Consider the following 111,774-nt stretch of genomic DNA (forward strand, 5'->3'; position numbering starts at 1 on the left):
TGGCATCGGCGCTGCAGGGCATGGGTGTGGCAGTGTCGGAAGCGACCTTTGGCTGGCCCTTGCTCAAGCTCACGGTCTCACAGGTGGCACCCATCCTGCCGTATCTTTTTCTGGTTCTGATTTTGATCTTCCGCCCCAAGGGCCTGCTGGGTACCCGGGAAGACTGAGGCTATGAAGTCCACCACTACAACTGTTTCTCCGGCCACGCAATACCACCGGTTCAAGCCATGGAACGTGGGCCGCCTGGTCATCTGGAGCCTGTTTGCGCTTGTGCTCATCGTCGCGCCCATGCTGTTTCGCAGCAGCCTGGCGCTGACCATGCTCTCGCAGATCGGCTACCTCATCATCATCTGCCTGTCCTACAACATGCTGCTGGGGCAGGGCGGCATGCTGAGCTTCGGGCATGCGGTGTACACCGGCCTGGGCTCGTTCATCGCCATCCATGTGATGAACCTCGCGGGCAAGGGTGCAATGCCGGTGCCGCTGGTGCTGATTCCCCTGGTGGGCGGCCTGGCCGGCATGTTCTTCGCCATCCTGCTCGGGTTCGTGACGACCAAGAAATCGGGCACCACGTTCGCCATGATCACGCTGGGTATCGGCGAGCTGGTGGCCTCGATGGCGCTGATGTTTCCCGAGTTTTTTGGCGGTGAGGGCGGTATCACCACCGACCGTGTGTATGGCCAGTCGTTCTTTGGCATCACGTTCGGCCCCGCCATCCAGGTGTATTACCTGATCGCTGCGTATTGCTTTGTCTGCACCGCCGCCATGTTCGCCTTCACGGGCACGCCGCTGGGGCGCATCCTCAATGCCGTGCGCGACAACCCCGAGCGCGTCGAATTCATCGGCTACAACACCCAGCGCGTGCGCTACTTCGCCTTCATCATCGCGGGCTTCTTTGCCGGCATCGGGGGGGGGCTCACGGCGATCAATTTCGAGATCGTCACGGGGGCCGACAGCGTGAATGTGCTGCGCTCGGGCGGGTATCTGCTGTTCACCTTCCTGGGGGGGGGCCACTTTCTTCTTCGGGCCCATCATCGGTGCGGTCTTGCTGGTGCTGGCGTCGGTGCTGCTGTCGGAGTTGTCCAAGGCCTGGCTGCTGTACCTGGGGCTCGTCTTCCTGTTCATGGTGATGTATGCGCCCGGCGGCATTGCCAGTCTGGTCATGATGAATCTGCGCCTGGCCAAGTTTGGCAAGCTGCGCGGCCTGTGGCCCTCGTACCTGGCGCTGGGCGGCACCGCACTGGTGGCCGTGCTGGGGGCCGCAGCCATGGTGGAGATGACCTATCACCTGCAGCTCAATGCCGCCTTGGGGCCGGAGCTTGATTTTCTGGGTGCCACCTTGCATGCCAACTCGGTGGGCAGCTGGTTTGGCGCAGGGTTTGTGCTGCTGACGGGGCTCGGCTTGTTTGAGCTGTGCCGGCGCCAGTTTGTGCGCCAGTGGGGCACTATCCAGGAAGAGATCGAACACGAAATCAAGCGGGGGGAGGCGCTGTGACCATGGCGACAAACGCACCGTGTGCGCTCGAACTGCGTGACCTGCGCAAGAGCTTTGGCAAGACAGAAATCATCCGTGGCGTGAACCTGGCCGTGAAGCCCGGCGAGCGGGTGGCCATCATCGGCCCGAATGGCGCGGGCAAGTCCACGCTGTTCAACCTGATCAGCGGGCGCTTTGGCCCCACCAGCGGCGAGGTGCTGCTCAATGGCCAGCGCATCGACGGCAAGGCACCCTACGAAATCAACCGCATGGGCTTGTCGCGCAGCTTTCAGATCACCAACATCTTTCCCAAGCTGAGTGTGTTTGAAAACCTGCGCTGCGGCGTGCTCTGGAGCATGGGCTACAAGTACACCTTCCTGCGATTTCTCTCGAAGCTGGACGACGCCAACGAGCGCGCCAGGCAGCTCATGGAGATGATCAAGCTCGACAAGAAGCGTGACACCCTGGCCGTGAACCTGACCTACGCCGAGCAGCGCGCCCTGGAGATCGGCGTCACCATTGCCGGCGGCGCCAATGTGATCTTGCTCGACGAGCCCACCGCCGGCATGAGCCGCAGCGAAACCACGCGCTTCATCCACCTCATCAAGGAGGTGACCGAAGGCCGCACCCTGCTCACGGTGGAGCACGACATGGGCGTGGTGTTCGGCCTGGCCGACAAGATTGCCGTGGTGGTGTATGGCGAGGTCATCGCCTTTGACACCCCCGACAAGGTGCGCGCCAATGCGCGCGTGCAAGAAGCCTACCTGGGCTCCGCCGTGGCCGATGCACAGGCGGGGGGACATTGACATGCTGAAAATCGACAACCTCCACGCCTACTACGGCAAAAGCCATGTGCTCCATGGTGTTTCCTTCGATATCCAGCCCGGTGAAATCGTGGCCTTGCTGGGGCGCAATGGATCGGGCCGCTCCACCACGGCCAAGGCCGTGATGGGCCTGGTGGACTGGGAAGGCTCGGTGCAATGGAAGGGGCAGGCCCTCAAGGGAAAAAAGGCCTACGAGATTGCCCATCTGGGCATTGGTTATGTGCCCGAAAGCCGCGATGTCTTTCCCAACCTCACGGTGCACCAGAACCTGCTGCTGGGGCAAAAAGGCAAGGGCAAGGGCAGCCGGTGGTCGTTTGATGACATGTACGACATGTTCCCCCGCCTCAAGGAGCGCCGCAACATCGAGGCGGGCGTGATGTCGGGCGGCGAGCAGCAGATGCTCACCCTGTGCCGTACCCTGATGGGCGACCCCGACCTCATCATCATCGACGAACCCACCGAGGGCCTGGCTCCCAAGATCGTTGAACTGGTGGGGCAATACTTGCAGACCATCCAATCGCGCGGCATCTCGGTTCTGCTGATCGAGCAAAAGCTCACCATCGCCATGACCATCTCCGACCGGACGCTGGTCATGGGCCATGGCAGCATCGTTTTCCAGGGAACCCCCGAAACCTTGCGGGCCGACAGCTATGTCCGCAAAGAGTGGTTGGAGGTCTGACCACGCGGGCCGGCGATGCAGGGGGCTCAGGCCTGCTGGCGCCGGCGAGGTGCTCACTGCCTTGTTCCATGGGCCGCATTTGCTCCCATCTGAGTGGCTGTTCGTCGTTTGTCCCGGGCGAGACAAATCGGCACAGTCAACGCTGGCAGAACTCTCTACAATAAAAATCGCACGATCGTTCTTTTATAATTTTCAAGGAACAACAGCATGACCGCTGAATACAAAGTCCACGGCTCCGTTGCCGTGATCACGCTGGCCAATCCTCCCGTCAACGGGCTCGGCCTGTCGACCCGCCAGGGCATTGTGGACGGCCTGACCCGTGCCAATGACGATGCCGCGGTGACGTCCATCGTCATCACCGGTGCGGGCGGTGCGTTTTCCGGCGGCGCCGACATCAAGGAATTCGGCACCGACAAATCACTGCAAGAGCCCAACCTGCACTCCGTGATTGCTGCCGTGGAGAATTCGCCCAAGCCCGTGGTGGCCGCGATCCACTCGGTCTGCATGGGCGGTGGACTGGAGCTGGCCCTGGGCTGCCATTACCGTATTGCAGCCCCTGGTTGCAGCGTGGCCCTGCCCGAAGTGAAGCTGGGCATCCTGCCCGGCGCTGGCGGCACCCAGCGCCTGCCGCGCGTGGTCGGTGTGGAGGCAGCCCTGAACATGATCGTGAGCGGCGAGCCCGTCAAGAGCGAGCTGCTCGGCTCCATGCCCGGCCAGAAGCTGTTCGACAAGATGGCGGCATCGCCTGAGGCATTGGCCGCCGAGGCCCTGGCTTTCGCGCAGAGCGTGGCCGACGTGCGCCCCATGCCCCTGGTGCGCAATCTGCCCTGCAAGCACCCGCAGGGCGACGCGTACTTCCAGTTCGCGCGCAACATGGTCAAGGGCATGAGCAAGAACTTCCCGGCGCCCGCCAAGTGCGTGGACGCCGTCGAGGCCGCCACCAAGAAGAAGTTTGCCGATGGCCTGCTGTTCGAGCGCGAGCTGTTCATCAACCTGATGTGGACACCCGAATCGCGCTCGCTGCGCCACCTGTTCCTGGCCGAGCGTGCTGCGAGCAAGATTCCCGACGTGCCTTCCGACACCCCCAAGCGCGACATCCAGGCCGTGGCCGTGATCGGTGCCGGCACCATGGGCGGTGGCATTGCCATGAACTTCCTCAACGCCGGCATCCCCGTGAAGATGCTGGAGATGAAGCAGGAGGCGCTGGACCGTGGCATCGCCACCATCCGAAAGAACTACGAAGCCCAGGTCAAGAAGGGCAAGCTCAAGCAGGACAAGTACGAGCAGCGCATGGCCCTGCTGTCCACCACGCTGAGCTATGACGACCTCAAGGATGCCGACCTCGTGATCGAGGCGGTGTTTGAGGAACTGGGCGTGAAGGAAGCCGTGTTCAAGCAGCTCGACGCCGTGATGAAGCCCGGCGCCATCCTGGCCTCCAACACCTCCACGCTCGACGTCAACAAGATCGCCAATTTCACCCAGCGGCCGCAGGACGTGGTGGGCCTGCACTTCTTCAGCCCGGCCAACGTGATGAAGCTGCTCGAAGTGGTGCGTGGCGACGCCACCGCCAAGGACGTGCTGGCCACCGTGATGGCCATGGCCAAGAAGATCAGGAAGACCGCCGTGGTCTCCGGCGTGTGCGATGGTTTCATCGGCAACCGCATGATCGAGCAATACGGCCGCCAGGGCGGCTTCCTGCTCGACGAAGGCTGCACGCCCGAGCAGGTGGACAAGGCGATGGAAAAATTCGGCATGGCCATGGGGCCGTTCCGCATGGGCGACCTGGCCGGCAACGACATCGGCTGGGCCATCCGCAAGCGCCGCTACACCGAAAAGCCCGACATGAAGTACAGCAAGACCGCCGACTTGCTGTGCGAGAAGGGCCGCTTCGGCCAGAAGACTGGCGCCGGCTGGTACGACTACGTGCCTGGCAAGCGCGACGCGATCCCGAACGCCGAAGTGGTGAAGATGATCGAGGACCACCGCGCGTCGCTCGGCATCACCCCGCGCAAGATCTCCGACGAGGAAATCGTGCAGCGCCTGGTGTTCAGCCTGGTCAACGAAGCCGCCCACATCCTCGAAGAAGGCATTGCCAACAAGGCCAGTGACATCGACGTGGTCTACATCTTTGGCTACGGCTTCCCGGTGCACCGTGGCGGCCCGCTGAACTACGCCAACGAAGTCGGCCTGTTCAACGTGGTCCAGGCCATGAACCGCTTTGCCAAGAACCCGCTGGACGACGCCGCGTTCTGGAAGCCCGCGCCGCTGCTGGCCAAGCTGGCCGCCGAAGGCAAGGCCTTCAACTGAGCGCCCAGCTACACCACCGAACAAGGAACCAACATGACTTCCGCAGTAATCGTATCGACCGCACGCACCCCCTTGACGAAGAGCTGGAAGGGCGCCTTCAACATGACCCACGGCGCCACGCTGGGCGGCCACGTGATCGAGCACGCCATCCAGCGCGCCGGCATTGAAGCCGCCGAAGTGGACGACGTCATCATGGGCTGCGGCACCCCCGAAGGTGCCAGCGGCGCCAATATTGCCCGCCAGGCCGCCCTGCGCGCCGGCTGCCCCGTCACCGTGTCGGGTATGACCATCAACCGCTTCTGCTCGTCGGGCCTGCAGACCATCGCCACCGCCGCCCAGCGCATCATCGCCAACGAAGGCGACATCTATGTGGCCGGCGGCCTGGAAACCATCTCCTGCACCGCGCAGGAAATGAATCAGCACATGCTGCAGGAGACCTGGCTCATGAAGAACAAGCCCGAGGTCTACTGGCCCATGCTGCAGACGGCCGAGCAGGTCGCCAAGCGCTACAACATCAGCCGCCAGGCCATGGACGAATACGGCGCCGCCAGCCAGCAGAAGGCTGCCGCTGCGTTGGAGGCGGGCCTGTTCACCGACGAAATCGCACCCATCACCGTGACCATGGGTGTGGCCGACAAGGCCATGGGCCTGACCACCAGGCAGGTGACGGTGAGCGTGGACGAAGGCATCCGCGCCGGCACCTCCTACGACGGCATCAAGGGCCTGCGCTCGGCCCTGCCGGGCGGCCTGATGTCGGCTGGCAATTCGAGCCAGCTCTCGGATGGGGCCGGTGCCGTGGTCGTCATGCACGAAGACCTGGTCGCGAAGAAAGGCCTCAAGCCCCTGGGCCGTTTCCTGGGCTTCGCGGTGGCCGGTTGCGAACCCGACGAAATGGGGATCGGCCCCGTGTTCGCCATCCCCAAGGTGCTCAAGCGCCTGGGCCTGTCGATGAACGACATCGACCTGTGGGAGCTGAACGAAGCCTTCGCCGTGCAGGTGCTCTACTGCCGCGACAAGCTGGGCATCCCTGCCGACAAGCTCAATGTCAACGGTGGTGCCATCGCTGTGGGCCACCCCTATGGCATGAGCGGCCAGCGCCTCACGGGCCACGCCCTTATCGAAGGCAAACGCCGTGGCGCCAAGCGCGTGTGCGTGACCATGTGCATCGGCGGCGGCATGGGTGCGGCGGGCGTGTTTGAAGTGCTGTAAGCGCTGACGGCCGGTTAGAACGCAACGCCCCGCGCAGGCCGCAAGGTTTGCGTGGGGCGTTTGCTATTTATTTGCTGCTGGTGATTGATGAATGGGTGCTGGGTGCCTGGAGGGCTTGAGATGCCTTGGTTGCGTTGCCGCGCAGCTTGGGGGGCGGACGGCAGTCGGCCCCCAGCAGACATTGGCCGCCTGTGCGAAATCGTCTGCTGAGTGAACCTCTGCGGCGTGGGACGCGACTTGGCCAGCTCCTGTTAACGTTGAACCGGCACCTTCCTCTTTGGCTGCCCCTGGTATGTGGGAATGAACTGGCGGGGTATCGGCCCCTTGATGCGGCCGCCTTGCTGTGTTTGTTCCCACGCGTGGGCAAGCACGCCGACCGACCTCGATAGACAGAAGAGCCCCCGCGCCAATGGCGCTGGAAAACCAAGCTCAGCGTAGATCACCGCGGTGGCCCCATCGATGTTCATGGGGATTGGCTTGCCTTTGCTCGCGCTCAGCGTTGCTTCAACGGCTCGCCCGATGCGCGCAAACCTGCCGCTCACCTCACCCTTCTTGGCTGCTTCATCGACGAGCTCCAGCAAAGGAGCACTTCTAGGGTCTACAGGGTGAAAGCGATGCCCAAAACCCGAGATGACCTTGCCATGGACTTCCACAAACGCCCGAAGCCCCGCCGCAACTGCGTCGTCCTCGGTTGCGCCCGCGTCCATCCGCGCAGCGATGTCTTCATAAAGCTCCACGGCTTGTTCGCCCGCGCCCCCGTGAACATCGCCCAGGACATTGACTGCCGAGGCCATGGCGCTGTTGAGGCCAACGCCACACGTAGCGGCCATGCGTGCAATGGCAATGCTCGGAGCTTGCGGACCATGGTCGACCGCGGACATCAGAGCGGACTCCAGCAGTTCGCCCTGGACGCGGGTGGGAAGTTCACCACGCGTCATCAGCCAGATCATCTGCGCCAGGCTGACTCGCTCGCGAATCAAGTCTTCGATGGGGTACCCGCGGTAGCGGATGACGCCAGGCGACATGTCGATGATGCTTGTGCGCCACCAGTCCTCGGTGGCCTTGCGTGCATCGGGTGTCGTGTCCGTCATACTGCCTTCTCCTCTTTCAGTGCCTCAATTTCCAGAGGCGAATAGCCCAGTTCCGCCAGAATTTCATCAGAGTGCTGCCCCAGCGTGGGTGGCGCTGAGTCGACCCGAGGTGCTTGGCCATTCACCTTGAAGCCTGTGCGTACCAGGCGAATGTCGCGACCGACACCGGGCACATTGTCAAAGCGACCCACCATGCCGCGTTCAGCCACCTGGGGGTGTTCAAGGGCCTGGGGAACCGAGTAGACAGGGCCTGCAGGCACGCCAGCCTGATTGAAAAGTGTCCACCACTCGTCCGTCGACTTCATGGCCATGGCTTCCTCTAAAGCTGCCTTGAGTTCGAACCGGTGCTGCAGGCGAGCCTGTCGTTCGCTGAAGCGCGCGTCGGTGATGAGTTCGGGGCGTCCCACGACCTGGCACACGGCCTCGAACTGCTCTTGCTTGTTGGCGGCGATGTTCAGAAGTCCGTCACCGGTACGGAAAGTTCCGGACGGGCTGGCGGTCACGTTCTCGTTGCCCATGGGCTTGGGCTCGCGACCTGCAATCAGGTGGTTCGAGACCGCCCATCCCATGGTCGCCATGACGGCTTCGAGCATCGAGACATCGATGAAGGTTCCGCCGCTGCGCTCCCGGTCCGCCAAGGCTGCCGCGACCGCGAATGCCGCGGTGATGCCCCCAATCGTGTCGGCGACCGGATAGCCGACGCGGTAAGGCGCGTTCTCTGGCGCACCGGTGATGCTCATGACGCCTGACATGCCCTGGATGATTTGGTCGTACGCCGGCAGGTCGCGAAGCGGCCCATCCTGGCCAAATCCCGAGATGGCGCAGTAGATGAGCTTGGGGTTCTCCTTCAGGAGTTCGTCGTAGCCAAGTCCCAGGCGCTGCATGACGCCGGGGCGGAAGTTCTCTACCACGACGTCGGCCGTGCGCACCAGTTTCCTGAATACGTCTTTTCCGGTCGGGTGCTTGAAGTCGATGGTGATGGAGCGCTTGCCCGGGTTCTGCGCCAGAAACGAGACGCCCATGTAGCGCTTGTTCAGCTCGGGGTCGGCGCCGAGCTGGCGCGCCAGGTCGCCGCCGTTGCGGGTCTCCACCTTGATGACGTCGGCGCCCATGTGGGCCAGCTGGTGGCAGGCGAAGGGCCCTGCCAGCACGTTGGTGAGGTCAAGGACGCGGACGCCGCGAAGCGCATTGGACATGACGCTCTCCTCAGTCGGCCTTGATGCCGGCCTGCTGGATGACGGCGCTCCAGCGCTGGATCTCGCTGTTGACCAGTTGCGTTGCCTGGGCGGGTGTATTCGCCACCACCGTCAGGCCCATCTCGGCAATCTTCTTTTTGGCCTCCGGTTGGGCAAGGGATGCGTTGAACTCCTTGTTCAGCCTGTCCACGACGACTTGCGGTGTGCCGGCCGGGGCGCCGATGCCAATCCAGTAGTCCATGTCCATCCTGGGAATGCCTGCTTCCTTGGCGGACGGCACGTCGGGCAGCATGGCGTTGCGCTCTGCCCCGGTCACCATGAGGGCGCGGAGCTTGCCGCTCTTGATGTGCGGAAGCGCGGTGGGTACGGAGGTGATGAGGGCCTGAACCTGGTTGCCCATGAGGTCGGTCAGGACGGCGCCGGCGCCTTTGTAGGGGACGTGCACGATGTCGACACCCGTGGTGCTTTTGAAAAGTTCGCCCGCCAGATGCGTGTTGGTGCCGTTGCCGCCAGAGCCATAGTTCAGCTTGCCCGGCTGTGCCTTGGCCAGGGCGATGAACTCCTGCACTGTCTTCGCAGGCACGGCCGGATTGATGACCAGAACATGCGGGACCTTGACCGCCGTTGCGACCTGTGTGAAGGCTTTCTTGGGGTCGAATGGAAGTGTCGTAATCAGGCCAGCGGCGATGGTGTAGGAGAGCTCGACGGTGAGCAAGGTATTGCCGTCGGGGGCAGACCGGGCGGCTGCACCCCAGCCGACGACGCCGCCGCCACCGGTGCGGTTGTCGACAATCATCGGTGCGCCGACGCCGGGTGCGGCGAACTGCGCGATGACACGCGTCACCAAGTCGGCGCTGCCGCCAGGCGCATAGGGAACAATGATGGTGACGGGCTTCTGAGCGAACGCGCCAGCACTGAAGAGGGATGCGGCGCTTGCAAGGACGATGGCTCGGCGCAAGGTGTTGAATGGCATGAAAGTCTCCGGAAGTTGTTGAGAGAGGGGCACTCAATCGAGCTTCGCGCCCGATTCACGGACAGCGGTGCCCCAGCGCGTCTGTTCGCTCTTCATGAAGGCGCCGAGCTCCGCCGGCGAGCCACCGCGTGCAACGCTGCCTTCGTCGCGCAGGCGGGCCATGATCTCTGGCCGCTTCAGGGCCGCGTTCACGGCCTCATTCACCTTGGTGATGGCTTCAGGCGGCGTGCCGGCCGGAGCAACGAGCGCCTTCCAGTCCTCCACGACGAAACCCTGGTAGCCGGACTCGGCGACGGTGGGAACATCGGGAAGCACTTCAATCCGCTTGAGCGAAGTGACGGCGACGGCGCGCAATTTGCCAGCCTTGACCATGGAGACGATGCTGGGCGGGGTGGCGAAGTAGATGTCCGTTTGACCGCCCAACAGGTCGGTGGTGGCGGGGCCGGCGCCCTTGTACGGGACGTGCATGACCTTGATGCCCGCACGGCGGGCGAACATTTCGCCGCCCACATGGCCCACGGTGCCGGTGCCGGCGGAAGCCATCGTCAGCTGCCTGCTCTGGCCCTGTGTTTTCAGGTCTTCCAGGTTCTTGATGGGAGAGTCTGCTCGGACGACCAAGACAAGTGGCTGCGAGGCCAGGAGCACGACCGGCGCAAAGTCCTTCGAAGCATCGAAAGGCATCTTTGTGTACAGCGTTGGATTGATGGCCAGGTTGGCGGTCTGCCCCGTTCCGACGGTGTAGCCGTCCTTCTTGCTTTTTGCGACGGCGTCCATGCCGATGTTCCCACCCGCGCCCGGCTTGTTGTCGACGATGAAGTTCCACTTGCTGTCCTTCAATGTCACCTCGTTGGCCACCAGGCGCGTGAGCACATCGGTGCCACCGGCTGGCGGGAACGGTACGACAAGCTTGATGGGCTGGTTGGGGTAGGCGCTTTGCGCAGCGGTTGCAACGCTGCAGACGACAAGAGCGACAGATAGGGCCACGCGGGCGGTGGCGAACTTGGAAATGTTCAAGGAAGTCTCCTGACGAACTGGGGGCAGGCGGGGTGGCTTAGGACTGGGCGAGGCGATAGACCCGAGTCGCCGTCCCTTGGAAAAGTGCTGCGCGTTCGTGGGCAGTGGCGCGGGAAGTCAGTCGCTTGAAGGCGTTCCAGCACGTGACGTAGCTGTACGAACCCTTGTCGACCGGGAAATTGCTTTCGAACATGCAGCGCTCTGCCCCGAAGGCCTCGATGCACGGCTCCATCCACGGCTTCCACGCCTCGGCCAACTGCTCAGAACTCGGAGGAAGCTCGCCCTTCTCAAAGTCGAATCCGTTGATGCGCATCCCCAGTCCACCCAGCTTCACGTAGACGTTGGGTAACTGGGCGAGCTGCCGCATGGAATGCAGCCAGGTCTCGAAGACTGGCTGGCGACGTGATTCGTAGGCACCGACTCGGACGATGCCGCCGCAGTGATTGATGACGACGGGGGTGTCCGGCGCCGACTTGGCCAATTCGAAGAGTTCTGGCAACTGATGGAAGAACAGCCATGCGTCGTAGGAGAGCTGTAGCGAAGCCAACTGGGCAACCCCGCGGCCGTAGGCCTTGTCCAGAAGAAGGCCGCGAGGGACTGCGGACAGGGGATTGACCAGCGACGAATCCGCGTCCCAAGTCGTGAGGTGCCTCACGCCCTTGAAGCGACCCGCGCCGGCTTGCACGTGCGCCTCCAGCACTTCCCGTACTTCCGCGCCCAGCCGGAGGTCGGCGTGGCCCACGATGCCCTTGGCGATTTGCGGGATGCCCTCGGCCTGTTTCTGTGCCATGGCATTGACACACTCTGTTTCTCCAACGGGCTTGAGCGCCGAAGGCCCCTCCTGCCTGTACCGCGTTAGCGCCTGCATGTAGATGGACGCGACCACGTTGTGGCCGGAGCGTGCATCGGCCAGGTACTCGCCATCGAGGTAGGTCCAACCCGGCCGGTCGTAGAAATGGTGGTGCGCGTCGACGATGGGCAACTCAGGCTCCAGGACGGCCTCCTGGCGCATCGCGAGCCAGTCGTCACGAACGGGCAGATAGTTGCTGGTGGACATGCTTGCGTCTCTGGAGTGTGTGTTGATGTTCTATTGGATGGAACAAAGAACTGTTGGATGGAACTATACGAACAAAAAATGACCTTTTGAATGCGGGTTAACCCTTCTTTTGGACATGTGTCGGTGCGTCCGCGGCGGCGTGTCACACTTCGACTTGGCTGCCTGAAGACAGCGCGCCATTTCGTCCGTCCTATGCCTCCATGACTGAATCGACTACCGCTCCACCGCCCGCCAACACCGCCGAATCAAGTGGCATTGCTGTCCTGGATAAAGCGTTTTCTCTGCTCGCCGCTTTTGGACCCGACGAGGGCCGGCTCACGTTGACCGAGCTGTCGAGGAGGACCGGGCTTTACAAAAGCACTGTGCTGCGTCTACTCGGTGCCTTGGAGCACGGCGGCTTCATTCGCAAACTGCCGGACGGCCAATACTCCATTGGCCCGCAGCCACTGCGGCTCGCTTCGATTTACCAACGCTCTTTCCAGGTGGGGCATGTCATTGAGCCCTTGCTCAAGCAGTTGAGCGCGGCCACTGGCGAGACGGCTTCCTTCTACGTAAGGCAAGACGACAAGCGCATTGCGCTGTTTCGCGCCGAGCCGGCAAGGTCGGTTCGTGCGTCCGTGCAGATCGGGCAGGAATACGCCGTTGCCCAAGGTGCATCGGGCAAGGTCCTGCTCGCGTTCTCCGCATCGCCACCTCGGGGCTACGAGGAGATTCGCGAGCAGTTGTGGGCCGTTTCGTACGGCGAGCGCGACCCCGAAACTGCTTCTGCTGCGGCACCAGTCTTTGGGGTCAACGGTGAGTTGCAAGGCGCGCTGACGGTGTCCGGCCCACGAGCGCGACTGGAACCGTCGGACGCAATGCTGGCCGCCTGCCGCCAGGTCCTTGAAACCGCGCGTGATGCCACATCCGCGTTGGGCGGCGGCACTGTGCGCTATCAACAAGGGTTGGAGCAACTGACGATGGCGCGATTGAAGGACCGCGTCGCCTAGAAAAGTCCTGGGGCAACACGAGTGACCAGGCAGCGACCCAGCCGAATCGCTGGTGACGCCTGCGTGTATGGTGTGCCGCAGGACATAGGAGGCGTCTCGCATGAAGCAACCACGTGCGGCTTCGATTGGATTCGGAACGTCCGCTTCACCAAAGCAGTGAACGCTTGCCATGGATGGCCGATTCAACCGGTCATTCCACCCGAGGTGCCGCCGGTCCGCGTCACCCACCGGACACGCGATAACCCGATGCGGCTCCCATAATTTCCCGCATGACGACCTCCCTGCGCTCCACCCTCGATTTCCTGCTCTACGACTGGCTCCAGGCCGAGTCGCTCAACACGTGCGAGCGCTTTGCCGACCATTCGCGCGAAACGTTTGATGCCGTGCTCGACACCTGCGAGCGCATCGCGCGCGAGAAGTACGCACCATTCAACCGCACGGTGGACATGCAGGAGCCGCATTTCGACGGCGAGCGCGTCACGCTGCCGCAGGCCACCAAGGATGCCTACGACGCCTATGCCGCCTCGGGCATGCTCAGCGCGGCGCAGGATTACGACATTGGCGGCATGCAGTTGCCCTACACGGTGGATGCGGCGGCCAATGCCTTCTTTGCCGTGGCCTCGATCAGCATCAGCTCCAGTCTGCTGAGCGTGGGCAATGCCAACCTGCTCATGGTGCACGGTACGCCGCTGCAGAAGCAGGTGTTTGCGCTCAATGAATTCTCGGGGCGCTTCTCGGGCACCATGTGCCTGAGCGAGCCGCAGGCGGGCTCATCCTTGAGCGATGTGGCTACACGTGCTGTGCCGGACGGTGAGGGCTTCGAGGCCGACCCGCTCGGCGCACGCTACCGCCTCACGGGCCACAAGATGTGGATCTCGTCGGGCGAGCATGAACTGTCGGAGAACATCGTCCACCTCGTGCTGGCCAAGATTCCGGGGCCCGATGGCAAGCTGGTGCCGGGCACGCGCGGCATTTCGCTGTTCATCGTGCCCAAGAAGCTGGTCGATACCGCAGGCCAGCTGACCGGCGTGCGCAACGACGTGGCGCTGGCGGGCCTGAACCACAAGCTGGGCTGGCGCGGCACCACCAACACGCTGCTCAACTTTGGCGAAGGCAAGTACCCGGTGCAGGGCAGGGCGGGAGCGGTGGGCTACCTTGTGGGCCAGCCTGGAAAGGGCCTGGCGTGCATGTTCCACATGATGAACGAGGCGCGCATTGGCATCGGCATGGCCGCCACCATGCTGGGCCTGGCGGGCTACTACGCCAGCCTGGACTACGCCAAGAGCCGCCCGCAGGGCCGTCTGATGGGTGCCAGCGGCAAGGACGCCGCCCAGCCCCAGGTACGCATCATCGAGCATGCCGACGTCAAGCGCATGCTGCTGGCGCAAAAGAGCTATGGCGAGGGCGCGCTGGCGCTCAACCTGTTCTGCGCCCGCCTGGTGGACGAGCAGCACACCGGCGCTGCCGAGGCCGCCGACGAGGCGCGCCTGCTGCTGGAAGTGCTCACCCCCATCGCCAAGAGCTGGCCCAGCGAGTTCTGCCTGGAGGCCAACTCGCTGGCCATCCAGATCCACGGCGGCTACGGCTACACGCGCGACTTCCCGGTGGAGCAGTACTGGCGCGACAACCGCCTGAACATGATCCACGAGGGCACGCACGGCATCCAGGCCGCCGACCTGCTGGGCCGCAAGGTGCTGATGGAAAACGGCCGGGGCCTGCAGGTGCTGGCCGCGCGCATGCAGGCCACCATGGCGCAGGCCGTCGCCGTGCCCGCACTGGCGCCTTATGCGGCGCAGCTGGGTGATGCCCTGCAGCAGGTGGCGGCTGCCACGCAGGCCGCCTGGGCCACCGGCAACCCGGCGGAGGCCCTGGCCAACGCCGTGCCCTACATGCAGGCCTTTGGCCATACGGTGCTGGCCTGGACCTGGCTGGATGTGGCAATGGCCACGCTGCGTGCGGATGCTGCGCTTTCAGTAGCTTCTAGCGCAGGGAGAATGGGCGCTGCACGCTATTTCTACCATTACGAACTGCCGAAGATTGGTGCCTGGCTCAATGTGGTGAACCGCCGCGATGCCACCTGCGCCGCGCTCAGCGAAGAAGCGTTTTAGGGCAACGCTCACACCGCGGCCCTGCGCGTACCGCGCGCCGGGGTGCAAGCCGATAGCAGCCAACCCATGCCCACGGCCAGCAGCACCGACGTGATTTCGGCCGTGCGGGTGGGCAAGTAGCGCTGCGTCCATTCGCAAGCCAAAGCGAGCACTGCCGTGCAGAGGGTCATGCCTGTCAGCAAGGCCCCGTTGCGCACCGTGCTCCAGAGCATGGCGCCAAAGCACAGGCATTCCAACGCGCGCGCCGTGATGGCAGATTGCACCCAGGTCGAGAGCGACGATGCAAAAGGCATCCAGGCCATGTCGTCCGGTGGCGTGCGCCACGCCCAAGGCCAGAGGGCGTCGAGCAGATAGGTGGCCAGGGATGCCCATGCCGCTGCGGCCCAGCGCCTCCCGGGCGCCCAGGTGTCTATCCAGCGCCACAGCAACCAGCCGCCCCCGATGCCCAGCACCACGGCCAGGCCGGGTGACTGGCCCACGACCACGAACTTGCCGGTCAGTAGCGCCATCGCCGCCGCCAGGGCCGATGCCCGCGCGCGGTGCGCCAGGTGGGCGCTGCGGGCCAGGTGTGCCACGGCCGACAAGCCCATCACCGCCATGCCCACATGCAACAGCATGCGCCGTGGCTGCCACATGTCCTGCTGCCACAGGGACTTGATGTTATGCGCCACCGACGAGACATCCAGTGTGGGAATCAGCGGATACAGCTCGGCCACCCACCACAGGGCGATCAGCACCAGCGTGTACCGGTCTGCATCGGCCCAGCCCTGGTGCCGGCGCAACAAGTGCCCCACGCGCCATCGCGCGGCAAACCCGGCGACCCAGCCCAGCGTGTAGCCCGCCATGTTGAAGATCACATCTGACAGGGCCGGGGTGCGAGGCAGGTATTTCTGCAGCCATTGCAGCACGCTTGCCAGCACCAGCGCCACCACCCACCAGGTGGCAAAAATGAACAACCTGCGCGGGCGGCCCTGCGCGGCCCAACCCAGCAGCGCACCCAGCGGCAGAAACAAGACGATGTTCTCGACCAGATCCACCAGGCCGACGCGGCCACGCCAGATAAAGGCCTGCGGGCTGGAGAGGTTCCATTGGAAGGGGTACAGCGAGCCATACACGACAAGCAATACCACCAGGCCCACGGCAACCGCAAGGCTGCGCGGGTGGTCATCGACAGAGTTCATGGGCGCCTCGGGTCACTGAATCCGACCCACACCATACAACACCGTGTGGTTGGCTGTAACGCAGGTTTTGCCGGGTTTTTGGGCTTCGCAATGAAGGGCTTCAGGCGCTTTGCGGTAGCGCCCTGCACGCTATTTTTGCCCTGATGAATGGCCCGGCAACGCATGGCGCGCCGGGCGGCCCATTCAACCGGTCAGCCTTGCCTGTGGCGACGAATCGAGGCGAGCCCCGCCAGTGCTGCACCTCGCAGGGCCCGCGAGCCTGGCACCGGCACATGGTTGGGCTCGGTGGGGTGGTTGCCAATCGCCCAGGCGACAGATTCTGTTGCCTTGCCCACGCACAATGCAGCGCTGTGCATTGCCGGACCGCTTGCTGGCAGAGACCCCTTTCAAAACAGGAGACAAGACATGACCCGCACCATCCAACAATTGTTTGACCTTACCGGCAAGACGGCCCTTGTCACCGGGGGGTCGCGCGGGCTGGGCCTGCAGCTGGCGCACGCGCTGGGGGAAGCCGGTGCCCGGATCATGCTGAGTTCGCGCAAGGCGTCGGACCTGGAAGAGGCCACGGCTGAACTGCAGGCCGCCGGCATCGATGCGCGCTGGATCGCCGCAGACTGCGCGCAAGAGGCCGACATCCGCCGCCTGGCCGACGAAACCCTGCAGCGCATGGGCGATGTGGACATCCTGGTCAACAATGCCGGCGCTGCCTGGGGTGCGCCCGCCGAAGACCACCCGGTCGATGCCTGGGACAAGGTGATGAACCTCAACGTGCGCGGCTACTTCATCCTGAGCCAGCACATTGCCAAGCACAACATGATTGCGCGGCGCAGCGGCAGCATCATCAACGTGGCATCCATCGCGGGCCTGGGTGGCAACCCGAGCGGCATGAACACCATTGCCTACAACACGTCCAAGGGCGCGGTCATCAATTTCACGCGGGCGCTGGCCGCCGAATGGGGCAAGTACAACATCCGCGTCAACGCCATCTGCCCGGGGTTTTTCCCCAGCCGGATGACGGTGGGCACCCTGAAGGCCATGGGCGAAGAGGCGCTGGCTGCCCATGCACCGCTGGGCCGCCTGGGGGACGACGAAGACCTCAAGGGCCTGTGCGCCCTGTATGCCTCGGACGCGGGCAAGCACATCACCGGCCAGTGGCTGGCGGTGGATGGCGGGGTGAGCGTGGTCACCGGTGGCTGAGCCTGCGGGCGCTGCCTTTTCGAGGGTGGCGTGTTCGGTGCAGACGGCCTTGCTGGCTGGACCGGTGCCGTGCTGCGGTGGACGGCCCCAGGGGCCATGTGCCCATGCTGGCCGCCCATGTTGCCGCTGCGGCACAAGGGCTATTCTTTGTGTCTTTTCTTAAACCCTGGAGTTGCCTGTGTTGAATTTTGGTGCCGATATCCCCTTTGTCAGCCATCTCGGTTTCAGACTGCACCGCATGGCGGGGGGCGAATCCGAGTTGCATTACGAAGCGCTCTCCGAGCACCTGAACTCATTTGGCGTGACCCACGGCGGCGCGACGATGGCCTTGCTGGATGTGGCCCTGGCCACGGCGGCGCGCAGTGATACGCCCGACTTTGGCGTGGTCACCATCGAGATGAAGACCAGCTTCATGCAACCCGCGCGTGGGCCGCTGGTGGCCAAGGGGCGGCTGATCCACCGTACCGCCAGCATCGCTTTTGTCGAAGGCACGGTGTTCGACGCCGAAGGCCGTGTCTGCAGCCAGGCCACGGGCACGTTCAAGTATGTGCGGCGCCAGTCCGCCCAAGCCGATGGGCAGCGGGTGATTTCGACGGATTGATGGGGGCTCCGGCCGCTGGATGCCCCGAACTATTTTTGAATCAAATCGGGCTATTGCGCACATTTTATAAACGCAATTAGCTATTAAAACAGTAGCAATAAGGAGCCATTCATGCCACGCAATCAACAAATCGTGCTCGACAACCGCCCCCAGGGCGAGGCCGTGGCCAGCAATTTCAAGCTGGTGGCCACTGACACCCCCGCGCTCCAAGACGGCGAAGTGCTGGTGCGCCACCATTACCTGAGCCTTGATCCCTACATGCGTGGCCGCATGAACGACAGCAAGAGCTACGCGGCCTCGCAGCCGCTGGGCGAGGTGATGATCGGCGGCACCGTGGGCGAAGTGGCCGAGAGCCAAAACCCCAGGTTCGCCGTGGGTGACAAGGTGGTGGGCATGGGCGGCTGGCAGGAATACAGCGTGGTCGATGGCAATGCCGTGGGCGCGCTGCGCAAGGTGGATACCGCCCATGTGCCGCTGTCGCACTACCTGGGCGCCGTGGGCATGCCGGGCGTGACGGCCTGGTATGGCCTGGTGAAGATCATCGAGCCCAAGGCGGGCGCCACCGTGGTGGTGAGCGCCGCCACGGGTGCCGTGGGCAGCGCCTTTGCCGCGCTGGCCAAGGCGCGCGGCTGCCGCGCCGTGGGCATTGCGGGCGGCGCCGAGAAGTGCCGTTATGCGGTGGAAGAGCTGGGCTTTGACGTGTGCATTGACTACAAGGTGCACAGCGACGTGAAGGCCATGTCCAAGGCCCTCAAGGATGCCTGCCCGAACGGCATCGACGGCTACTTTGAAAACGTGGGTGGATGGATCATGGACGCCGTGATGCTGCGCATGAACGCCTTCAGTCGCATCGCCCTGTGCGGCATGATCGCCGGTTACGACGGCCAGCCCTTGCCCATGGCCAACCCCGCGCTCATGCTGATCAACCGCATGAAGGTCGAAGGCTTCATCGTGAGCGAGCACATGGAGGTGTGGCCCGAGGCACTGCAAGAGCTGGGCACCCTGGTGGGCACCGGAAAGCTGCGCCCGCGCGAGACCATTGCGCAAGGCATTGCGGCGGCACCCGAGGCTTTTCTGGGCCTGCTCAAGGGCAGGAACTTCGGCAAGCAGCTCGTCAAGCTGGTCTGAACATGGCTGCCTTGCCGCCCGTGCTGCGCTGGACCTGGGCCCGCTTCGACGACCTGGGCGTGCATGCCCTGCATGATGCGCTGGCCCTGCGCTGCAAGGTGTTCATCCTGGAGCAGGGGCCCTACCAGGACCCGGACAGTGCGGACAAGCAATCCTGGCACCTGCTGGGGTATGACGATGCCGGGGCCTTGCAGGCCTGCCTGCGCGTGGTGGACCCGGGCGTGAACTACCCCGAGCCCTCCATCGGGCGCGTGGTCACGGCCCGCGCGGCGCGTGGCGGCGGCATGGGGCGCGCGCTCATGGTGCAGGGGCTGGACCGCTGCCGACAGGTCTGGCCGGGCAGGGCGGTGCGCATCAGCGCGCAGGCGCATCTGCAGCGTTTTTATGGCAGCCTGGGGTTTGTGGCGGTGTCTGACGTTTACCTCGAAGATGGCATTCCCCACATCGAGATGCTGTGGAGCCCGCCCTGAGCAGTGCCGGCGCTGATGCCTGCACGGCCATCTGTTTCAATGCTTGCGCTGGAGATTGCCCATGACCGCCCTGATCCTGCACCACTACCCCTCATCGCCTTTCTCGGAAAAGATCCGGCTGGTGCTGGGCTTCAAGCAGTTGCCCTGGAAGTCGGTGATCATTCCCAGCATCGCGCCCAAGCCCGATGTGATGGCCCTCACGGGCGGCTACCGCAAGACGCCGTTTCTGCAGATCGGCGCCGACATCTACTGCGACTCGGCGCTGATCTGCGAGGTGCTCGAACATGAGCACCCCGAGCCGGTGCTGTTTCCACCCCATCTCAAGGGCGTGGCGCGCGTGTTTGCACAGTGGGCCGACAGCACCCTGTTCCAGAGCGCCATGGCCTACAACCTGCAACCGCGCGGTGCCCAGGCGCTTTTTGCCCATGTGGCACCCCAGGCGGCCCAGGCCTTTGGCGAAGACCGCCGCCAGATGAGCGCCGGCATGCTGCGTCTGCGCCCGCAGGACGCCACGGCGGCCTACCGCTCGTATCTGCGGCGCCTGGCGCACATGGTAGAAGAACATGATTTCACCTTTGGCGCCGAGCCCTGCGTGGCCGACTTTGCCGCTTACCACCCGCTGTGGTTCACGCGCCAGTGCGTGCCGGTGATGGCCGACATCTTCCAGGCCACGCCCGCCGTGCTGGAGTGGATGGACCGGGTGGCGGCCCTGGGACACGGCCGCATGGAGAAATTCAGCGCCGCCGACGCCATCACGGTGGCAGCCGGTGCCGAACCCTTGCCGGTGGTGAACGACGTCTTTCAGGACGAGCACGGCATTGCGCTGGGGGACGAGGTCACGGTGGCGGCCGAGAGCTTTGGCACCGAGCCCACCGCCGGCACCCTCATCGCCGCCACACGAACGCGCTACAGCCTGCGCCGCACCGATCCGCGTGCCGGCACGGTGCATGTGCACTTTCCCCGCATCGGCTATGTGTTGAGGGCATCCCCCTGAGCGGCTGCCCCGCTTCCCCCTTCTCTCGGCTTCGCCGGGGAGGGGGACGACGCCTTCGCAGCGGGGCGGCCCTTGCTCGGCGTCCCGCGCGACGGGCAGCGCCTGGGTCCACGGCCTCGCACCATTCCTCAACAGAAATTCTTCAGGAGACACGCAACATGATCGACAACTTTGCTGGCAAGACCGCCGTCCTCACCGGCGCAGGCTCGGGCTTTGGCCTGGAATGCGCGCGCATTGGCGCCCGCCTGGGCATGAACCTGGTGCTGGTGGATGTGCAGCAGGACGCACTCGATGCCGCTGCTGCCGAGATGCAGGCGGCAGGCGCCCAGGTGCTGGCCCGCAAGGTGGATGTTTCGAGCACCCCCCAGATGGAGCAGTTGGCTGTGGATGTGGCGCAGCGCTTTGGCGCACCGCACCTCGTGTTCAACAACGCCGGCGTGGGTGCGGGCGGCCTGGTGTGGGAAAACTCGGTGAAAGACTGGGAATGGGTGCTGGGCGTGAACCTCATGGGCGTGGTGCACGGCGTGCGCCTGTTCACGCCCATGATGCTGGAGGCGGCCAGGAAGGACCCGCAGTGGCGCGGCCACATTGTCAATACCGCCAGCATGGCGGGCCTGCTGGCGCCGCCCAACATGGGCATCTACAACGTGAGCAAGCACGCCGTGGTCAGCCTGTCGGAAACGCTGTACCAGGATCTTTCACTGGTGACGGACCAGGTGGGCGCCAGCGTGTTGTGCCCGTATTTCGTGGCCACGGGCATCAACGAAAGCCAGCGCAACCGCCCCGATGGGCTGGCGGGTGACCAGCCCACCCAGAGCCAGCTTATCGGCCAGGCCATGATCAACAAGGCCGTCAGCGCCGGCAAGGTGACGGCCGCCGAAGTGGCACAGAAGGTGTTTGATGCCGTGGCGGCCAACCAGTTCTATATCTACAGCCATCCCAAGGCGATAGGCGCAGTGCAGACCCGCATGGAAGACATACTGCAGGCCCGCAACCCCACCGATCCCTTTGCCGACAAGCCCGCGCTGGGAGCGCAGCTGCGCGCAGCATTGCGCGCCGACTGAGCCTGCGAGCCCTCCGTGGCGCCAAGCAGTGGCGTCTGAACCGATGAATCCAGCCAACCAAGCCAACCAGGCCAACCAGGCCGACAACGGGCCAACCGACGGCCTGCCCCTGCCAGCGCGCAACCGCGCCATGCTGGTCATCATTCTGGGTATTGCGATGGCAGTGCTCGATGGCAGCGTCGTCAACCTGGCCCTGCCGGGCATTGCGCGCGAGCTCAATGCCAGCGCGGCCCACGCGATCTGGGTGGTCAATGCCTACCAGATCGCCACGCTCGTCATGCTGCTGCCACTGGCATCGCTGGGCGAGCGACTGGGGTATCGGCGCGTGTACCTCGTCGGCATGGCGCTGTTTGCGCTGTCGTCGGTAGGAGCCATGCTGGCCGATTCGCTGGCCACGCTGATTGTGGCCCGGGCTGTGCAGGGGCTGGGTGCGGCCGGCATCATGAGCGTGAATGCCGCCCTGGTGCGGCTGACCTATCCGCGCGCGCAACTGGGGCGCGGCCTGGCGATCAATTCCATGGTGGTGGCGCTGGCCTCGGTGGCTGGCCCCTCGGTGGCTGCGGGCATCCTGTCAGTGGCGCCGTGGCCCTGGCTGTTTGCGCTCAACCTGCCCCTGGGGGCCTTGACGCTGTGGCTGGGATGGCGGGCGCTGCCCTTCAATCCACCCAGCGCGGTGGTGCAACCCCGCCCTGCGGCCCTGGATGTCGTGCTCAACGTGCTGATGTTCACGCTGATCTTCGTGGGGGGCGAGCGGCTGGGCGCTGCCCACGGCGCGGGGCGGGCCGGCGCCTCGTCCGAGGCCTGGGGCTTGCTGGCTGCCGGTGTGGTGGTGGGCTGGGTGTACCTGCGCCGCCAGTGGCGCCTGGCTGCACCCCTGTTTCCGGTGGATCTGCTGCGCATTCCGGTGTTTGCGTTGTCCATGGGGTCGTCGGTGGGCGCGTTTTGTGCGCAGACCCTGGCCTATCTGGTGCTGCCCTTCTTGCTGCTGGAGGGCTTGGGCCGCACTCCCTTGCAGGCGGGGTTGCTGATCACCGCCTGGCCCGTGGCCATCGTGGTGACAGCGCCGATCGCGGGGCGCCTGATCGGCCGCTACGCGGATGGCCTGCTGGGGGCCATCGGCATGGGGGTGTTCGCCTGCGGCCTGCTTTTGCTGGCGGCCTTGCCGGCCGTCCCGTCTGCCTTCGACATGGTCTGGCGCATGGCACTGTGCGGCGCGGGTTTTGCGCTGTTCCAGTCGCCCAACAACCACACCATCGTCACCTCGGCCCCGCTGCACCGCAGTGGCGCGGCCAGCGGCATGCTGGGCACGGCCCGGTTGACGGGGCAGACCATGGGGGCGGTTCTGCTGGCCACTATCTTTACCTTGTGGCCGTCGCACGATGGCACAGGCGAATGGGTGGCCTTGCTGCTTGCCGCGGCCTTTGCGGTGGTGGCGGGTGTGTGCAGTTCGCTGCGTCTGCGCGCCACGCATTGAAGAAAGAACGCCGGATGGGAGGCGTGGATAACGCATTTGCGCCGGACTGGCCTGCTGCCTGCGGCAGACGCCACGGGCACCAGCCTTCCCTCGCAAACACTGGGGGCAGACGAGGCGCAACGCATAACGCCTCTGTGACAGCAGGGCTGCGATTACATGCGATCCAGGTAGTTCTTGTTTGTAACTTATGCAACGTATGTAAATTGATATTTTTGGGTGTAGATGTTTGCTGGTGTTTCTTTTAGTGTCGGCATCTGGACGTCGCGCGTGGCAGTGAATGCCCCGTGCAGGGGCTTTCGCACCCGTTTGGAGGTTGTATGACCATCGTTTCCACCGAGCACCGCATGGCCGGGCTTTCCTCCGGGTCGCACGACAGTGGCGCCGGTGAGGGGCCCTTGGTCGGACATGGCAGCCTGGCGTCCGTATGGCCTGATTTCCTGGTGGGGCAGACAGATCACCCGGTGCGGGTATTGCTGGTGGATGACGATGCGCATATCCGCCTGGTGATTGCACAAGAGCTCATGGCGGACCCCCGCACCCTGGTGGTGGCGCAGGCGTCCAGCCTGCGCGAGGGGCGCAAGGCCATCAAGCAGCACGAGTTCGATGTGCTGCTGGTGGATTTGCACCTGGGTGACGGCGAGGGCTTCGAGCTGCTGGATTACCTCAAGACCGTGCGCCCCTCGGCCGAGGCGGTGGTGATCTCCGTCATGGAGAACGAAGACGAAGTGCTGCGCGCCTTCGAGCTGGGTGCCACCGGGTACCTCGGCAAGAACTCGTGGTTTGGCAACTATGCGCAGGCAGTGCTGCAGGTGGTCAATGGCGGTGCGTCCATCACGCCCACCCTGGCGCGCCGCCTGCTGCAGCGGTTTGACAAGACCCATGCCGATCCGCCCAAGCGCCAGGAGCCCGCCGAAGCCGAGCTCTTGTCCGACCGCGAGAAGGATGTCCTGCGCATGGTGGCCGGCGGTTACACCACCGCAGAAATTGCCACCAACCTGCGCATCAGCACCATGACGGTGAACACGCACATTCGTAACATCTACCGCAAGTTGCAGGTGCGTACCCGCGCCCAGGCTGTGCGGTTTGCGTCGCTGCGGGGGCTGTTCTAGGCGCCGCGGTTGCCGCGAATGTGCCGACATGTTTCGTACCAGCCCGCCCCGTTTTGCCCTGGCCTGCCTGGCACTCTGGCTGGTGCAATGGATCTTGGGTCTTCTGCTGGTGGGGCATTTCTGGGCCTTGAGCTCCCCCGCCGTGCAGTGGCTTGTGGCCGTCCAGCTCATTGGCCAGACTCTGCTGGGGCTGCTCATCCTGGTCCAGCTTCCGCGCGCCCTGCAGTGGCGGCCACGGCGCAATCCCCGCCCCAGTGCCGAAGTGCAGGCCGAGCGCCAGCGCATCGCCCGGGAGCTGCATGACAACGTTGGCTCGCAACTGGTCAACACCATGGGGCTGCTGGACCCCCAAGTGCCAGCCCATTCGCAGGCGCTGCGGGCGCTGGAGCAGTGTCTGCTGGACCTGCGCCTGGTGGTGGATTCGATGGACAGCGGTGCCGACATGCTCGCCGATCGCCTGGCGCGCCTGCGCCACCGCATGCAGCCGGTGCTGGACCGGCGTGGCATCCGCATGGCGTGGCAGGTCCAGGCCGCAGATGGCATTGCAACGCCCTGCGGTGCGCGCGCCCAGCACCTGGTCTCCATCGCGCAGGAAGCCTTGAGCAACGTGCTGCAGCACGCGCAGGCCACGCAGGTGGCGGTGCGACTGCACTATGTCGGGGAACCGGGCGCATGGTGCCTGGAGGTCTGCGACAACGGGCGGGGCCTGCCCGAGGCATCCACGGCTTCTGGCACCTGGCCGCCGGGCTTTGGCCTGGAGGGCATGCGCCGCCGGGCGGTGCAGATGGGCGGGGCTCTGGAACTGGTCCGGCCCGAGGAGGGCGGCACCTGCATTCGCGTGGTGCTGCCAATCGATGGTGCGCCCCAGCCGCTGCGCCAGGGGGCGCACGGCGCATAGCTCGGCTCGGATAGCGGTGGCGTGGCCTGCTGGGCGCCCCCGGGTGCTGTCAAGCCTGGTGTGATTCACCCTGAAAAATGCCGCAAGCGCTTTTCTGGAGATATCTTGCAGCTATCAAAAGAGGAGCTATTGCGCGCGAGACGCCCGGCTCCGCTGGCGCGGCCAGGTTCGTCGCATGTGGCACACTCGCCCGCTTTTCCCGTTGATGTGTCCGCAGAATAGAACGCCATGCAAAAGATCGTCCGGCAGATTGCCGAAGAAATCCGGATCACCGAGCAACAGGTCAAGGCCGCTGTGGAGCTGCTCGATGGCGGGGCCACGGTGCCCTTCATCGCGCGCTACCGCAAGGAAGTGACCAACGGGCTCGACGATATTCAGCTGCGTGAGCTGGAAGCGCGCCTGTCCTACCTGCGCGAACTGGAAGACCGCCGTGCCGCCGTGCTCAAGAGCATCGACGAGCAGGGCAAGCTGACCGACGCGCTGCGTGCTTCCATAGCCGCCGCGCCGACCAAGCAGGAGCTGGAAGACATCTACCTGCCCTTCAAGCAAAAGCGCCGCACCAAGGGCCAGATTGCGCGCGAGTTCGGCATCGAGCCGCTGGCCGACAAGCTGTTTGCCGACCCCATGCTCGACCCCGCGAGGGAAGCCGCGGCATTTACCAGGCCGCCCGAAGTGTTGGACGATGGCAAGCCGGGTGCCGATTTCTCTACTGTGCCCGCCGTGCTCGACGGTGTGCGCGACATTCTGAGCGAGCGCTGGGCCGAGGACGCCGTGCTGGTGCAATCCCTGCGCGAATGGCTGTGGGCCGAGGGCCTGCTGCGCAGCAAAAAGGTCGAAGGCAAGAACGCGAACGACCCCGAGGTCTCCAAGTTCCGCGATTACTTCGACTACGACGAGCCCATCGGCCGCGTGCCCTCGCACCGTGCGCTGGCCGTGTTCCGCGGCCGGGGCCTAGAAATCCTCGAAGCCAAGCTGGTCTTGCCGGTGGAGCCAGAACCCGGCAAGCCCAGCATCGCCGAAGGCAAGATCGCCCTGCACCTGGGCTGGAGCCATGCAGGCCGCCCCGCCGACGACCTGTTGCGCAAATGCGTGGCCTGGACCTGGCGCGTGAAGCTGAGCCTCTCCACCGAGCGCGACCTGTTCGCCCGCCTGCGCGACGATGCCGAGAAGGTCGCCATCAAGGTGTTTGCCGACAACCTGCGCGACCTGCTGCTGGCGGCACCTGCCGGCCCGCGCGTGGTGATGGGGCTGGACCCCGGCATTCGCACCGGCGTGAAGGTGGCCGTGGTGGACGCCACCGGCAAGCTCGTGGAAACCGCCACCGTGTACCCGCACGAGCCGCGCCGCGACTGGGATGGCGCGCTGCACACGCTGGCCAGGCTGTGTGAGAAGCATGGCGTGAACCTGATCGCGATTGGCAACGGCACGGCCAGCCGCGAGACCGACAAGCTGGCGGCCGAGCTCATCAAATTGATGTCAAAAGTGCCTGTAGCGCAGACGGATCAAGCGCGAGCAGCTATCGAGAAGGTGGTTGTGAGCGAGGCCGGTGCCTCGGTGTACAGCGCCAGCGAATACGCCTCGCAAGAGATGCCTGACGTGGACGTGAGCCTGCGCGGCGCTGCTTCCATTGCGCGCCGCCTGCAGGACCCGTTGGCAGAACTCGTGAAGATCGACCCCAAGAGCATCGGCGTGGGCCAGTACCAGCATGACGTGAACCAGAGCGAGCTGGCGCGCACCCTGGGTACGGTGGTGGAAGACTGTGTGAACTCCGTGGGTGTGGACCTGAACACGGCCAGCGTGCCGCTGCTCTCCCGCGTGTCGGGCCTGTCGGGCAGCGTCGCCAAGGCCGTGGTGCGCTGGCGCGAGGCCAATGGTGCGTTCAGGAGCCGCAAGCAGCTGATGGACGTGGCGGGGCTGGGTGCCAAGACCTTCGAGCAGAGCGCGGGCTTCCTGCGCATCCGTGGCGGTGACAACCCGCTGGACATGACCGGCGTGCACCCCGAGACTTATCCCGTGGTCGAGCAGATCATGGAAAAGACGGGCAAACCCGTGGCCGAGCTCATGGGCCGTGCCGACATGCTCAAGACCCTGAAGCCCGAGCTGTTTGCCAACGACAAGTTCGGCGTGATCACTGTCAAGGACATCCTGGCCGAGCTGGAAAAACCCGGCCGCGACCCGCGCCCGGACTTCAAGGTGGCGCGCTTCAACGATGGTGTGGAAGATATCAAGGACCTCAGGGAAGGCATGATCCTGGAGGGCACCGTGAGCAACGTGGCCCAGTTTGGTGCCTTCATCGACCTCGGGGTGCACCAGGACGGCCTGGTGCATGTGAGCCAGCTGGCGCACAAGTTCGTCAACGACGCCCGCGAGGTGGTCAAGACCGGCGACATCGTCAAGGTCAAGGTCATGGAAGTGGACGTGGAACGCAAACGCATCGGCCTGTCGATGAAGCTGGGCGATGCGCCACCGCGTCCGTCTGGCGACCGGGGCGCACCACGCGATAACCGCTTTGAAGGGGCAGGGCGCGGCTACCAGCAGCCACAGGCCCAGCGCCGTGCGCCCGAACCGGCACAGCAGTCCGCCATGGCCTCGGCCTTCGCCAAGTTGCAGTCCAAAAATCGGTAACAACCGGGTACATAATCGCCAGCATCTCAACCGGAGGCGCTGTACCCCATGGAGCTGAACGCACTGCTGGCACACCCTGTGGCTCTGCCCAGTCTTCCGCGCGCCGTGGCGCTGCTGATGACCGAACTGGGCCATGAGGAGCCCAGCCTGCGTCGGGCCAACCAGCTCATTGGCACCGATCCGGCACTGGCCGCGCGGCTGCTGGAGGTGGCCAATGCGCCGGCGTTCCAGATGCAGCGCCAGATTGTCGGCATCCCCGAGGCGCTGGCGCTGCTGGGCGTGGCGCAGTTGCGGACCTTGGTCTCTTCCGCGCCGCTGGGCACCACTTCGCGTTCGGTGCCGGGCATCAACATGCAGCAGTTCTGGCGCTACAGCCTCAATACGGCCAAGCTGGCCCGTTCCCTGGCGGGCATCGGCCACCACAACCAGATTGCCGCCTACACCGCAGGTTTGCTGCATGCGCTGGGCGAGCTGCTGATGCACCTGGCCGCCCCGGACATCCTCTTGCCGATCAACGCGCTGATGTCGCCGTTCGATATGCGGCGGGCCAAGATCGAGCAGCGCGTTCTTGGCTACTGCTATGGCAGCGTGAGCGCCGGGCTGGCGCAGCGCTGGCAGTTTCCTGAAGTGGTGGTGGACGCCCTGCAGCACCAGAGCGCTCCGCTCGATAACAACGCCTACGAGCCGCTGGCGGGGGTGATCCACCTGGCATCGTGGCGCGCCCGTGCTCGCGAGGCCGACATGGGCGAAAAGGAAATGGCGGTGTCCTTCCCGGGCGAGGTGGGGTTGATGCTGGGCTATGACATCGACATGGTGCTCCAGCAAGACCCGATCGACTGGACCGTACGGCCCGAGGCCTCCGACTACATGGTCTGATACGGTCTTGCATTCAAGCGGATAACTAGGCGGGAAGCCGCAGACAGTGCTCTAGCACGGCAAGGCGAACCAACGAAGTTATACGTTTGAAGGCAAAACCGTATGAGGCCGGCGGGGCTGCCGTGGCCCGATGTGCGCGGCGTATTGCTTTTGGCGTGCGCTGCCGGTTCCCTGCCCAGGCTCAGAGCGACTGCGCCAGTATGTCCCGGTATTCCTCGGGCGTGGCGATGCGCGGATTGGTCTTGTGGCAATGGTCGGCCATCGCGCCTTGGATGATGTCGTCGAACATGCCTTCGGTCACGCCCATGGCCGCCAGGCCGGTCGGCAGGCCCAGGCGGGCGTTCATGTCCCGGATGGCTTCGGGGATGTCGCCCGCTGCGGCCAGACCCATGGCATGGGCCATGCGCTCCAGGCGCTTGTCTTTTTGCACCGACTCCGCCTGCGCGTTGAAGCGCACCACGGCGGGCAGAAACATGGCGTTGAGCGTACCGTGGTGCAGGCGCGGGTTCACGCCGCCCAGGCTGTGGCTGAGCGAGTGCACGGCGCCCAGCCCCTTCTGAAACGCCATGGCGCCTTGCATGCTGGCGCTCATCATGTGCAGGCGCGCGTCGCGGTCGCTGCCGTTTTTGGTGGCCTGCTCGATGTGGGCCCAGCCACGCGTGAGGCCGTCGAGCGCGATGCCGTCGGCCGGGGGATTGAACGCGGCGGACATGAAGGTCTCCATGCAGTGCGCAATCGCATCCATGCCGGTGGCGGCCGTGAGCATGGGGGGCAGGCCCAGCGTGAGTTCGGGGTCGCAGATGGCGGCCTTGGGCACCAGGTTCCACGAGTGAAAGCCCAGCTTGCGGTGGTCGTCCACGATGATGATGGCGCCGCGTGCCACCTCGCTGCCGGTTCCGCTGGTGGTCGGCACGGCGATCAGGGGCGCTGCACGGTCGGTGATGCGGGGCGAACCGCCCTCGATGGTGGCGTAGTGGGTGAGCGGCCCCTCGTGCGTGGCGGCAATCGCAATGCCCTTGGCGCAGTCGATGGCCGAGCCACCACCCACGGCGATCAGGCCGTCGCAGCCCTGGGCCTTGTACATCTGCACGGCGGCACGCACGGCGGCTTCGGTGGGGTTCGACGGCGTCTGGTCGAACACCGCCACGGTCATGCCGGGCAGGGCGTCCAGCGCCTTTTGCAGCACGCCCGCGGCCTTCACGCCGGGGTCGGTCACGATCAGGGGGCGCGTGATGCCCACGCGCTCGCATTCCTGCTGGAGGAGTTGGACGGCGCCGAATTCGAACTGGACCTGGGTGACGTAGTAGATGAGAGACATGGCAGTGGGTGGAGTTGCGTTTACGATGCTTGCAAACACTTTACAACCCCGAGACACGCATGACCATGAAGCAAACCCTCACCGCCCTGGCCGGGGTCGTCGCTTGTGCGACAGCCGCGCAGGCACAGTGCCTGACCGACGCCCAGACCGCTGACCTGGTGGCCCACTATGTCGCCAGGACCCCGGCCGCCAACCCTGAAGACCTGTCCGAAGCCGATGGCGCCTGCACGCGCGGCAAGCTCAACCAGCTGCTGGCGCAGCGCCTGGGCAAGGTGATTGGCTACAAGGCGGGGCTGACCAACCCGGCGGTGCAAAAGCGCTTCAACACCGACAAGCCCGTGTGGGGCAAGCTCTACGAAGGCATGGTGCTGCAGAGCGGCGCCACGGTGGATGCGGCGTTTGGTGCCCGTCCGCTGTACGAGGCCGACATGCTGGTGCGCGTGAAGAGCGCCGCCATCAACCAGGCCCGCACGCCCATGGAAGTGCTGGATGCGGTGGACCAGGTCATCCCGTTCATCGAACTGCCCGACCTCATGGTGCAGGCCCCGACCAAGCTCAACGGCGCGGGTGTGAGCGCCATCAACGTGGGTGCGCGCCTGGGCGTGGCTGGTGCGCCGTTGGCCGTGCCCGCCTACCGTGCCGAGCGCTATGCCATGCTCAAGGCGCTGGCCGACATGAACGTGTCGCTGACTGATGGCGCGGGCGCGCGCCTGGGCGGTGGCAAGGGCAGCGACATCCTGGACCATCCCCTCAACGCCGTGGTGTGGCTGGCCGGTGCGCTGGCGCAGGAGGGGCTGGCCATGCAGCCGGGTGACCTGATCAGCCTGGGCTCGTTTTCGCCGCTGCTGCCGCCCAGGGCCGGGTTGTCGGTGACCACCACCTACGGCGGCCTGCCGGGTGCAACGCCTGTGCGGCTGAGCTTCAGGTAAATCCATCCCCTTGTTGATCCGGCCCGCGCTGTGCGGGCTTTTGTTCGAGACCCTGACCGTTGACCGATCTGCACATTCACCATACCCGCCTGACCCCCCAGATGCGCAGCGTGCTGGAACGCATGGCCCGAGCGGGCCATGCGCCGCTGCATACGCGCTCCCCACAGGATGCCCGCATGGCCTACCAGGCCGGCGCCGATGTGCTGGAGGTACCCAAGGCCACCCTGGCGCGCGTGGAGGATTTTCAGATTCCGGCCCGCGACGGCCATGCGCTGCCTGCCAGGCTGTATGCGCCGTCCACCGACACGGGCCTGCCGCTGCTGCTGTATCTGCATGGGGGCGGCTTCACCATCGGCAGCATTGCCACGCACGACATCCTGTGCCGCGAGCTGGCGCGTCTGGCGGGTTGCATGGTGGTATCGCTGGACTACCGGCTGGCGCCCGAGCACCGCTTTCCCGCGGCCAGCAACGATGCCTGGGATGCCCTGCAATGGCTGGCCACCCATGCCCAGGCACTGGGCGCAGACCCGGCGCGCCTGGCCGTGGGCGGGGACAGCGCGGGCGGCACGCTGGCCGCCGTCAACGCCGTTCTGGCGCGCGATGCCGGCCTGCCGCTGGCGCTGCAGCTGCTGATCTATCCCGGCTGTGCGGCCCACCAGGACACGCCCTCGCACGCCACCTTTGCACGGGGCCTGGTGCTGGAGGAGCCCGCCATCAGCTGGTTCTTCGGCAACTATGTGCAAAGCCGCGCGGAGCGCGAAGACTGGCGTTTCGCCCCGCTGCTCGCCCCCGATGTGGAGGGCGTGGCCCCCGCGTGGATCGGCCTGGCCGAATGCGACCCGCTGGTGGACGAGGGCGTTGACTACGCCGACAAGCTGCGCCTGGCAGGCGTGCCGGTGGACCTGGACATCTACCGGGGCGTGACCCACGAATTCATCAAGATGGGCCGCGCCATCCCCGAAGCGCGCAAGGCCCATGCCGACGCTGCCCGTGCGCTGCGCCTGGCATTTCACCTGGAGTAACGAGAATTGATGCAACGCAGTGACTTCCGCTGTGTTCACCGCCTGCGCGTGCGCTGGGCCGAGGTGGACATGCAAAAGATCGTGTTCAACGCGCACTACCTCATGTACATCGACACGGCCATGAGCGACTACTGGCGCGCGCTGGCGCTGCCGTACGAGTCGAGCATGCTGGCGCTGGGCGGCGAGATGTATGTGAAGAAGGCCACGCTCGAATACCATGCCTCGGCGCGGCTCGATGACACGCTGGATGTGGGCCTGCGCTGTGCGCGGGTGGGCAACTCGTCGAGCCTGTTCGAGGCGGGCATCTTCAGCGGCGACCGGCTGCTGGTGTCGGGCGAGCTGGTCTATGTGTTTGCCGACCCCGCGACGCAGACCTCGCGCCCGGTGCCGCCTGCGCTGCGCGCCATCTTCGAGGATTTTGAGGCGGGCGCCGACATGGCCGAGGTGCGCACCGGCGACTGGAACACCCTGGGCCGCGATGCGGGCCGCGTGCGCACCGCGGTGTTCGTGCATGAGCAGGGCATCCCCGCCGAGATCGAGGCCGACGTGCAGGACATCTCGGCCCGCCATGCCGTGCTCTACAACCGGCTGGGCATGCCCATTGCCGCCGGCCGCTTGCTGCAGCAGGCGCCGGGCGTGGGCCGCATCGGCCGCATGGCGGTGGACCGCTCGGTGCGCGGCGTGCAATGGGGGCGGCAGTTGCTGGACGCGCTGGTCAAGGCCGCGCGCGCCCGGGGCGACAGCGAGGTACGGCTGCACGCCCAGCGCAATGCCGAAGGCTTTTACCGCCGCGCCGGTTTCTCTGTGGTGGGCGAGCCGTATGAGGAAGCAGGCATTGCGCACATTGCCATGGCGCGGAGACTGTAGGGATTTGCTGTTGGAAAATGAGCTTCCAGCGCTCGATGCATAAGCGCTGAAGCCATTTGGATTCAAATATCTTCAAGCAACGCGTAGGGCAGGGGCTGCAGCGACAGCGCCACGCCGCCCGCCGCGCCCACCTGCAGGCCGCCCTCTTGCGCGGCCGTGATCTGCAGTGACACGATGGCATCGAAGCCACCACCGGGGGCCGGCGCCACCTGCACCACGGTGCCGCAGGGCTGCTCCAGGTCTGCCGTGCTGAACACTTCGGCCCCCACTGCCACTTCGGCCGCCGCATGCGCCACATAGGCGCGCCGCTTGAGCGTGCCCCGGAACTGGCTGCGTGCCACCACCTCCTGCCCGGGGTAGCAGCCCTTCTTGAAGTTCACGCCGCCCACCGATTCGTAGTTGAGCATCTGGGGCACAAAGGTTTCCACCACCGGTGTGGTCAGTGTGGCCACGCCGCTGCGCACCTCGCTCCACAACCATAGCGCGGGGTCGAGGGCAGGGCCTGCGGGGGCTGCATCGGAGGCCGGTGCCACCCACAATGCACGGGGGGCGCCGTCTGCGGGGTACAGGTGCACCACGGTTGCAGAGCCAATGTCGGTTTTGAACCAGGCAGGTTGCGCACCAAAAGCTACTGAATGGATAGATTCCCCGGCCACGCCATACAGCGCGAAGTCGGCGGTGGCATCGGTCAATTTGGCTTTGGCGCGCAGCACGAACATCGACAGGCGCTTGAGCGTGGCGGGCAGCAGGTCGCGGCTACAGACCAGCAGCACCTCGGTGGCGCTGCGCTTGAAGCCGATGAAGCTGGCCTGCATCCGGCCCTTGGCCGACAAAAAGGCGGCCAGGCGGGCCCGGTCCATGCCGAGCAGGGCGAAATCCTGGGTGAGCTGGCCGTGGAGAAATTTGGCAGCGTCTTCGCCTTCCACGCGAATCACGCCGAGGTGGGACAGGGGGGCAATGCCGTTCAACGAGTAGGTCATCGCTGAATTATGATGCCCGCTCCCATACATACAGGCAGCAGGGTTGTGCGACGTTTACTGGTTTTGATCGCGTTGGTTCTGATCGTATCGGGTGGTGCCGCCTACTGGTGGCTGAACCAGCCCATCGTTGCAGCCGGCGAGACGCTGGAGCTGGCCATCGAGCCTGGCACTACACCGAGGGGCGTGGCCCGCGATGTGGTGGCCACCGGGGCGCGCGTGGATGCCCGCCTGCTGTACGCCTGGTTCCGCGTGTCGGGGCAGGACCGCGCCATCAAGGCCGGCAATTACGAAATTCCGCCGGGCACCACCCCCATCGGCCTGCTGCAAAAACTGGCCCGCGGCGAAGAGGCACTGCGCGCACTCACGCTGGTGGAGGGCTGGAACTGGCGCCAGGTGCGCCAGGCACTGGCCCGGGAAGACCAGCTCAGGCCCGACTCCGCCACCCTGACCGACGAGGCGCTGATGGCGCAGCTGGGCCGCCCAGGCGTGCATCCCGAGGGGCGGTTCTTTCCCGATACCTACACCTATGCCAAGGGCTCGAGCGACCTCGCCCTGCTGCGCCGGGCGCTGCACGCCATGGACCGCCGCCTCGAAGCCGCCTGGGCGCAGCGCGCGGCCGATACGCCCCTGCAGTCGGCCGACCAGGCGCTGATCCTGGCCAGCATCGTGGAAAAGGAAACCGGCCAGGCCCGCGACCGGGGCCAGATCGCCGGCGTGTTCGCCAACCGCCTGCGGGCAGGCATGCTGCTGCAGACCGACCCCACCGTGATCTACGGGCTGGGCGAGAAGTTTGACGGCAACCTGCGCAAGCGGGACCTGCAGGCCGACACGCCCTGGAACACCTACACCCGTGCGGGCCTGCCGCCCACGCCGATCGCCATGCCGGGCAAGGCCGCGCTGCTGGCCGCCGTGCAGCCCGACGCCACGCGCGCCCTGTACTTTGTGGCCAAGGGCGATGGCAGCAGCCATTTCAGCGCTTCGCTGGAAGAGCACAACCGCGCCGTCAACCGCTACCAGCGGGGGCAGTGAGCGGCCGCTGCACTGCTGTTTTTGCCCGCCAGTCCGCCCCGATTCAACCAAGGTTTCCATGTCACGACCCGGTCTGTTCATCACGTTTGAAGGCATTGACGGCGCAGGCAAGTCCTCGCACATCGAGGGCCTGGCCGCCGCGTTCCGCTCCCAGGGCCGCACGGTCACCGTGAGCCGCGAGCCAGGCGGCACCCCGCTGGCCGAAAAGCTGCGCGAGATGGTGCTGAACGACCCCATGGACGCGCTCACCGAGTCCCTGCTGATCTTTGCCGCCCGGCGCGATCACCTGCGCAACGTCATCGAGCCCGCGCTGGCGCGGGGCGAGGTGGTGCTGTGCGACCGGTTCACCGATGCCACCTTTGCCTACCAGGGCGCGGGGCGCGGCTTTGATCTCGGGGTGCTAGCCACATTGGAGCGCCTTGCCCAGACGGGGCTTGCACCAGACGCCGATTGGATGCGAGAACCCGATCTGACGGTGTGGTTCGACCTGGCCCCCGAGGTGGCGGCCGAGCGGCTGGCCGGTGCGCGTGTGCCCGACCGTTTCGAGGCCCAGCCCGTGGAGTTCTTCCGCCGCGTGGCCCAGGGCTATGCCGACCGCGCTGCCGCCGCGCCCCAGCGCTTTGCGCGCCTGGATGCGGCACAGGAGCGCCACCGCGTGTGGCAGCAGCTCACCAGCGTGTTCGTGCGCAAGGGCTGGCTGGCGATCATGGTGGCCACGCAGGGAGGGCCGCAATGAGCGAAGCCACCGTGGCGCTGGCACCCTGGATTGCCGTGCAGCGCACCAGCCTGCTGGCCCAGCGCGGCCATGCGTGGCTGCTGCAGGGGCCATCGGGCCTGGGGCAGTACACCCTCGGGATGGAATTGGTTCGCGCATGGCTGTGCGATGCGCCGACTGCCCAGGGGGCCTGCGGAAACTGCGGCAGCTGCCACGCCATCGACGTGCGCACCCATGCCGACCTGTGCGTGCTGATGCCCGAGGTGCAGATGATGGCGCTGGGCTGGCCCCTGTCGGAAAAAGCCCAGGCCGACATCGACGACAAAAAGCGCAAGCCCAGCCGCGAGATCCGCGTCGAGGCCATGCGCGATGCGGTGGAGTTTGCGCAGCGCACCTCGGCCCGCGGGCGCGGCAAGGCGGTGCTGGTGTATCCGGCCGAGCAGATGAACCACATCACGGCCAACGCGCTGCTCAAGACGCTGGAAGAGCCGCCCGGCGACGTGCGCTTTGTGCTGGCCAGCGAAGCCGCGCACCAGTTGCTCCCCACCATCCGCAGCCGCTGCCTGGGGCACACCATGGTCTGGCCTGCCGAGGCCGACATGCTGCAGTGGCTTGCCGGGCAGGGGGTGGAGCCAGCGGCTGCAGCCGCGCATTTGCGTGCGGCCGGTGGCCGCCCGGATGACACCCTGGCTCTGGCCCGCTCCGGCCGCAGCCCGCAGGCCTGGGCGGCGCTGCCCCAGGGCATTGCGCGGGGGGATGTGGCGGCGCTGGGCGACTGGGCACCTGCCCAGGCAATCGACGCCCTTCAGAAACTGTGCCACGACCTGCTGGCCGCCAGCATGGGTGCGGCACCGCGCTATTTCGCGCCGGGCGATCTGCCCAAGCCGCCCCCGCTGGGAGCCCTCACGCGCTGGTCCCGCGCACTTGCCAAGGAAGCGCGCACGGCGGACCATCCGTTCAACGCCGGCCTCATGCTGGAGGCGCTTGTGGCGCAGGCGCGAAACATCCTACACTCAAGGCACTGAAGTCGCACCCATCACCATGACCAGTCCTTCCACCGCGCCCCGTCCCAGTGTCATGCAGCTGGCCATCAAGGAAAAGGCGGCCTTGTACGCGGCCTATATTCCCTTTTTTGTGGAAGGGGGCATTTTTGTTCCCACACCGCGCAACTACAAGCTGGGTGACGATGTCTATGTACTGCTGACGCTGCCTGAAGATACCCAGCGCTATCCCGTGGCCGGCCGCGTGGCGTGGGTCACCCCGCCGCGCGCAGCGGGCAACCGCACACAGGGGATTGGCATCCAGTTCCCCAAGGACGAGAAATCGCGCCAGCTCAAGGCCAAGATCGAGGAACTGCTGGGCACTGCCCTGGGTTCTGAGCGCCCCACGCAGACCATCTGATTGCGTTGGTGGTCCTGTGCCGACCCGCGCTGGCTGGTCGGCTTTGTTGTTTCAAGACCGCATGTTTACTGATTCGCACTGTCACCTCACTTTTACGGAACTGCTCAGCCAGTTGCCCGCCATTCGCCAGGCCATGGCCGACGCCCAGGTGGATCGGGCCTTGTGCATCTGCACCACCATGGAAGAGTTCGATGGTGTGCATGCGCTGGCGCTGGCCCATGACAATTTCTGGAGCACCGTGGGCGTGCACCCCGACAACGAGGGCGTGACCGAGCCCTCGGTGCAAGACCTGCTCCACTGCGCCGCGCTGCCCCGCGTGGTGGCCATTGGCGAGACGGGCCTGGACTATTACGGCATGGAAGACCGCAAGGGCGGCCGCAGCATTGCCGACCTGGAATGGCAGCGCGAGCGCTTTCGCACCCATATCCGCGCTGCGCGGGCCTGCGGCAAACCCCTGGTGATCCACACCCGCAGCGCTTCCGATGACACCCTGGCGATACTGCGCGAAGAGGGTGAAGACGGTGCGGGCAATCTGGCGGGCGGCGTGTTCCACTGTTTTACCGAGTCGAGGCAGGTGGCGCGCGCCGCGCTCGATTTGGGCTACTACATCTCGTTCTCGGGCATCGTCACGTTCAAGAGCGCGCAGGACTTGCGCGACGTGGCGGCCTATGTTCCGCTGGATCGCATGCTGATAGAGACCGACAGCCCTTACCTGGCCCCCGTGCCTTACCGGGGCAAGACCAACAACCCCTCGTATGTGCCCCTGGTGGCCCGGCAGATCGCCCAGACGCGGGGCATCGCGCTGGACGTGGTGGCGCAGGCCACCAGCCGCAATTTCGAGGCCTTGTTCAAAGGAGTGGTGGCATGAGCCTGCAACGCCGTTCCATGCTCGCCCTGGCGTTGGTGGCCGCGAGTGCGATGGCGCACGCCGGCTCCTACGACGATTTCTTCACAGCCATCCAGCGCGACGATGGTGCCACCATTTCAACGCTGCTGCGCAGGGGCTTTGACCCGAACACGCGCGATCCCAAGGGGCAGGTGGGTTTGTCGATGGCGTTGCAGCTGGACTCCCGCAATGCCTTTGCGGCGCTGATGGGCGCACGACAGTTGAATGTGGAGGCACGCAACGCGCAGGACGAAAGCCCGCTGATGCTGGCAGCCATCAAGGGCAACATCGAGGCGGTCAAGGCCTTGATAGCGCGGGATGCCGACGTGAACAAGCCGGGCTGGACGGCCCTGCACTATGCAGCGTCGGGCGCCATGCCCGAGCACACGGCCATCATGGCCTTGCTGCTGGAACACCATGCCTACATCGATGCGGCGTCGCCCAATGGTTCCACGCCCCTGATGATGGCCGCGCAATACGGCACGAGGGAAGCACTGCAGCTGTTGCTGGATGAGGGCGCCGACCCTGCACTGAAGAACCGGCTGGGGCTGACTGCCACTGACTTTGCCCTGCGGGTCGATCGCAGGGACGCGGCCGATGCCATTGCCGCCGCCATCCGACGCCGCCAGCCGAACCGCGGCAAGTGGTAGCGGGTGGCCAATTGCGAGGCGCTTAACCGGCGGCCGGGCGATTCTGCAGGCGCGAATAGAGCCCGCCGCTGGTCATCAAGGCGCTGTGCGTGCCTTGCTCTGCGATGCGGCCCCGCTCCATCACCACCACGCGGTCGGCATGTTCGATGGTGGACAGGCGGTGGGCAATGACCAGTGTGGTGCGCCCGCGCATGAGCCGTTGCAGGGCATCCTGCACCAGCCGCTCTGATTCGGTATCCAGCGCGGAGGTGGCCTCGTCCAGGATGAGGATGGGCGCATCCTTGTACAAGGCCCGCGCAATGGCCAGACGCTGGCGCTGACCGCCGGAGAGCTGGGTGGCATTGTGGCCCACCATGGTGTGGATGCCCTGGGGAAGCGCGGCCACATGCTCTGTCAGGTTCGCAGCCGCAAGGCATTCGCGCACCCGTTGTTCATCCACCGAGCTGCCCAAGGCCACGTTGGCGGCGATGGTGTCGTTGAACATCACCACATCCTGGCTGACCATGGCGAATTGCGCACGCAGTGCATCCAGGCGCCATTCGGCCAAGGGGTGGCCGTCCAGCAGTATCTGTCCGGCAGAAGGGCTCACGAATCGGGGCAGAAGGTTCACCAGGGTGGTCTTGCCGGCACCCGAGGGGCCGACCAGGGCCACGATTTCCCCTGGCTGCACGGACAGGTTCACCCGGTCCAGGGCGAGGGCATGCTCTGGGCCAAAAGACACGGTCACGTCCTGCAGGGTCAGGGCGCCTTTTGCGCGCTCTGCGGTGTAATGGCCGCCGGTTTCCGCCACCGTATCGCTGAGCAGCGCAAGGCCGCGCTCCAGCGCAGCCAGGCCGCGGGTGATCGGGTTGGCCACATCGGCCAGCCGGCGGATGGGCGCAATCAGCATCAGCATGGCGGTGATGAATGAGACAAAGCCGCCCACCGTCACCTCGCGGGTGTCTGCCGCGCCCCGGCTTTGCCACAGGGCGATGCAGATCACCGTCGAGAGCGCGGCGGCGGCCAGCAACTGGGTCAGAGGCGTCATGGAGGACGACGCAATGGTCGATTTGATGGCCAGGCGGCGCAGGCTTCGGCTCAGGTGGCCAAAGCGCTCTGCCTGACCCGCTTGCGCCCCGTGCAGGCGCACCATCCGATGCGCCAGGACGTTTTCTTCCACCACATAGGCGAGCTCGTCCGTTGCCTGCTGGCTGCTTTTGGTCAGGCTGTACAGGCGTCGCGACAGGGTCTTCATGATCCAGGCGACACCGGGAACCACCACGGCCACAATCAGCGTGAGTTGCCAGTTCAGGAAAAGCAGGTAACCCAGCAGGGCGATGAGCGTGAAGCCGTCGCGCGACAGGCCCATCAATGCCTGCACCAGCAGGGTGGAACCTGTCTGCACCTCGTACACCACGGTGTTGGAGAGCGCGCTGGCCGACTGGCGGCTGAAAAGGGCCATCTCCGCCGCCAGTACGCGATCGAACAGCGCCTGGCGCAGCGCCAGCATGCCTTCGTTGGCAATGCGCGCCAGCGCATACTGGGCCACGAACTGTGCCAGCCCCCGCACCAGAAAAACACCCATGATTGCAAGCGGCACCATCCACAGTTGCAAGGTGCCCTGGGTGAAGCCACGGTCCAGCAGCGGTTGCAGCAAGGCGGGAATGAGCGGTTCGGTCGCGGCGCCCACCAGGGTGGCCACAATGGCAACGATCCAGGCGAGGCGATGGTGTCCGAAATAGATCGAGAGCCGCGCCAGTCGGGCGCGCAGGCTGGGTGGGGGTGAAAGCGCGGCGGAATCCGCCTGGGCATTCGTATCGGTGGCTTGCATGTGGGGCGGATTCTACGTTTCGCCGCGTGCCCATTGCACAGTTTGTCACAGGGGGGTGCCGATGGTGTGTAACATTGGCGCCTGTCCACCGGCTTTCGTTCGGTTTCCGCTGGCTGCCAATGACCACTGATCGCACACCTCATTCCATGTTCTCCGCGGCCTTGCCGCAACCCCTGCGCCGCAGCCTGATGGCCGCGTTGATTTCCACCCCCGCATTGCCCGCACTGGCGCAATTTCGTGTCGAGGTCACGGGCGTTGGCCTGACCCAGCTGCCGGTGGCCATCGCCCCGTTTCGGGGCGAGGCGCAGTCCCCGCAGAAGATCGCAGCCATTGTGCAGGCCGATCTGGAGCGCAGCGGGCAATTTCGCGCGGTGGATGCATCCGGCGTTGCGCTGGATGAGACCTCGCGCCCCGATGTGGCCCTGTGGCGGCAAAAGAGTGCTGACTCCCTCGCCACCGGAAGCGTGACACGGCTTGCAGATGGACGTTTTGACGTGCGCTTTCGCCTGTGGGATGTGGTGCGCGGCCAAGACCTCGGTGGCCAGAGTTTTGTGGTCAGCCAAGGCGATCTGCGCCTGGTGGCGCACCGCATTGCCGACTTCATCTATGAAAAACTGACCGGCGAGCGCGGTGTTTTCTCGACGCGCATCGTGTATGTCACCAAGGCGGGCACGCGCTACAGCCTCTGGGTGGCCGATGCGGACGGCGAGAATGCGCAGTCCGCCTTGTCCAGCCCCGAGCCGATCATTTCTCCGGCATGGTCGCCCAATGGCGGGCAGATTGCCTATGTGTCGTTCGAGTCGCGCAAACCCGTGGTGTATGTGCACGACGTGGCCACGGGTCGGCGCCGGCTCATCGCCAATTTCCGCGGCTCCAACAGCGCGCCTGCCTGGGCACCGGATGGCCGCACCCTGGCTGTCACCCTGAGCCGGGACGGGGCCTCCCAGCTCTACACCATTGATGCCAATGGTGGTGAGCCTCGCCGATTGATGCAAAGTGCTGGCATTGACACGGAGCCCGTTTTTTCCAGCGACGGCCGCAGCATTTATTTTGTGAGTGACCGCGGCGGTGCACCCCAGATCTACAAAGTGCCCACCACTGGCGGCAATGCCCAGCGCGTGACCTTTACAGGCACCTACAACATTTCGCCCAGCATCAGCCCGGACGGCCGCTGGCTTGCCTACATCTCCCGGATCAATGGGGCGTTCAAGCTGCATGTGATGGATCTGTCATCGGGTGCTGTTTCGGCCATTACCGATACCAGTGCCGATGAAAGCCCCAGCTTTGCCCCGAACAGCCGCCTGATTGTTTATGCAACGCAGCATCAGGGCCGGGAAGCCCTCATGACCAGCACCCTGGATGGAAAGATCAAGGCGCGCCTTGCAGGGCAGGGCGGCGACATTCGCGAACCCGATTGGGGTCCGTTTCAGAAGCAGTGAACCTTTTGGCACATTTTTATACGAAGCTTGCAGGAGAATTTTGGATGATCAAACGCATTTCCCTCGCCATTACCGTTGCCGCCCTCATGGCGGGTTGCAGTTCGGGTGTCAAGCTCGACGACGTTCCCGTTGAAGACAAGACGGCAGTCCCCACCACAGGTGGCAGTGGCGGGGCCAATGCCGGACAGGCCGGTGTGGCAGGTGTCAATCTGGGGCAATCCGCACGCGACGCGGCTGGCCCGGTTGGCGTCAGCCGTCTGGTGTACTTTGACTACGACAGCTATGTCATCAAGCCAGAATTCCAGTCACTGATCGAGGCCCACGCCCGTTTCATCAAGTCCAGTGGCAACCGCAAGGTCATGGTGGAAGGCCACACCGATGAACGCGGCGGCCGCGAGTACAACTTGGCCCTGGGCCAAAAGCGTGCAGAGGCTGTGCGTCGATCGCTCGGTTTGCTGGGCGTTTCCGACAACCAGGTGGAAGCCGTGAGTTTTGGCAAAGAAAAGCCGGCGGCGCACGGTAACAGTGAAGATGTGCACGCGCAAAATCGCCGCGCCGAACTGTCCTACCGTTGATGCGCGCAGCAAAGTTTCCCATGCCGGCACGGGCGCTGCTGGCGCTGGTGCTGTCGTGTGCCTTTGTTTCCATCAGCCACGCTGCGCTGTTTGAGGATGATGAGGCACGGCGTGCCATCCTCGAATTGCGGCAGCGGGTGGATGCGCTGCAGCTGGCCAACCAGCGGTCCGCGGACGATCTTCGCAAATCGGGTGATGACAACTCCCAGCAGAGGCGCAGCTTGCTGGATCTGCAGACGCAGATTGAAACGTTGCGCGTGGAGCAGGCCACGTTGCGTGGACAAAACGAGCAGCTGTTGCGTGACGTCGGGGAGCTGCAGCGTCGCCAGAGAGACATCGCACAAGGGGTTGATGAGCGCTTGCGCCAGTTTGAGCCCGTGAAAGTGACGGTGGATGGACTGGAGTTCCAGGCCGATGCCGCTGAAAAACGTGATTTCGAGGCCGCACTGGCAATCTTCCGCACGGGCAAATTCGCAGAGGCCAACACGGCTTTTGCTGGCTTTGTCCGCCAGTACCCGCGCAGCGGCTACGTGCCTTCGGCGCGGTTTTGGCTGGGCAATGCGCAGTATGCAGCGCGTGAGTACAAGGAGGCCATCGGCAACTTCAGGTTGTTGATGTCCGGCTCGCCTGGTCACGCGCGTGCCCCCGAAGCTGCGTTGTCGATTGCCAACTGCCAGATCGAATTGAAGGAAACCCGCGCGGCCCGCAAGACCCTGGAAGATCTGCTGCGGGCCTATCCCCAATCCGAAGCCGCCGTGGCCGCGAAAGAGCGGTTGTCGCGCCTCAAATGACGGCAGTGAGCGTGCCTGCCGTCGTCGCTTCCGTGGCGGGCGATGCGGGCTCCGATGTGGATCGGCAACGCCGTTTTGGCGGGCTTGAGCGCCTCTACGGCGTTGCAGGCGCGGCACGTATCGAGCAGTCCCATGTAGTCGTGGTAGGTATTGGCGGCGTTGGTTCGTGGGCAGCCGAAGCCCTGGCACGCAGCGGTGTGGGGCGCATCACCCTGATTGACCTCGACCATGTCGCCGAATCCAACATCAATCGGCAGATTCATGCGCTGACCACGACGGTGGGCCAGGCCAAGGTGGTGGCCATGCAGGAGCGCATTGCGCTCATCAATCCCCATTGCGAGGTGCTGTGCATCGATGATTTCGTCACGCCGGAGAACTGGCCGAACTTGCTGACAGGGCCGATCGACGCAGTGATTGACGCCTGCGACCAGATCAAGGCCAAAACAGCGATGGCAGCCTGGGCACGCGACACAGGAACGCTTTTTGTGAGCGTGGGTGCGGCCGGAGGCAAGCGGCATGCGCACAAGATCGATATCGACGATCTCAGTGCCACAACCCACGACCCGCTGCTGGCGCAATTGCGCTACCGGTTGCGCAAACACCACCAGGCCCCCCGTGAAGCACGCAAGATGGGTATCACCTGTGTCTTCAGCCGCGAGGCCGTGGCCGCGCCCGATGCGTCCTGTGCGGTGGAGGGGGATGGCACCCTGAATTGCCATGGTTATGGCTCTGTCGTGGCCGTGACGGCAACCTTTGGCCAATGTGCTGCAGGATGGGTGCTCGACAAACTGGCCACCATCTCCCGGTAGGTCAAAAAAATCACGCTATAATCCAAGGCTTTGCAGCAGTCGATAAAACTATTGCGGCAATTGGGACGTTAGCTCAGTTGGTAGAGCAGCGGACTTTTAATCCGTTTGTCGTGGGTTCGACCCCCGCACGTCCCACCAGAGTCAATAGGCCCCTGTAGCAATGCAGGGGCCTTTTTTTTCTTCAATCTCGTGCAAAAACAGTACGGGCCCGTCCTGCCTGTTGCGTGGCGAGTGCTCGCCTTGCTGGCGACCGGCATGGCGATGGTGCCCTTGCTGTCGCTGCAACGCAGGTTTGTCATGTCTGGGGGCCGATCAACTGTCGCCCAAGTCCCGTGATGCCCAGCACCTCGGCTACTGCCCTTGAGGACGCTGCCATCGCAGAAATCTTGGCCTCGATGTAGCCACGGGACCACAGCCACTGGACCAGGGCGAGCTGGTAGGGGTGGGTGACTCGCACGGCGTTTTTCGTGCGTTCCAGCGCCAAGGCGAGTTGTCTGAGATATGCGACTGGCATGGCAAGTCCTTAGTCCTGGGATTTCGCTGACGGTCTGATTGCACACCATTCCCGTGGTTCAACGGTTACTTTCTGTCAATTTTTCAAGTACGCGTATCTGCACACGAATGATTGCGCTGGGTGCGAGGGATCTTTGCCTGTTTTGGCCATTGGCGCTGATGCCTCAAGTGCAGGGAGCTATTGTTTTGATAGTTCCTGCAACGGGCGATGAGGTCAGGGTGCGGGGAATCCGGCGGTGCGATAGCAGCTTGCGGCCTGTCGCTCGACAATGCGCGACATGACCACTTCTCCCATGATGCTGCGCCTGATGGGCTTGGCGGCCTTTTCCAGCATGGCATCGATGCGTGTGTGTGACCCCATGCTGATTGCGCTGTCGCACGAGTTTCAGGCGACAACCGGCGATGCATCTGCCGTGATTGCGGCATTCGCCGTGGCCTATGGCGTCCTGCAACTGGTGTATGGCCCGCTGGGTGATCGGCTGGGCAAGGTGCAGGTGATCATGGGCGCCACGGCGGCCTGTGCGCTGTTCAGTGCCGTCACGGCGCTGGCGCCCAGCCTGGCGGTACTGGTGGTTTCCCGCGCTGCCATGGGGGCCGCGGCGGCGGGCATCATTCCGCTGTCGATGGCCTGGATAGGCGACCAGGTGCCCTATGCGCAGCGGCAGGAAACCCTGGCGCGGCTCATGGGCGCCACCGTTACCGGAATGATGGCCGGCCAGTGGTTTGGGGGCTTTGCCACCGAGAACTTGGGCTGGCGCGCCGCGTTTGCCGTGCTGGCCATGCTGTTTCTGATGGCTGCGGTGCTGCTGTTTCGCCATGCCCGCGCGGGGCTTGCGGCGGCTTCTGCGGTGAATGCAGACGCCCCCGCGTTTTCACTGGCCGCCTACCTGGCAGGGGTGGTCCAGCTGTTGCGCATGCCGCGCGTGCGCTGGGTGCTGATCGTGGTGGCCATCGAAGGCGCCCTGGCCTTCGGCACGCTGGCCTTTGTGCCCGCCCGCCTGACGGGCGGTTTTGGCTTGTCAGCCTCGACCGCAGGGGGCGTGATGGTGCTGTATGGGGTGGGTGGCCTGCTGTACAGCGTGTTTGCGCGGCGCTGGCTGGCCTGGCTGGGTGAGACGGGACTGGCGCTGGCGGGATCAGCGCTCATTGCCAGCGGCCTGCTGTTGCTGGCGTGGGCACCCGTGGTGGCCTGGGCCGTGCTGGGTTGCTTCCTGGCGGGGCTGGGCTTTTACATGCTGCACAACACTTTGCAGACGCAAGCAACGCAGATGGCGCCGCAGGCGCGGGGCACTGCCGTCACGCTGTTTGCCTGCCTGCTGTTTCTGGGGCAATCCACGGGCGTGGTGGTGGCGGCGGCCAGCGTGGACCGGGGTTGGCTGGCAGCGGTGTTCACCGGTGCCGCGCTGGGGGTGTTGGCCCTCGGCGCGTTGGTTGCGCGCGGACTGCAGGCCCACCACCGGCCGGTGTGAGGGATCTCACCCCCGCCGGGGTCTTCCTGGGCGTGCGCCGATGACGGCGCCGCGTTGGCCAAATAACCAGATGGTCTTATTACTTTATTTTTTGATATTTTGATGGTTTATATTTTCTGATTACAGTTCAGCCTCCCTCCAACTTCTTGCGCTGCGGTGGCCCCAGGCCCTAGCGGCGCAATGTCATTTCATGATCGACTTACGGGGTATCACCCAGATTTATCCGGGCCCACAAGGCCCGGTCGAGGCCCTGCGTGGCATCGACCTGCACATCACGCCGGGCGAAGTGTTCGGCATCATCGGCCGCAGCGGTGCGGGCAAAAGCTCTCTGGTGCGGGTGATCAACCTGCTCAACCGACCCACCCGGGGCGAGGTGATCGTGGCAGGCCGCGATCTCACGCAACTCAATGACGCCGATCTGCGCGCTGCGCGCCGCGACATCGGCATGGTGTTCCAGCACTTCAACCTACTGTCGTCGCGCACGGTGTTCGACAACGCGGCGCTGCCCTTGGAACTGGCGGGCATGGACAAGGCGGCCATCCGTGCGCGGGTGAACCCGCTGCTCGATCTCGTGGGCTTGTCGGCACTGGCCGACCGCTACCCCGCGCAGATTTCGGGCGGACAAAAGCAGCGCGTGGGCATTGCGCGTGCGCTCGCCAGCCGCCCCAAGGTGCTGCTGAGCGACGAGGCCACGTCGGCGCTTGACCCCGAAACCACGCGTTCCATCCTGGCGCTGCTGCGCCAGGTGAACAAGGAGCTGGGCCTCACGGTGGTGCTGATCACGCACCAGATGCAGGTCATCAAGCAGGTGGCTGATCGCGTGGCGGTGATCGACGCCGGGCGCATCGTGGAGCAGGGCCCCGTGATCGACGTGTTCACGCGCCCGCAGCAACCCATCACCAAGAGCCTGATCGATGAGATCGTGCCGCAGGAGCTGCCCGCCAGCGTGCTCGACCATGTGCGCCATCTGTCGGGCCAGCTGCAGGGCGGTGTGGGCCAGCTGCTGCGACTGTCGTACTCGGGCGAGCGGGCTTACCAGCCCATTCTGTCGCGCCTGATCCGCGACCACGGGCTGGACCTGTCCATCCTGCACGGCCAGATCGACGAGATCCAGGACCAGACCTTCGGCTCGCTGGCCGTGTATGCCAGCGGCGACGGCGCCCGGCTGCAGACCGCCATTGCGCAGCTGCGTGGCGAAGGCGTGGTGGTGCAAGAAGTGACAACGGAAGGTTGAGCGATGTTCGAGAATTTTTCAGAAATGATGCTGGAGCTGTTTGCCACCTCGCTGTGGGAAACCATCGTGATGGTGGGCATCTCGGGCGTGGTGGGTGGCCTGATCGGCATTCCGCTGGGAGTGTTCCTGCGCCTCACGGACCGGGGCGGTGTGCTCGAAAACAGCCCGCTCAACAAGACCGTCGGCTGGATCGTGAACGCCGTGCGCTCCACGCCCTTCATCATCCTGCTGGTGGCTATCATCCCGTTCACGCGGCTGATCACGGGCTCGTCCATCGGCACAGCGGCTGCCGTGGTGCCGCTCACGCTGGCGGCCGCGCCGTTCGTTGCCCGCCTGGTGGAAACCGCGCTGCGCGAAGTGGACAACGGCCTGGTCGAGGCCGCCCAGTCGATGGGGGCGACCACCGGCCAGATCGTCTGGAAGGTGCTGCTGCCCGAGGCCTTGCCCGGCATCGTGGCCGGCCTGACCATCAGCTTCGTGAGCCTGACCGGCTACTCGGCCATGGCCGGTGCCATTGGCGGCGGCGGCTTGGGCGACCTGGGCATCCGTTATGGCTACCAGCGCTTTTTGCCCGACATCATGCTGGCCGTGGTGGTGGTGCTGATCTTCTTTGTGCAGGCCATTCAGAGCCTGGGCGACTGGGCCGTGAGGCGCCTGAGTCATCGCTGATTGCTATATGTTTAATAGCTTATGGCGCTTGTTGTACAAGCGCTAAAGCCTTACTTTATTAAAAACGGACCTGGTCGCATCAACAGGCCCGTTTGGGCGGGTGGCGATGGGCGGGGCCGGATGCGTGCCGTATGCTTGCGGCCATGCATTTTTTTCGCCCTTTGCTGCTTGCCAGCGCCATGCTGTTTGCCACCTCGGCCCATGCCGGGAAAATCACCGTGGCGGCTGCGGCCGATCTGAAGTTCGCCATGGACGAGATCGTCACCACCTTCCTGCAGGCCCACAGCGCCGACCAGGTGGAGGTCATCTACGGCTCGTCGGGAAAGTTCAACGCCCAGATCCAGCAGGGCGCGCCCTACGACCTGTACTTTTCGGCCGACATTGCCTTTCCGCGCGCGCTGGCCAAGGCCGGATTTGCCGCCTCCGAGGTCAAGCCCTACGCCCTGGGCCGCATCGTGCTGTGGAGTGCCGGCATGGACGCCCGCCAGATGACGCTGGCCAGCCTGACCGACGCCAGAATCACCCGCGTCGCCATCGCCAACCCCCGCCATGCGCCCTATGGCAAGCGCGCCGAAGAAGCGCTGCGGGCTTCGGGCCTGTGGGGCAAGGTCGAACCCAAACTGGTCTATGGCGAGAACATCGCCCACACCGCGCAGTTCGTGCAGACCGGCAATGCGCAGGTGGGCGTCATCGCCTTGGCCCTGGCGGTCAGCCCCGAACTGGCCAGAAAGGGCGGTTACTGGCTCATTCCGGACGATCTGCATGCGCCGCTGGAGCAGGGTTTCATCATCACCCGGCGGGCAGAAAACAACGCGCTCGCCCAGCAGTTCGCCGATTACATGGGCAGCAAGGCCGCCCGTGCCGTGATGACCCGATATGGTTTCGTCCTCCCCGGCGATGCGGCCAGCAAGTAGGGCGCTGGCGTGCGTGCAGGCATGGGCCACGGCTTGGGCTGCGTCGGCGGGGCGCCATGTGATTCGTGGGAGGCAACGCCATGCTGACGGACGGTGATCTGCAGGCCCTCTGGCTGACTGTGCGCCTGGCGGGCCTGGTCACCCTGATCCTGCTGCTGCTCGGGACACCCATTGCCTGGTGGCTGGCGCGCACCCCGTCGCGCTGGAAGGGGCCGATTGGAGCCGTGGTGGCCTTGCCCCTGGTGTTGCCGCCCTCGGTGCTGGGCTTTTACCTGCTGCTGGCGATGGGGCCCAGCGGCCTGGTGGGGCAACTCACCCAGGCATTGAACCTGGGTCCACTGCCTTTCACTTTTGGCGGCCTGGTCATTGCCTCGGTGTTCTATTCCCTGCCCTTCATGGTGCAGCCGCTGCAAACGGCTTTCGAGGCGGTGGGCGACCGGCCGCTCGAAGTGGCCGCCACGCTGCGCGCCTCACCGCTCGATGCCTTCTTTACCGTGGCCGTGCCGTTGGCGGCGCCGGGTTTTCTGACGGCCTCGGTGCTGACTTTCGCCCATACCGTGGGCGAGTTCGGGGTGGTGCTGATGATTGGCGGCAACCTGCCCGGCGTCACCCGCGTGGCCTCGGTGCAAATCTACGACCATGTGGAAGCGCTGGAATATGTGCAGGCGCACCGGCTGTCGGCGGTGATGCTGGTGTTCTCGTTTGTGGTGCTGCTGGCCCTGTATGCCTGGCGCCCGCAGCCCAAGAGGGGTGGCTGACATGGCGGGCATCCAGGCGCGTTTTCGGCGCGAGTGGCCGGGCTTTTGCCTTGACGTGGACCTGGGCTTGCCGGGGCGCGGCGTGACTGCGCTGTTCGGCCCGTCCGGCTCGGGCAAGACGAGCGTGCTGCGCTGCATCGCAGGGCTGGAGCGCGCCCCGCAAGGGCACCTGATGGTGGGCGGTGACGTGTGGCAAGACGCTGGCCGCTGGCTTCCTGCGCACCAGCGCCCCATTGGCTATGTGTTCCAGGAGGCCAGCCTGTTTGCCCATCTGACGGTGATGGGCAACCTGCGCTATGGCATGAAGCGCAGCCAGGGCACGCAGCACGCGGGCTTCGATCAGGCCGTTACCCTGCTGGGCATTGGCCATCTGCTCGATCGCAAGCCCGACACCTTGTCTGGTGGCGAGCGCCAGCGGGCCGGCATTGCGCGGGCACTGGCCGTCAACCCGCGCCTGCTGCTGATGGACGAGCCGCTGGCCGCGCTCGACCTGCAGCGCAAGCAGGAAATCCTGCCCTTCCTGGAACGCCTGCGCGACGAGCTGGACATCCCCGTGCTGTATGTCAGCCACTCACCCCATGAGGTGGCGCGGCTGGCCGATACCCTGGTGGTGATGGACGGCGGCCGGGTCGTGGCCAGCGGGCCGCTGGCGCAAACGCTGGCCCGCATCGATCTGCCCATCACGCTGGGGGAAGACGCTGGCGCGGTGCTGGATGCCACGGTGGGCGAGCTCGATCATGAATGGCATCTGGCGCGTGTGAATTTTTCGGGTGGCAGCCTGTGGGTGCGTGACCAGGGCCTGCCCGTGGGCCGCCGCGTTCGGGTGCGGGTGCTGGCGCGGGATGTGAGCCTGGCGCAAGAGCCGGGAAGCAGCAGCATCCAGAACGTGTTGCCCGGCTGCGTTGACGCCGTGGGAGACGACCAGCACCCCGGCCTTGCGCTGGTGCGCGTGCGTGTGGGTGACGCCATGCTGCTGGCCCGGCTGACCAAGCGGTCGGCCGCGTCGCTGGGTGTCGCGCCGGGGCGCATGTTGTGGGTGCAGATGAAATCGGTGGCCTTGATGGAGTGATGCCGGCAGGTGCGGGCCTGCCCGAGCCCGACAACCGCAGCGGACTGCCTGGGTTTTCTGGGGGGCTCACCCCATCTGTCGGGTCTTGGCTTGTGAGTTCGAGAGGGCCCGCATGGTTTCCTGTAGCGGCAGGTCAGCGGGCAACCCGGGTTCACTCGGTCGATATTTTGTTCTCTGCGACCAGCTTGGCAAAACGTGCGGTGTCGGCCGCTATCTGCTCGGCCATTTGCGCTGCTGTGTTGCCGATGGGCTCGGCGCCGATGTCCTGCATGCGCTTCTTGAAGTCGGGCGACTGGATCACCTTGACCATCTCGGTGTTCAGTTTTGCCACGATGTCGGCGGGCGTGCGTGCGGGGGCCAGCACACCGAACCAGGTGCCGATATCAAAGCCCGCAAAGCCGCTTTCCTCCAGCGTGGGCACGTCGGGCAGCGACGACGACCGCTTGGCCGTGGTCACGGCCAGCGCGCGCAGTTTTCCGGCCTTGATGTGCGGCAGCACGGGCGTCACGGTGTCGAACGACATCGACACCTGCCCGCCGAGCAGATCGGTGGTCAGCGGGCCACTGCCCTTGTAGGGCACATGCAGCAGCGGGTGGCCAATGGCGGTGGACAACTGCGTGCCGATCAGGTGCTGCGCGGTGCCCGCGCCATTGGAGCCATACGAAAACCTGTCCGGCGTGGCCTTCACCAGGGCCACCAGTTCCTTCACATCCTTGGCGGGCGTGGTGGCGCTCACCGCCAGCACATTGGGCACCAGGGCCACGGTGGTGATGGGCGCAAAGCTCTTTTGGAAGTCGTAGCCGAGCTTCTTGTACACGCTGGTGGCAATGGTGTGGTGCACCGCACCCATCAGCAGCGTGTAGCCGTCGGCCGGGGCCTTGGCCACATAGTCGGCACCAATGGTGGCGCCCGCGCCGCCCCGGTTTTCCACGATCACCGGTTGGCCCAGGGCGGTGGCCAGTTTCTCGCCCAGTGCGCGGGCCAGTACATCGGTGGTGCCGCCGGCTGCAAACGGCACCACGATGGTCACCGGCTTGGCGGGCCAGGCCTGGGCGTGGGCGGCGGTGCCGGGCAGCAGGCAGGCCGCTGCCGCCGCAACGGCCAGTGTCAGCAGGTGGTGGCGGCGCAAGGGCTGGGCGATGGCGCTGGGGGGCAGGGCGGTGTGGTTCATGTGTGTCTCCGGGATGTGGATGGCGGGGCGGATGGTCTTTGCGACCTTGTTGTTCTGCCAGCCGGGCTCATACGGCTTTGCTTTCAAACGTATAACGTCGTCAGTTCGCCTTGCCGTGCTACAGCACTGCCTGCGGTTTACCGCCTAGTTATCCGATTGAATGCAAAACCGTATCAGGCGGCTTGGCGCGCGGGTGCGCTGCTGATCAGTGCACACACGGCATCGGTCACCTGCGCCGTGGTGGCCGTGCCGCCCAGGTCGCGGGTGTGCAGGGCCGGGTTGGCGGTGACCTGCTCGATGGCCTGCATCACGGCGCGGGCCGCGCCGGCCTCGCCCAGGTGTTCCAGCAGCATCACCACCGACCAGAAGGTGCCGATGGGGTTGGCCAGGCCCTTGCCCATGATGTCGAAGGCCGAGCCGTGGATGGGCTCGAACATGCTGGGGTAGCGGCGCTCGGGGTCGATGTTGCCCGTGGGCGCAATGCCCAGGCTGCCCGCCAGCGCGGCAGCCAGGTCCGAGAGGATGTCGGCATGCAGGTTGGTGGCGACGATGGTGTCCAGCGTGGCGGGGCGGTTGACCATGCGGGCCGTGGCGGCGTCCACCAGTTCCTTGTCCCACTTTACATCGGGGAACTCGGCAGACACCTGCGCGGCAATCTCGTCCCACATCACCATGGCATGGCGTTGCGCGTTGCTCTTGGTGATGACGGTGAGTAGCTTGCGGGGGCGCGACTGCGCCAGGCGGAAGGCGTAGCGCAGGATGCGCTCCACGCCCACGCGGGTCATGATGGACACATCGGTGGCCGCCTCGATAGGGTGGCCCTGGTGCACGCGGCCGCCCACGCCGGAGTACTCGCCCTCGGAGTTTTCGCGCACGATGACCCAGTCCAGATCGTTGGGGCCGCAGCGCTTGAGCGGGCCATCAATGCCCGGCAGGATGCGCGTGGGTCGCACGTTGGCGTACTGGTCAAATCCCTGGCAGATCTTCAGGCGCAGGCCCCACAGGGTGATGTGGTCGGGGATGTCGGGGTCGCCCGCCGAACCGAACAGGATGGCGTCCTTGCCGCGCAGGGCGTCCAGCCCATCGGCCGGCATCATCACGCCGTGGGCGCGGTACCAGTCGCCGCCCCAGCCGAAATTCTCGAAGTCAAAGCGCAGGTGCGGGTGGTGGGCCGCCAGGGCTTGCAGCACGCGTTGGCCGGCGGGAATGACTTCCTTGCCGATGCCGTCTCCGGGGATGGTAGCGATTTGGTAGGTTTTCATGCGATGTCTGGGTGGAAACGTGGGGGGATCGCCCGTGCAGGGATGGCGGGCGGTGGAAAACAAGGTGGTGAAGCCAAGCAGTGAGAAGGACTTTAGATGTGGACAGGTCTTCGGAGCGTCGCTAGAGTGAATCCATCGTTAACCTGAGGTTAAGAGATATTCGATGAGCTCCACCATCCAGCCCGCAGAACTGGGTTTCTTTTCGGCGCTGGCCGCCAGCCCCAGCCTGAGCGCCGCGGGGCGCGAAATGGGCATCTCCACGGCGGCAGTCAGCAAACACCTGGCGCAGATGGAACGCCGCCTGGGCGTGGTGCTCATCAACCGCACCACCCGGCGCATGGGCCTCACCCCCGAGGGCGAACTGCTGCTGGAGCACGCGCGCCGCATCCTGCGCGAGATCGATGCGCTCGACGAACTTATCGTGCAGTCCAAGGCCAGCCCCAAGGGCCTGCTGCGGGTGAATGCCACCCTGGGGTTTGGCCGCATGCACGTTGCCCCGGTGATCTCGGACTTTGTGCGCCAGTACCCCGAGGTGGATGTGCAGCTGCAGCTGTCGGTGCACCCGCCGCCCATCACCGACGATGCCTATGACCTGTGCGTGCGCTTTGGCGAGCCGCCCGACGGCCGCGTGATTGCCCGCCGCATCGCGCCCAATCGGCGCGTGTTGTGCGCCGCGCCTGCCTACCTGGACCGCCACGGCAGGCCCCGCGTGCCGCGCGATCTGATGGAGCACCAGTGCATCGGCATCCGCCAGGGCGACGAGGCCTATGGCCTGTGGCGCCTGACCACCGGGCGCGGCAGCAAGGCGCACACCGAGTCGATCAAGATCACCGGCAACCTGACCACCAACGACGGTGAGATCGCCGTGCTGTGGGCGCTGCAGGGCCACGGCATCGTGATGCGTGCCGATTGGGATGTGAATCGCCACCTGGCGCAAGGCCTGCTGGAGCCCGTGCTGCCGCAGTACCACACGCCTGCGGCCGACATCTATGCGGTGTACCCGCAGCGGCATCAGTTTTCGACGCGGGTGCAGGCGTTCGTGGGGTTCCTGGCCGAGGCGCTGGCAGCGTCGGGGGCGCCAAGCACCGATACTGTGCGCTTCACCGACCGACTGACGGAGACAACACGCCATGACCCTGCGCTTGCACCCCCTGGACCAGCAGCTTTTTACCCGCGCCCAGGCGCTGCTGGATGACGAGTGGATTGCCCACGACCCCGACCTGGCCCCGGTGCTGCCCACCGTGCTGGCCCGCAATGTGGGGCAGGACTGGCACAAGGCGGGCACCTTCCGCCACCACCTGGTGGGTGTGGCGCGCTCGCTCACGCTGTGGCAGCAACCGCGGGATGTGCGCCTGCTGGGCTTGCTGCACAGCGTGTACGGCAATGCCTTTGTGGATCTGGTCAAGTTCGACCCGGCCAGCGAGCGCGCCCGCCTGCGCGATCTGGTGGGCGAGCCGGCCGAGCACCTCGTGTACCTGTTCTGTACCCAGTCGCGCACGCAGTTCGTGCAGCGCGTGCTGGGCGGTGGGCTGCAGGCCGATGGCAGCCTGGCGCTCGACAAGGACGGGCAGCGCCATGTGCTCACGCCCTACGAGGTGGCTGCCTTCATTGTCGTGAGCATGGCCGACACCATCGAGCAATGGTTCAGCTGGCAGGACGATATCTACTCGCGCTTTCCCAACGTGCAGCACCGCCCGCAGGCCGTGCACTGGGCGGCATCGCTGTGGCCCGGGCCCATGCGGCCCACGGGGCGCATGCTGCACCAGATCGCAGGGCTGGGGCAGGCGCTGCAGCACCCTGGGCTCGTGGGGCTGCTGCCCCTGCCGCCGGTGTTTGCCGGCTGCACGCAGCACCTGTCGGTGGCGGCCGAGTCGGCGGCCACCTCGCTGTACTGGTCAGTGATCCAGCAAGACCAGCCGCTGGTGGATGTGGACGTGGCCACCGCCGTGCTGGAACAGGCCGTGCGGCACAACCCCTGGGTGGGCGAGCCGCAGATGGTGCTGGCGCAGCTGTACCTGTCGGCGGGCCGGCATGACGACGCCAGGCACGCCGCCCAGAGCGCGCTGCAGTGCTTCAGCGCCTGGGGCAATGCGTGGGACAAGCGCGTGCAGTGGGACGCCTGGGTGGCCTGGACGCGCATCCTGCTGCAGTCCGCCACCGAAGCCACCTGGCCCGAGCGGCTGGACAAACTCAACAATGTGGCGCTGCGTGGTTGATGAGTAATGGGCGGTTCGTTATGCAGTATTGAGCTAATGAAATAAAGAAACGGTTGTTTGCGTTTTATAGGGTCAACCCTAAGATGCGAAGAATCTCTTAACGAAAGGTGTCTCCGTGAACAAGCGCTCCCTGCTGCAATCCACCCTCGCTCTGGCCCTGGCCGCCGGTTTCACCACGGGCGCGCTGGCGCAGGACAAGCCGCTCAAGATCGGCGTGACGGCCGGCCCGCACGCCCAGATCTTCGAGCAGGTCAAGAAAGTGGCCGAGAAGGACGGCCTGAAAATCCAGGTGATCGAGTTCAGCGACTACGTGCAACCCAACGCCGCCTTGGCCGCGGGCGACCTGGACGCCAACGCCTACCAGCACAAGCCTTACCTCGATGCCCAGGTGAAAGACCGGGGCTACAAGATCGTCTCCGTGGGCTACACCGTCAACTTCCCCATGGGCCTGTACTCGAAGAAGGTCAAGGGTCTGAACGAGCTCAAGGAAGGTGCGCGTTTTGGCCTGCCCAACGACCCCACCAATGGCGGCCGTGCGCTGCTGCTGTTGCAGGACCAGGGCCTGATCAAGCTCAAGGAGGGTGCCGGCCTCAAGGCCACGCCGCTCGATGTGGTGAGCAACCCCAGGAAGCTCAAGTTTGTCGAGCTGGACGCCGCCCAGCTGCCGCGCTCGCTCGATGACCTGGATGCCTCGGCCGTCAACACCAACTTTGCGATCTCGGCCGGCCTGAACCCCAAGACGGACGCCATCGCCCTGGAAAACGCCAAGAGCCCCTATGTGAACCTGATCGCCGTGCGCGAAGCCGACAAGAACAAGCCCTGGGTGCCCAAGCTGCTCAAGGCCTACCAATCCGAGGAGATCCGCAAGTTCATCGAAGTGGAGTTCAAGGGATCGGTGCTGCCCGGGTTCTGATTTTTGCTACTCAAAAAATAGCTGCTGACGCTTTGCAATCAAGCGCCAGCAGCTTTTTTCATGGTCCATTCTGCTGGGTTGGCAGGCTGTGTGGTTGTCCTGGTTCGCCGCTGGCATGGGGTGTCCTGAAACGCTACCATGGCCTCCCGGTGCTTTGCCGGGTGTTTTCGTCCTCAGGAGGTTTTCATGAGCCAGTACAACATCGCCGTCATCGTCGGCAGTCTTCGCAAGGATTCATTCAACCGCAAGCTGGCTACGGCGCTGGCCCGGCTGGCGCCCGCAGACTTCAGCTTCACGCAGCTGCGCCTGGACGATCTGCCGCTCTACAACCAGGACGACGATGGCCAGCAGGCTGCATCGGTGCTGCGCTTCAAGGGTGAGGTCAAGGCCGCGCAGGGCGTGCTGTTTGTCACGGCGGAATACAACCGCTCGATTCCAGGGGTACTGAAGAACGCCATCGACAACGCCTCACGCCCCTACGGGCAAAGCGCCTGGGCCGGCAAGCCGGCGGGGGTGATTGGTGCATCGGTGGGCGCCATTGGCACCTCGATGGCGCAGCAGCACCTGCGCAATGTGCTGGCCTACCTCGACATGCCCACGCTGGGCCAGCCCGAGGCCTTCATCCATGCCAAGGAGGGGTTGTTCGATGCCGATGGCGGCATCGGTGCGGGCAGCCGCGAGTTTTTGCAGGGCTGGATGAACCAGTACGTGGCCTGGGTCAAGAAGCACGCCTGAGTTTTGCTGGTGAATAAATAGCGGCTCACGCGTGTTGGACATGCAATAGAGCCGTATTTGAAACCAAACGCAGAAAACCCGGCGCAAGGCCGGGCTTCATGAATGGCGAGAAAGAAAACAGGGCGCCCGTGGCGCCCTGTGTCTCAGGCAACTTGCGTTGCCTGGGCCTGGTTGGCGGCAGCCTGGTTGCGGATGGCCTGGGCGGCATCGGCCAGAGCCTGGGCCTTGGCGGCGTCGCCCATGGCCACGCCTTCAGCGCGCACAAAGCGCACATCGGTCACACCGAAGAAGCCCAGCACAACCTTGAGATAGCTCTCCTGGTGTTCCATGGCCTGACCGCCTTCGCTGGTGGAATACACGCCGCCACGGGTGGAGGCAATGATCACCGTCTTGCCCTTGGCCAGGCCTTCGGGGCCGTTGGCGGTGTACTGGAATGTGCGGCCGGGCTGGGCAATGCGGTCAATCCAGGCCTTCAGCTGGGTGGGAATGCTGAAGTTGTAGAACGGGGCTCCAATCACCACCACATCAGCCGCCAGGAACTGGCTCACCAGTTGCTCGGACACGGCGTTCTCGCGCTTTTGCACTTCGCTCAGGCCATCGGTCTGGCCGGTACGGGGCGCCATGGCGTCCATGGTGAAGTGGGCGGGAGCATTGGCCACCAGGTCGAGATAGCTCACCTGGGTGCCAGGGTGGTTGGCCTGGTAGGCCGCCACGATCTGTGCGGTCAACTGGCGCGAAACGGAGTTGGCACCGGTGATGGCGGAATCAATGTGAAGCAGTTGCATGAGGTTCTCCGGGGGTTGTAGGGAGCCACCTGGTGTGGCCTAGGTATCAATTGTCGATGGATCTTGATTTGTTGATAAGCCAGCAAAATTGCGATAGATTGTCCCGCTTATAGGACAATCATCGCCATGCAAGATCTCAACGACATGCTGTATTTCGCCGAAGTGGTGGAGCGTGGTGGGTTTGCCGCTGCGGGCCGGGCCCTGGGCATTCCCAAATCCCGGCTGTCGCGGCGGGTGTCGGAGCTGGAAACCCAGCTGGGCGTGCGCCTGCTGCAGCGCACCACGCGCAAGCTCTCGCTGACCGAAGTGGGCGAGGCCTATCTGCGCCACTGCCAGGCCATGCGCGAATCGGCCCAGGCGGCGGCCGACACCGTGGCCCAGGTGCAGACCACCCCGCGCGGCACCATCCGCGTGAGCTGCCCCGTCACGCTGGCGCAGACGGTGCTGGCCGAGCTGATGCCGCAGTTTCTGGCCACCTATCCCGAAGTGCGGGTCGAGATGCTGGTGAGCAACCGCGCGGTGAATCTGGTGGAGGAGGGCATCGACGTGGCGCTGCGCGTGCGTTCCACGCTGGAGGACAGTGGCAGCATGGTCGTCAAGCGCCTCGACGATGCCCGGCAGATTCTGGTGGCCAGCCCCGACTTGCTGGCGCGCCAGGGCATGCCGCGCACACTGGAAGACCTGGCCCGGCTGGACAGCATTGCCATGTCGGCCGTGGATGGGCGCTCCACGCTGCGTCTCGTCGGCGAAGGCGGTCGCGAACAGACGGTGCACCACCAGCCGCGCTATGTGGCCGATGACTTGCTCACCCTCCAATTCGCCGCCCTGGCTGGCACCGGCATGTGCTGGCTGCCCGACTACATGTGCATCGAAGAGTTGCGCGTGGGCCGCCTGGTGCACTTGCTGCCCGACTGGGCGCCACCACGCGGCATCGTGCATGCGGTGTTTCCTTCGCGCCGGGGACTGTCGCCCGCGGTGCGGCGGTTTCTGGACTATTTGGGCGAAACCATGCCGGGTTGCAGCAGCCAGGTCACCCGCATGGCCGGACAGGGGTTGGATGGCGCAGGCATCTAGGCGTCTAGCCCCTTCCATGGTTTGAATAGATGTTTTGGCGATTAAATAACAAGAATTAAGTCGTTTGGGTTTTAAAGAGTGGATCGCAGAATGCCAGCGCTGTGACCACCACTTCCATCATCATCGTTCCGGGCTGGCGCGACTCCGGCCCCGGCCATTGGCAAAGCCTGTGGGCCGAGCGCCTGCCCCAGGCCCGCCGCGTGGTGCAGGACGACTGGATCACGCCCACACGGCTGGCCTGGGTAGGCCAGCTTGAAAAGACCGTGCTGGCTGCGCCCCACCCCGTGGTCATCGTGGAGCACAGCCTGGGCTGCATTGCCGTCACCCATATGGGCGCGCAAGCCGCAGCCCGCGTGTGCGGCGCGCTGCTGGTGGCCCCGGCCGATCCGGAGCGCCGCGCCGTCCTGAACGACTTTGCGCCCGTGCCCTTTGCTGCGCTGCCCTACCGTTCCATCGTGGTGGCCAGCAGCAACGACCCGTATTGCCCCATCCGCCTGGCGGGCGCCTACGCACGGGCCTGGGGCAGCGAATTCGTGCGCATGCAGAACGCCGGGCACCTCAATATCGACTCCGGCCATGGCGAATGGCCGCTGGGCTGGGCGCTGCTGCAGTCGTTGCAGGGCGAGCCCACCGTGGTCCGCGCCCCGGTGCCCGGCCATGCGCAGGCTTCGCCTGCAGCGCCGGTGTTGTAAAAATACTTCTGAATCAATAGCTACTTGTGCTTACGAGTAAAGCACTGGCGGCAGTTTTTGGTGAAGCACACCATGTCTTTCGCATTCTGGTCTGCAAGCTGAACTTCCTATATTATTAAATTCGATTAATTAACAAAAATATATTCTTTTGAGTTTTAAGCGTCATTCCGCACAATGGTCAATCCCCAGCTTTTCATCAGGCGACGCACCATGACGACTTCTCTGAAACTCAAGACCCTTCTGGCCGCACTGGCCCTGGCGAGCAGTGGTTTGGCTGCTGCGCAGAACCAGCTGCTCAATGTGTCGTACGACGTAGCCCGCGAGTTCTACAAGGACTACAACGCAGCGTTTGCCGCGCATTACAAGAAGACCACCGGCCAGGACGTGAAGATCGACCAGTCGCACGCCGGCTCCAGCGCCCAGGCGCGCGCCGTGAACGACGGCCTGGCCGCCGATGTGGTCACCATGAACACCACCACCGATGTGCAGTTCCTGGCCGACAACGGCGTGGTCGCCAAGGATTGGTCCAAGAAGTTCCCCAACGATGCATCGCCCACCACGTCCACCATGCTGTTTCTGGTGCGCAACGGCAACCCCAAGGGCATCAAGGACTGGGACGACCTCATCAAGCCCGGTGTGCAGGTGATCGTGGTGAACCCCAAGACCGGTGGCAACGGCCGCTATGCCTACTTGGCCGCCTGGGGTGCCGTGCGCGAAAAGGGTGGCACCGATGCGCAGGCCGCCGAGTTTGTGGGCAAGCTCTACAAGAACGTGCCGGTGCTGGCCAAGGGCGGCCGCGACGCCACGGCCACGTTTTTGCAGCGCAACCAGGGCGACGTGCTGATCACGTTCGAATCCGAAGTGGTGTCGATCGACCGCGAGTTTGGCGCGGGCAAGGTCGATGCGATCTATCCGTCGGTGAGTGTGGTGGCCGAGAACCCCGTGGCCGTGGTCGAGCGCACTGTGGCCAAGAAGGGCACGGCGCAGCTGGCCAAGGCCTACCTGGATTACCTGTACTCCGACGAGGCGCAGGAAATCGCTGCCAAGCACGCCATTCGTCCGCGTTCGGAGAAAGTGCTCAAGAAGTACGAAGCCACGTTCAAGCCGCTCAAGCAGTTCACCGTGGCCAAGTACTTCGGCAGTCTGACCGAGGCGCAGAAGGTGCACTTCAACGATGGCGGCCAGTTCGACAAGCTGTATAGCGCCAAGTAAGCCATGAGTGCTGCGACCTCTGTGCCCGCGCGGGGCGCCGTGCCGCCCTCCGCGCAGGCCGGCCGGCGTACGCCCCAAAGGGTGCTGCCCGGCTTTGGCCTGACGCTGGGCTACACGCTGTTCTACTTGAGCATCATCGTGCTGATCCCGCTGTCGGCGCTGATCTTCAAGACCTTCACCCTGACCTGGGAGCAGTTCTGGGCCGCTGTCAGCGCTCCGCGCGTGCTGGCCTCGTACCGGCTCACTTTTGGCGCCTCTTTTCTGGCGGCGCTGGTCAATCTGGTGTTTGGCCTGCTGATCGCCTGGGTGCTGGTGCGCTACAAGTTTCCGGGCAAGAAAATCGCCGATGCGCTGGTGGACCTGCCGTTTGCGCTGCCCACCGCCGTGGCAGGTATTTCGCTCACCGCCTTGCTGGCCAGCAACGGCTGGGTCGGGCAAATCCTGGAGCCTCTGGGTATCCAGCTGGCGTTCAAGCCCGCCGGCATCGTGATCGCGCTCATTTTCATCGGTCTGCCGTTCGTGGTACGCACCGTGCAGCCCGTGCTCGAAGACGCCGAGAAAGAACTCGAAGAAGCGGCCACCTGCCTGGGCGCCACGCGTTTTCAGACCTTCACCAAGGTCATCCTGCCCTCCATCACGCCCGCGCTGCTCACCGGCTTTGCCATGGCGTTTGCGCGGGCGGTGGGTGAATACGGCTCGGTGATCTTCATCGCGGGCAACATGCCCATGGTGTCGGAGATCACACCGCTCATCATCATCGGCAAGCTGGAGCAGTACGACTATGCAGGCGCCACGGCCGTGGCGGTGGTGATGCTCGTGATTTCTTTCATCTTGCTCTTGGTCATCAATGCGCTGCAAGCCTGGCAGCGCCGGAAGTCATGAATCACCCCCTGAGTCGCTTCGCGCCTTCCCTCTCTCTCGCTTCGCGGAAGGGGGATGCACCCGGCGGCCTGGCAAAGCCAGTTCCACGGGTGCACGGGTCTGGGCTGCGCCCGCTTCAAGCGCACTGCGCCTTGCACAAACGACATGAATAATCGAACTGTTCGCCGCGCGCGCGCCGGCACGACCGAAGCGCCCTGGGTGCGCTACACGCTGATCGGCATGGCGCTGGCCTTCATGCTGCTGTTCCTGGTGCTGCCGCTCGCCGCCGTGTTTGCCGAGGCGCTGCGCAAGGGCTTTGGCGCCTACCTGGAGGGCCTGCGCGAGCCCGATGCCTGGTCGGCCATCAAGCTCACGCTTATTACTGCCTTGATTGCCGTACCGCTGAACCTGGTGTTTGGCGTGGCAGCCGCCTGGTGCATTGCCAAGTACGAGTTCCGGGGCAAGGCGTTTCTGACCACGCTGGTGGACCTGCCGTTTTCGGTATCGCCCGTGGTTGCCGGGCTGGTCTATGTGCTGATGTTCGGCGCCCAGGGCTGGTTCGGCCCCTGGCTGCAAGCGCACGACATCAAGATCATCTTTGCCGTGCCCGGCATCGTGCTGGCCACCGTGTTCGTGACCTTTCCATTCATCGCGCGCGAGCTGATCCCGCTGATGCAGGCCCAGGGCAACGACGAGGAGCAGGCCGCCATCGTGCTGGGCGCCACCGGCTGGCAGACCTTCTGGCACGTGACCCTGCCCAACATCAAGTGGGGCCTGCTCTATGGCGTGATTTTGTGCAATGCACGCGCCATGGGCGAGTTCGGCGCGGTGTCGGTGGTGTCGGGCCATATCCGCGGGCAGACCAACACCATCCCGCTGCATGTGGAAATTCTCTACAACGAGTACCAGTCGGTCGCCGCGTTTGCCGCCGCCTCTCTGCTGGCCTTGCTGGCCCTGGTCACCCTGGTCATCAAGACCATTGCCGAACACCGCAACGAGCAGGCCCTGAAAGCCGCCGCCGAGTTGCCGCCCGAGCGACCCGCACCTGCGGCTGTCGCCCGCTGAAGGAAGAACACCATGAGCATTGAAATCCGCAACGTCAGCAAGCAGTTTGGCGACTTCCAGGCCCTGCGCGATGTCAGCCTCGATATCGCATCGGGCGAACTCATCGCGCTGCTGGGACCCTCGGGCTGCGGCAAGACCACCTTGCTGCGCATCATCGCGGGGCTGGAGACGCCCGACACCGGCAGCATCCACTTCAGCGGCGAAGACACCACCGACGTGCATGTGCGCGAGCGCAACGTGGGCTTCGTGTTCCAGCACTACGCGCTGTTCCGGCACATGACGGTGTTCGAGAACGTGGCCTTTGGCCTGCGCGTCAAGCCGCGCGGCCAGCGGCCCGGCGAAGCACAGATCAAGCAGAAGGTCATGGACCTGCTCAAGCTGGTGCAGCTGGACTGGCTGGCCGAGCGTTTCCCATCGCAGCTCTCGGGCGGCCAGCGCCAGCGGATCGCTCTGGCCCGGGCGCTGGCGGTGGAGCCCAAGGTGCTGCTGCTCGACGAGCCCTTTGGCGCGCTCGATGCCAAGGTGCGCAAGGAACTGCGCCGCTGGCTGCGCCGCCTGCACGACGAACTGCATGTGACCAGCATCTTTGTGACGCACGACCAGGAAGAAGCGCTGGAAGTGGCCGACCGTGTGGTTGTCATCAACCAGGGCCGCATCGAGCAAAGCGGCTCGCCCCAGCAGGTGTGGGACCAGCCGGCCAGCCCCTTCGTCTATGGTTTTCTGGGCGATGTGAACCTGTTCCACGGCCGTGCGCACGAGGGGCTGGTGCACCTCGAAGGCATCGAGCTGGATTCGCCCGAGCACAGCCAGGCGCAGAACGCCAAGGCCTTCGCCTATGTGCGCCCGCACGACCTGGATGTGGAACGCTATGCGCCCGGCGCCGGACTGGACGCCACAGGCCGCCCGCGCGGCATCGTCGCGCAATTGAGCCGCGCCATCGTGGTGGGCCCGATTGCGCGGCTGGAACTTATTCCCATCGACGACCACAAACCAGCGGACAATGCGTCCCCGGAGTCCTTGATCGAAGCGCAGATCCCTGCGCAGCAGTTCAAGGAAATGGGTTTCAAAGAGGGCGAAACGCTGGTGGTGACACCGCGCCGCGCCCGCGTTTTTCTGGACGAGGCCGCTGGGATTTGACCCCTTGAGCCGCTTCGCGTTTTTCCCCAAGGGGACGATGGCCTTTGTTGCGTGCGGGGCGGACCATGCTGGCCGTCTGCTGGCCTGGGCCGTGCCGGTTTCATGGGCAATGCCTTGGGCAATTGCTATTGGATAAGGGAGAAGGAATGAATTGGTTGACTACGGCCCCGCGCCGTGTACTCGCGCTCATCAGTGTGGCCTGTGTGGCCCTGCTGGCCTTTGGCATGTATCTGCAGCATGTGGTGGGCCTGGAGCCTTGCCCGATGTGCATCGTGCAACGCTATGCGCTCGTTGCTGTCGCAGTTTTCGCAGGCTTGGCAAGCGCAAGAGGCAACAAGGGCTGGTGGATGACATTCGCTGCGCTGGCCATGGTCTCGGCTGGTTTTGGCGCCTTCGTGGCGGCCCGCCAGAGCTGGCTGCAATGGTATCCCCCCGAAGTCGCCACCTGTGGCCGGGATTTCTACGGAATGATCGAGAACTACCCCATCAGCCGTTCCATCCCCATGATCTTCCGGGGCTCGGGCGACTGCACGGCGATCGACTGGACGTTTCTGGGTGGCTCGATCGCCAACTGGTCGTTTGTCTGCTTTGTGGGGTTTGCTGTGGTGCTGCTGGCGCTGCTGGTGCGTGGGTTCACGACGGGCAACCGGGAGGGCTCGGGCTATTCGATGGCGTGATGCCTTGATGGCTCAGCATGGACCTCGCACAAGGCGCTCTTCGGAGCGCCTTTTTTGTCGATTGGGGTGTCACTGTGGTGATTCATCGGCGCATCAGCAGATGGCGAAATTTAATAAAGTTTCTTCACACAGCATGTATGCCGCAACCCTGCGGGCCTGTAGAGCACGATCTGCGTCAGACGGACCGGAAATTGTTGACAACTTCAACGTGTTACCAGATCCTACAACTCTGCTCTTGATGCCGTGCGGATGTGCGCTTCGGAGCGTCGTCGATGCGGTCTCCTTGCTTTCCCTTTCCTATCCACCTGCATGAAATAGAAAATGAAAGTTTCTCTGTCGCTAGCGCTTCTCTCTGCGGTCGTTTTATCCGGATGTGCCTACAACGTCTCGCCTTATGGCGCTTCGGTAAAGAACGTCGAATCGATTAAATCCCTCGACATAAAACCTGTTGCGGTCGAACCTTTCCAGGCCTCAAAGCCGGGGCAGTCATCCATCACTTGTCGTGCCGCAGGTCCCGTGACCGTTTCTCCTAGTTTTGAGAGTTATATCGAAAAGGCGCTGATCGATGAACTCAAGTTGGCCGGCGCCTATGACCCGAGTTCCAAACTCATACTGAGGGGCAAACTCGAAGAGATTGATTTCAGTTCGGGCATGACCGACGGAAAGTGGCTTTTCACGGTCACGATTTCCAACGCCAGAAACGAGAGCTTTACCACGAAGTCCATATTCGGTTTTTCCGGGAGCTTTGTAGCAGACAAAGCCTGCCAAGAAACGGCCCAGGCTTTCGGGCCGGCCGTTCAAAAGCTCGTAGAGGATATCGTCCGCGATCCGAAATTCAAGCAAGTCGCAAATTAACGAGACCTCACCCTGCGCTCCACCTGACCGCCCAACAGCGGCGCTGTTGGGTTTCCGTCGCAGCCCTCGGGCGCCCATATCCCCTGCGGGTGCGGAAACCGCACCCCCTCGGTTCCATCCACCCAGGCCGGCAGCTTGTGCATCACGCTGGCGAGCAGCGGGGCCGCCTGCCACTGCGCCAGCCAGGTCTGCAGATGCGGCCAGGGCTGGGCGGCCCACCAGTCTGCATCGATGCCGGCGAATTGGCGCACAAAGGGTGCAATGGCCATGTCGGCCAGGGCCGCATGGGAGCCGAACAGGTGGGGCTGGGTGAACAGGCGGGCATCCAGTGCGCTCAGCCAGGCCATGGCCTGCGCGCGCGCTGCGTCGATGGGTGCGTCGGGGTAGCGGCTGGGGTATTTGCAGCGGTCCAGCGCCTGCTTGAACGGGCCATCGCATTCCGCGATCAGGGCCAGCATGTCTTCCATGCTGCCGTGGCTTGGCGTGCGCCAGCCGTCGGGGTCGTGCTGTGCCAGCGCCCACAGCATGATGTGCAGGCTCTGCTCTAGCACCTGTCCACCAGGCAGCACCAGCACCGGTACGGTAGCCTTGGGCGACGCCTGCAGCAGACCCTGGGGTTTGTTCTTGAGCACCACCTCGCGCACTTCGCAGGTCTGGCCGCTCACCGCCAGTGCCAGCCGGGCGCGCATGGCGTAGGGGCAGCGGCGAAAGGAATAGAGAACGGGCAGGGCGCTCAAGTGGATTCGCCTTCGCTGCCACCCTTTTTCCTGGCGATGGCCCGCGCCGGGTTGCCTGGTTGCAGCGCGCCAATGTGTGCCTGCCCGCGCCGGGCGGCCAGCTGCATCTGTCGCTCGCGTTCGGCCAGCGCGCGCTCCTGCCCGGGTGTGCGGGTGCCGTGGCAGTAGGGGCAGCTCACGCCGGCCACGTAGTGGGGTGATGCCAGCTCGGCGGCGCCCAGCGGCATGCGGCACGAGCGGCACAGCTGGTGGTGGCCGGGCACGAGACCGTGGCCTACTGACACGCGCTCGTCGAACACAAAACAGTCGCCGTGCCAGCGGCTGGCTTCCTCGGGCACGGTTTCGAGGTATTTGAGGATGCCGCCTTCGAGGTGGTACACCTCGTCGAAGCCCTGCGACTTGAGGAAGGCCGTGGATTTTTCGCAGCGGATGCCGCCCGTGCAGAACATGGCCACGCGCGGCTTGCCGGCCAGCACGCCGCCGGGTTGCGATTGCGCCGCCACCCAGGCCGGAAACTCGGCAAAGCTTCGGGTGTGCGGGTTGATGGCGCGCTCGAACGTGCCGATGCCCACCTCGTAGTCGTTGCGCGTGTCCACGACCACCACGGCGGGGTCGCCGATCAGCGCGTTCCAGTCCTCGGGCTTCACATAGGTGCCCGCGTTGCGCGCGGGGTTCAGGCCGGGCACGCCCAGGGTGACGATCTCGCGCTTGAGCCGCACGCGCATGCGGTAGAACGGCTGGCGGTCCGTGGGCGCCTCCTTGTGCTGCAGGGCGGCAAAGCGGGCATCGCTGCGCAGCCAGGCCAGCACGGCCTGCACACCGGCCGGTTCACCCGCGATGGTGCCGTTGATGCCCTCGGGCGCCAGCAGCAGCATGCCGCGCACACCGCGCTCTTCGCACAGGGTCTGCAGCGGCGCGCGCAAGGCGGCGCAGTCGGGCAGATCGACAAACTGGTACAGGGCGACGGTGAGGAAGCGGGGTGTGACCGGGTGCACGAAAGGGGCGCCGTGAAGTTGCAGGGAAGGTGGTGCAGATGCGCTGGCTGTGGTCAGCGCCTGGGGGTTTTACAGCTTCTTGACCAGCACCTGGCTGCGCCGGTCCCAGTTGTATTTGCGCTTGCGTGCGTCGGGCAGCCAGTCGGGGTCCACCACCACGAAGCCGCGCTTGATGAACCAGTGCATGGTGCGCGTGGTCAGCACGAAGATGCTTTCCAGCCCCATGGCGCGGGCGCGCTGTTCGATGCGCTTGAGCAGCTTTTCGCCATCGCCCGTGCCCTGGCTTTGCGGCGACACGGTGACCGCCGCCATCTCGGCGGTCCTGGCCTCGGGGTAGGGGTAGAGCGCCGCGCAACCGAAGATAACGCCATCGTGCTCGATGATGGTGTAGGTGGCGATGTCGCGCTCGATCTCGGTGCGGTCGCGCTTGACCAGCGTGCCGTCCTTCTCGAACGGCTCGATCAGCTGCAGGATGCCGCCCACATCGTCGATGGTGGCTTCGCGCAGTTCTTCGAGCTTTTCGTCGATCACCATGGTGCCGATGCCGTCGTGCACATACACCTCCAGCAGCAGCGAGCCGTCGAGCGCGAAGGGAATGATGTGGCTGCGCTCCACGCCGGCCTTGCAGGCTTTTACGCAGTGTTGCAGATAAAACCCTGTGTCGGTGGGCCGCTGGGCGGTGGGCAGCGTGGCCAGCAGGGCCTGGGCGGCAGCCAGCGGCAGCTCGGTGTCGATGGGGTTGTCGTCGCTGGCGGGCTCGCCGGGCTGCATGCGGATGCCGGAAACCTCGGTCAGAAAGATCAGCTTGTCGGCGCGCAGCTCGATGGCCACGCTGGTGGCCACTTCTTCCATGGCCAGATTGAAGGCCTCGCCGGTGGGCGAAAAGCCAAACGGCGATAGCAGCACCAGCGCGCCCATGTCCAGCGTGCGCTGGATGCCCCCTGCGTCCACCTTGCGCACCAGGCCCGAGTGCTGGAAGTCCACCCCATCCACAATGCCTACCGGCCGCGCCGTGAGGAAGTTGCCCGAGATCACGCGCACCGTGGCGCCGGCCATGGGCGTGTTGGGCAGGCCCTGGCTGAAGGCGGCCTCGATCTCGTAGCGCAGCTGGCCGGCGGCCTCCTGTGCACAGTCGAGCGCCACCGAGTCGGTGATGCGGATGCCGTGCGAATACCTGGCGGCATGCCCCTTGGCCTCCAGCTGCTCGTTCACCTGGGGGCGAAAGCCATGCACCAGCACGATCTTCACGCCCATGGCCTGAATCATCGCCAGATCCTGCGCAATGTTGTGCAGCTTGCCCGCCGCTATGGCTTCACCCGTGAGGCCCACCACAAACGTCTGGTGGCGAAATTTGTGGATGTAGGGCGCCACCGAGCGGAACCAGGGCACGAAGGTGAAGTTGAAAACGGCGGACATGGGCGGCGGGGTGGCGGTCGGGAAAAGTGAAGAAAGCAGCCGGGGCTGGGATAATTTGCGATTCTCTACGAAGTTTCTGCCTTGACTGCGTCCACCGCTCCCACTTCCCTGCACATCGAGTTCCCTGAATCCCTGCCCGTGTCGGGCAAGCGCGACGAGATCATGGAGGCCATCACCCGGCACCAGGTCATCATCGTGTGCGGTGAAACCGGCTCGGGCAAGACCACGCAGCTGCCCAAGATCGCGCTGGCGCTGGGCCGGGGCAAGTGCAACGCCAAGCCCGGTACCAAGGGCCAGCTCATCGGCCACACCCAGCCGCGCCGCATTGCGGCCAGCAGCGTGGCCAAGCGCATTGCCGAAGAGCTGAAAACGCCGCTGGGCGATGTGGTGGGCTTCAAGGTGCGCTTCCAGGACCGGCTCTCGCGTGATGCCTCCGTCAAGCTCATGACCGACGGCATTTTGCTGGCCGAGACGCAGACCGACCCGCTGCTCAAGGCCTACGACACCATCATCATTGACGAGGCGCACGAACGCAGCCTCAACATCGACTTCCTGCTGGGCTACATCCGCCAGATCCTGCCGCGCAGGCCTGATCTGAAGGTCATCGTCACGTCGGCCACGATTGATGCGGACCGGTTTGCCAAGCACTTTGCAAGCGCCCGCCCGGCGCCGGGCCGCCCCAAGGCGGGCGTAGCCCCCTCGGGGGGCAGCGACCCACACGCAGTGGGGGAGCGTGGGGGTGAACTGGTGCCCGCGCCGGTCATCATGGTATCGGGCCGCACCTTCCCGGTCGAGCAGTGCTACCGCCCGTTTGAAGACAGCCGCGACTACGGGCTGAACGAAGCCATTGCCGATGGCGTGGACGAGCTGTGGCAGGGCAATGCGGCGGGCGACATCTTGGTCTTCTTGCCCGGCGAGCGTGAGATCCGCGAGGCCGCCGACCACCTGCGCAAACACCTGTCGCACCAGCCCGTGATGCGCAACGCCGAAGTGCTGCCGCTGTTTGCCCGATTGAGTCAGGCCGAGCAGGACCGCATCTTTGACGGCCACACGGGCCGTCGTATCGTGCTGGCGACCAACGTGGCCGAGACCTCGCTCACCGTGCCGGGCATCCGATACGTCATTGATGCAGGCACAGCGCGCGTAAAACGCTACAGTTTCCGTAGCAAGGTGGAGCAACTGCTGGTCGAGCCCATCAGCCAGGCAGCGGCCAACCAGCGCGCAGGCCGCTGCGGGCGCGTGGCCAACGGCATCTGCATCCGCCTGTACGACGAAGCGAGCTTCAACAGCCGGCCACGCTTTACCGACCCCGAAATTCTGCGCAGCTCGCTGGCGGGCGTGATCCTGCGCATGAAGTCGCTGCACCTGGGTGACGTGGCGCAGTTTCCGTTCATCGAGGCGCCTTCTGGCCGCGCGATTGCCGACGGCTACCAGCTGCTGGGCGAACTGGGTGCGGTGGACGACGCCAACGAACTCACGCCCATGGGCGCTGAGCTGTCGCGCCTGCCGCTGGACCCGCGCGTGGGCCGCATGATCATCGAGGCGCGCGACCGCAAGGCGCTCGATGAAGTGCTGGTGATTGCCAGCGCATTGAGCGTGCAGGACGTGCGCGACCGCCCCCTGGAAGCGCAGCAGCAGGCCGACCAGGCCCACGCCAAGTTCGACGACGACAAGAGCGAGTTCAGCGGCTACCTCAAGCTGTGGAAGTGGATCAACGAAGCCCGGGGCGGGGCGCCCAGCCTGCCATCGGCCCGCGCGCAAAAAGCCATGGCGGCGCAGAAGGCGCCTTCGCAGGCTTATTTGCCAGTGGAGCGGCGTGGTGGCGGTAGCAGTCCTGCGGCAGCGCCTGCCGCACCGACTGCCGCCCCAGCCGCGACCCACAAGCTCAGCAACCGTCAGTACGAGCAACTGCTGCGCCAGAACTTCATCAGCATCCGACGTTTGCGCGAGTGGCGTGACATCCACACCCAGCTGCTCACGGTGGTGACCGAGCACAAGTGGCAGATCAACACCCAACCCGCCAGCTACGAGCAGCTGCACCTGTCCATGCTGGCCGGGCTGCTGGGCAACGTGGGCGCCAAGAGCGACGAGGAAGACTGGTACCTGGGCGCGCGGGGCATCAAGTTCTACAAGCACCCCGGCGCGCACCTGAACAAGAAGCCCGGCCGCTGGATCATTGCATCGGAGCTGGTGGAAACCACGCGCCTGTTCGGTCGCGGCATTGCCGCCATCGAGCCGCAGTGGCTGGAGCAGATGGGCGGGCATCTTTTGCGCAAGCAACTGCTCGACCCGCACTGGGAAAAGAAATCCGCAGAGGTGGTGGCGCTGGAGCGCGCCACGCTGTATGGCATCGTGGTCTACAACAACCGCCGCGTGAACTTCGGCAAGGTAGACCCGCACGCCGCGCGTGAGGTGTTCATCCGTGAAGCGCTGGTGGGCGGCAACTGGGAGACCAAGCTGCCGTTTCTGGCCGCCAACCAGAAGCTGATTGCCAAGGTCGAAGAGCTGGAACACAAATCCCGCCGCCAGGACGTGCTGGTGGACGATGAACTCATCTACGCCTTCTACGACCAGCAACTGCCGCCCGAGGTGTGCAGCGGCCACAGCTTCGAGGCCTGGTACCGCGAGGAAAGCAAAAAGCAGCCTGACCTGCTCAAGCTCACCCGCGAAGAGCTGATGCGCCACGAGGCCGCAGGCATCACCACCAACGCCTTTCCCAAGACCGTGCGGCTGGGTGGCGTGGACTGCGCCGCCAGCTACCTGCACGAGCCGGGCGATGCGCGCGACGGCATCACGGTGACCATCCCGCTGTTCGTGCTCAACCAGGTGAGCGACGAGCGCTGCGAATGGCTGGTGCCCGGCATGCTCAAGGACAAGATCCAGGCCCTGCTCAAAAGCCTGCCCCAGCGCCCGCGCAGCCGCTTTGTGCCGCTGCCCGAATCGGCCACGCGCCTGGCCGAACTGCTGGGCGCGCCCGAGCGCTTTGGCACGGGCAGCCTGACGGATGTGCTGCTCAAGCAGGTGCGCGATGAAACCTCGCTCGATGTGAAGCGCGCCGACTTCAAGCTCGACATGCTCAGCCCCCACCTGTTCATGAACTTCCGCGTGGTCGATGAACACGGCCGCCAGCTCGGCCACGGCCGCAATCTGGGTGCACTCAAGGCCGAGTGGGGCGCCAAGGCGCGCGGGGCGTTCCAGGCGCTGGCGGGGCTCAAGCTGGGTGGAGCAGCGGCACAGGGGTCGGGTTCAGGGTCGAAATTGCCTGCAGCGCTTGATGGTAAATCGCAAACAGCTATTCAATCAGGAGTAAAAGCAGGGGCACAGCCTGCCAAGCCGGCGAGTACCACGCCATCGGCCCCCGCAGGCCAGCGCTACACCACCTGGACGTTTGGCGAGCTGCCCGAACTCATGGAGATCAAGAAGGCCGGCCAGACGCTGATCGGCTTCCCGGCGCTCATCGACGGTGGCGATGCGGTCACCATCGAGGTGTTCGACGAACCCGAGGTGGCCGCCGCCAAACACCGCGCGGGCCTGCGCCGCCTGTTTGCGCTGCAGATCAAGGACGCGCTCAAGTACCTCGAAAAGAACATTCCCGATCTGCAGAAGATGGCCGTGGCCTACATGCCGCTCGGAACGCAGGAAGAGCTGCGCACCCAGATCATCGACGTGGCGCTGGACCGCGCCTTCCTGCTTGACCCGCTGCCCACCGACGAGTTCGCCTTCAAGCGCCGCGTGGATGAGGGCCGGGGCCGCCTCACGCTGATTGCCAACGAGGTCGCGCGTCTGGCCAGCACCATACTCACCGAATACGCGGCCGCCGCCCGCAAGATCAAGGACACCAAGAACGCCCCCGAGGCCACGCAGGATGCCCAGCAGCAACTGCAACGCCTCATGCCCAAGAACTTCGTGGCGGCAGCGCCCTGGGCGCAACTGGCGCACTACGCCCGCTACCTCAAGGCCATCACCCTGCGCCTTGAAAAATACCGCGCCGACCCCGCCCGCGACGCCGCCAGACTGGCCGAGCTGCGCCCGCAAGAGCAGCGCTACTGGCGCCTGGTGGCCGAGCGCAAGGGCGCGGTGGACGCGCGCATGCAAGAGCTGCGCTGGCTGCTGGAGGAGCTGCGCGTGAGCTTCTTCGCGCAGGAGCTGCGTACGCCGCAACCCGTGAGCGTGAAGCGGCTCGACAAGCTGTGGGCGCAGGTCAATAGCTGATGGCGGCTGCGCGGCAGACTGGGTTGAGGGGCGAGGGTGGCTTTGCAGCGGTTGCTGTCTACCGATGCACACCTGACTGAACTCATGGTCATCGCCAGATTGCGGTCATTCGCAAGCCGTGGCCAGTGCCTGGCCCGGTCCTGAGTGCAACGCTATACTCTTTGGCTCGGGGACTTGAGCGGTCTCCCCGTACCCTAGGACAGCCCCTGTCCCAAGTACTGCTCCTGATCATGGGCCACTGCGTCCAGTTAGGAGTTCGACTTGAATTCGTCCCCTTCGATTCCCTCTGCTGAACAGGCCACGGCCTTGTCTAGCTACACGCTGTGGCAACTGGTGCGCTACATGCTGCGCTTGGGCACACTCGGCTTTGGTGGCCCGGTGGCACTGGTCGGCTACATGTACCGCGACCTGGTGGAGCAGCGCCACTGGATTTCCGACGCGGACTACAAGGAAGGCATGGCCCTGGCCCAGCTCATGCCGGGCCCTCTGGCCGCGCAATTGGCCATCTACCTCGGTTACGTGCATTTCCGCTTGTGGGGCGCCACGCTGGTCGGCCTGGCGTTTGTGTTGCCGTCCTTTGTGATGGTCGTTGCATTGGGGGTTGCCTACAAAGCCTACGGCGGCATCTCCTGGATGCAGGCAGTTTTCTACGGCGTTGGCGCTTCCGTCATCGGCATCATCGCCTTGAGCGCCTACAAGCTCACGACCAAAAGCGTGGGCAAGGACAGGCTGCTCGGGGCCATCTACCTGGTCAGCGCTGGCGTGACCATTGCCACCCAGTCTGAAGTGATCTGGATCTTTCTGGGCGCGGGTTTGTTGGTGTGGGCTGTGCGTGGCCCCTTGAAGCGAACTGGCGGGCAACTGCACAGCATGGCGTGGGTGGCCCCTATCGCCGGGGCACTCAGCCTGGAGAACCTCGATTGGCACAAACTGGGGCAAATTGCCGCGTACTTCACCTATGCAGGAGCTTTCGTTTTCGGCAGCGGCTTGGCCATCGTGCCATTCCTCTATGGCGGGGTGGTCAGAGAGTACGCATGGCTCACTGACCGCCAGTTCGTGGATGCAGTGGCCGTGGCCATGATCACCCCGGGGCCGGTCGTCATCACCACCGGGTTCATCGGTTTCCTGACCAGCGGCTTCTGGGGGGCGGTCGTCGCGGCGGCTGCGACCTTCCTGCCCTGCTACCTGCTCACCGTGATTCCGGCACCGTACTTCAAGAAGCACGGCAAGCACCCGGGTGTGGTCGCGTTCGTGGACGGCGTCACTGCAGCTGCCGTGGGTGCCATTGCTGGGGCCGTGGTGGTGCTGGGCCAGCGGTCCATCGTTGATCTGCCCACCGCTGCGCTATTCCTTGCCACGGCCGCCGTTCTATGGCGGTTCAAGAAGCTGCCAGAGCCTGTGGTGGTGTTGGCTGCAGCGTTGATTGGCTTGGCCGTCTACCCGCTGGTCGCCCACGCCTGACCTTGGTCCTCTGCAGGAGAAACACATGAGCGACCAAGCTCGCCCTTTGACGCTGAACCCCTCGGGCCTGTCGAATCGCCTGATGACCAGCCACCACGAGAGCAACCACGCTGGCACCGTCACGCGCCTCCATGCCACCCGCCGAGCACACGCATCTCCTGGCCGGCGTGCCGATACCTCCAGGCTGGGCTTGGCACCGCAGTCTACGGGCCTCTATGCGCTGTCGCTCGGTCTGTCCAAGACCTTCAGCGATGACTGCGAGATGCTCGCGCATGGCATGGTGATGTGCGACGCGCTCTACGCACGGTGCCAACCCTGCCGGGCGGAAACCCACCACGGGCCTTCAAGTGCATCGGCATGAAGATGAGAGCTTTGCGGTGGCCCCGCCGCGTCACAAGGGGACTGGGGGTGCATTTTCTGTGCGGAATGCTGGTGCCCTTGGCCTGCGCTGCACCCCCTGGAATCCCACTGACCACGGCACAGATTCGCTCCACGGTGGGTGGGCGCCAGGTCACCGACGGGCTCCATTGGAGCCATGATTACTTCTTGGATGGGCGCTTGGACCGTTCAGAAAACGGCCGCACACGCGCCGGCCGCTGGAGTGCGCAGAACAATCAACTGTGCCTGTTGTTGCCCGAGATCAGCAAGGAGTCCCCCGTCTGCTTTGATGTGGTCCGTGTGGGGGGCGAACTGCAGTACCGCGATGCAGGGAGCGTGGTGTATGCCGGCACGGTCAAAAAAAGCGCACCACGGTTGCAGCCTGCCCCACCGTGAGAGGTGCCGTTAGTGCCTGTGCTGGTGATGCGCGTCTGGTGCATGCGGGTGGGCGTGGGTCATCGGTTCATGCACATGCAAATGGCTATGGCTTCCGGTGGGCATCACATCATGAGTGTGTAAATGATGCCCATCGTCGTGCCTGTGGGCATGTTCATGCTCCAAAGCTTCGTGTACGTGCTCGTGCCCGTGGCTCTCAGCCAGGTGCAGCACAACTCCGGCGAGCATGAGAGCACTACCCAGCAGCATGAACCATCCCGCCGAGCGCTCTCCAAGGCCGAAGGCCACGGCAGCACCGATGAAGGGTGCGAAAGCGAACACTGACCCAGTGCGTGCAGCACCAAACGCACGTTGGGCCAAAAGATAAAAGCGCAGGCTCAGGCCGTAGCCTGTGGCTCCAACGGCGAGAAGTCCCAATGCGGAAGAGGACGAAGGCCGGGGTTCTCCTGTCCCTACGGCCAATGCAGCCGTTGCTGCAGCGCCCAAGATGGCCTTGGTCATCACCACTTGGCTGGGGTCGCGTTCAGCCAGCCCACGGGACAGGGTGTTGTCCACCCCCCAGGCGGCGGTTGCCAGCAGCACTGCCAGCAGCCCAAGCAGTTGCACGCCTCCTTGCACGCCCTGGTCCAGAACGAGCGCCATTCCTCCTGCGAGCAGCAAGAGCATGGCGGTCCACACGCGGCGGTCCATGGTTTCGCTGTACAGCCACCACGCCAGTGTGGCGGTGAACAAGGCCTCCAAGGTGAGCATGAGCGATGCGCTGGTGCCGTTCGTGTGTTGCAGGCCCCACGCCAGGGCTGCCGGCCCCAGCGCCGCGCCAAAGCCAGCCATCGCCAAGAGGCGCGGAATGTCGGATCTCTTCAGCCGCGCTTCGTGCGCAGCAGTCCGCGTCGACAGGGCCCCCACCAGAGCCGCTCCCGCATACAGCAGCGCTGCCGTAGTGAATGCACCGAGTCCAGCCCCCAGTCTCTGTACCGCAGGGGTACTGATGCCAAACAGCATCGCCGCCAGCAGGGCGAGCAAGCCACCGCGCAAGGCGGGGAGATGTGAAGGGTCACGCGTCATAGTGCGCGTGATTTCACCATGATCCAACAGGAGCCACATCCTTTTGCGTGATGCATCCCGGATCCCACCAAAGCCATGGGCGCCAAGACCTGCTACCGCTCACCCGGGAGTCGCTGGAGGTCCGCTTTCGGAAAGAGATGCCATCGACCTTGACCTCATATCCCTCTTCGCAGCGCGTGCTGGCGCCCATCCCGCTGCTTTCCACGCCACCCCCGGTCACTTTGGCGACGTCAACGCGGGCCAGCCCCATTGCCCGCCCTTCGCGCGGCATCTAGGCTGGAGGGCAAAGGAGACTGTCTGCACCATGCGCCCTCACTACAAGTTCTGGCCCCGCCGCCTTCCCCATGCCATCACACTGCCCGCCACCTCGCTGTGGGACAACCTGGCCATCAGCGCGCGCCGTTATCCTGACAAGGCAGCGCTGGTTTTTTTTGGGACCGCGACCAGCTACCGGCAGCTGATGGAGGGGGCGGAGCGTCTGGCCGCGCGGCTCGCGCAGCTGGGCGTGCAGCGCGGCGACCGCGTGGTGCTGTGCATGCAGAATTGCCCCCAACTGGTGATGGCGCACTTTGCCATCCTGCGGGCCAATGCCGTGGTGGTGCCGGTCAACCCCATGAACCGGGCCGAGGAGCTCAAGCACTACGTCACCGATCCTGACACCAAGGTCGCTATCACCACGGCCGATCTGGCCCCCGAGCTCGCCAAGGCCAGCAACGCGCTGGCGCTCGGCGAGCGTCTCGCCCATCTGGTGGTGACCCAGTTCACCGATGCTTTTGATCCCGATGTGAAGGGCGCCGATGCCCCGCCCGAGGCATGGATGGAATGGCTGAGCACCCGGCATCCCTTGCCTGCATTGGAGGGGGGGTGCACCTACGCCTGGACGGATGCTGTAGCCTGCTCCGACATGTCCCCCGCATTGGCGGTGGGGCCCGACGACCTGGCGCTGCTGCCCTACACCAGTGGCACCACGGGGCTGCCCAAGGGCTGCATGCACCTGCACAAAAGCATCATGCACAACGCAGTGGCCAGCAGCCTGTGGGGCAATGGTTCGGCCGACAACGTAACGCTGGCGGTGGTGCCCATGTTCCACATCACCGGCATGGTGAGCGTGATGCATACGGCCATCTACTGCGGCGCCACCCTGGTCGTCATGCCCCGGTGGGACCGCGACCTGGCGGGGCGCCTCATATCGCGCTACCAGGTCACCACCTGGACCAATATTCCCACCATGGTCATCGACCTGCTGGGCAGCCCGAATTTTGCGAGCTACGACCTCTCCAGCCTGGCTTACATCGGCGGTGGCGGCGCTGCCATGCCGCAGGCCGTGGCGCAGCGCCTGCTGGAGCAATACGGCCTGCGCTATGCCGAAGGCTATGGCCTGACCGAGACGGCGGCGCCGTCGCATTCCAACCCGCCTGACCACCCCAAGCAGCAGTGCCTGGGCATTCCGTTCATGGGTACCGATGCGCGCGTGATCGATCCCGAAACCCTGCAGGAAATGCCCGTGGGCGAGCAGGGCGAGATCATCATTCATGGCCCCGAGGTGTTCCAGGGCTACTGGAAGCGGCCCGACGCCACGGCGGCGGCCTTCATCGAGTTCGACGGCAAGCGCTTCTTCCGCTCGGGCGACCTGGGCCGCATGGACGAGGAAGGCTACTTCTTCCTGACCGACCGCCTCAAGCGCATGATCAATGCGAGCGGCTTCAAGGTCTGGCCGGCCGAGGTCGAGGCGCTGATGTTCCGCCACCCCGCGATCCAGGAGGCCTGCATCATTGCCGCCAAGGACAGCTACCGGGGCGAGACGGTTAAGGCCGTCGTGGTGCTGCGCGCAAGCCACCAGGATACGACCGAGCAGCAGATCATCGACTGGTGCCGCGAGAACATGGCGGTGTACAAGGTGCCGCGCATCGTGCAGTTTGTAACGGCGCTGCCCAAGAGCGGCAGCGGCAAGGTGATGTGGCGGTTGCTGCAGGAAAAAGAACCGGCAGACGCTACCGCTTCAGGAGGCTGATTGCCCGGCGCCCGCCGGTGCAAACCCGAAAGGGCGCCGGCCTAAAACCCATGGCATGGACCACCTCGCGGTGGGCATCGCAATGTGATTGCCGGTTTCCGGGAGCGACAGGTCTTACACACGCACGCTGAATGTGCCAGTGGGGGTGGCAAGCAGGGCCGGGGCATCCAAATTGGCACGGACGAAGTGGTGGCGTTCGCAGGGCAACGCGGTCTCCTGGGCCGGGCGGGGGATGGCTCCATGCCACTGCACGCAGCTGCAGGGGGCACTGCTGCAGATGTGTGGTTTGTCAGACGCTCTCAAATGCATAGCAAAAAGCGCTTTGAAGTAGGGCGCTGAAGCCGATATTCATGGCGCTCATTGGGTGGCAATTGACTATTTGCTTACATTTTTTGCGCGGCCTTTGCCAGAAAACACCGCCGATCTTGTTACAAAGGGGCCATTCCGATTCACAGAGACTCAACCATGAACCTCACCTTTCGCCACCTGATTTCCGGGGCCGCCACGGCGGTGCTGCTGGTTGCAGCCACCGGCGCCCATGCCCAGGCCTATGTCAATGCCACCGTGGGAGGGCAGGTGGTCCCCGGCGTGTATGGACGCATCGACATTGGCAATGCGCCGCCGCCACCGCTGATCTACGCCGAGCCCGTGATTATCCAACGGCCGGCGGTGATGGTGCCGCGCTCGCCGATCTACATGCATGTGCCGCCCGGCCATGCCAAGAACTGGGCCAAGCACTGCGCCCGCTACAACGCCTGCGGCCAGCCGGTGTACTTCGTGAAAGAGCCTGTGCGCGGCCAGTACTACGGCGGCCAGCCTGGCAACTACGGTCGGGATGACCGCCACTGGAATGATGATCGCCGGGGCGGCGGCAAGCACGACCGCGGCGACCGCCGGGACGGGCGTGGCGATGGCCGTGGTGAAGGCCGTGGCAAAGGCCACGGAAACCGCGACTGAGCGGCCAGCGTTGCCTTAAGCTCGGCTGCATGGCCGAAGTCACTTTTTCTCCTCCTTTCACCGGTCCCGAGGGCGTGGCCGACCAGCTGCGCAAGACCGGCTACGCTGTGCTGTCGCCACCCGATGTGGCTGCGTGGTCCGGTTGCCGCCTCGCTGATCTGCAGGCCCTTGCGCCTGACTGGGCCGCGTTGCCCCCCGATGATTTTCTGAAGGACGGTGGCCGCTACCGTCGCCGTCGCCATGCCTGTTTTGAAGTGGTGCACGGCGAGGTGGTGCAGGTGGCGCACCGGGCGCACTGGCAGCCGCTCGAATACAACGCACTGCATGGCGGCATGGAGCGCTGGTTTGCCCCGATGGCGGCCGAGACGGTGGCGCGGCCTGTGTGGAGGCAGCTGCTGGCGGCGCTGGCCGCGCTGTCCGACACGGTGTTTGCCGCGCCCGACGTGCCCGCGCGCTGGTTTGTCGAGGCGCACCAGTTTCGTATCGACACCACCGATGGCATTGGCCGCCCCACGCCCGAAGGCGCGCACCGCGATGGTGTGGACCTGGTGGCGGTGTTTCTGGTGGCCCGCGAGGGCGTGAAGGGCGGTGAAACGCGGGTGTTCGAGGCGGCGGGCCCGGCGGGCCAGCGCTTTACCCTGAGCGCGCCCTGGTCGCTGATGCTGCTGGACGATGCCCGCATGATCCACGAGACCACGCCTATCCAGCCCCTGGTGCCCGGTGGTTACCGCGACACGCTGGTGGTAACCTGCCGGCGCGGAAGCTTTCAGGGGGCGGATGCGGTGGCCTAGGGTGCAGGCCGGGTTGCCGCGGCACCATGATTTGATGCGAATCAAGATGCAGGCCAGAATGGACCGCCACACTGACTCCCTATTTCCAGGCCTTTGCCTGGCCCCATCAACTTGAGGAGAAGCACCATGTTCAAGCACATTCTGGTTCCTGTGGACGGCTCCAAGACCTCCATGCTCGCGGTGTCCAAGGCGGCAGCCTTGGCCAAGACGTTTGGCAGTGCCGTCACGGCGCTGTATGTGATCGATCCCTACCCGTTCACGGGCGTGGGGGCAGATTTTGCCTATGGCCAGGCGCAATACCTGAGTGCCGCGACGGCCGAGGCCAGCAGTGCACTCGACGCCACCAAGCAGGCCATGGCCGATGCGGGCGTGCAGGTCACTGCCGTGGTGGGCGAGGGCCATGCGGTGCATGACGCCATCGTGCGGGCCGTCGAAAGCACGGGCGCCGACCTCATCGTGATGGGCTCGCACGGCCGCCGTGGCCTGGAAAAACTGGTGCTGGGCAGCGTCACGCAGCGCGTGCTGGGCGTGGTGCATGTTCCGGTGCTGGTGGTGCGCGACTGAGCGTTACTGCTCCATGAAAAACGGCTCCTTGCGGAGCCGTTTTCCGTTTTGATTCTCGATCAGCCTGCGCATCACCCGCAGCCTGCTGATCGTGGAATGGGCACGCCCCAGACCAGTGCACCCGTGGAACTGGCTTCGCCAGGCCACCGGGTGCGTCCCCCTTCAGGGGGAAGGTGCGAAGCACCTCAGGGGGTCACTCAATTTTTGCACCCGAGGCCTCCACGATGCCCTTCCACTTGGCGTAGTCGATCTTGAGCAGGGTGCCGAACTGTGCTGCCGACATGGCTTCGGGTTCTGCGCCCTGGGCCTGGATGGCGGCCTTCATGTCGGCAGTGGCCAACAGCTTGTTGATTTCGGCGTTGAGGGTGCTCACCACGGCGGCAGGCGTGCCGGCCGGGGCGAGCACGCCATACCAGGTGCTCACGTCAAAGTCCTTGAAGCCCGATTCGGCCACGGTGGGCACCTCGGGCAGCGACGAGCTGCGCTTGGCCGAGGTCACGGCCAGGGGGCGCAGCTTGCCCGACTTGATCTGGCCCATGGCCGAGGGCACCGAAGACACCAGCAGGTCCACATTGCCCGCCAGGGCATCCATCAGCGCAGGGTTGGAGCCCTTGTAGGGAATGTGGCTGAGCTTGATGCCTGCGGCTTTCTCGAACAGGTCGCCGGCCAGGTGGATGGAGGTGCCGTTGCCGGGCGAACCATAGGTGATGGTGCCGGGCGCGGCCTTGGCGGCGGCCACCACGTCGGCCAGGGTCTTGTACTTGCTGTTGACGCTGGTGGCGATGATCACGGGGGTCCAGGCCACATGGGCCACGGCGGTCAGGTCCTTGGTGGGGTCCCAGGGGAGGTTCTTGTAGAGCCAGGGGCCGATCACCAGGTTGTCTTTCTGGCCCATCACGATGTCGTAGCCCGTGGGCGCAGCCTTCACGGCCTCGCCGATGCCGATGGTGCCGCCGGCGCCGGCCTTGTTGTCGGCCACCACGGTCCATTTGGCGCTTTCGGTGAGCCGGGTGGCTACCAGGCGCGACAGGATGTCGGTGCCGCCTCCGGGCGGGAAGGGCACGATCAGGCGGATGGGCTTGGTGGGGTAGCTGGCTGCCGGTGCGGGGGCCTGGGCATACGCCGATGTGCCCACGGCCAAGGCCAGGGCGGTGAAGGTAATCAGTTTGCGCATCATTCTTGAAGGTATTGAAGGATTCAGAAAACAGTGCGTGCCATTACACGCGCTCAAAAATGGCGGCAATGCCCTGGCCGCCGCCAATGCACATTGTGACCAGCGCGTAGCGGCCCTGGATGCGTTGCAGCTCATGCAGGGCCTTCACGGTGATCAGCGCGCCGGTGGCACCAATCGGGTGGCCCAGCGAAATGCCCGAGCCATTGGGGTTGACCTTGGCCGGGTCCAGGCCCAGGTCGCGCGTGACGGCGCAGGCCTGGGCGGCAAAGGCTTCGTTGGCCTCGATCACATCGAGGTCGTTCACCGTGAGGCCGGCCTTCTTGAGCGCCAGCTGCGTGGCGGGCACGGGGCCAATGCCCATGTACTTGGGGTCCACGCCCGCATGGGCGTAGGCCACCAGGCGGGCCAGCGGCTTGGCGCCACGGGCCTTGGCGGCCCCGGCTTCCATCAGCACCACGGCGGCGGCGGCGTCGTTGATGCCCGAGGCGTTGCCAGCGGTCACCGTGCCGTTTTCCTTGGCGAAAACGGGCTTGAGCTTGGCCATGTCTGCCATCGTGGCACCGGGGCGGAAGTGCTCGTCGGTGGCGTACTGCACATCGCCCTTCTTGGCTCTAAGGGTGACGGGCACGATCTGGTCCTTGAACACGCCGTTTTGCGTGGCGCGCTCGGCACGGTTGTGGCTTTCCACGGCCAGGCGGTCCTGGTCTTCGCGGCTGATGCCCCATTTGGCAGCGATGTTCTCGGCCGTCACACCCATGTGGATGTTGTGGAAGGGGTCGTGCAGGGCGCCGATCATCATGTCGATCATCTTGGTGTCGCCCATGCGCGCGCCAAAGCGCGTGGCCAGGCTGGCATAGGGTGCGCGGCTCATGTTCTCGGCGCCAGCGCCGATGGCCACGTCGGCATCGCCCAGCAGGATGGACTGGCTGGCGCTGACGATGGCCTGCAGGCCCGAGCCGCACAGGCGGTTGACGTTGTAGGCGGGCGTGCCCTCGCCACAGCCGCCGTTGATGGCGGACACGCGCGACAGGTACATGTCCTTGGGCTCGGTGTTGACCACATGGCCGAACACCACATGGCCCACGTCCTTGCCCTCCACGTTCGCACGGGCGAGCGATTCACGCACGACGAGCGCGCCCAGTTCGGTGGGCGGCACATCTTTCAGGCTACCGCCAAAGGTGCCAATGGCGGTGCGCACGGCGCTGACGACGACGACTTCACGGGTCATGGGGAATCTCCTTAGCAAATAAAAATCAGGATGAAATGGGCCTCTGGCGCTTATCTGTCAAGCGCTGGCAGCTATGAATCAATGCGTCAATGGTCGGCGGAACCGGTACGCACAAAGCCCGTGCCACCGTGGAACCGGCTTTGCCGGGCCACGGGTGGCGTACCCCCGCAAGGGAAGACGCGAAGCGGCTCAGCGGGGCTTTCATGTGTCGCGCACATCGGCCACCGGGTGGGTACCGAAGTCTGCGCGCTCCAGCCAGGCCAGCACGCGGGTAGCGGCATCGGCAGGCGATGTGAGCTGGCCACCTGTCTTGAGGTGGGCAAAATTGGGGGCGTCCGGAAACGCGGCCGGGTCGGTGCCGCGCAACTGCAGCTGCATGTCGGTGTCGATGACGCCCGGCGCCAGCGAACACACCCTGGCGCCATGGGGCTTGAGGGCTTCGTCCAGCGCCACGCAGCGCGTGAAATGGTCCAGGCCCGCCTTGGCCGCGCAGTAGGCCGCCTGCGAGGCCATGGCACGGCGGCTCAGGCCCGATGAAATATTGAGCACCTTGCGCGGCATGGCCCAGCCTTCGGTGGCGCCCAGGAAAGCGGCCGTGAGCAGCATGGGTGCCTCCAGCCCCACGCGCAGGGCGTTGGCGAGGTCGGGCGGGTCGCTGGCGGACAGCGGCGCGATGCGCGGGATCACGCCAGCGTTGTTGATCAGCGTGGCGCTGGCAAAGGCCGCGGGGCCCTGGGCTGCGAGCCACCCGCGCAACCGGTGCGCAGCCTGCTCGCCTTGCGACAGGTCTTGCTGCCACTGCTCCAGCGTGGCACCGGCCTGGCTTGCCGCCTGGGCGAGCTCTGTACTGGCATGGCGCGAGATGCAGACCAGCGTGTGGCCCGGGCGCAACAGCTGGTGCGCCATAGCCAGACCCATGCCGCGCGAAGCGCCGGTAAGAAGAACAAGGTGGTTCAAAGGCATGCTGCCATGGTACTGCGGTAAGCCTGCGGCGGGCTTTCAGCCGAGGATTTCTGGGGGGTGAATCATCAGAAAACTATTGAATTGATAGCTGCTGATGGATACCGCATAAGTGCAAGATGCCTATTTGGCTAAAACTCTGCAGGCCAGTCCAGCGTGATGCCTGCATTCGTCACGGGGTGCGTGAAAGCCAGGTGGCTGGCATGCAGCAGCAGGCGCGGGGCCTGGGCCTGCGTGGCGGCATCGGCATAAAGTGCGTCGCCCACAATGGCATGGCCGATGGCTGCAAGGTGCACGCGCAACTGGTGGGTGCGGCCGGTGACGGGGGCCAGCTCGACCCGCGTGGTCTGGGCCGTTGCGTCATACGCCAGCGCACGCCAGCGCGTGAGGCTGGGTTTTCCCAGGTGGTGGTCGATCACGCGCAGCGGGCGGCGTGCCCAGTCGGCCGCAATCGGCAGGTCGATGTCATGCCAGGCGCTGTCTTCACCGCCCAGCTGCCCCTGCACCACGGCCTGGTAGAGCTTGTGCACCTGGCGTTCGGCAAACGCGTGGCTCAGGCGCCGCTGTGCGTTGGGATGGCGGGCCATGAGAACGAGGCCCGAGGTGGCCTGGTCCAGCCGGTGCACGATGAGCGCACCGGGCCAGCGCTGCTGCGCACGGGCGCTCAGGCAATCCTGTTTGTCGGGCCCCCGGCCGGGCACGCACAGCAGCCCCGAAGGCTTGTGCAGCACGAGCAGGTCGGCATCGACATGCACAGCCTGCACACCGGTGTCGTCGGTGCCCACGGTTTCAGGTGGCGTCATGGCCTGCCACCCGCCGCTTTTCGCTGGCGTGCAGTTGCGCGTTGCCCTGCTGCAGGGCCTCCCGTTCGGCCTGGTGGCTGCGCAGTTCGGTGATCAACTCGGCGAGCGGCCTCTTGGGACGCAGGGGCGAGTGGCGCTGGGGCTGTGTGGGGGGCAGGGATGGCAAGGGCGCTGCCTGCCCCTGGTCGTAGGGCGCCCGGGCTTGGTGCAGAAAGGACAGGTCGGGAAGGCTCATGGGTAGCGGGTACCGGCAAATGCCGCGCCCCTGCGAAGGCCTTTGCCTGTTTCAAGGAGTGTACGCCCGCGCGCACGCTGCGCTGCAGCGAGCTCGGAACTGGGTTTAACGGCGCACAGACACCAGTTCCACCTCGAAGTTCAGCGTGGCGTTGGGGGGAATCACGCCGCCGGCGCCGCGCTCGCCATAAGCAATGCCGGGCGGGCAGGTCAGCCGGGCCTTGCCGCCGGGTTTCATGCGCTGCACGCCTTCGGTCCAGCAGGGGATCACGCGGTTGAGCGGGAACTCGGTGGGCTCGCCGCGCTTGTAGGAGCTGTCGAATTCCTTGCCATCGAGGAGCATGCCCTTGTAGTGCACCTTGACGGTGTCGGTGGCCTTGGGGGATTCGCCGGTACCGTCCTTGAGCGATTCATAGACAAGCCCGCTGGCCGTGGTGACGGGCTTGGACTGGGCCATGGCGGCGGGCGTGAGGGCGAGGGAGGTGAGCAGGGCGAGAAGAATGCGCATGGGAGTTCGACGGATTGTTAAATACCAGAGAGGCCCCGATCGTAGGGCCTTGCTGGGCGCAGCATCGCGGAATGACCCTCGGGCAGTAAGCTCAAAATCTCGGCCAACTTGAGAGTTTGATTTTGAACCTATGCGCTGAAATGGCTTCTGCATAATGACATCTAACGGTTGAGTTCAGCGGTCGCCGAAGGCGGTCCGCTGGAACGATGGGTTCGGCGTCAACTCAGCTACGCCCATTCCACTTCCAGTTCTTGAATCCCTCTGCAAGGATCTTCTTCTCCAGTTGATGCGACGGGTATTTTCCAGGCGGTAGGGAGATCTGATGCTTGATGCAGATTGAAAGCACATCGTTGTCAGTCAGCGTATACACGCGAACCGAGCCAGATCGGGATAGATAGTCTTCCAGGTTGTGCGAGTCTCTGCCCCGACGCATCTGCTCGTGATGAAAACATGACTTGCTTTCGGGGTACTTGCTGCCTTCGCCGGGTCTTCCGCGCCAGTATCGAGAACCGCCTGACCCCGAGCATCCTATGTACAGCAAATCTTCGTCTTTAAGACTCCTGACATTTGCTGATTTTGGAAAAGCCGCATACAAGATTCCATCGGTTGGCGAGTGGTAGCTGCGGAGCATCACATGGTCGATCTTTGGGTGCCAGACTCGGACTTTGCCTTCGGAGTCGCGTAGCGCTGTAGAGGCCTTTCTGAAGTAATAGCGTTCTCCGGACAACTTCAATAAATCAATGTAGGGCGTGAAGTACGGAGCGACCGTGGATAAGAGCTGTGTTGGCAATTGCTTTCCCTCAGACTACAGAATCAATCTTTAAGACGCGCTCGGATGGCCGTTGTGACGCCGAACGTTTGACATGAGAGGCCCGACCCGGCTTGCCGGGGCGGGTCCTCTCGATGGAGGGGTTAGGCGGCTGGTTCACAGAAGAACTAAGATGGCTACTTGATCGTTTCCCGAACGCATTTGTCGCGAACCGGACCAACCCTGTCATAGGCGGCTTTCAGCTGCTTGTCTAGCTTTGCGTAGCCGTTCTGCACCTTGCTTTGAGTGGTGATCGCCACATAGTCGGAGAACGAAAGCGCAAAAGGCAAGTTCTCGGACAGGCATTTGCACATTCCTGGGTGCCCAAATGCTCTGGTACACGCCAGGGTTCTTTGTCTGGTTGACTGATCAACCATTGCTTCAAGCTTGTTTGACGCTTCGATAGCGCGTTGATATCGATCGAGCTTTTCTAGATCATCCAGTGAAGTTGGCTCTGCCCTCACGTTGGAAAGGAGTAGCGCAAGGGCAAACAAGCATGCACTCTGTGGCTTCATACGGTACTCCGAACAGCTTATGAGACGCCTAACGTTGAAAATCACCGGACGGCAAAAAGCGCAGCTTTTTGCCGTCCGGTGCATTGCATTGTTAGGTTGCATTACGGCGGACTTCACGCACCGACCGATGGCCGTGCTTGTATAAGCCGTTCGTGTTCCCGTCCAGCGATTTACAGCGAACAGCGAAGCCTTCTTCGAGCACCTTCCGCACCATCGTCTCTTCGTCCACTTCTTCGCTGGCTTCAAGAGTATTGCCGCCCGTCCCACCATCAGAAATTCTAAATGCGATGGTTCCAGTGTCGCGCCTCTTCATCTGAACCGGAAAAACTTCGGTCCCATTGTTGAGAACAAAACTGAATATTCTGGATATTCGCTCTTGCGTGGCGGGCATATTATTTTCCTTTTTGAGTTTATGAGCCGGTTTAGCAGGCCCTACCGGTGAACGGCTGAGCGCTCCAGCATTCTTGCGAAAGTTGCATTCGTAGCACTCTGCCTGAATATTGGAAATGTCGTCCGATCCACCGTGATAAATCGGTGTTTTGTGCCCTTTGGTCCAAGGGTGTTTGTAACGTGGATCAGGTCGAGGAGGAATCACAGCCCATGATCTGCCACACACTGCGCAGGTCGGACTGCTTGCAAGAAGAGACTTCCATTCCGCGTTTTTATGAGAGCCCCCATTCTTCTTGATTCTCTCGGCCCGAACTTTCGCGCGCTGGTTGCGGCAGTCCATGCAGCGATTCCAACTGTTGAATCGATTCCCGCCGCACTTTGTGCAAATCATGGTCTGCAACCTAACTAGAAATAGACGACACACATGGTAACCTGACCAGTCCGCCAAGACAACTAAAGAACCGGCTGCCCCACGTAAACCCCATCATCCAAAAAATTAGCCAAACCTAAAATTTCGCGGATGACCGAGCACGCTGCGCTACCTCCACAACCCGCCAGCGACCCCGCCGCGCCCCGACCGCCCAAACTGCTGGAACGTATGCGCATTCACCTGCGCACGCGGCATTACAGTATTCGCACCGAAGAGGTGTATATCGACTGGGCGCGGCGTTTTATCGTGTTCCACGGCAAGCGCCACCCGCAAGAGATGGGTGCGGCCGAGGTGGAGGCGTTTTTGAGCCATTTGGCGGTTGATCGGCAGGTTTCTGCCTCCACCCAAAACCAGGCCAAGGCGGCGCTACTGTATTTGTACAAGCAGGTGCTGGAGACGGATTTGCCCTGGCTCGATGAGGTGGTGCAGGCCAAAACGCCCAAGCGCCTGCCGGTGGTGCTGACCCCCACCGAGGTGCGCGAGCTGCTGCTGCATATGGATGGCGCCACCGGCCTGATTGCGCAGTTGCTTTACGGCACCGGCATGCGCCTGCTGGAGGCGCTGCGCCTGCGCGTGAAGGACGTGGAGTTTGCCCGCCGCGAAATCGTGGTGCGCGAGGGCAAGGGCAACAAAGATCGAGTGACGGTGCTGCCGGAGAACTTGATTGCGCCTTTGCAGGCGCAATTGCAAAAGGCCCGCGCGCTGCACGAAAAGGATCTGGCCGCTGGTTTTGGCCGTGTGTATCTGCCGCATGCGCTGGCCGTCAAATACCCCCAGGCCGACCAAAGCTGGGCCTGGCAGTGGGTGTTTCCGTCGCCGGTGCGCTCCTCCACCGATCCGCGCCCCGATGCCCGCACGGGCGAGCTGCTGGAGCGGCGCCACCATGTGTACCCCGAATCGGTGCAGCGCGCCGTGCGCGAGGCGGCGCGGCGTACGCAGATCGCCAAGCCGGTGTCGCCCCATGTGCTGCGGCATTCGTTTGCCACACATTTGCTGCAGGCGGGGTACGACATTCGCACCGTGCAGGAGCTGCTGGGCCATGCCGATGTGAGCACCACCATGATTTACACGCATGTGCTGAACAAGGGCGGGCGCGGCATTCTGAGCCCGCTGGACGCCCTGTAAAGCACAAAGGCCCGTCATCGGGCCTTTGTTTGGATGGGCGCAGCACCATCACAGCGCTGCGTCAACACGCTTTACGCGTAGTCGCTCACCGGGATGCAGCTGCAGCTCAGGTTGCGGTCGCCCCAGACGTTGTCCACGCGGCCCACGGGTGCCCAGTACTTGTTGCCGCGCAGGGCGGGCACCGGGTAGGCGGCGGCTTCGCGGGTGTAGGGGCGGGTCCATTCGCTGCCCAGCAGGCTTTCGGCGGTGTGCGGGGCGTTTTTCAGCGGGTTGTTGTCCTGTGGCCAGGCGCCGGATTCGATCTGGCGGATTTCATCGCGGATGGCGATCATCGCGTCGATGAAGCGGTCGATCTCGAACAGCGTTTCGCTTTCGGTCGGCTCCACCATCAGCGTGTTGGGCACGGGGAAGGAGAGCGTGGGCGCGTGAAAGCCATAGTCGATCAGGCGCTTGGCCACGTCTTCGGCCATCACGCCGCTGGTGTCCTTCAGGCCACGCAGGTCCAGGATGCACTCGTGCGCCACATGGCCGTTGGCCGATGCGTACAGCGTGGGGTAATGGTCCTTGAGGCGCGCGCTGATGTAGTTGGCCGAGAGGATGGCGGCTTCCGTTGCAGCCTGCAGGCCTTCAGCGCCCATCATGCGGCAGTACATCCAGCTGATGGGCAGCACGGCGGCATTGCCCAGGGGCGCAGCCGACACCGCACCCACGCCACCGGCCACGCCGGCCGTGGCATGGCCCGGCAGGTAGGGCACGAGGTCTTCCACCACACAGACGGGGCCCACGCCGGGGCCGCCACCGCCGTGGGGAATGCAGAAGGTCTTGTGCAGGTTCAGGTGGCTCACGTCGCCGCCGAACTCGCCGGGCGCGGCCACGCCCACCATGGCATTCATGTTGGCGCCGTCCACGTAGACGCGGCCACCGTGGCGGTGCACCAGGGCGCACAGCTCCTTGACCTGCGTCTCGAACACGCCATGCGTGCTGGGGTAGGTGATCATCACGCAGGCCAGGTGCGCGCTGTACTGCTTGCACTTGGCTTCGAGGTCGGCCATGTCCACATTGCCGTTGGCATCGCAGGCCGTCACCACCACCTGCATGCCAGCCATCTGGGCGCTGGCCGGGTTGGTGCCGTGCGCGCTGGCCGGGATCAGGCAGATGTGGCGGTGGCTGCCGCCTTGGGCTTCATGGTAGGCCTTGATGGCCAGCAGCCCGGCGTATTCGCCCTGGCTGCCCGCGTTGGGCTGCAGGCTGATGCCGGCGTAGCCCGTGGCCTGGCAGAGCCAGGCGCGCAGCTGCTCGTCCAGTTCCTTGTAGCCTTGCAATTGGTCTGCCGGGGCAAACGGGTGCACGTTGGCGAACTCGGGCCAGGTGATGGGGATCATCTCGCTGGTGGCGTTGAGCTTCATGGTGCAGGAGCCCAGCGGGATCATGCTGCGGTCCAGCGCCAGGTCCTTGTCGGACAGCTGGCGGATGTAGCGCAGCATGCCGGTCTCGCTGTGGTGGGTGTTGAACACCGGGTGCGTGAGGTAGCTGCTGGTGCGGCGCAGTTCGGCGGGGATCAGCGGCTCCACGCCTTTCTCGAACGCGTCAACCGTGGGCAGCGCCTGGCCGTCCTTGGCAAAGATCTTCCACAGCAGCTCGATGTCGGCGCGCGTGGTGGTCTCGTCGAGCGAGATGCACAGGTAGTTTTCGAAGTGAATCCGCAGGTTGGCACCCATGGATACTGCGCGAGCAGCTATGGATTGGGTAGCGCCATCGGTTTTCAGCGAGAGGGTGTCGAACGCGGCCTGCGGGCGCACGGGCGCTCCCAGCTGTTCCAGCCCTTTCGCCAGGATGGCTGTGTAGCTGGCCACGCGCCGGGCAATGCGCTGCAGGCCCTCGGGGCCGTGGTACACCGCGTACATGCTGGAGATCACGGCCGGCAGTACCTGGGCCGTGCAGATGTTGGAGGTGGCTTTTTCGCGGCGGATGTGCTGCTCGCGCGTCTGCAGGGCCAGGCGGTAGGCGGGCTTGCCGTGCACGTCCACGCTCACGCCGACCAGGCGGCCGGGCAGCGAGCGCTTGAACTCGTCGCGGCAGGCCATGTAGGCGGCATGCGGGCCACCGGCGCCCATGGGCATGCCAAAGCGTTGCGTGGTGCCCACCACGATGTCGGCGCCCCATTCTCCGGGCGGCGTGATCAGCGTGAGGGCCAGCAGGTCGGCGGCTGCGATGAAGGCGGCCTGTTTGGCATGCGCCTTCTCCACGTCGGCGCGCAGGTCGTCGATGCGGCCGCTGGTGGCGGGGTATTGGGCCAGCACGGCGAAATAGTCGCCGTCCAGCAGGGTGTTCCACTGCTCGGCGGAGTTGGCGAGCACGACCTCGATGCCCAGCGGCCGGGCGCGGGTCTGGATCACCTCGATGGTCTGCGGGTGCGCGTCACCGGCCACCACAAACACGTTGCTCTTGCTCTTGACCGAACGTTTGGCCAGCGTCATGGCTTCGGCAGCGGCCGTGGCCTCGTCGAGCATCGATGCGTTGGCGATCGGCATGGCCGTGAGGTCGCACACCATGGTCTGGAAATTGACCAGGGCTTCCATGCGGCCTTGCGAAATCTCCGCCTGGTAAGGCGTGTAGGCCGTGTACCAGGCGGGGTTTTCCAGGATGTTGCGCAGGATGACACCGGGAATGTGTGTGTCGTAGTAGCCCTGGCCGATGAAGCTCTTCAAGACCTTGTTTTTGGATGCAATCGCCTTGAGTTCGGCCAATGCAGCGCTTTCCGTGACCGGCAGCGGCAGGTCCATGGCGCGGCTGCGGGCGATGGAGCGCGGCACGATGGAGTCGATGAGGGCGCGGCGCGAGGCCTCGCCGATCACCGACAGCATGTGCGCTTCGTCGGCCGCGTCGATACCGATGTGGCGGGGCAGGAATTCGGTGGCGTTTTCAAGCGCGCCGAGCGGCAGGGCGGATTGCATCAACATGGGGCAGTCTCGAAGAAGGAAACAGGGTCAGGCGTTCTTGGCGAACTCGGTGTAGTCGGTTTCGCTGAGCAACGCGTCGAGCTGGCTGGCATCGCTGAGCTTGACCTTGAAGAACCAGCCGGTATTGAGCGGGTCTGAATTGGCCAGCGAAGGGTCGGCACGCAGGGCTTCGTTCACTTCGACGATCTCGCCCGAGACAGGCATGTACACATCGGCCGCGGCCTTGACCGACTCGACCACGCCCGCCACGTCGCCCTGGGCAAACGTGGTTCCCACGGCGGGCAGGTCGACGAACACCACATCGCCCAGGGCATCCTGGGCATGCACGGTGATACCTACCACGGCCGCATTCGCGTCGGCGGCGTTGATCCATTCGTGGTCTTTGGAGAATTTGACGGTCATGGGAAAGCTCCTCAAGCAGCTAGAAGATAAAAAAGAAAGGAATCTGCAATGTAGCGGGCGCAGGCGCGGTTGGGGTGCCGCGCCGCGCAAAATTAGCCGCGGTAGTAATTGGCGGGCACAAACGGCATGGCGCGCACTTCCATGGGCACGGCCTTGCCGCGCACCATGGCGTTCACCCGCGTGCCGATGGCGGCAAAGGCGGGGGCCACATAGCCCATGGCCACGGGTTCGTTCACCGTGGGGCCCAGCAGGCCGCTGGTCACTTCGCCAATCTTCTGGCCGTCGGCACTCTGCAATTCGGTGTGCTCGCGCACGGGCACGCGCTCCAGCGCGACCAGGCCCACGCGTTTGCGCGCGAGGCTGGCGGGGTTGTCGATCTGCGCAAGCACCTTGTCGGCACCAGGAAAGCCGCCCGCGCGCGCGCCGCCGGTGCGGCGCACCTTCTGGATGGCCCAGTTCAGGCTGGCTTCGGGCGGCGTGGTGGTGGTGTCGAGGTCGTTGCCGTACAGGCACAGGCCCGCTTCCAGGCGCAGCGAGTTGCGCGCGCCCAGGCCAATGGGTTTGACTTCGGGCTGGGCCAGCAGGGCGCGTGCCAGGGTCTCGGCCTGTGCGGCGGGCACCGAGATCTCGAAGCCGTCTTCGCCCGTGTAGCCGCTGCGTGTCACGAAGCAGTCGCAGCCTGCGATGGAAAAATCGCCACCCGTCATGAACACCAGCTTTTCAATGCCCGGGGCCAGGCGCGACAGGGCGGTGACGGCCTGGGGACCCTGCAGCGCCAGCAGCGCGTGGTCGGGCATGGGCACCACGTCGCAGCGCTGGCCGATGCGGGCCTGGATGTGGGCCATGTCGCCCACCTTGCAGGCGCCGTTGACGATGACAAAGAGTGCGTTGTCGGCCACACGGAAGAACATCAGGTCGTCGATGATGCCGCCCTCGTCATTGAGCAACAGGCCGTAGCGCTGCTTGCCCACGGGCAGGTCGATCACATCGACGGGCACCAGGCTCTCGAACGCGGCGGCGGCATCGGGGCCGACCAGCTTGAGCTGGCCCATGTGCGATACATCGAACAGCCCTGCGGCCTGGCGCGTGTGCAGGTGCTCGGCCATGAGGCCTGCGGGGTACTGCACGGGCATGGAATAACCGGCAAACGGCACCATGCGGGCGCCCAGTTCAATGTGCAGGGCGTTCAGGGGCGTGATGAGCAGGGCGGTGGCAGGTGCGGACATAAGAGCTCCAGGGCAAATGGGGGCCGCGGCACGAATGCCACGCGATTTGCCCTGCTGTCCGCTTTACCTGAGAGATTCACCGCGGCACCCTGGCTGGCCGCGCGGCTTGCTCCTTCGGTGGATGGCCTGCACCTGCAGTGCGGACATCTCTCTCCAGCAAGGGAACGCCCGCATCGCTGCGGGCGCTTGTCAGTCCTTTTGCCTGAGCGTTCGGCTGATGCCTGCGCCTTCGGCGGCCCTTTTGCATGGTGCATGCGGGGCTCTCTCCTGACAATCGAGCGATTCTACCGTTACTTGGCGTACACCAGGTCACGCAGGAACAGCGAAAGCGAGGGCACATAAGTGATGACCATCAGGCATACCAGGATCACCCCCACGAAAGGCAGCAGGTGCTGGATGATGCGGTCCAGCGAGATGCGCGCCACCGTACATGCGGCAAACAGGTTCACGCCAAAGGGCGGTGTGATCATGCCCATGGCCAGGTTCACCACCATGATGAGGCCGAAGTGCACCGGGTCCACGCCGAAGTGCAGGGCCACGGGCGCCAGGATGGGCGCCAGCACGATGATGGCCGCGCTGGTCTCGATGAACATGCCAATGAAGAACAGCGCCGCATTCACGCCCAGCAAGAACAGGGCAGGGGATTGCAGCACCGCCTCCAGCCAGCGGCCGATGGCATCGGGCACGCCCGCGCGGGTGATGAGGAAGGCAAACAGCCCGGCGTTGGCAATGATGAACATGATCACCGCTGACGAGAGGGCCGACTTGCGCAGGATGGCGAACAGGTCCGCCAGGCGAATCTCGCGGTAGATCACCACACCCACCACCAGCGCATAGAACACGGCCACGGCCGAGGCCTCTGTGGGCGTGAATACGCCGCCGTAGATGCCGCCCAGGATGATCACGGGCATCAGCAGCGCCCAGCCGGCCTGCAGCGTGGCACGGCCCATGGGCATGCGGCCATCGCCATCGTTCTTGCCCCAGCCCTTGTATTTGCAGTAGGCCCACACGAACAGCATCAGCGCGCCACTGATCAGCAGTCCCGGGCCAAAGCCGGCGATGAACAGCTCGCCAATCGACACCTCGGCACTCACGCCGTACAGGATGAGCGGAATGGAAGGCGGGATGATCACGCCCAGTTCGGCGCTGGTGGCCTGCAAGGCCGCTGCGTAGCTGGTGGGGTAGCCATGCTTGATGAGCGCCGGGACCAGGATGGCGCCGATGGCGAACGTGGTGGCCACCGACGAACCCGACACCGCCGCGAAGATCATGCAGGTGAGCACGCAGGTCATGGGCAGGCCGCCCTGCACGCCGCCGACGATGCTCTTGGCAAACTCGACCAGGCGGCGCGAGATGCCGCCGGTTTCCATGAGGTTGCCCGCGAGGATGAAGAAGGGAATGGCGGCCAGCGGAAACTTGTTGATCGAGGCGAACATTTCCTTCACCGAGATCAGCATGTTGGCGTTCGCAACCTGTATGCCCAGGATGGACGCGAGGCCGATGGAAACGGCCACGGAAACGGTGAGTGCAAAGCACAGCACCATGGTGGAAATCATGGTGGCGGTCATTGCGCTGTCTCCAGTTCCATCCGCAGGGGGTCGATGAGGTTGCCGATGATGCCGACGACGCAAAAGAGGCCGCCCACCGGCATGGCCAGATAGGCCCAGAACATCGACACCGACTCCAGTCCGGCCATGCTCTGCACGCCGCCGCGCTGCGCGTAATCCCAGCCCCACCAGATGATGACGCCGATCAGGGCCAGTGCCGCCAGCGCCACCACCCAGTCGAGCACGCGGCGAATGCGTGGCGGGCTCCAGCGGTAAAGCACGTCCACGCTCACCATCGCCCCCTGGCGGAAGGCGGCGGGGATGGCCAGAAACACCATCCAGATCAGGCTGAAACGGATCAACACCTCGGTCCATTCTGCGGGCTGCTCGAACACGAAGCGCATCAGAATCTGGAACATGCCCAGCGCAGAGGCCACGGCCAGCATGGCGCAGGCGGCCAGCATGGCGCTGAACGTGGCCCAGCGCTCAAAGGTCAGAAAAGCATTTTTCATGAATGAAAACGCCCGCTGGCGCAATACCGGCGGGCGCTGATAGCTAGTGAAAATAGATCGACAAGAAGATTATTTGTAATCGCGGATCTTGTCGAGCGCGGCCTTGCCGAACTGCTTTTCAAACTCGGCGTTGACAGGGGCCAGCGTCGCCACGAACTTGGCTTTGTCGATGGTGTCGATCACTGTCATGCCCTTGGCGCGCAGGTCGGCCACGCCCTTGGCATCGTCTTCGTCCACGCGCGCCCGGTTGGCCTTGGTGCCTTCCTTGGCGGCATCCAGAAAGGCCTGCTTGTCGGCCGCGCTGAGCTTGTCAAAAGCCGCCTTGTTCATCACGAAGATGCAGGGCGAATACACATGGCCGGTGAGCGTGAGGTGCTTTTGCACCTGGTCGAACTTGGCCGAGATGATGACGGGCAACGGGTTTTCCTGGCCGTCCACGGTGCCTTGCTGCAGGGCCGTGAACACCTCGGGGAACGCCATGGGCGTGGTGATGATGCCAAAGCCCTTGTAGGCGGCGATGTGCACGGGGTTCTCCATGGTGCGCATCTTCAGGCCCTTGAGGTCGCCCGGCTCCTTCACGTCGCGCTTGCTGTTGGTCATGTGGCGAAAGCCGTTTTCGGCCCAGGCCAGTGCCTTGAAGCCCTTGGCGTCGAACCTGGTCAGCAGGTCTTGCCCGATGGGGCCGTCGAGCACGGCGCGCGCATGGGCCTTGTCGCGGAACAGGAAGGGCACGTCCAGGATCTTGGTCTCGGGGACAAAGTTGGGCACCGGGCCGGTGGAGCTGAAGGCCAGTTCCTGCGTGCCCAGCTGCACGGCTTCAATCGACTCGCGCTCGCCGCCCAGGGAGCCGTTGTAGAAGGTCTGCACCTTGTAGCGGCCGCCCGTGCGTTTTTCCACTTCTTTGGCGAAGGTGTCGATGGCCACGCCCTGGTGCGAGTTCTGTGCCACCGAAATGCTGATGCGCATGGTGGTCTGTGCGGCGGCGCTGGCCATGAAGCCAAGGGCAAGGCCGAGGCCAACGACGAGTCGGGTCAATTGCATGGTGTCTCCTGAAGGGGAATGTTGGCGTGCTGGTTGCGCTGCAGGTTGCGGCGCAGACATGTGCTGCGCACTGCAAAAATTATGGCGCTGCAACGCGCGGCTGGGCATCGGGGTTTGTGCGGGTCAGCGTGCTGATCAGCGGCGCGCGGGGCTGATGGCAGGGTGTCGGGGTCGCGTGCGCGACAGTGCCACACGGGTGGGCCTGGGGGGAAGATGCTTGCCAAGTGCCCCGTGCGGGCGGTAACCCGCCGGGGCCTTGTCAGTTTGTGCACTCCGGTAAGAGCGCCTTGATGCAGACAAGTATGCCGCCGGGGGGGTGGATGGTTCTTCTGAATTTGCGAAGATTTTCAAAATTTGTAGAAAAATATTCTGAAAAATTCAATTTGAAAGAATAATGCGATGCATGGACCGTCTTGACAGAAAAATTCTCTCCGTATTGCAGGCCAACGCCCGCGCCAGCCTGCAAGAGATCGGCCAGGCCGTGGGCCTGAGCCCTTCGCCATGCTGGGGGCGTATCAAAAAAATGGAGGAGGCCGGTGTGATCGAGGGCTACACCGTGCGCCTCAATCCGCGCGCGCTCGATCTGTCCGACACGGTGCTGGTGATGGTCACGCTCGACAGCCATTCCGACAACACGCTGGAAAAATTTGGCGAAACCCTGGCCAGCATTCCCGAGGTGATCGAGGCACACCTGGTGTCGGGCGACTACGACTACCTGCTGCGCGTGGTGGTGAAAGACACGCGCGACTACGAGCGCCTGCTGCGCGAGAAGCTCTACAAGATCAAGGGCATACGCCACAGCCGCTCCAGCTTTGTGCTGCGCACGCTGAAAAAGGCGGATCTGCCGCTGGGGGTGTAGTTTCGGGGTGTATGAATAAAAGCAGCTGCCATTGCTTGCTGGATAAGCGCTGGCAGCTGCCAAATCAGCAGCTGACCTCGGGCGAATGCGCCTCAAAGGCTGTCGACAATGCCGCCTTCCACGCGCAGTGCAGCGCCCGTGGTGGCCGACGACAGCGGCGAGGCCACGTAGGCCACCATGTTGGCGACTTCTTCCAGCTGCGCAGCACGGCCGATGATGGACGAGGGGCGGTTTTGCTTGACGAAGGCCACGCCGGCTTCCTCCAGCGTCTGGCCAGGTGCGGCAGTGGCCATCAGCATCTGGGCGGCGCCCTCGGACAGCGTGGGGCCGGGCAGAACGCTGTTGACGGTGACTCCGGTGCCCGCGGCCATCTTGGCCAGGCCCCGGGCCAGACCCAGCATGGCGGTCTTGCTGGTGCCGTAATGCACCATGTCGGCCGGGATATTCAGCGCCGATTCCGACGCGATGAACACCACGCGGCCCCAGTTGCGCTCCAGCATCTGCGGCATGTAGGCGCGCGACATGCGCACGCCGGACATGATGTTCACATCCCAGTAGCGCTGCCATTCGTCGTCGCCAATCTCCAGGAACGGCGTGGTGCCGTAGATGCCCAGGTTGTTGACCAGGATGTCGCAGCGCGTCGCCTGGGCCGCCAGTTGCTGGCAGCCCTCGGCCGTGCCCAGATCGGCGGCGACGCCCTGTACGCTGGCGCCGGGGGTATGGCGGCGCACGGCCTCCACGGCCTGGTCCACTGCGTCCTGCTTGCGGCCATTGACGACCACGGCGGCACCTGCCTGCGCCAGCGACTTGGCGATGGCCAGCCCGATTCCGACGGTGGAGCCCGTGACGACAGCGGTTTTGCCGCGCAGATCGATGGAGAGCATGGGAGCCTTTCTGGGGAGGTGTTGCAAGACTGGATTGCCGTGAAGCACGCCGCGTGGATGGAGGACTTAGCCCAGCAGCAGCGCGTCGTCGGCCAGCTTTTCGCCGCGCACCTTTTCGAACATGTGCAGCAGGTCGGGTACGTCCAGGCGCTTGCGTTCTTCGCCCGATACATCCAGCACCACCTGGCCCTGGTGCAGCATCACGGTGCGTTCGCCCACATCGAGGGCTTGCCGCATGCTGTGCGTGACCATCATGGTGGTCAGCTTGCTCTCGGCCACGATGCGCTCGGTCAGGCGCAGCACGAAGTCGGCCGTGCGCGGGTCGAGCGCGGCGGTGTGTTCGTCGAGCAGCAGGATGCGGGACGGCTGCAGCGCCGCCATGAGCAGGCTCACGGCCTGGCGCTGGCCACCCGAGAGCAGGCCGATGCGGTCGGTGAGGCGGTTTTCCAGCCCCAGGCCCAGCGTGGCCAGGCGTTCGCGAAAGCCTTCGCGCATCGATGCCTTGACGGCGCGGCCGAGGCCCCGGAAGGTGCCGCGGCGCTGTGCCAGCGCCATGTTCTCCTCGATGGTGAGGTCTTCGCAGGTGCCGGCCATCGGGTCCTGGAACACGCGGGCCACGCGCTCGGCGCGGGCCCACACGGGCATGCGCGTGACATCCACGCCATCGATGGCGATGCGGCCACTGTCCACCGACTGGTCGCCCGAGATGGCGTTGAGGAAGGTGGATTTGCCGGCGCCATTGGAGCCGATGACGGTGACGAACTGGCCGGCCGGAATGTCCAGCGACATGCCGCGCAGGGCGCGCGTTTCGATCGGCGTGCCGGGGTTGAAGGTGATTTCGAGGTGTTGGGCGCTCAGCATGGGGCTCTTTCGGTGCGCGGGTTCAGGACGGCTTGCGCTTGGCAAATTTGCGCTTGAGCTGTGGAATCACCAGCGCCACGGCCACCAGCACGGCGGTGACCAGGTTCAGATCCTGCGCCTTGAGGCCGATGAAGTCGCTGTTGAGTGCCAGCGCAATGAAGAAGCGGTAGGCAATGGCGCCGATGACCACGGCCAGCGTGGCATAGGCCAGGCGGCGCGAGGGCAGGATGCTCTCGCCCACGATCACGGCGGCCAGGCCGATGACGATGGTGCCGATGCCCATGGAGATGTCCGAGCCGCCCTGCGTCTGCGCAAACAGCGCGCCGGCCAGGCCCACCAGGCCGTTGGAAACCGCCATGCCCAGCAGCAGCATGGCGCCGGTGTTCACGCCCTGGGCGCGGGCCATGCGGGCGTTGGAGCCGGTGGCGCGGATGGCCAGGCCCCGTTCGGTGGCAAAAAACCAGTCGAGCAGCAGCTTGGCAGCCAGCACGATGGCGACGAGGATCAGCGGGCGCGCAATGTAGTCTTCCATGCCTTCGGGCTGCAGCAGCACGAACAGTGTGGGGTCGTTGATGAGGGGCACATTGGGCCCGCCCATGATGCGCAGGTTGATCGAGTACAGCGCGATCATCATCAGGATGCTGGCCAGCAGGTCCATGATCTTGAGCCTGACGTTGAGCCAGCCGGTGATCAGGCCTGCCACTGCGCCTGCCGCGGTGGCGGCCAGCGTGGCAAGCCAGGCGTTGGTGCCAGTGGAGATCAGAATGGCGCAGACGGCGCCGCCCAGCGGAAAGCTGCCATCCACCGTGAGATCGGGAAAGCGCAGCAGCCGGAACGAGATGAACACGCCCAGCGCCACCAGGCTGAAGATCAGGCCGATTTCGACGGCGCCGAGCAGGGAAAAGAAGGACATGGGGCAGCGGGGCTAGGGATTGAAAAACAAAGCAGGAGCCACGCGGGGCATGGCTCCTGCCGGAGAGGCCGGGCGGCAGCCCGACCTTGCAGCGCAGGTAGCGCGCTTACTGCACGACCTGCGTGGCCGACTTGACCAGCGCGTCAGACAGCTTCACGCCCTGCTTTTCGGCAGCGCCGGGGTTCACGACCAGTTCCATCTTGGTGCTGATCTCGGGCTTGATGTCGCCGGGCTTTTCACCCTTGAGGATGCGCGCCACCATGCGGCCGGTCTGCTCGCCCAGGTCGCGGTAGTTGATGCCGAAGGCGGCGATGGCGCCACGCTTGACGCTGTCGGTGTCCGACGCCACCAGCGGGATCTTGGCCTCCTGGCCCACCTTCACCAGTGCCTCGTAGGCCGACACCACATTGTTGTCGGTGCTGGTGTAGATCACATCGACCTTGCCGATGAGGCTGCGCGCGGCGCTGCTCACGTCCACCGAGCGGGGCGCTGCGGCCTCGACCAGCGTCATGCCCAGCTTGGGCAGCAGGGTCTGCAGCTGCTTGACCACGACGACCGAGTTGGCTTCGCCGGGGTTGTAGACCACGCCCACGCGCTTGGCACCGGGCACCACCTGCTTGACCAGGTCCATCTGCTTGTCCAGCGCCAGCAGGTCGGACACGCCGGTCACGTTGTTGTGCGACGGCTCCCAGTTCTTCACCAGCTTGGCGGCGACAGGGTCGGTCACGGCGGAGAACACGACGGGCACCGTCTTGGTCGAGGCAATCACGGCCTGGGCCGAGGGCGTGGCAATCGCCACGATGGCATCGGGCTTGTCACCGACGAACTTGCGGGCGATCTGCGCGGCGGTGCCGGTGTTGCCCTGGGCGCTCTGGTATTGCCACTTGAGGTTCTTGCCGGCTTCGAAGCCGGCGTCCTTGAGGGCCGCCTGGACGCCGTCGCGCACGGAGTCGAGGGCGGGGTGTTCGACGATGGCCGTGATCGCGACCGATTTCTGCTGGGCGTGGGCGGGTGCGATCACGGCCAAGGCCAAGGCCAGGGCGCCCAGAGGTGCCCAAGATATTTGCTTCATTTCCATCTCCAACCTGTCTTTCGTTTTTTCCTGTGCTTGCAAAGAAGCTCTGGCGCAGGAGGGGCGCAGAGCTTCGCGGGGAGTCTACTGCAGCCTGCGGGGACGGCTGCAGTGGGTTGCTTGCCGGGGGGGCTGCGAGGGGCCGTTCCATCCGCTGCGTGCCGTGCCTTGGCGGCGGGCAATGTGCACCGCAGCGCAGCCGCCTGTGCCGCGAGCCCTCGGATCAGCGCGGGCCGCCTGAGAGCCTGTTCGCGATCTCCCAGGGGTCGCGCAGCAGTCTTTGCGGGATGGGATGCAAGGCGCGGTGCGCGACCAATAGCTCGGCTATTGGCAAGCGCCGCAACGCCGCAGACCGCCCGCAAAGACCGCTGCCCGAAGGGTTGGAGCGAAATCGGGCGACAAGGCCGCCCCGGCTGCTTGCATGGGCACGAGCCCATGCGGCGCACCCGAAGCATCCACTCATCCCGATTGCGCTCCAACGCGATCCCCTGCGAGATCGTGAACAGGCTCTGAGCGGCGGCCCCGGCTGCGCGAGACGGCCCAGCCCAGCAAGAGCAATACCACCAGAGCGCCTGCGGCCAGGCCCACGCGGGCCAGCAGCAACAGCTTGTTGTCCTGGGCATTGCCGCGCAATTGCGCGACCTGGCGTTCTGTGACCTGCGCGTTGGGGTTGCCGTATTCCTTGAGCAGGTAATTGCCCAGCGTGGCGATTTGCGGGTCGCTCAGTTCGCGCGCAAAGGCCGGCATGATGGTGTCGCGGCCATGCCGGGGCACGCCTTGCAGGATGGCCAGCACCAGGTTGTTGGTGCTATTGCGCCCCAGCGTGCTGTTGTGGAACAGCGCGGGGAGCTTGCCATCGAAGCTGCCTTGCGCCTGCGCCTGGTGGCAGCTGGCGCAGTAGGCGTCATAGAGCTGCGGTCCCGTCATGGTGCCCAGGTCTTTGGGCAGTGCCACGCCGCGAATGCTGGCCAGCTGGTCGCTGGCCTTGCCCCACGAGAAGGCGGGCTGTTGCGTGGCGGTATCGGCCACGGGCGCCGTGGTCTTGAGGTAGGCGGCCATGGCGTGCAAGTCTGCGTCGGTCAGCTGGCTCAGGCTGTGGTCCACCGCCTCGGCCATGGGGCCGGCGGCTGTGTCTTTTCCGGCCCATGACCTTGCCGCAGGTAGCGCACCAGTTCTTCCGCGCTCCACTGGCCAATGCCGCTTTGGGGGTCGGATGAGATGTTGGGGGCATGCCAGGGGCCCACTTCGCCGCCGCCGAGGGCGCGCTTCATGTTTTCTGCCATGAAGGTGTTGCGCGGGGTGTGGCAGGTACTGCAATGGGCCAGGCCCTGCACCAGATAGGCGCCCCGGTTCCATTCGGGCGGCTGCTGCGCGCTGCCACGGAAGGGGGTCGGGTCGTGGAACAGGGTATTCCAGGCGGCCATGGAGCCCCGGATGTTGAACGGAAACGGCAATGCCGTGGCCGGTGGTGCGCTGTCAACGGGTTTCACGCCCTGCATGAAATAGGCGTACAGCGCGGCCATGTCTTCGTCGGTGACCTTGGCATAGGCCGTGTAGGGCATGGCGGGGTACAGGTGCGCCCCGTCGGCGCGCCGGCCATGGCGCAGCGCCGCCGTGAATTGTTCCAGCGTGTAGTGGCCGATGCCCATCGTTTGGGAGGGCGTGATGTTGGTGGAGTAGATCGCACCCAATGGTGTGGCAATGGCCAGCCCCCCGGCCATGGCGGCGCCACCGGGCGCCGTATGGCAGGCGATGCAATCGCCCGCGGTGGCCAGGTAGCGGCCGCGCTCGATCAGGTTCGTCGGCGCTGCGGCAGGGGTTTGGGCCAGGGTGTCGAGCGCGATCAGGCTGAGGCACAGGACCGCGCCCAGGCCTGCCCAGCGTCGGAGCAAGGTGCTGTGCATGCTCAACTCCTTTCGCTGGCCGGACGGGCCTGCGGCATGGGTTGACCCGCCTGCTGCGACAGGATGTGCTGTGCACTGCGCAGGGCCACGGCAATGCCGTTGAGCGTGGAGTTGCAGGTGGACGAGGTGGGCAGCACGCCGGTGCTGGCAAGGTACAGGTTGTCGTGGTCGTGCGCCCGGCCCCACGGGTCGCACACCGATACGGCGGGGTCGGTGCCCATGCTCAACGTGCCGCAGATGTGCTGGTTGTTGGCGAAGTCGCCGTCCTTGCTGAAACGCAGGTTGGTGCCGCCCATCAGTTCGGCGATGCGCTTGAAGTCTTGCTGTGAGCGCACATGGCCGGCGCGGGTGTAGTCGTCGATGGAGTAATGGGTCTGCGGCTTGGGCAGGCCCAGGGCGTCTTTCTGGTCGCTCAGCGTGATGCGGTGCCTGGGGTCGGGCAGCACCTCCAGCACGTTCTTGACGTTCATCTCGCGCGCCGCGCTGTGGCGCAGGCGGCGCTCGAACTCTGCGCCGTAGATCCCTTCGGCCAGCAAGGCACGGGTGGCTCCGTCGACACGGGAGATGTTGGTGAAGTCCAGCCGGTAGGGTGCGTGCCGTGCGCGGAATTCGCCGTCGCGCATGGTGTTGATGGAACTGGGGCTTTGCGGCCCGCGGCCCAGCCACACGTCTTCATCGGCATCGAAGGTGAGCGAGGTGCTGGGGTGGTCCATCAGGTGGCGGCCCACCATGTCGCGGCTGTTGGCCAGGCCCTGGGGGAACTTGGCGCTCTGGGACAGCAGCAGCAGCCGCGGGCTTTCGATGCCGTTGGCCGCAACGATGAAGGTCTTGCCCGTGACGCGGTGCGCCACTTTGTCGGGGTCGTAGTAGTGCACTGCCGTGATGCGTGCGGCGCCATCGTGCTCCAGCTTGAACACGTTGGCATTGGCCTGGAGTTTGGCGCCCGCTGCCAGGGCTGCATCGACGGCCAGTCCGCCGTGGTATTGGGCGTCGATGGGGCAAATCGGCTGGCAGCTGTTGTTGCCGCAGCAGGGCGGGCGTCCGTCGTAGCTGCGGCTGTTGCGCGCCGTGGTGTTGCCCACCACCGGGTAGACGGGCGCCAGCCGTTCGCGCAGGCGCTGCATGGCCCAGGGTTCGGCCACGGGCTGCATGGGAAAGGGCTTGGTGCGCGGCGAGCCGGTGTTGGGTGCGCCCGAGACACCCATGATCTCTTCGGCTTCCTGGTAGTAGGGTTCCAGTTCGTCGTAGCCGAAAGGCCAGTCCACGCCCACGCCGTACAGGCTGTGGATGCGGAAATCGTTGGGCACATTGCGCCAGGCATGGGCGGCCTAGTGCCAGCTGGTTCCGCCCACCTGCCGGATGTACTCGGCCTTGTAGGGGTAGGGGCCGGCATGCACCAGATGGCCGTTGTCTTCGGGTTGGTAGACCGGATGCGGTGCCCAGGGTGCCGGTGGGTAGGGCGACATCCAGTCGCTGCGGCGCGGTGAGTTGCGAAAGCGGGCGACCAATTCGCCACGCGTCACATGGGGCCCCGCCTCAAGGATGAGTACCGAGGCCCCCGCCAGGGCCAGCTTGCGCGCCACCAGCGCACCAATGATGCCCGAGCCAACGACCACGAAATCTGCGGAAAGGGTTTGTGCCATGGCCGCCTCACGCGTTGGGGTTGTGGCTCCAGCTGCCGGGTGCACCATAGGCGTAGGTGGGCGGCTTCAGCTTGTCTGATACAGCGACCGCATTGAGCGCATGCTCAAAAGCCAGCACCTTGGCTTGTGGGCCTTTGCCCACGACGCCCAGGTACCAGGCGGTCATGATCTGGCCAGGGAGCGCGGCAAAGGCCGCTTTTTCGGTCGCCAGAATTGCCTGCAGGTCGGGCAATGGCACCTTGCGGGTTTCCAGTAAGCCGAGCAGGTCTGTGGTGTGCTGGTCAAGGCGGTCATTGCCGCTTTGAAGTGCCTGCCGCAGTCGGCGCCCGAGCGCTGGATCGAGGTTGTCGCGGCCCGTGAGCAAGATGGACAAGGCCAAAAATGCCTGGTCTGCATCGACCTCGACCGGAAAAACCGGTGTCCAGGGGAGCAGGGCTGCGGCTGCAGTGGCCAGGGCACCACCCAGCACATGGCGCCGCTGCAATGCAAAAGGTGGGCTCCGTCGGGAGTACTGCATGGCGTTTCTCCTGCGAAATCGAATCCACGCAGCATGCGTGAGGCGATGTGGGGCCAGTATGCTCCTATCGCTGATTTTTTGCAGCATGCGCTGGCATGGCTCGGTCCAAGGGCGCTATCCAGCACAAGGAGCATAAAAAAAGGGCCTGCAGCGCAGGCCCTTCAAGCACAAATTGCTATGGTTTTACATGCCCGAGTAGTTGGGGCCGCCGCCGCCTTCGGGCGTGACCCAGACGATGTTCTGCGTCGGGTCCTTGATGTCGCAGGTCTTGCAGTGCACGCAGTTCTGCGCGTTGATCTGCAGGCGCTGCGCGCTGCCGCCCTTGGCTTCGTCGGGCACAAACTCGTACACGCCAGCCGGGCAGTAGCGGGCTTCGGGGCCGGCGTATTTGGCCAGGTTGATGTTTACCGGCACGCTCGCATCCTTGAGCGTCAGGTGGGCCGGCTGGTTCTCGGCGTGGTTGGTGTTGCTCACGAACACACTGGAGAGGCGGTCGAAGGTGATCTTGCCATCGGGCTTGGGATAGGCGATGGGCTTGCACTCGGCGGCGGGCTTCAGATAGGCGTGGTCGGGCTTGTCGCGGTGCAGCGTCCATGGGATGTGGCCCTTGAGCGCGAACTGCTCGATGCCATTCATCACCGTGGCCACCGTCAGGCCCTTCTTGAACCAGGCCTTGAAGTTGCGCGCCTTGTTCAGCTCGGTGTAGAGCCAGCTGGCTTCAAAGGCCTGGGGATAGGCGGTGAGTTCGTCGTGCTGGCGTCCTGCGGTGATGGCGTCGTAGGCGGCCTCGGCGGCCAGCATGCCGGTCTTGATGGCGGCGTGGCTGCCCTTGATGCGGCTGACGTTGAGGTAACCGGCATCGCAGCCCACCAGTGCACCGCCCGGGAACACGGTCTTGGGCAGGCTCATCAGGCCGCCGGCCGTGATGGCGCGCGCGCCGTAGCTGATGCGCTTGGCCGGCTTGATGCCCTTGGCTTCATCGCCTTCCAGGTAGTAACGGATGTTGGCGTGCGTCTTCCAGCGCTGGAATTCCTCGAACGGGCTCAGATACGGGTTGGCGTAGTCCAGGCCGGTGATGAAGCCCAGCGTGACCTTGTTGTCCTCCATGTGGTAAAGGAAGGCGCCGCCATAGGTGTTGTTGTCCATGGGCCAGCCGGCGGTGTGCAGCACGAAGCCGGGCTGGTGGCGGGCGGGGTCGATTTCCCACAGTTCCTTGATGCCCAGGCCGTAGGTCTGCGGGTCGCTTTCCGCATCGAGCTTGAAGCGGGCAATGACCTGCTTGCCCAGGTGGCCGCGCGCGCCTTCGGCAAAGATGGTGTATTTGGCGTGCAGTTCCATGCCGAGCTGGAAGTCGCCCGTGGGCTCGCCTTCCTTGCTCACGCCCATGTTGCCGGTGGCCACGCCCTTGACGCTGCCGTTGTCGTTGTAGAGCACTTCGGCGGCGGCAAAGCCGGGGAAGATTTCCACGCCCAGGTTCTCGGCCTGCTGCGCCAGCCAGCGCGTGACGTTGCCCAGGCTGACGATGTAGTTGCCATGGTTCTGAAAGCAGCCTGGCAGCAGGAAATTGGGGGTGCGGAATGACGATTTCTCGCCCAGGAACACCATGGCATCGTCGGTGACGGGCTGGTTCAGCGGGGCGCCCTTTTCCTTCCAGTCGGGGATCAGTTCGCTGAGCGCCTTGGGGTCCATGATGGCGCCCGACAGGATGTGCGCGCCGGGCTCGGAGCCTTTTTCTAGCACCACGACCGACACGTCCTGGCCCTTTTCGGCGGCGAGCTGCTTGAGCCGGATGGCGGTGGACAGGCCAGCGGGGCCGCCACCTACCACGACCACGTCGTATTCCATGGCTTCGCGGGGACCATACTGGGCAAGGATTTCCTGGTTTGTCATGGGTGTCTCGTCGGGCATTTGATAATGAAGGAATGTTCTACAGGCCGTGCCGCACGGCACTGCCTGGCCAGCGGCTGATTGTATTCATGCGAACACGCACAATCGGACGCGCATATTTCCTCTGTTTCTGATTTGTGGAGAAACTCTCAATGGCTTACAGCATCGATTTGTCCGGCCGCGTGGCCCTGGTGACGGGCGCATCCAGCGGCCTGGGGGCCCAGTTTGCGCGCACCCTGGCCCGTGCGGGTGCCGGGGTGGTGCTGGCCAGCCGCCGGCTGGAAAAACTCAAGGAACTGCGCGCCCGCATCGAAGGCGAAGGGGGCGACGCCCATGTGGTCGAGCTCGATGTGACCGACCACGATTCCATCAAGGCCGCCGTGGCCCATGCCGAGACGGAAATGGGCTCCATCGACATCCTGGTCAACAACTCGGGCGTGAGCACTACGCAGCGCATCCAGGATGTGACGCCCGAGGACTACGACTTCATCTTCGACACCAACGTCAAGGGGGCGTTCTTCGTGGCCCAGGAAGTCGGCAAACGCATGCTGGCGCGTTCGCGCGGCGCGGCGCCGGGCAGCTTCACGGGCGGGCGCATCATCAACATCGCCTCGATGGCCGGACTCAAGGTGCTGCCGCAGATTGGCGCCTACAGCATGAGCAAGGCCGCCGTGGTGCAGATGACCCGCGCCATGGCGCTGGAGTGGGGGCGCTTTGGCATCAACGTGAATGCCATCTGCCCGGGCTATATCGATACCGAGCTCAACCACCACCACTGGGACACCGAGCAGGGCCAGAAGCTCATCGCCATGCTGCCGCGCAAGCGCGTGGGGCAGCCGCAGGACCTGGATGCCCTCATCGTGATGCTGGCCAGCGACCAGAGCCACTTTGTCAATGGCGCGGTGATTGCGGCCGACGACGGCTTTGCGGTATGAAGATGGAAATCCCCGAGGCCAAGAAACTGGTTTTTGAGATGCGCTTCCCCGTGCGCTGGGGTGACATGGACGCCATGGGCCATGTCAACAACACCGTTTACTTTCGCTACCTGGAGACGGCGCGCATCGAGTGGATGGCGTCGGTGGGCTGCAACCCCGACCCGAATGGCCAGGGCCCGGTGATCGTCAATGCGTTCTGCAACTTCTACCGGCAGCTGGAATACCCGGCCGATGTGCTGCTCAAGCTGTATGTGAGCGACCCGGCGCGCACCACGTTCGAGACCTGGGGCACGATGGAGCGGGTGGACCAGCCCGGTGTGATTTGTGCCGCTGGTGGCGCCACCACCATCTGGGTGGATTTCCCGCAGCAGAAGGCCGCGCCCTTGCCCGACTGGATGCGGGCCTTGGTCTCGGCTGACTGAATGAAATAGGGCTCAAGTGCTGATGAGTTAAGCGCTTGAAGCTATCAAGCAAGTCGTAATCCTGCGGGGCCGGCCTCTTTTCTTATTTCTGCTTGGGCACCCGCCCCATCAGATAGAACTCGGGGTTGGGCTGCATGCCCGCAAAACTGGCCATGCGGTTGGAGAGACCAAAGAATGCCGTGATGGCGGCAATGTCCCAGATGTCCTCGTCGTCCAGGCCATGGGCGTGCAGGGCGGTGAAGTCGGCGTCTTCCACCTCGTGCGCGCGCTGGCAGACCTTCATGGCGAAGTCGAGCATGGCGCGCTGGCGCGGCGTGATGTCCGCCTTGCGGTGGTTCACGGCCACCTGGTCGGCCACGAAGGGTTTCTTTTCGTAGATGCGCAGGATGGCGCCATGCGCCACCACGCAGTACAGGCACTGGTTGGCCGCGCTGGTGGCGGTGACGATCATCTCGCGCTCGCCCTTGGTCAGGCTGCCTTCCTCCCTGAGCATGAGCGCATCGTGGTACGCGAAAAACGCGCGCCATTCGGCCGGACGGCGGGCAAAGGCGAGGAACACGTTGGGGATGAATCCCGCCTTCTCCTGCACCTCCAGAATCCGCGCGCGGATGTCCTCGGGCAGGGTGTTCAGGTCGGGGAAGGGGTAGCGGCTCACGGCAGTCTCCTCGGTTTTTGTACGTGGTTGATAACGGATGCAAGTATCAAGGATGCCATTGGGTGGCCCGCACCGGGGCGTGGGCAGGCGCTGCCGAATTGCCCGCCAGCGCATACGACAACTGCGTGGCCGCAGCGATCACGATCTGTGCCAGAGACTCCAGTTTTTCGGCCGGCAGGCGCGAGGCCGGGCCCGAGATGCACACCGAGCCCATCAGGCGCCAGTGCATGCCGAACACCGGGGCCGACACGGTGGCCACGCCCTGTTCGCGCTCGCCGATGGACCAGTGGTAGCCCTTCTTGCGGATATCTTCATAAGCCTTGCCTGGCTCGCCCGAGAAGGCCAGGATCACGCGGCCTGGCGAGCCCTTGTCCAGCGGCAGGCCCTCGCCCATGCGCGCGTGGTGGCGCAGGGCCTGCGGGCCTTCCACGCGGACCAGGCAGGTCCGCACATGGCCTTCGCGCACATAGAACGCCGCGCTTTCGCCGGTGGCGAGGGTCAGCTCACGCAGCGCGGGTTCGAGCACGTTCTGCACATCAAAGCCCGCCTGGTAGCGCGCGCCCAGCCAGCCTGCGGCGGGGCCCAGGCGCCAGTCGCCGTCCTCGCGCTGCACCATGAAGCCCGAGTGCGCCAGTGTGCGCGCCAGGCGCAGCACCGTGGTCTTGTGCAGACCGCAGCGGCGGCTCAGTTCGGCCAGCGGCAGGCTGGATTCACCCAGCGCAAAGGCCTCCAGCACCTGCAGGGCGCGTGTGACGGCGATGACGCCACCGGTGTCTTTGGCTGCCGCCGCAGCGCCTGTGGCAGGTAGCTCCGGGGCCCTGGGTGGGGCGGGGCGCAGGGGTTGGGCAGGGCTGTTGCTCATGGCGGAATTCGTTTCATTGTGTGCAACTGCATTGTATGGGTTGAAACGTCTGCGTAAAGTTGCACCCACGGCGCTGGGCTTGAAGAACTCTTGCACAACGGCGTGACGAACCACCATAACGGAGACAAATCCATGCCAGTGCTTTCATCGCTTTCGCGTTCCTTCAGTGCACAGCTTTGCGCTGCCCTCCTGGGCCTTGCCTCTGCTGCCATACCCACCGGCGCCGCCCTGGCACAGGCTGCCTATCCAGCCAAGCCCATCCGCCTGATCGTGCCATTCCCGCCCGGTGGCGGTACCGACATGATTGCGCGCACCGTGGCGCAAAAGCTCGCCGACCAGAACAAGTGGAATGTGATCGTGGACAACCGGCCCGGTGCGGGTGGCAACCTGGGTGTGGACGCTGCAGCCAAGTCGCCGGCCGACGGCTACACCCTGGTCATGGGCCAGACCAGCAACCTGGCCATCAACCCCACGCTGTACCCCAAGCTGCCCTACGACCCGCTCAAGGACCTGGTGCCCGTGGCCCTGGTGTCTTCTTCGCCCATCGTGATGGCCGCACCGGCCAACTCGCCTTTCAAGACCTTCGCCGATGTGGTGGCGGCCTCCAAAGGCAAGCCCGATGCGCTGACGCTGGGCTACTCGGGCAACGGCACCGTGGCCCACCTGGCGGGCGAACTGGCCGAGAATGCCGCGGGCATCCAGTTGCGCCACATCCCCTACAAGGGCGCGGCCCAGGCCATGACGGACCTGGTGGGCGGGCAGATCGACCTGTACATGTCGTCCGTGCCCACGCTGCTGGGCCAGGTGCGCAACGGCAAGCTCAAGGTGCTGGCCATCACCTCGGCCAAGCGCTCATCCCAGTTGCCCGATGTGCCCACGCTCGCCGAGTCGGGCTACAAGGGCTTCGAGGCCGTGACCTGGTTTGGCATCCTGGCGCCCGCTGGTACGCCTGCGCCCATCGTGGCGCAGCTCAACAAGGCCATCAACGCGGCCCTGCAGCAGCCCGAGGTGGCTGACAAGCTGCGCTCCGAGGGCGGCGACGTGCTGGGCGGCTCGGCCGAGCAGTTCGGCCAGCTGTTGCGCGCCGAGGTGCCGCGCTGGGCCAGGATCGTCAAGGACTCGGGCGCCAGCCTGGACTGACGCGCTCGCTGGGGCAGAGCGCACTGCGCATGCCCCAGTCCTTTTTTTCCATGCATCTCGCCGACAGCCGCCCATCGTTGGGTGGTGGCGCCGCGGCATGGGCGCTTTGCAGGCAAGGCCAAGCCTGCTGCGCAGTGCTGATTTCACTGTTACCACCGTTCTTCACAAAGATTCACCATGAGCCAACTCCCTGAAATCATCCGCGCCATCGACCGCGTGAGCGCCGACGTGGTGCAACAAGCCGCTACCTACCAGGCCGCCATCCTGGCCGACGTGGCCGGCCGCCGCGGCACCATGCATGGGCGCGTGGCACCCGTGCACCAGGCCATGAAAGTGGCCGGGCCCGCCTTCACCGTGGAGGTACGCCCTGGCGACAACCTCATGATCCACGCCGCCATCGCCCTGGCCCAGCCGGGCGACGTGTTGGTGATCGACGGCAAGGGCGACCAGACGGCGGCGTTGATGGGCACGCTGATGCTCAGCGCCTGCAAGAAGCGCGGCCTGGCCGGCGTGATCGTGGACGCCGCCATCCGCGACAAGCTGGAGATCCTGGAGCTGGACTTCCCCGTGTTCAGCGCCGGCTTCAACCCCGCAGGTCCTACCAAGTACGTGCCCGGCCGCATCAACCATCCCATCAGCGCCGGTGGTGCGGTGGTGAACCCCGGCGACCTGGTGGTGGGTGACGCCGATGGCGTGGTCGTCATCGAGCGCGAAAAGGCCCCCGGCATGCTGGCCCTGGCCGACAAGAAGGTGGCCGACGAAGCCGCCCGCATCGAAGCCATTGCCCGTGGCGATACCGCATCGAAGTGGCTGCCCGCCGCCTTGCGCGCTGCGGGCGTCTTGAAGGAAGGGGAATCGCTGTGAGCCAAACCATCATCGTGACCGGCGCCGATCTGGCGCAACAAGCCCTCGACCTGCTCACGGGCTACGAAGTCGTCTACGCGGGCAAGACGCCCACCGAAGACGACATGGTGGCCCTGTGCCAGCGCCACAACCCGGTGGCCATCATCGTGCGCTACGGCAAGGTGGGCGCTGCGGTGATGGATGCGGCGCCCGCGCTCAAGGTCATCTCCAAGCACGGCAGCGGCACCGACACCATCGACAAGGTGGCGGCCAAGGCACGCGGCATCGAGGTGGTGGCTGCCGTGGGCGCCAACGCCGCTGCCGTGGCCGAGCAGGCCCTGGCCCTGCTGCTGGCCTGCGCCAAATCCGTGGTGGCATTGGATGCGCGCATGCACGCCGGCCACTGGGACAAGGCCACGCACAAGAGCCTGGAACTGGGTGGCCGCACGGTGGGCCTGGTGGGCCTGGGCGCCATTGGCCTGCGCTTTGCC

Annotated in this window: 105 protein-coding genes, 1 tRNA gene, 3 pseudogenes and 2 riboswitches (2 of these 111 cut by a window edge); of the genes and pseudogenes, 66 read left to right on the forward strand and 43 right to left on the reverse strand. The window is 64.8% G+C overall.

All coding sequences use genetic code 11. From position 1 onward, the window contains the following. The 6 genes and pseudogenes from AC1RDS_RS04085 to AC1RDS_RS04110 form a co-directional block, all read left to right on the forward strand. A protein-coding gene (locus tag AC1RDS_RS04085; protein WP_026437649.1) for a branched-chain amino acid ABC transporter permease crosses the window boundary here: on the forward strand, positions 1–167 show its final stretch. Its footprint begins 787 nt before the window's first position; only the last 167 of its 954 coding nucleotides appear in the window; its start codon lies off the left edge, out of view; the stop codon is at positions 165–167. Positions 168–171: 4 nt separating this feature from the next. Then, positions 172–1,495: pseudogene (locus tag AC1RDS_RS04090) on the forward strand (branched-chain amino acid ABC transporter permease). A 2-nt stretch (positions 1,496–1,497) separates the two neighbouring features. Continuing rightward, positions 1,498–2,280, forward strand: a complete 783-nt coding sequence (locus AC1RDS_RS04095) for an ABC transporter ATP-binding protein (RefSeq protein ID WP_092697902.1) — start codon at positions 1,498–1,500, stop codon at positions 2,278–2,280. 1 nt (position 2,281) lies between these two features. Next, positions 2,282–2,977 (forward strand): ABC transporter ATP-binding protein, encoded by a 696-nt coding sequence (locus AC1RDS_RS04100; RefSeq protein WP_092697901.1) that lies wholly within the window; start codon positions 2,282–2,284, stop codon positions 2,975–2,977. A 207-nt stretch (positions 2,978–3,184) separates the two neighbouring features. Further along, on the forward strand, positions 3,185–5,284 hold the full coding sequence (locus tag AC1RDS_RS04105; RefSeq protein ID WP_092697900.1) for a 3-hydroxyacyl-CoA dehydrogenase NAD-binding domain-containing protein: 2,100 nt from the start codon (positions 3,185–3,187) through the stop codon (positions 5,282–5,284). A gap of 33 nt (positions 5,285–5,317) precedes the next feature. Next, a complete protein-coding gene (locus AC1RDS_RS04110; protein ID WP_092697899.1) occupies positions 5,318–6,493 on the forward strand; it encodes an acetyl-CoA C-acyltransferase in 1,176 nt (391 codons plus the stop codon). A gap of 251 nt (positions 6,494–6,744) precedes the next feature. On the opposite strand, the gene AC1RDS_RS04115 is transcribed toward AC1RDS_RS04110, so the two are convergent. From AC1RDS_RS04115 to AC1RDS_RS04135, 5 genes are read right to left on the reverse strand one after another with little or no spacing between them, the layout of a single operon-like run. Next, positions 6,745–7,584 (reverse strand): citryl-CoA lyase, encoded by an 840-nt coding sequence (locus AC1RDS_RS04115; protein WP_092697898.1) that lies wholly within the window; start codon positions 7,582–7,584, stop codon positions 6,745–6,747. Next, positions 7,581–8,780 carry a CaiB/BaiF CoA transferase family protein gene (locus AC1RDS_RS04120; RefSeq protein ID WP_092697897.1) on the reverse strand — a complete coding sequence of 400 codons (1,200 nt, stop codon included), beginning with the start codon at positions 8,778–8,780 and terminating at the stop codon, positions 7,581–7,583. Before AC1RDS_RS04120 ends, AC1RDS_RS04115 begins: the two co-directional genes overlap by 4 nt. A gap of 10 nt (positions 8,781–8,790) precedes the next feature. Then, a complete protein-coding gene (locus AC1RDS_RS04125; RefSeq protein WP_092697896.1) occupies positions 8,791–9,753 on the reverse strand; it encodes a Bug family tripartite tricarboxylate transporter substrate binding protein in 963 nt (320 codons plus the stop codon). 33 nt (positions 9,754–9,786) lie between these two features. Next, on the reverse strand, positions 9,787–10,761 hold the full coding sequence (locus tag AC1RDS_RS04130) for a Bug family tripartite tricarboxylate transporter substrate binding protein (RefSeq protein ID WP_208859710.1): 975 nt from the start codon (positions 10,759–10,761) through the stop codon (positions 9,787–9,789). A 43-nt stretch (positions 10,762–10,804) separates the two neighbouring features. Further along, positions 10,805–11,824, reverse strand: a complete 1,020-nt coding sequence (locus AC1RDS_RS04135) for an amidohydrolase family protein (RefSeq protein WP_092697895.1) — start codon at positions 11,822–11,824, stop codon at positions 10,805–10,807. 200 nt (positions 11,825–12,024) lie between these two features. Between AC1RDS_RS04135 and AC1RDS_RS04140 the strand changes: the two genes are divergently transcribed. Continuing rightward, on the forward strand, positions 12,025–12,813 hold the full coding sequence (locus AC1RDS_RS04140) for an IclR family transcriptional regulator (protein WP_092697894.1): 789 nt from the start codon (positions 12,025–12,027) through the stop codon (positions 12,811–12,813). A 269-nt stretch (positions 12,814–13,082) separates the two neighbouring features. Further along, positions 13,083–14,921, forward strand: a complete 1,839-nt coding sequence (locus AC1RDS_RS04145) for an acyl-CoA dehydrogenase family protein (RefSeq protein WP_092697893.1) — start codon at positions 13,083–13,085, stop codon at positions 14,919–14,921. Positions 14,922–14,929: 8 nt separating this feature from the next. Here the strand turns inward: AC1RDS_RS04145 and AC1RDS_RS04150 are convergent, their stop codons facing one another. After that, a complete protein-coding gene (locus AC1RDS_RS04150) occupies positions 14,930–16,102 on the reverse strand; it encodes a VanZ family protein (RefSeq protein ID WP_348683701.1) in 1,173 nt (390 codons plus the stop codon). A gap of 405 nt (positions 16,103–16,507) precedes the next feature. Here AC1RDS_RS04150 and AC1RDS_RS04155 point away from each other — a divergent pair, with 405 nt between their 5' ends. From AC1RDS_RS04155 to AC1RDS_RS04205, 11 genes are all read left to right on the forward strand, one after another. Continuing rightward, positions 16,508–17,299, forward strand: coding sequence for an SDR family oxidoreductase (locus tag AC1RDS_RS04155; protein ID WP_092697891.1), 792 nt, complete (start codon positions 16,508–16,510; stop codon positions 17,297–17,299). A 178-nt stretch (positions 17,300–17,477) separates the two neighbouring features. After that, positions 17,478–17,900 carry a PaaI family thioesterase gene (locus AC1RDS_RS04160; protein ID WP_092697984.1) on the forward strand — a complete coding sequence of 141 codons (423 nt, stop codon included), beginning with the start codon at positions 17,478–17,480 and terminating at the stop codon, positions 17,898–17,900. Between the two features lie 111 nt (positions 17,901–18,011). Beyond that, entirely contained in the window at positions 18,012–19,028 is a 1,017-nt protein-coding gene (locus AC1RDS_RS04165) for an NADP-dependent oxidoreductase (RefSeq protein WP_287876068.1), read from the forward strand. A 2-nt stretch (positions 19,029–19,030) separates the two neighbouring features. Next, the gene (locus AC1RDS_RS04170; RefSeq protein WP_034711725.1) at positions 19,031–19,498 is read left to right on the forward strand and encodes a GNAT family N-acetyltransferase; all 468 of its coding nucleotides are present in this window, start codon (positions 19,031–19,033) and stop codon (positions 19,496–19,498) included. Positions 19,499–19,559: 61 nt separating this feature from the next. Further along, complete coding sequence (locus AC1RDS_RS04175; RefSeq protein WP_092700506.1) at positions 19,560–20,492, forward strand: glutathione S-transferase family protein; 933 nt, start codon at positions 19,560–19,562, stop codon at positions 20,490–20,492. Positions 20,493–20,650: 158 nt separating this feature from the next. Beyond that, positions 20,651–21,556 carry an SDR family oxidoreductase gene (locus tag AC1RDS_RS04180; protein WP_092700509.1) on the forward strand — a complete coding sequence of 302 codons (906 nt, stop codon included), beginning with the start codon at positions 20,651–20,653 and terminating at the stop codon, positions 21,554–21,556. Between the two features lie 43 nt (positions 21,557–21,599). Further along, positions 21,600–23,030, forward strand: a complete 1,431-nt coding sequence (locus AC1RDS_RS04185) for an MFS transporter (RefSeq protein WP_092700512.1) — start codon at positions 21,600–21,602, stop codon at positions 23,028–23,030. Positions 23,031–23,347: 317 nt separating this feature from the next. Continuing rightward, a complete protein-coding gene (locus tag AC1RDS_RS04190; RefSeq protein WP_348683705.1) occupies positions 23,348–24,139 on the forward strand; it encodes a LuxR C-terminal-related transcriptional regulator in 792 nt (263 codons plus the stop codon). 28 nt (positions 24,140–24,167) lie between these two features. Then, positions 24,168–25,037: a sensor histidine kinase gene (locus AC1RDS_RS04195; protein WP_348683707.1), complete on the forward strand. Its 870-nt coding sequence runs from the start codon at positions 24,168–24,170 to the stop codon at positions 25,035–25,037. Positions 25,038–25,265: 228 nt separating this feature from the next. After that, a complete protein-coding gene (locus AC1RDS_RS04200; protein WP_348683709.1) occupies positions 25,266–27,662 on the forward strand; it encodes a Tex family protein in 2,397 nt (798 codons plus the stop codon). A gap of 48 nt (positions 27,663–27,710) precedes the next feature. Beyond that, the gene (locus tag AC1RDS_RS04205; protein ID WP_092700520.1) at positions 27,711–28,538 is read left to right on the forward strand and encodes an HDOD domain-containing protein; all 828 of its coding nucleotides are present in this window, start codon (positions 27,711–27,713) and stop codon (positions 28,536–28,538) included. A 181-nt stretch (positions 28,539–28,719) separates the two neighbouring features. Here the strand turns inward: AC1RDS_RS04205 and gbd are convergent, their stop codons facing one another. Continuing rightward, entirely contained in the window at positions 28,720–29,856 is a 1,137-nt protein-coding gene (gbd, locus tag AC1RDS_RS04210) for a 4-hydroxybutyrate dehydrogenase (RefSeq protein WP_092700523.1), read from the reverse strand. A 59-nt stretch (positions 29,857–29,915) separates the two neighbouring features. Here gbd and AC1RDS_RS04215 point away from each other — a divergent pair, with 59 nt between their 5' ends. The 3 genes from AC1RDS_RS04215 to AC1RDS_RS04225 are packed head-to-tail and all read left to right on the forward strand — an operon-like array spanning position 29,916 to position 32,674. Then, complete coding sequence (locus AC1RDS_RS04215; protein ID WP_092700526.1) at positions 29,916–30,785, forward strand: 2-keto-4-pentenoate hydratase; 870 nt, start codon at positions 29,916–29,918, stop codon at positions 30,783–30,785. Positions 30,786–30,844: 59 nt separating this feature from the next. After that, the gene (locus tag AC1RDS_RS04220; RefSeq protein ID WP_092700529.1) at positions 30,845–31,807 is read left to right on the forward strand and encodes an alpha/beta hydrolase; all 963 of its coding nucleotides are present in this window, start codon (positions 30,845–30,847) and stop codon (positions 31,805–31,807) included. Between the two features lie 9 nt (positions 31,808–31,816). Then, positions 31,817–32,674, forward strand: a complete 858-nt coding sequence (locus AC1RDS_RS04225; RefSeq protein WP_092700532.1) for a YbgC/FadM family acyl-CoA thioesterase — start codon at positions 31,817–31,819, stop codon at positions 32,672–32,674. Positions 32,675–32,736: 62 nt separating this feature from the next. Here the strand turns inward: AC1RDS_RS04225 and ygfZ are convergent, their stop codons facing one another. Next, a complete protein-coding gene (gene ygfZ, locus AC1RDS_RS04230) occupies positions 32,737–33,654 on the reverse strand; it encodes a CAF17-like 4Fe-4S cluster assembly/insertion protein YgfZ (protein WP_092700535.1) in 918 nt (305 codons plus the stop codon). Positions 33,655–33,699: 45 nt separating this feature from the next. On the opposite strand from ygfZ, the gene mltG reads away from it, so the two are divergent. The 6 genes from mltG to AC1RDS_RS04260 all read left to right on the forward strand — a co-directional run bounded on the left by mltG (position 33,700) and on the right by AC1RDS_RS04260 (position 38,335). After that, positions 33,700–34,683 carry an endolytic transglycosylase MltG gene (gene mltG, locus AC1RDS_RS04235; RefSeq protein ID WP_425285673.1) on the forward strand — a complete coding sequence of 328 codons (984 nt, stop codon included), beginning with the start codon at positions 33,700–33,702 and terminating at the stop codon, positions 34,681–34,683. Positions 34,684–34,741: 58 nt separating this feature from the next. Continuing rightward, entirely contained in the window at positions 34,742–35,419 is a 678-nt protein-coding gene (tmk, locus tag AC1RDS_RS04240) for a dTMP kinase (protein WP_092700541.1), read from the forward strand. Further along, entirely contained in the window at positions 35,416–36,423 is a 1,008-nt protein-coding gene (locus tag AC1RDS_RS04245) for a DNA polymerase III delta subunit-related protein (RefSeq protein ID WP_092700544.1), read from the forward strand. The genes tmk and AC1RDS_RS04245 overlap by 4 nt, the downstream gene beginning before the upstream one ends. A 16-nt stretch (positions 36,424–36,439) precedes the next feature. Beyond that, positions 36,440–36,799 carry a PilZ domain-containing protein gene (locus AC1RDS_RS04250; RefSeq protein ID WP_092700547.1) on the forward strand — a complete coding sequence of 120 codons (360 nt, stop codon included), beginning with the start codon at positions 36,440–36,442 and terminating at the stop codon, positions 36,797–36,799. 61 nt (positions 36,800–36,860) lie between these two features. Then, positions 36,861–37,667 (forward strand): TatD family hydrolase, encoded by an 807-nt coding sequence (locus AC1RDS_RS04255; protein ID WP_287876094.1) that lies wholly within the window; start codon positions 36,861–36,863, stop codon positions 37,665–37,667. Then, positions 37,664–38,335 carry an ankyrin repeat domain-containing protein gene (locus AC1RDS_RS04260; protein WP_287876096.1) on the forward strand — a complete coding sequence of 224 codons (672 nt, stop codon included), beginning with the start codon at positions 37,664–37,666 and terminating at the stop codon, positions 38,333–38,335. The genes AC1RDS_RS04255 and AC1RDS_RS04260 overlap by 4 nt, the downstream gene beginning before the upstream one ends. A 22-nt stretch (positions 38,336–38,357) precedes the next feature. On the opposite strand, the gene msbA is transcribed toward AC1RDS_RS04260, so the two are convergent. Then, positions 38,358–40,145 (reverse strand): lipid A export permease/ATP-binding protein MsbA, encoded by a 1,788-nt coding sequence (gene msbA, locus AC1RDS_RS04265; protein WP_348683713.1) that lies wholly within the window; start codon positions 40,143–40,145, stop codon positions 38,358–38,360. Between the two features lie 119 nt (positions 40,146–40,264). Between msbA and tolB the strand changes: the two genes are divergently transcribed. From tolB to AC1RDS_RS04290, 5 genes are all read left to right on the forward strand, one after another. Continuing rightward, positions 40,265–41,584, forward strand: coding sequence for a Tol-Pal system beta propeller repeat protein TolB (tolB, locus tag AC1RDS_RS04270; protein ID WP_348683714.1), 1,320 nt, complete (start codon positions 40,265–40,267; stop codon positions 41,582–41,584). A 44-nt stretch (positions 41,585–41,628) separates the two neighbouring features. Next, positions 41,629–42,159 carry a peptidoglycan-associated lipoprotein Pal gene (gene pal / locus AC1RDS_RS04275; protein WP_026435210.1) on the forward strand — a complete coding sequence of 177 codons (531 nt, stop codon included), beginning with the start codon at positions 41,629–41,631 and terminating at the stop codon, positions 42,157–42,159. A 20-nt stretch (positions 42,160–42,179) separates the two neighbouring features. After that, positions 42,180–42,950: a tol-pal system protein YbgF gene (gene ybgF / locus AC1RDS_RS04280; RefSeq protein WP_348683717.1), complete on the forward strand. Its 771-nt coding sequence runs from the start codon at positions 42,180–42,182 to the stop codon at positions 42,948–42,950. Next, a complete protein-coding gene (locus AC1RDS_RS04285; protein ID WP_092700564.1) occupies positions 42,947–43,759 on the forward strand; it encodes a tRNA threonylcarbamoyladenosine dehydratase in 813 nt (270 codons plus the stop codon). Before ybgF ends, AC1RDS_RS04285 begins: the two co-directional genes overlap by 4 nt. A 62-nt stretch (positions 43,760–43,821) precedes the next feature. Continuing rightward, positions 43,822–43,897 (forward strand) — tRNA-Lys (locus AC1RDS_RS04290). A gap of 157 nt (positions 43,898–44,054) precedes the next feature. On the opposite strand, the gene AC1RDS_RS04295 is transcribed toward AC1RDS_RS04290, so the two are convergent. Then, positions 44,055–44,273, reverse strand: a complete 219-nt coding sequence (locus AC1RDS_RS04295) for a hypothetical protein (RefSeq protein WP_348683719.1) — start codon at positions 44,271–44,273, stop codon at positions 44,055–44,057. 277 nt (positions 44,274–44,550) lie between these two features. Between AC1RDS_RS04295 and AC1RDS_RS04300 the strand changes: the two genes are divergently transcribed. The 6 genes from AC1RDS_RS04300 (at position 44,551) to modC (ending at position 50,385) form a co-directional block, all read left to right on the forward strand. Beyond that, positions 44,551–45,741 (forward strand): MFS transporter, encoded by a 1,191-nt coding sequence (locus tag AC1RDS_RS04300; RefSeq protein ID WP_348683721.1) that lies wholly within the window; start codon positions 44,551–44,553, stop codon positions 45,739–45,741. Between the two features lie 190 nt (positions 45,742–45,931). After that, positions 45,932–46,975: a methionine ABC transporter ATP-binding protein gene (locus tag AC1RDS_RS04305; RefSeq protein WP_092700570.1), complete on the forward strand. Its 1,044-nt coding sequence runs from the start codon at positions 45,932–45,934 to the stop codon at positions 46,973–46,975. Between the two features lie 3 nt (positions 46,976–46,978). Further along, positions 46,979–47,644, forward strand: coding sequence for a methionine ABC transporter permease (locus AC1RDS_RS04310; RefSeq protein ID WP_092700573.1), 666 nt, complete (start codon positions 46,979–46,981; stop codon positions 47,642–47,644). 143 nt (positions 47,645–47,787) lie between these two features. Beyond that, positions 47,788–48,558, forward strand: coding sequence for a molybdate ABC transporter substrate-binding protein (gene modA, locus AC1RDS_RS04315; protein WP_092700598.1), 771 nt, complete (start codon positions 47,788–47,790; stop codon positions 48,556–48,558). An 80-nt stretch (positions 48,559–48,638) separates the two neighbouring features. Next, a complete protein-coding gene (modB, locus tag AC1RDS_RS04320; RefSeq protein WP_092700576.1) occupies positions 48,639–49,316 on the forward strand; it encodes a molybdate ABC transporter permease subunit in 678 nt (225 codons plus the stop codon). A gap of 1 nt (position 49,317) precedes the next feature. Further along, the gene (modC, locus tag AC1RDS_RS04325) at positions 49,318–50,385 is read left to right on the forward strand and encodes a molybdenum ABC transporter ATP-binding protein (protein ID WP_348683725.1); all 1,068 of its coding nucleotides are present in this window, start codon (positions 49,318–49,320) and stop codon (positions 50,383–50,385) included. 151 nt (positions 50,386–50,536) lie between these two features. On the opposite strand, the gene AC1RDS_RS04330 is transcribed toward modC, so the two are convergent. Further along, positions 50,537–51,556, reverse strand: a complete 1,020-nt coding sequence (locus AC1RDS_RS04330) for a Bug family tripartite tricarboxylate transporter substrate binding protein (RefSeq protein WP_348683727.1) — start codon at positions 51,554–51,556, stop codon at positions 50,537–50,539. A gap of 173 nt (positions 51,557–51,729) precedes the next feature. After that, positions 51,730–52,818: a tartrate dehydrogenase gene (locus AC1RDS_RS04335; protein ID WP_348683729.1), complete on the reverse strand. Its 1,089-nt coding sequence runs from the start codon at positions 52,816–52,818 to the stop codon at positions 51,730–51,732. 163 nt (positions 52,819–52,981) lie between these two features. Between AC1RDS_RS04335 and AC1RDS_RS04340 the strand changes: the two genes are divergently transcribed. From AC1RDS_RS04340 to AC1RDS_RS04355, 4 genes are all read left to right on the forward strand, one after another. Continuing rightward, positions 52,982–54,013 carry a LysR family transcriptional regulator gene (locus AC1RDS_RS04340; protein WP_348683730.1) on the forward strand — a complete coding sequence of 344 codons (1,032 nt, stop codon included), beginning with the start codon at positions 52,982–52,984 and terminating at the stop codon, positions 54,011–54,013. Next, complete coding sequence (locus AC1RDS_RS04345; protein WP_348683732.1) at positions 53,949–55,034, forward strand: DUF6817 domain-containing protein; 1,086 nt, start codon at positions 53,949–53,951, stop codon at positions 55,032–55,034. Before AC1RDS_RS04340 ends, AC1RDS_RS04345 begins: the two co-directional genes overlap by 65 nt. Before the next feature lie 115 nt (positions 55,035–55,149). Further along, on the forward strand, positions 55,150–55,947 hold the full coding sequence (locus AC1RDS_RS04350; RefSeq protein WP_348683734.1) for a MetQ/NlpA family ABC transporter substrate-binding protein: 798 nt from the start codon (positions 55,150–55,152) through the stop codon (positions 55,945–55,947). 186 nt (positions 55,948–56,133) lie between these two features. Next, the gene (locus AC1RDS_RS04355) at positions 56,134–56,682 is read left to right on the forward strand and encodes an NADPH-dependent FMN reductase (RefSeq protein WP_348683736.1); all 549 of its coding nucleotides are present in this window, start codon (positions 56,134–56,136) and stop codon (positions 56,680–56,682) included. Positions 56,683–56,825: 143 nt separating this feature from the next. Here the strand turns inward: AC1RDS_RS04355 and AC1RDS_RS04360 are convergent, their stop codons facing one another. Then, positions 56,826–57,467: an FMN-dependent NADH-azoreductase gene (locus tag AC1RDS_RS04360; protein WP_092700671.1), complete on the reverse strand. Its 642-nt coding sequence runs from the start codon at positions 57,465–57,467 to the stop codon at positions 56,826–56,828. 126 nt (positions 57,468–57,593) lie between these two features. Between AC1RDS_RS04360 and AC1RDS_RS04365 the strand changes: the two genes are divergently transcribed. The 8 genes from AC1RDS_RS04365 to AC1RDS_RS04400 all read left to right on the forward strand — a co-directional run bounded on the left by AC1RDS_RS04365 (position 57,594) and on the right by AC1RDS_RS04400 (position 65,040). Continuing rightward, positions 57,594–58,541: a LysR family transcriptional regulator gene (locus AC1RDS_RS04365; RefSeq protein WP_348683739.1), complete on the forward strand. Its 948-nt coding sequence runs from the start codon at positions 57,594–57,596 to the stop codon at positions 58,539–58,541. Positions 58,542–58,642: 101 nt separating this feature from the next. Beyond that, entirely contained in the window at positions 58,643–59,233 is a 591-nt protein-coding gene (locus AC1RDS_RS04370) for an RBBP9/YdeN family alpha/beta hydrolase (RefSeq protein ID WP_492226696.1), read from the forward strand. A gap of 210 nt (positions 59,234–59,443) precedes the next feature. Continuing rightward, positions 59,444–60,445, forward strand: a complete 1,002-nt coding sequence (locus tag AC1RDS_RS04375; protein ID WP_092700667.1) for a sulfate ABC transporter substrate-binding protein — start codon at positions 59,444–59,446, stop codon at positions 60,443–60,445. A gap of 3 nt (positions 60,446–60,448) precedes the next feature. Continuing rightward, positions 60,449–61,327, forward strand: a complete 879-nt coding sequence (cysT, locus tag AC1RDS_RS04380; protein ID WP_348683743.1) for a sulfate ABC transporter permease subunit CysT — start codon at positions 60,449–60,451, stop codon at positions 61,325–61,327. A 144-nt stretch (positions 61,328–61,471) separates the two neighbouring features. Further along, a complete protein-coding gene (gene cysW / locus AC1RDS_RS04385; protein ID WP_092700664.1) occupies positions 61,472–62,371 on the forward strand; it encodes a sulfate ABC transporter permease subunit CysW in 900 nt (299 codons plus the stop codon). A 12-nt stretch (positions 62,372–62,383) separates the two neighbouring features. Continuing rightward, positions 62,384–63,508 (forward strand): sulfate/molybdate ABC transporter ATP-binding protein, encoded by a 1,125-nt coding sequence (locus AC1RDS_RS04390; RefSeq protein ID WP_348683745.1) that lies wholly within the window; start codon positions 62,384–62,386, stop codon positions 63,506–63,508. A gap of 146 nt (positions 63,509–63,654) precedes the next feature. Next, on the forward strand, positions 63,655–64,185 hold the full coding sequence (locus tag AC1RDS_RS04395) for a disulfide bond formation protein B (RefSeq protein ID WP_287876127.1): 531 nt from the start codon (positions 63,655–63,657) through the stop codon (positions 64,183–64,185). Between the two features lie 321 nt (positions 64,186–64,506). After that, positions 64,507–65,040, forward strand: a complete 534-nt coding sequence (locus AC1RDS_RS04400) for a hypothetical protein (protein WP_348683747.1) — start codon at positions 64,507–64,509, stop codon at positions 65,038–65,040. Here the strand turns inward: AC1RDS_RS04400 and AC1RDS_RS04405 are convergent. The 3 genes from AC1RDS_RS04405 to argA form a co-directional block, all read right to left on the reverse strand. Further along, on the reverse strand, positions 65,037–65,777 hold the full coding sequence (locus AC1RDS_RS04405; protein WP_348683749.1) for a glutathione S-transferase: 741 nt from the start codon (positions 65,775–65,777) through the stop codon (positions 65,037–65,039). The two genes, AC1RDS_RS04400 and AC1RDS_RS04405, sit on opposite strands and share 4 nt — an antisense overlap. Continuing rightward, entirely contained in the window at positions 65,774–66,772 is a 999-nt protein-coding gene (gene trhO, locus AC1RDS_RS04410; RefSeq protein ID WP_348683751.1) for an oxygen-dependent tRNA uridine(34) hydroxylase TrhO, read from the reverse strand. Before trhO ends, AC1RDS_RS04405 begins: the two co-directional genes overlap by 4 nt. A 69-nt stretch (positions 66,773–66,841) precedes the next feature. After that, positions 66,842–68,188, reverse strand: coding sequence for an amino-acid N-acetyltransferase (argA, locus tag AC1RDS_RS04415; protein ID WP_492226697.1), 1,347 nt, complete (start codon positions 68,186–68,188; stop codon positions 66,842–66,844). A gap of 162 nt (positions 68,189–68,350) precedes the next feature. Between argA and hrpA the strand changes: the two genes are divergently transcribed. The 4 genes and pseudogenes from hrpA to AC1RDS_RS04435 all read left to right on the forward strand — a co-directional run bounded on the left by hrpA (position 68,351) and on the right by AC1RDS_RS04435 (position 74,635). Next, positions 68,351–72,400 carry an ATP-dependent RNA helicase HrpA gene (hrpA, locus tag AC1RDS_RS04420; protein ID WP_492226704.1) on the forward strand — a complete coding sequence of 1,350 codons (4,050 nt, stop codon included), beginning with the start codon at positions 68,351–68,353 and terminating at the stop codon, positions 72,398–72,400. A gap of 261 nt (positions 72,401–72,661) precedes the next feature. Then, on the forward strand, positions 72,662–73,861 hold the full coding sequence (locus tag AC1RDS_RS04425; protein WP_348683756.1) for a chromate transporter: 1,200 nt from the start codon (positions 72,662–72,664) through the stop codon (positions 73,859–73,861). A gap of 163 nt (positions 73,862–74,024) precedes the next feature. Then, positions 74,025–74,222, forward strand: a pseudogene (locus tag AC1RDS_RS04430) (chromate resistance protein ChrB domain-containing protein); the annotation flags it as partial. Between the two features lie 197 nt (positions 74,223–74,419). After that, entirely contained in the window at positions 74,420–74,635 is a 216-nt protein-coding gene (locus tag AC1RDS_RS04435; protein ID WP_244273739.1) for a hypothetical protein, read from the forward strand. A gap of 9 nt (positions 74,636–74,644) precedes the next feature. Here AC1RDS_RS04435 and AC1RDS_RS04440 read toward each other — a convergent pair whose 3' ends face one another. Beyond that, a complete protein-coding gene (locus tag AC1RDS_RS04440; RefSeq protein WP_348683981.1) occupies positions 74,645–75,700 on the reverse strand; it encodes a DMT family transporter in 1,056 nt (351 codons plus the stop codon). Between the two features lie 304 nt (positions 75,701–76,004). Here AC1RDS_RS04440 and AC1RDS_RS04445 point away from each other — a divergent pair, with 304 nt between their 5' ends. The 4 genes from AC1RDS_RS04445 to AC1RDS_RS04460 all read left to right on the forward strand — a co-directional run bounded on the left by AC1RDS_RS04445 (position 76,005) and on the right by AC1RDS_RS04460 (position 80,023). Next, complete coding sequence (locus tag AC1RDS_RS04445) at positions 76,005–77,711, forward strand: long-chain fatty acid--CoA ligase (protein ID WP_348683758.1); 1,707 nt, start codon at positions 76,005–76,007, stop codon at positions 77,709–77,711. 465 nt (positions 77,712–78,176) lie between these two features. Then, the gene (locus tag AC1RDS_RS04450; RefSeq protein ID WP_348683759.1) at positions 78,177–78,668 is read left to right on the forward strand and encodes a hypothetical protein; all 492 of its coding nucleotides are present in this window, start codon (positions 78,177–78,179) and stop codon (positions 78,666–78,668) included. A 29-nt stretch (positions 78,669–78,697) separates the two neighbouring features. Beyond that, a complete protein-coding gene (locus AC1RDS_RS04455) occupies positions 78,698–79,459 on the forward strand; it encodes a 2OG-Fe dioxygenase family protein (protein ID WP_092700619.1) in 762 nt (253 codons plus the stop codon). A 126-nt stretch (positions 79,460–79,585) separates the two neighbouring features. After that, positions 79,586–80,023 (forward strand): universal stress protein, encoded by a 438-nt coding sequence (locus AC1RDS_RS04460; RefSeq protein ID WP_026435167.1) that lies wholly within the window; start codon positions 79,586–79,588, stop codon positions 80,021–80,023. A 193-nt stretch (positions 80,024–80,216) separates the two neighbouring features. Here AC1RDS_RS04460 and AC1RDS_RS04465 read toward each other — a convergent pair whose 3' ends face one another. The 9 genes from AC1RDS_RS04465 to AC1RDS_RS04505 all read right to left on the reverse strand — a co-directional run bounded on the left by AC1RDS_RS04465 (position 80,217) and on the right by AC1RDS_RS04505 (position 86,983). After that, positions 80,217–81,200: a tripartite tricarboxylate transporter substrate binding protein gene (locus AC1RDS_RS04465; protein ID WP_287876150.1), complete on the reverse strand. Its 984-nt coding sequence runs from the start codon at positions 81,198–81,200 to the stop codon at positions 80,217–80,219. Between the two features lie 40 nt (positions 81,201–81,240). After that, the gene (gene bktB, locus AC1RDS_RS04470; RefSeq protein ID WP_348683762.1) at positions 81,241–82,425 is read right to left on the reverse strand and encodes a beta-ketothiolase BktB; all 1,185 of its coding nucleotides are present in this window, start codon (positions 82,423–82,425) and stop codon (positions 81,241–81,243) included. A 201-nt stretch (positions 82,426–82,626) separates the two neighbouring features. Beyond that, on the reverse strand, positions 82,627–83,388 hold the full coding sequence (locus tag AC1RDS_RS04475) for an SDR family NAD(P)-dependent oxidoreductase (protein WP_348683763.1): 762 nt from the start codon (positions 83,386–83,388) through the stop codon (positions 82,627–82,629). A 128-nt stretch (positions 83,389–83,516) separates the two neighbouring features. Continuing rightward, positions 83,517–84,188, reverse strand: a complete 672-nt coding sequence (locus AC1RDS_RS04480) for an RluA family pseudouridine synthase (RefSeq protein ID WP_348683765.1) — start codon at positions 84,186–84,188, stop codon at positions 83,517–83,519. Continuing rightward, positions 84,175–84,423, reverse strand: a complete 249-nt coding sequence (locus tag AC1RDS_RS04485; RefSeq protein WP_092700601.1) for a hypothetical protein — start codon at positions 84,421–84,423, stop codon at positions 84,175–84,177. The genes AC1RDS_RS04480 and AC1RDS_RS04485 overlap by 14 nt, the downstream gene beginning before the upstream one ends. A 105-nt stretch (positions 84,424–84,528) precedes the next feature. After that, a complete protein-coding gene (locus AC1RDS_RS04490; RefSeq protein ID WP_287876159.1) occupies positions 84,529–84,930 on the reverse strand; it encodes an FKBP-type peptidyl-prolyl cis-trans isomerase in 402 nt (133 codons plus the stop codon). Positions 84,931–85,153: 223 nt separating this feature from the next. Then, entirely contained in the window at positions 85,154–85,720 is a 567-nt protein-coding gene (locus tag AC1RDS_RS04495; protein ID WP_492226698.1) for a hypothetical protein, read from the reverse strand. Between the two features lie 155 nt (positions 85,721–85,875). Continuing rightward, positions 85,876–86,253 (reverse strand): hypothetical protein, encoded by a 378-nt coding sequence (locus tag AC1RDS_RS04500; protein WP_287876163.1) that lies wholly within the window; start codon positions 86,251–86,253, stop codon positions 85,876–85,878. Between the two features lie 91 nt (positions 86,254–86,344). Further along, positions 86,345–86,983 (reverse strand): HNH endonuclease signature motif containing protein, encoded by a 639-nt coding sequence (locus tag AC1RDS_RS04505; RefSeq protein WP_287876165.1) that lies wholly within the window; start codon positions 86,981–86,983, stop codon positions 86,345–86,347. Positions 86,984–87,163: 180 nt separating this feature from the next. On the opposite strand from AC1RDS_RS04505, the gene AC1RDS_RS04510 reads away from it, so the two are divergent. Continuing rightward, positions 87,164–88,198 carry an integron integrase gene (locus AC1RDS_RS04510; protein ID WP_092698241.1) on the forward strand — a complete coding sequence of 345 codons (1,035 nt, stop codon included), beginning with the start codon at positions 87,164–87,166 and terminating at the stop codon, positions 88,196–88,198. Between the two features lie 71 nt (positions 88,199–88,269). Here the strand turns inward: AC1RDS_RS04510 and gcvP are convergent, their stop codons facing one another. The 6 genes from gcvP to AC1RDS_RS04540 form a co-directional block, all read right to left on the reverse strand. Continuing rightward, the gene (gene gcvP, locus AC1RDS_RS04515; protein ID WP_092698239.1) at positions 88,270–91,158 is read right to left on the reverse strand and encodes an aminomethyl-transferring glycine dehydrogenase; all 2,889 of its coding nucleotides are present in this window, start codon (positions 91,156–91,158) and stop codon (positions 88,270–88,272) included. A gap of 27 nt (positions 91,159–91,185) precedes the next feature. Further along, the gene (gcvH, locus tag AC1RDS_RS04520; protein WP_092698237.1) at positions 91,186–91,560 is read right to left on the reverse strand and encodes a glycine cleavage system protein GcvH; all 375 of its coding nucleotides are present in this window, start codon (positions 91,558–91,560) and stop codon (positions 91,186–91,188) included. 92 nt (positions 91,561–91,652) lie between these two features. Further along, positions 91,653–92,786 carry a glycine cleavage system aminomethyltransferase GcvT gene (gcvT, locus tag AC1RDS_RS04525; RefSeq protein WP_092698235.1) on the reverse strand — a complete coding sequence of 378 codons (1,134 nt, stop codon included), beginning with the start codon at positions 92,784–92,786 and terminating at the stop codon, positions 91,653–91,655. A 44-nt stretch (positions 92,787–92,830) separates the two neighbouring features. Continuing rightward, positions 92,831–92,953, reverse strand: a riboswitch (glycine riboswitch). 13 nt (positions 92,954–92,966) lie between these two features. Beyond that, positions 92,967–93,066: riboswitch (glycine riboswitch) on the reverse strand. A gap of 10 nt (positions 93,067–93,076) precedes the next feature. After that, positions 93,077–94,354 carry a TRAP transporter large permease gene (locus AC1RDS_RS04530; RefSeq protein ID WP_092698233.1) on the reverse strand — a complete coding sequence of 426 codons (1,278 nt, stop codon included), beginning with the start codon at positions 94,352–94,354 and terminating at the stop codon, positions 93,077–93,079. Then, the gene (locus AC1RDS_RS04535; protein WP_092698231.1) at positions 94,351–94,845 is read right to left on the reverse strand and encodes a TRAP transporter small permease; all 495 of its coding nucleotides are present in this window, start codon (positions 94,843–94,845) and stop codon (positions 94,351–94,353) included. The genes AC1RDS_RS04530 and AC1RDS_RS04535 overlap by 4 nt, the downstream gene beginning before the upstream one ends. 69 nt (positions 94,846–94,914) lie before the next feature. Beyond that, the gene (locus AC1RDS_RS04540) at positions 94,915–95,886 is read right to left on the reverse strand and encodes a TRAP transporter substrate-binding protein (protein ID WP_092698229.1); all 972 of its coding nucleotides are present in this window, start codon (positions 95,884–95,886) and stop codon (positions 94,915–94,917) included. Positions 95,887–96,289: 403 nt separating this feature from the next. On the opposite strand from AC1RDS_RS04540, the gene AC1RDS_RS04545 reads away from it, so the two are divergent. Further along, positions 96,290–96,745, forward strand: coding sequence for an Lrp/AsnC family transcriptional regulator (locus tag AC1RDS_RS04545; protein ID WP_092698227.1), 456 nt, complete (start codon positions 96,290–96,292; stop codon positions 96,743–96,745). A gap of 92 nt (positions 96,746–96,837) precedes the next feature. On the opposite strand, the gene AC1RDS_RS04550 is transcribed toward AC1RDS_RS04545, so the two are convergent. The 9 genes and pseudogenes from AC1RDS_RS04550 to AC1RDS_RS04590 form a co-directional block, all read right to left on the reverse strand. Next, complete coding sequence (locus tag AC1RDS_RS04550; protein WP_092698225.1) at positions 96,838–97,629, reverse strand: SDR family NAD(P)-dependent oxidoreductase; 792 nt, start codon at positions 97,627–97,629, stop codon at positions 96,838–96,840. A gap of 66 nt (positions 97,630–97,695) precedes the next feature. Next, positions 97,696–98,490, reverse strand: a complete 795-nt coding sequence (locus tag AC1RDS_RS04555) for an ABC transporter ATP-binding protein (RefSeq protein ID WP_092698223.1) — start codon at positions 98,488–98,490, stop codon at positions 97,696–97,698. 22 nt (positions 98,491–98,512) lie between these two features. Continuing rightward, a complete protein-coding gene (locus AC1RDS_RS04560; RefSeq protein WP_287876182.1) occupies positions 98,513–99,403 on the reverse strand; it encodes an ABC transporter permease in 891 nt (296 codons plus the stop codon). Positions 99,404–99,509: 106 nt separating this feature from the next. Next, positions 99,510–100,475 (reverse strand): ABC transporter substrate-binding protein, encoded by a 966-nt coding sequence (locus tag AC1RDS_RS04565; RefSeq protein ID WP_348683770.1) that lies wholly within the window; start codon positions 100,473–100,475, stop codon positions 99,510–99,512. A gap of 459 nt (positions 100,476–100,934) precedes the next feature. Further along, positions 100,935–102,379 (reverse strand): annotated as a pseudogene (locus AC1RDS_RS04570) (c-type cytochrome). 2 nt (positions 102,380–102,381) lie between these two features. Continuing rightward, a complete protein-coding gene (locus AC1RDS_RS04575) occupies positions 102,382–103,686 on the reverse strand; it encodes a GMC oxidoreductase (RefSeq protein WP_348682724.1) in 1,305 nt (434 codons plus the stop codon). Between the two features lie 21 nt (positions 103,687–103,707). Continuing rightward, positions 103,708–104,022, reverse strand: coding sequence for an FAD-dependent oxidoreductase (locus tag AC1RDS_RS04580; RefSeq protein ID WP_348682723.1), 315 nt, complete (start codon positions 104,020–104,022; stop codon positions 103,708–103,710). 7 nt (positions 104,023–104,029) lie between these two features. Further along, on the reverse strand, positions 104,030–104,626 hold the full coding sequence (locus AC1RDS_RS04585; protein ID WP_348682722.1) for a sugar dehydrogenase complex small subunit: 597 nt from the start codon (positions 104,624–104,626) through the stop codon (positions 104,030–104,032). A 96-nt stretch (positions 104,627–104,722) separates the two neighbouring features. Then, positions 104,723–106,429, reverse strand: coding sequence for an electron transfer flavoprotein-ubiquinone oxidoreductase (locus tag AC1RDS_RS04590; RefSeq protein WP_348682721.1), 1,707 nt, complete (start codon positions 106,427–106,429; stop codon positions 104,723–104,725). A 149-nt stretch (positions 106,430–106,578) separates the two neighbouring features. On the opposite strand from AC1RDS_RS04590, the gene AC1RDS_RS04595 reads away from it, so the two are divergent. Further along, entirely contained in the window at positions 106,579–107,361 is a 783-nt protein-coding gene (locus AC1RDS_RS04595; protein ID WP_026435146.1) for an SDR family oxidoreductase, read from the forward strand. Then, a complete protein-coding gene (locus AC1RDS_RS04600) occupies positions 107,358–107,783 on the forward strand; it encodes an acyl-CoA thioesterase (protein WP_348682720.1) in 426 nt (141 codons plus the stop codon). The genes AC1RDS_RS04595 and AC1RDS_RS04600 overlap by 4 nt, the downstream gene beginning before the upstream one ends. Before the next feature lie 82 nt (positions 107,784–107,865). Here the strand turns inward: AC1RDS_RS04600 and AC1RDS_RS04605 are convergent, their stop codons facing one another. Both AC1RDS_RS04605 and AC1RDS_RS04610 read right to left on the reverse strand, forming a co-directional pair. Beyond that, positions 107,866–108,438 carry a peroxidase-related enzyme gene (locus tag AC1RDS_RS04605; RefSeq protein WP_287879825.1) on the reverse strand — a complete coding sequence of 191 codons (573 nt, stop codon included), beginning with the start codon at positions 108,436–108,438 and terminating at the stop codon, positions 107,866–107,868. A gap of 46 nt (positions 108,439–108,484) precedes the next feature. Next, complete coding sequence (locus tag AC1RDS_RS04610) at positions 108,485–109,300, reverse strand: IclR family transcriptional regulator (RefSeq protein ID WP_348682719.1); 816 nt, start codon at positions 109,298–109,300, stop codon at positions 108,485–108,487. A gap of 132 nt (positions 109,301–109,432) precedes the next feature. On the opposite strand from AC1RDS_RS04610, the gene AC1RDS_RS04615 reads away from it, so the two are divergent. The 3 genes from AC1RDS_RS04615 to AC1RDS_RS04625 all read left to right on the forward strand — a co-directional run. Next, the gene (locus AC1RDS_RS04615; RefSeq protein ID WP_092698207.1) at positions 109,433–110,440 is read left to right on the forward strand and encodes a tripartite tricarboxylate transporter substrate binding protein; all 1,008 of its coding nucleotides are present in this window, start codon (positions 109,433–109,435) and stop codon (positions 110,438–110,440) included. Positions 110,441–110,617: 177 nt separating this feature from the next. Then, entirely contained in the window at positions 110,618–111,304 is a 687-nt protein-coding gene (locus AC1RDS_RS04620; protein ID WP_348682718.1) for an RraA family protein, read from the forward strand. Further along, positions 111,301–111,774: the 5' portion of an NAD(P)-dependent oxidoreductase gene (locus AC1RDS_RS04625; protein ID WP_348682717.1), read on the forward strand. 468 nt of this gene lie beyond the right edge of the window; 474 of the gene's 942 nt are visible here — the first part of the coding sequence; the start codon lies at positions 111,301–111,303; the stop codon falls past the right edge of the window. The genes AC1RDS_RS04620 and AC1RDS_RS04625 overlap by 4 nt, the downstream gene beginning before the upstream one ends.

The sequence above is a fragment of the Acidovorax sp. GW823-FHT02H02 genome, from assembly GCF_058797075.1.

Excerpts from the sequence above, each read along its gene's own strand:
- AC1RDS_RS04395 (WP_287876127.1), top strand. The coding sequence starts at position 63,655 with ATGAATTGGTTGACTACGGCCCCGCGCCGTGTACTCGCGCTCATCAGT.
- gcvH (WP_092698237.1), bottom strand. The coding sequence starts at position 91,560 with ATGACCGTCAAATTCTCCAAAGACCACGAATGGATCAACGCCGCCGAC.
- AC1RDS_RS04140 (WP_092697894.1), top strand. The coding sequence starts at position 12,025 with ATGACTGAATCGACTACCGCTCCACCGCCCGCCAACACCGCCGAATCA.
- AC1RDS_RS04190 (WP_348683705.1), top strand. The coding sequence starts at position 23,348 with ATGACCATCGTTTCCACCGAGCACCGCATGGCCGGGCTTTCCTCCGGG.
- modC (WP_348683725.1), top strand. The coding sequence starts at position 49,318 with ATGGCGGGCATCCAGGCGCGTTTTCGGCGCGAGTGGCCGGGCTTTTGC.
- AC1RDS_RS04485 (WP_092700601.1), bottom strand. The coding sequence starts at position 84,423 with ATGAGCCTTCCCGACCTGTCCTTTCTGCACCAAGCCCGGGCGCCCTAC.
- AC1RDS_RS04535 (WP_092698231.1), bottom strand. The coding sequence starts at position 94,845 with ATGAAAAATGCTTTTCTGACCTTTGAGCGCTGGGCCACGTTCAGCGCC.
- modA (WP_092700598.1), top strand. The coding sequence starts at position 47,788 with ATGCATTTTTTTCGCCCTTTGCTGCTTGCCAGCGCCATGCTGTTTGCC.
- AC1RDS_RS04285 (WP_092700564.1), top strand. The coding sequence starts at position 42,947 with ATGACGGCAGTGAGCGTGCCTGCCGTCGTCGCTTCCGTGGCGGGCGAT.
- AC1RDS_RS04560 (WP_287876182.1), bottom strand. The coding sequence starts at position 99,403 with ATGTCCTTCTTTTCCCTGCTCGGCGCCGTCGAAATCGGCCTGATCTTC.
- gcvP (WP_092698239.1), bottom strand. The coding sequence starts at position 91,158 with ATGTTGATGCAATCCGCCCTGCCGCTCGGCGCGCTTGAAAACGCCACC.
- AC1RDS_RS04345 (WP_348683732.1), top strand. The coding sequence starts at position 53,949 with ATGACCCTGCGCTTGCACCCCCTGGACCAGCAGCTTTTTACCCGCGCC.
- AC1RDS_RS04205 (WP_092700520.1), top strand. The coding sequence starts at position 27,711 with ATGGAGCTGAACGCACTGCTGGCACACCCTGTGGCTCTGCCCAGTCTT.
- AC1RDS_RS04295 (WP_348683719.1), bottom strand. The coding sequence starts at position 44,273 with ATGCCAGTCGCATATCTCAGACAACTCGCCTTGGCGCTGGAACGCACG.
- AC1RDS_RS04590 (WP_348682721.1), bottom strand. The coding sequence starts at position 106,429 with ATGACAAACCAGGAAATCCTTGCCCAGTATGGTCCCCGCGAAGCCATG.
- AC1RDS_RS04305 (WP_092700570.1), top strand. The coding sequence starts at position 45,932 with ATGATCGACTTACGGGGTATCACCCAGATTTATCCGGGCCCACAAGGC.
- AC1RDS_RS04175 (WP_092700506.1), top strand. The coding sequence starts at position 19,560 with ATGACCGCCCTGATCCTGCACCACTACCCCTCATCGCCTTTCTCGGAA.
- ygfZ (WP_092700535.1), bottom strand. The coding sequence starts at position 33,654 with ATGACCTACTCGTTGAACGGCATTGCCCCCCTGTCCCACCTCGGCGTG.
- AC1RDS_RS04330 (WP_348683727.1), bottom strand. The coding sequence starts at position 51,556 with ATGAACCACACCGCCCTGCCCCCCAGCGCCATCGCCCAGCCCTTGCGC.
- AC1RDS_RS04215 (WP_092700526.1), top strand. The coding sequence starts at position 29,916 with ATGACCATGAAGCAAACCCTCACCGCCCTGGCCGGGGTCGTCGCTTGT.
- AC1RDS_RS04180 (WP_092700509.1), top strand. The coding sequence starts at position 20,651 with ATGATCGACAACTTTGCTGGCAAGACCGCCGTCCTCACCGGCGCAGGC.
- hrpA (WP_492226704.1), top strand. The coding sequence starts at position 68,351 with ATGGAGGCCATCACCCGGCACCAGGTCATCATCGTGTGCGGTGAAACC.
- AC1RDS_RS04465 (WP_287876150.1), bottom strand. The coding sequence starts at position 81,200 with ATGATGCGCAAACTGATTACCTTCACCGCCCTGGCCTTGGCCGTGGGC.
- AC1RDS_RS04135 (WP_092697895.1), bottom strand. The coding sequence starts at position 11,824 with ATGTCCACCAGCAACTATCTGCCCGTTCGTGACGACTGGCTCGCGATG.
- AC1RDS_RS04555 (WP_092698223.1), bottom strand. The coding sequence starts at position 98,490 with ATGCTGAGCGCCCAACACCTCGAAATCACCTTCAACCCCGGCACGCCG.
- ybgF (WP_348683717.1), top strand. The coding sequence starts at position 42,180 with ATGCCGGCACGGGCGCTGCTGGCGCTGGTGCTGTCGTGTGCCTTTGTT.
- AC1RDS_RS04400 (WP_348683747.1), top strand. The coding sequence starts at position 64,507 with ATGAAAGTTTCTCTGTCGCTAGCGCTTCTCTCTGCGGTCGTTTTATCC.
- AC1RDS_RS04580 (WP_348682723.1), bottom strand. The coding sequence starts at position 104,022 with ATGGCACAAACCCTTTCCGCAGATTTCGTGGTCGTTGGCTCGGGCATC.
- AC1RDS_RS04165 (WP_287876068.1), top strand. The coding sequence starts at position 18,012 with ATGCCACGCAATCAACAAATCGTGCTCGACAACCGCCCCCAGGGCGAG.
- AC1RDS_RS04340 (WP_348683730.1), top strand. The coding sequence starts at position 52,982 with ATGAGCTCCACCATCCAGCCCGCAGAACTGGGTTTCTTTTCGGCGCTG.
- AC1RDS_RS04145 (WP_092697893.1), top strand. The coding sequence starts at position 13,083 with ATGACGACCTCCCTGCGCTCCACCCTCGATTTCCTGCTCTACGACTGG.
- AC1RDS_RS04300 (WP_348683721.1), top strand. The coding sequence starts at position 44,551 with ATGACCACTTCTCCCATGATGCTGCGCCTGATGGGCTTGGCGGCCTTT.
- AC1RDS_RS04505 (WP_287876165.1), bottom strand. The coding sequence starts at position 86,983 with ATGGACTGCCGCAACCAGCGCGCGAAAGTTCGGGCCGAGAGAATCAAG.
- AC1RDS_RS04200 (WP_348683709.1), top strand. The coding sequence starts at position 25,266 with ATGCAAAAGATCGTCCGGCAGATTGCCGAAGAAATCCGGATCACCGAG.
- AC1RDS_RS04550 (WP_092698225.1), bottom strand. The coding sequence starts at position 97,629 with ATGCTCTCCATCGATCTGCGCGGCAAAACCGCTGTCGTCACGGGCTCC.
- AC1RDS_RS04460 (WP_026435167.1), top strand. The coding sequence starts at position 79,586 with ATGTTCAAGCACATTCTGGTTCCTGTGGACGGCTCCAAGACCTCCATG.
- AC1RDS_RS04455 (WP_092700619.1), top strand. The coding sequence starts at position 78,698 with ATGGCCGAAGTCACTTTTTCTCCTCCTTTCACCGGTCCCGAGGGCGTG.
- AC1RDS_RS04245 (WP_092700544.1), top strand. The coding sequence starts at position 35,416 with ATGAGCGAAGCCACCGTGGCGCTGGCACCCTGGATTGCCGTGCAGCGC.
- AC1RDS_RS04360 (WP_092700671.1), bottom strand. The coding sequence starts at position 57,467 with ATGCAACTGCTTCACATTGATTCCGCCATCACCGGTGCCAACTCCGTT.
- AC1RDS_RS04595 (WP_026435146.1), top strand. The coding sequence starts at position 106,579 with ATGGCTTACAGCATCGATTTGTCCGGCCGCGTGGCCCTGGTGACGGGC.
- AC1RDS_RS04105 (WP_092697900.1), top strand. The coding sequence starts at position 3,185 with ATGACCGCTGAATACAAAGTCCACGGCTCCGTTGCCGTGATCACGCTG.
- tmk (WP_092700541.1), top strand. The coding sequence starts at position 34,742 with ATGTCACGACCCGGTCTGTTCATCACGTTTGAAGGCATTGACGGCGCA.
- AC1RDS_RS04125 (WP_092697896.1), bottom strand. The coding sequence starts at position 9,753 with ATGCCATTCAACACCTTGCGCCGAGCCATCGTCCTTGCAAGCGCCGCA.
- AC1RDS_RS04225 (WP_092700532.1), top strand. The coding sequence starts at position 31,817 with ATGCAACGCAGTGACTTCCGCTGTGTTCACCGCCTGCGCGTGCGCTGG.
- AC1RDS_RS04610 (WP_348682719.1), bottom strand. The coding sequence starts at position 109,300 with ATGAGCAACAGCCCTGCCCAACCCCTGCGCCCCGCCCCACCCAGGGCC.
- cysW (WP_092700664.1), top strand. The coding sequence starts at position 61,472 with ATGAATAATCGAACTGTTCGCCGCGCGCGCGCCGGCACGACCGAAGCG.
- AC1RDS_RS04170 (WP_034711725.1), top strand. The coding sequence starts at position 19,031 with ATGGCTGCCTTGCCGCCCGTGCTGCGCTGGACCTGGGCCCGCTTCGAC.
- AC1RDS_RS04115 (WP_092697898.1), bottom strand. The coding sequence starts at position 7,584 with ATGACGGACACGACACCCGATGCACGCAAGGCCACCGAGGACTGGTGG.
- AC1RDS_RS04600 (WP_348682720.1), top strand. The coding sequence starts at position 107,358 with ATGAAGATGGAAATCCCCGAGGCCAAGAAACTGGTTTTTGAGATGCGC.
- AC1RDS_RS04585 (WP_348682722.1), bottom strand. The coding sequence starts at position 104,626 with ATGCTGCAAAAAATCAGCGATAGGAGCATACTGGCCCCACATCGCCTC.
- AC1RDS_RS04530 (WP_092698233.1), bottom strand. The coding sequence starts at position 94,354 with ATGACCGCCACCATGATTTCCACCATGGTGCTGTGCTTTGCACTCACC.
- AC1RDS_RS04540 (WP_092698229.1), bottom strand. The coding sequence starts at position 95,886 with ATGCAATTGACCCGACTCGTCGTTGGCCTCGGCCTTGCCCTTGGCTTC.
- AC1RDS_RS04365 (WP_348683739.1), top strand. The coding sequence starts at position 57,594 with ATGCAAGATCTCAACGACATGCTGTATTTCGCCGAAGTGGTGGAGCGT.
- AC1RDS_RS04620 (WP_348682718.1), top strand. The coding sequence starts at position 110,618 with ATGAGCCAACTCCCTGAAATCATCCGCGCCATCGACCGCGTGAGCGCC.
- AC1RDS_RS04355 (WP_348683736.1), top strand. The coding sequence starts at position 56,134 with ATGAGCCAGTACAACATCGCCGTCATCGTCGGCAGTCTTCGCAAGGAT.
- bktB (WP_348683762.1), bottom strand. The coding sequence starts at position 82,425 with ATGACCCGTGAAGTCGTCGTCGTCAGCGCCGTGCGCACCGCCATTGGC.
- AC1RDS_RS04440 (WP_348683981.1), bottom strand. The coding sequence starts at position 75,700 with ATGACGCGTGACCCTTCACATCTCCCCGCCTTGCGCGGTGGCTTGCTC.
- modB (WP_092700576.1), top strand. The coding sequence starts at position 48,639 with ATGCTGACGGACGGTGATCTGCAGGCCCTCTGGCTGACTGTGCGCCTG.
- AC1RDS_RS04250 (WP_092700547.1), top strand. The coding sequence starts at position 36,440 with ATGACCAGTCCTTCCACCGCGCCCCGTCCCAGTGTCATGCAGCTGGCC.
- AC1RDS_RS04120 (WP_092697897.1), bottom strand. The coding sequence starts at position 8,780 with ATGTCCAATGCGCTTCGCGGCGTCCGCGTCCTTGACCTCACCAACGTG.
- argA (WP_492226697.1), bottom strand. The coding sequence starts at position 68,188 with ATGTCCGCCGTTTTCAACTTCACCTTCGTGCCCTGGTTCCGCTCGGTG.
- gcvT (WP_092698235.1), bottom strand. The coding sequence starts at position 92,786 with ATGTCCGCACCTGCCACCGCCCTGCTCATCACGCCCCTGAACGCCCTG.
- AC1RDS_RS04255 (WP_287876094.1), top strand. The coding sequence starts at position 36,861 with ATGTTTACTGATTCGCACTGTCACCTCACTTTTACGGAACTGCTCAGC.
- AC1RDS_RS04480 (WP_348683765.1), bottom strand. The coding sequence starts at position 84,188 with ATGACGCCACCTGAAACCGTGGGCACCGACGACACCGGTGTGCAGGCT.
- AC1RDS_RS04155 (WP_092697891.1), top strand. The coding sequence starts at position 16,508 with ATGACCCGCACCATCCAACAATTGTTTGACCTTACCGGCAAGACGGCC.
- cysT (WP_348683743.1), top strand. The coding sequence starts at position 60,449 with ATGAGTGCTGCGACCTCTGTGCCCGCGCGGGGCGCCGTGCCGCCCTCC.
- AC1RDS_RS04545 (WP_092698227.1), top strand. The coding sequence starts at position 96,290 with ATGGACCGTCTTGACAGAAAAATTCTCTCCGTATTGCAGGCCAACGCC.
- AC1RDS_RS04110 (WP_092697899.1), top strand. The coding sequence starts at position 5,318 with ATGACTTCCGCAGTAATCGTATCGACCGCACGCACCCCCTTGACGAAG.
- AC1RDS_RS04510 (WP_092698241.1), top strand. The coding sequence starts at position 87,164 with ATGACCGAGCACGCTGCGCTACCTCCACAACCCGCCAGCGACCCCGCC.
- AC1RDS_RS04490 (WP_287876159.1), bottom strand. The coding sequence starts at position 84,930 with ATGCGCATTCTTCTCGCCCTGCTCACCTCCCTCGCCCTCACGCCCGCC.
- AC1RDS_RS04390 (WP_348683745.1), top strand. The coding sequence starts at position 62,384 with ATGAGCATTGAAATCCGCAACGTCAGCAAGCAGTTTGGCGACTTCCAG.
- AC1RDS_RS04445 (WP_348683758.1), top strand. The coding sequence starts at position 76,005 with ATGCGCCCTCACTACAAGTTCTGGCCCCGCCGCCTTCCCCATGCCATC.
- pal (WP_026435210.1), top strand. The coding sequence starts at position 41,629 with ATGATCAAACGCATTTCCCTCGCCATTACCGTTGCCGCCCTCATGGCG.
- AC1RDS_RS04095 (WP_092697902.1), top strand. The coding sequence starts at position 1,498 with ATGGCGACAAACGCACCGTGTGCGCTCGAACTGCGTGACCTGCGCAAG.
- AC1RDS_RS04185 (WP_092700512.1), top strand. The coding sequence starts at position 21,600 with ATGAATCCAGCCAACCAAGCCAACCAGGCCAACCAGGCCGACAACGGG.
- AC1RDS_RS04310 (WP_092700573.1), top strand. The coding sequence starts at position 46,979 with ATGTTCGAGAATTTTTCAGAAATGATGCTGGAGCTGTTTGCCACCTCG.
- AC1RDS_RS04475 (WP_348683763.1), bottom strand. The coding sequence starts at position 83,388 with ATGCCTTTGAACCACCTTGTTCTTCTTACCGGCGCTTCGCGCGGCATG.
- AC1RDS_RS04100 (WP_092697901.1), top strand. The coding sequence starts at position 2,282 with ATGCTGAAAATCGACAACCTCCACGCCTACTACGGCAAAAGCCATGTG.
- AC1RDS_RS04195 (WP_348683707.1), top strand. The coding sequence starts at position 24,168 with ATGTTTCGTACCAGCCCGCCCCGTTTTGCCCTGGCCTGCCTGGCACTC.
- AC1RDS_RS04565 (WP_348683770.1), bottom strand. The coding sequence starts at position 100,475 with ATGAAGCAAATATCTTGGGCACCTCTGGGCGCCCTGGCCTTGGCCTTG.
- gbd (WP_092700523.1), bottom strand. The coding sequence starts at position 29,856 with ATGTCTCTCATCTACTACGTCACCCAGGTCCAGTTCGAATTCGGCGCC.
- AC1RDS_RS04335 (WP_348683729.1), bottom strand. The coding sequence starts at position 52,818 with ATGAAAACCTACCAAATCGCTACCATCCCCGGAGACGGCATCGGCAAG.
- AC1RDS_RS04150 (WP_348683701.1), bottom strand. The coding sequence starts at position 16,102 with ATGAACTCTGTCGATGACCACCCGCGCAGCCTTGCGGTTGCCGTGGGC.
- AC1RDS_RS04260 (WP_287876096.1), top strand. The coding sequence starts at position 37,664 with ATGAGCCTGCAACGCCGTTCCATGCTCGCCCTGGCGTTGGTGGCCGCG.
- AC1RDS_RS04500 (WP_287876163.1), bottom strand. The coding sequence starts at position 86,253 with ATGAAGCCACAGAGTGCATGCTTGTTTGCCCTTGCGCTACTCCTTTCC.
- tolB (WP_348683714.1), top strand. The coding sequence starts at position 40,265 with ATGACCACTGATCGCACACCTCATTCCATGTTCTCCGCGGCCTTGCCG.
- AC1RDS_RS04615 (WP_092698207.1), top strand. The coding sequence starts at position 109,433 with ATGCCAGTGCTTTCATCGCTTTCGCGTTCCTTCAGTGCACAGCTTTGC.
- AC1RDS_RS04375 (WP_092700667.1), top strand. The coding sequence starts at position 59,444 with ATGACGACTTCTCTGAAACTCAAGACCCTTCTGGCCGCACTGGCCCTG.
- msbA (WP_348683713.1), bottom strand. The coding sequence starts at position 40,145 with ATGCAAGCCACCGATACGAATGCCCAGGCGGATTCCGCCGCGCTTTCA.
- AC1RDS_RS04450 (WP_348683759.1), top strand. The coding sequence starts at position 78,177 with ATGAACCTCACCTTTCGCCACCTGATTTCCGGGGCCGCCACGGCGGTG.